The organism is Glycomyces buryatensis, from assembly GCF_004912275.1.
Classification (GTDB): Bacteria; Actinomycetota; Actinomycetes; order Mycobacteriales; family Micromonosporaceae; genus Glycomyces; species Glycomyces buryatensis.
The window spans coordinates 57,672-155,502 of record NZ_STGY01000072.1 but is presented as its reverse complement, the minus strand read 5'-3'; the positions used below and the strand labels follow the sequence as shown (position 1 = coordinate 155,502).

The 97,831-nt window shown below is 67.8% G+C and carries 73 protein-coding genes and 2 pseudogenes (1 of these 75 running past the window's edge); 44 read left to right on the top strand and 31 right to left on the bottom strand.

Features of this window, described 5'->3' with window-relative positions; genetic code table 11:
- Window positions 1-258: 258 nt before the first annotated feature.
- A complete protein-coding gene (locus tag FAB82_RS21980) occupies window positions 259-1,761 on the top strand; it encodes an RICIN domain-containing protein (RefSeq protein WP_168801712.1) in 1,503 nt (500 codons plus the stop codon).
- Window positions 1,762-1,855: 94 nt separating this feature from the next.
- Here FAB82_RS21980 and FAB82_RS21975 read toward each other — a convergent pair whose 3' ends face one another.
- The 4 genes from FAB82_RS21975 to FAB82_RS21960 all read right to left on the bottom strand — a co-directional run bounded on the left by FAB82_RS21975 (window position 1,856) and on the right by FAB82_RS21960 (window position 9,375).
- Complete coding sequence (locus tag FAB82_RS21975; RefSeq protein WP_211116767.1) at window positions 1,856-4,858, bottom strand: RICIN domain-containing protein; 3,003 nt, start codon at window positions 4,856-4,858, stop codon at window positions 1,856-1,858.
- Window positions 4,859-4,958: 100 nt separating this feature from the next.
- The gene (locus FAB82_RS21970; RefSeq protein ID WP_136536699.1) at window positions 4,959-6,683 is read right to left on the bottom strand and encodes an RICIN domain-containing protein; all 1,725 of its coding nucleotides are present in this window, start codon (window positions 6,681-6,683) and stop codon (window positions 4,959-4,961) included.
- Window positions 6,684-6,788: 105 nt separating this feature from the next.
- Window positions 6,789-8,045 (bottom strand): family 16 glycosylhydrolase, encoded by a 1,257-nt coding sequence (locus FAB82_RS21965; RefSeq protein WP_136536698.1) that lies wholly within the window; start codon window positions 8,043-8,045, stop codon window positions 6,789-6,791.
- 319 nt (window positions 8,046-8,364) lie between these two features.
- Window positions 8,365-9,375, bottom strand: coding sequence for a LacI family DNA-binding transcriptional regulator (locus tag FAB82_RS21960; RefSeq protein WP_136536697.1), 1,011 nt, complete (start codon window positions 9,373-9,375; stop codon window positions 8,365-8,367).
- 178 nt (window positions 9,376-9,553) lie between these two features.
- On the opposite strand from FAB82_RS21960, the gene FAB82_RS21955 reads away from it, so the two are divergent.
- From FAB82_RS21955 to FAB82_RS21930, 6 genes and pseudogenes are all read left to right on the top strand, one after another.
- Window positions 9,554-10,474 (top strand): carbohydrate ABC transporter permease, encoded by a 921-nt coding sequence (locus FAB82_RS21955; protein WP_136536696.1) that lies wholly within the window; start codon window positions 9,554-9,556, stop codon window positions 10,472-10,474.
- Window positions 10,467-11,428 (top strand): annotated as a pseudogene (locus FAB82_RS21950) (carbohydrate ABC transporter permease). The gene FAB82_RS21955 and the pseudogene FAB82_RS21950 overlap by 8 nt, the downstream one beginning before the upstream one ends.
- A 38-nt stretch (window positions 11,429-11,466) precedes the next feature.
- On the top strand, window positions 11,467-12,774 hold the full coding sequence (locus tag FAB82_RS21945) for an ABC transporter substrate-binding protein (protein ID WP_136536695.1): 1,308 nt from the start codon (window positions 11,467-11,469) through the stop codon (window positions 12,772-12,774).
- Window positions 12,775-12,801: 27 nt separating this feature from the next.
- Window positions 12,802-13,917, top strand: coding sequence for a Gfo/Idh/MocA family protein (locus FAB82_RS21940; RefSeq protein ID WP_136536694.1), 1,116 nt, complete (start codon window positions 12,802-12,804; stop codon window positions 13,915-13,917).
- Entirely contained in the window at window positions 13,914-14,816 is a 903-nt protein-coding gene (locus FAB82_RS21935) for a DUF6807 domain-containing protein (RefSeq protein ID WP_136536693.1), read from the top strand. Before FAB82_RS21940 ends, FAB82_RS21935 begins: the two co-directional genes overlap by 4 nt.
- A complete protein-coding gene (locus FAB82_RS21930; protein WP_136536692.1) occupies window positions 14,816-16,288 on the top strand; it encodes a glycoside hydrolase family 43 protein in 1,473 nt (490 codons plus the stop codon). The genes FAB82_RS21935 and FAB82_RS21930 overlap by 1 nt, the downstream gene beginning before the upstream one ends.
- Before the next feature lie 17 nt (window positions 16,289-16,305).
- Here the strand turns inward: FAB82_RS21930 and FAB82_RS21925 are convergent, their stop codons facing one another.
- A complete protein-coding gene (locus FAB82_RS21925) occupies window positions 16,306-17,382 on the bottom strand; it encodes a LacI family DNA-binding transcriptional regulator (RefSeq protein ID WP_168801711.1) in 1,077 nt (358 codons plus the stop codon).
- 110 nt (window positions 17,383-17,492) lie between these two features.
- On the opposite strand from FAB82_RS21925, the gene FAB82_RS21920 reads away from it, so the two are divergent.
- From FAB82_RS21920 to FAB82_RS21900, 5 genes are all read left to right on the top strand, one after another.
- A complete protein-coding gene (locus tag FAB82_RS21920; protein ID WP_136536690.1) occupies window positions 17,493-18,512 on the top strand; it encodes a LacI family DNA-binding transcriptional regulator in 1,020 nt (339 codons plus the stop codon).
- 198 nt (window positions 18,513-18,710) lie between these two features.
- A complete protein-coding gene (locus tag FAB82_RS21915; RefSeq protein WP_136536689.1) occupies window positions 18,711-20,315 on the top strand; it encodes a beta-galactosidase in 1,605 nt (534 codons plus the stop codon).
- Window positions 20,316-20,411: 96 nt separating this feature from the next.
- The gene (locus FAB82_RS21910; RefSeq protein ID WP_168801710.1) at window positions 20,412-21,824 is read left to right on the top strand and encodes an SGNH/GDSL hydrolase family protein; all 1,413 of its coding nucleotides are present in this window, start codon (window positions 20,412-20,414) and stop codon (window positions 21,822-21,824) included.
- A gap of 124 nt (window positions 21,825-21,948) precedes the next feature.
- Window positions 21,949-22,602 (top strand): alpha-ketoglutarate-dependent dioxygenase AlkB family protein, encoded by a 654-nt coding sequence (locus FAB82_RS21905; RefSeq protein WP_136536687.1) that lies wholly within the window; start codon window positions 21,949-21,951, stop codon window positions 22,600-22,602.
- A 103-nt stretch (window positions 22,603-22,705) separates the two neighbouring features.
- Window positions 22,706-23,329 (top strand): hypothetical protein, encoded by a 624-nt coding sequence (locus tag FAB82_RS21900; RefSeq protein ID WP_136536686.1) that lies wholly within the window; start codon window positions 22,706-22,708, stop codon window positions 23,327-23,329.
- A gap of 55 nt (window positions 23,330-23,384) precedes the next feature.
- Here the strand turns inward: FAB82_RS21900 and FAB82_RS21895 are convergent, their stop codons facing one another.
- Window positions 23,385-24,323, bottom strand: a complete 939-nt coding sequence (locus FAB82_RS21895; protein WP_136536685.1) for an EamA family transporter — start codon at window positions 24,321-24,323, stop codon at window positions 23,385-23,387.
- Window positions 24,324-24,394: 71 nt separating this feature from the next.
- Here FAB82_RS21895 and FAB82_RS21890 point away from each other — a divergent pair, with 71 nt between their 5' ends.
- Window positions 24,395-25,312, top strand: a complete 918-nt coding sequence (locus tag FAB82_RS21890; protein WP_136536684.1) for a LysR family transcriptional regulator — start codon at window positions 24,395-24,397, stop codon at window positions 25,310-25,312.
- 53 nt (window positions 25,313-25,365) lie between these two features.
- Here the strand turns inward: FAB82_RS21890 and FAB82_RS21885 are convergent, their stop codons facing one another.
- Together FAB82_RS21885 and FAB82_RS21880 are read right to left on the bottom strand one after the other, a co-directional pair.
- Window positions 25,366-26,355 (bottom strand): phosphotransferase enzyme family protein, encoded by a 990-nt coding sequence (locus tag FAB82_RS21885; RefSeq protein WP_136536683.1) that lies wholly within the window; start codon window positions 26,353-26,355, stop codon window positions 25,366-25,368.
- 136 nt (window positions 26,356-26,491) lie between these two features.
- Window positions 26,492-27,004 (bottom strand): DUF4395 domain-containing protein, encoded by a 513-nt coding sequence (locus tag FAB82_RS21880; RefSeq protein WP_136536682.1) that lies wholly within the window; start codon window positions 27,002-27,004, stop codon window positions 26,492-26,494.
- 301 nt (window positions 27,005-27,305) lie between these two features.
- Between FAB82_RS21880 and FAB82_RS21875 the strand changes: the two genes are divergently transcribed.
- Entirely contained in the window at window positions 27,306-27,971 is a 666-nt protein-coding gene (locus FAB82_RS21875; protein WP_425461594.1) for a hypothetical protein, read from the top strand.
- A gap of 193 nt (window positions 27,972-28,164) precedes the next feature.
- Here FAB82_RS21875 and FAB82_RS21870 read toward each other — a convergent pair.
- Window positions 28,165-28,644: pseudogene (locus FAB82_RS21870) on the bottom strand (YqjF family protein); the annotation flags it as partial.
- Window positions 28,645-28,837: 193 nt separating this feature from the next.
- Here FAB82_RS21870 and FAB82_RS21865 point away from each other — a divergent pair.
- A complete protein-coding gene (locus FAB82_RS21865) occupies window positions 28,838-29,194 on the top strand; it encodes a hypothetical protein (protein ID WP_211116763.1) in 357 nt (118 codons plus the stop codon).
- A 49-nt stretch (window positions 29,195-29,243) separates the two neighbouring features.
- Here FAB82_RS21865 and FAB82_RS21860 read toward each other — a convergent pair whose 3' ends face one another.
- On the bottom strand, window positions 29,244-30,392 hold the full coding sequence (locus FAB82_RS21860; protein WP_136536679.1) for an ARPP-2 domain-containing protein: 1,149 nt from the start codon (window positions 30,390-30,392) through the stop codon (window positions 29,244-29,246).
- On the bottom strand, window positions 30,380-31,852 hold the full coding sequence (locus tag FAB82_RS21855; protein ID WP_136536678.1) for a hypothetical protein: 1,473 nt from the start codon (window positions 31,850-31,852) through the stop codon (window positions 30,380-30,382). The genes FAB82_RS21860 and FAB82_RS21855 overlap by 13 nt, the downstream gene beginning before the upstream one ends.
- Window positions 31,853-32,179: 327 nt before the next feature.
- Here FAB82_RS21855 and FAB82_RS21850 point away from each other — a divergent pair, with 327 nt between their 5' ends.
- On the top strand, window positions 32,180-32,500 hold the full coding sequence (locus FAB82_RS21850; RefSeq protein ID WP_136536677.1) for a cupin domain-containing protein: 321 nt from the start codon (window positions 32,180-32,182) through the stop codon (window positions 32,498-32,500).
- Window positions 32,501-32,814: 314 nt separating this feature from the next.
- Entirely contained in the window at window positions 32,815-33,816 is a 1,002-nt protein-coding gene (locus FAB82_RS21845) for a CE1 family esterase (RefSeq protein WP_211116762.1), read from the top strand.
- An 85-nt stretch (window positions 33,817-33,901) separates the two neighbouring features.
- Here FAB82_RS21845 and FAB82_RS21840 read toward each other — a convergent pair whose 3' ends face one another.
- On the bottom strand, window positions 33,902-35,404 hold the full coding sequence (locus FAB82_RS21840) for a non-reducing end alpha-L-arabinofuranosidase family hydrolase (RefSeq protein WP_211116761.1): 1,503 nt from the start codon (window positions 35,402-35,404) through the stop codon (window positions 33,902-33,904).
- A gap of 175 nt (window positions 35,405-35,579) precedes the next feature.
- Window positions 35,580-36,629 (bottom strand): LacI family DNA-binding transcriptional regulator, encoded by a 1,050-nt coding sequence (locus FAB82_RS21835; RefSeq protein ID WP_136536676.1) that lies wholly within the window; start codon window positions 36,627-36,629, stop codon window positions 35,580-35,582.
- 225 nt (window positions 36,630-36,854) lie between these two features.
- Here FAB82_RS21835 and FAB82_RS21830 point away from each other — a divergent pair, with 225 nt between their 5' ends.
- On the top strand, window positions 36,855-38,648 hold the full coding sequence (locus FAB82_RS21830) for an RICIN domain-containing protein (protein ID WP_136536675.1): 1,794 nt from the start codon (window positions 36,855-36,857) through the stop codon (window positions 38,646-38,648).
- 33 nt (window positions 38,649-38,681) lie between these two features.
- On the top strand, window positions 38,682-40,112 hold the full coding sequence (locus tag FAB82_RS21825) for an endo-1,4-beta-xylanase (RefSeq protein WP_136536674.1): 1,431 nt from the start codon (window positions 38,682-38,684) through the stop codon (window positions 40,110-40,112).
- Window positions 40,113-40,177: 65 nt separating this feature from the next.
- Here FAB82_RS21825 and FAB82_RS21820 read toward each other — a convergent pair whose 3' ends face one another.
- From FAB82_RS21820 to FAB82_RS21810, 3 genes are read right to left on the bottom strand one after another with little or no spacing between them, the layout of a single operon-like run.
- A complete protein-coding gene (locus FAB82_RS21820) occupies window positions 40,178-40,999 on the bottom strand; it encodes an ATP-binding cassette domain-containing protein (RefSeq protein WP_246039759.1) in 822 nt (273 codons plus the stop codon).
- Window positions 40,996-42,030 carry an ABC transporter substrate-binding protein gene (locus tag FAB82_RS21815; RefSeq protein ID WP_136536673.1) on the bottom strand — a complete coding sequence of 345 codons (1,035 nt, stop codon included), beginning with the start codon at window positions 42,028-42,030 and terminating at the stop codon, window positions 40,996-40,998. The genes FAB82_RS21820 and FAB82_RS21815 overlap by 4 nt, the downstream gene beginning before the upstream one ends.
- Before the next feature lie 42 nt (window positions 42,031-42,072).
- Entirely contained in the window at window positions 42,073-43,077 is a 1,005-nt protein-coding gene (locus tag FAB82_RS21810) for an ABC transporter permease (RefSeq protein WP_136536672.1), read from the bottom strand.
- A 443-nt stretch (window positions 43,078-43,520) separates the two neighbouring features.
- On the opposite strand from FAB82_RS21810, the gene FAB82_RS21805 reads away from it, so the two are divergent.
- The 3 genes from FAB82_RS21805 to FAB82_RS21795 all read left to right on the top strand — a co-directional run bounded on the left by FAB82_RS21805 (window position 43,521) and on the right by FAB82_RS21795 (window position 46,481).
- A complete protein-coding gene (locus tag FAB82_RS21805) occupies window positions 43,521-44,828 on the top strand; it encodes an L-fuconate dehydratase (protein ID WP_136536671.1) in 1,308 nt (435 codons plus the stop codon).
- The gene (locus FAB82_RS21800; protein ID WP_136536670.1) at window positions 44,825-45,670 is read left to right on the top strand and encodes an amidohydrolase family protein; all 846 of its coding nucleotides are present in this window, start codon (window positions 44,825-44,827) and stop codon (window positions 45,668-45,670) included. The genes FAB82_RS21805 and FAB82_RS21800 overlap by 4 nt, the downstream gene beginning before the upstream one ends.
- 88 nt (window positions 45,671-45,758) lie before the next feature.
- Entirely contained in the window at window positions 45,759-46,481 is a 723-nt protein-coding gene (locus tag FAB82_RS21795; protein WP_136536669.1) for a FadR/GntR family transcriptional regulator, read from the top strand.
- Between the two features lie 111 nt (window positions 46,482-46,592).
- On the opposite strand, the gene FAB82_RS21790 is transcribed toward FAB82_RS21795, so the two are convergent.
- Window positions 46,593-47,366, bottom strand: a complete 774-nt coding sequence (locus FAB82_RS21790; RefSeq protein WP_136536668.1) for a helix-turn-helix transcriptional regulator — start codon at window positions 47,364-47,366, stop codon at window positions 46,593-46,595.
- A gap of 147 nt (window positions 47,367-47,513) precedes the next feature.
- Between FAB82_RS21790 and FAB82_RS21785 the strand changes: the two genes are divergently transcribed.
- On the top strand, window positions 47,514-50,507 hold the full coding sequence (locus FAB82_RS21785; RefSeq protein WP_136536667.1) for a glycoside hydrolase family 2 TIM barrel-domain containing protein: 2,994 nt from the start codon (window positions 47,514-47,516) through the stop codon (window positions 50,505-50,507).
- 129 nt (window positions 50,508-50,636) lie between these two features.
- Here FAB82_RS21785 and FAB82_RS21780 read toward each other — a convergent pair whose 3' ends face one another.
- The 3 genes from FAB82_RS21780 to FAB82_RS21770 all read right to left on the bottom strand — a co-directional run bounded on the left by FAB82_RS21780 (window position 50,637) and on the right by FAB82_RS21770 (window position 54,353).
- Complete coding sequence (locus tag FAB82_RS21780; RefSeq protein WP_136536666.1) at window positions 50,637-51,590, bottom strand: carbohydrate ABC transporter permease; 954 nt, start codon at window positions 51,588-51,590, stop codon at window positions 50,637-50,639.
- Window positions 51,587-52,570, bottom strand: coding sequence for an ABC transporter permease (locus FAB82_RS21775; protein WP_136536665.1), 984 nt, complete (start codon window positions 52,568-52,570; stop codon window positions 51,587-51,589). The genes FAB82_RS21780 and FAB82_RS21775 overlap by 4 nt, the downstream gene beginning before the upstream one ends.
- 88 nt (window positions 52,571-52,658) lie before the next feature.
- A complete protein-coding gene (locus FAB82_RS21770) occupies window positions 52,659-54,353 on the bottom strand; it encodes a type 2 periplasmic-binding domain-containing protein (RefSeq protein ID WP_168801709.1) in 1,695 nt (564 codons plus the stop codon).
- Between the two features lie 647 nt (window positions 54,354-55,000).
- Between FAB82_RS21770 and FAB82_RS21765 the strand changes: the two genes are divergently transcribed.
- From FAB82_RS21765 to FAB82_RS21730, 8 genes are all read left to right on the top strand, one after another.
- Window positions 55,001-56,680, top strand: coding sequence for an ABC transporter substrate-binding protein (locus FAB82_RS21765; protein WP_211116760.1), 1,680 nt, complete (start codon window positions 55,001-55,003; stop codon window positions 56,678-56,680).
- Window positions 56,681-56,731: 51 nt separating this feature from the next.
- On the top strand, window positions 56,732-57,763 hold the full coding sequence (locus FAB82_RS21760; RefSeq protein WP_136536662.1) for an ABC transporter permease: 1,032 nt from the start codon (window positions 56,732-56,734) through the stop codon (window positions 57,761-57,763).
- A gap of 8 nt (window positions 57,764-57,771) precedes the next feature.
- Window positions 57,772-58,692 (top strand): carbohydrate ABC transporter permease, encoded by a 921-nt coding sequence (locus FAB82_RS21755; protein WP_136536661.1) that lies wholly within the window; start codon window positions 57,772-57,774, stop codon window positions 58,690-58,692.
- Window positions 58,693-58,754: 62 nt separating this feature from the next.
- Complete coding sequence (locus tag FAB82_RS21750) at window positions 58,755-61,121, top strand: beta-xylosidase/alpha-l-arabinosidase (protein ID WP_136536660.1); 2,367 nt, start codon at window positions 58,755-58,757, stop codon at window positions 61,119-61,121.
- A gap of 8 nt (window positions 61,122-61,129) precedes the next feature.
- The gene (locus FAB82_RS21745; protein ID WP_168801708.1) at window positions 61,130-61,825 is read left to right on the top strand and encodes a DUF624 domain-containing protein; all 696 of its coding nucleotides are present in this window, start codon (window positions 61,130-61,132) and stop codon (window positions 61,823-61,825) included.
- A 100-nt stretch (window positions 61,826-61,925) separates the two neighbouring features.
- Window positions 61,926-62,891, top strand: coding sequence for a glycoside hydrolase family 43 protein (locus FAB82_RS21740; RefSeq protein WP_136536658.1), 966 nt, complete (start codon window positions 61,926-61,928; stop codon window positions 62,889-62,891).
- Window positions 62,892-62,963: 72 nt separating this feature from the next.
- Window positions 62,964-63,776 (top strand): phytanoyl-CoA dioxygenase family protein, encoded by an 813-nt coding sequence (locus tag FAB82_RS21735; protein ID WP_136536657.1) that lies wholly within the window; start codon window positions 62,964-62,966, stop codon window positions 63,774-63,776.
- A complete protein-coding gene (locus tag FAB82_RS21730) occupies window positions 63,776-64,051 on the top strand; it encodes a hypothetical protein (protein ID WP_136536656.1) in 276 nt (91 codons plus the stop codon). The genes FAB82_RS21735 and FAB82_RS21730 overlap by 1 nt, the downstream gene beginning before the upstream one ends.
- 72 nt (window positions 64,052-64,123) lie before the next feature.
- Here the strand turns inward: FAB82_RS21730 and FAB82_RS21725 are convergent, their stop codons facing one another.
- Window positions 64,124-65,131 (bottom strand): LacI family DNA-binding transcriptional regulator, encoded by a 1,008-nt coding sequence (locus FAB82_RS21725; protein ID WP_136536655.1) that lies wholly within the window; start codon window positions 65,129-65,131, stop codon window positions 64,124-64,126.
- A gap of 232 nt (window positions 65,132-65,363) precedes the next feature.
- On the opposite strand from FAB82_RS21725, the gene FAB82_RS21720 reads away from it, so the two are divergent.
- Window positions 65,364-67,001, top strand: coding sequence for a GH39 family glycosyl hydrolase (locus FAB82_RS21720; RefSeq protein WP_136536654.1), 1,638 nt, complete (start codon window positions 65,364-65,366; stop codon window positions 66,999-67,001).
- Between the two features lie 92 nt (window positions 67,002-67,093).
- On the opposite strand, the gene FAB82_RS21715 is transcribed toward FAB82_RS21720, so the two are convergent.
- The 5 genes from FAB82_RS21715 to FAB82_RS21695 all read right to left on the bottom strand — a co-directional run bounded on the left by FAB82_RS21715 (window position 67,094) and on the right by FAB82_RS21695 (window position 73,895).
- Entirely contained in the window at window positions 67,094-69,508 is a 2,415-nt protein-coding gene (locus FAB82_RS21715) for an RICIN domain-containing protein (RefSeq protein ID WP_136536653.1), read from the bottom strand.
- A 12-nt stretch (window positions 69,509-69,520) separates the two neighbouring features.
- The gene (locus tag FAB82_RS21710) at window positions 69,521-70,783 is read right to left on the bottom strand and encodes a mandelate racemase/muconate lactonizing enzyme family protein (RefSeq protein ID WP_136536652.1); all 1,263 of its coding nucleotides are present in this window, start codon (window positions 70,781-70,783) and stop codon (window positions 69,521-69,523) included.
- 1 nt (window position 70,784) lies between these two features.
- On the bottom strand, window positions 70,785-71,570 hold the full coding sequence (locus tag FAB82_RS21705; protein ID WP_342799477.1) for a carbohydrate ABC transporter permease: 786 nt from the start codon (window positions 71,568-71,570) through the stop codon (window positions 70,785-70,787).
- Between the two features lie 86 nt (window positions 71,571-71,656).
- A complete protein-coding gene (locus tag FAB82_RS21700) occupies window positions 71,657-72,622 on the bottom strand; it encodes a carbohydrate ABC transporter permease (RefSeq protein ID WP_136536650.1) in 966 nt (321 codons plus the stop codon).
- Between the two features lie 4 nt (window positions 72,623-72,626).
- Window positions 72,627-73,895 (bottom strand): ABC transporter substrate-binding protein, encoded by a 1,269-nt coding sequence (locus tag FAB82_RS21695; RefSeq protein ID WP_136536649.1) that lies wholly within the window; start codon window positions 73,893-73,895, stop codon window positions 72,627-72,629.
- Window positions 73,896-74,038: 143 nt separating this feature from the next.
- Here FAB82_RS21695 and FAB82_RS21690 point away from each other — a divergent pair, with 143 nt between their 5' ends.
- Together FAB82_RS21690 and FAB82_RS21685 are read left to right on the top strand one after the other, a co-directional pair.
- Complete coding sequence (locus tag FAB82_RS21690) at window positions 74,039-74,809, top strand: FadR/GntR family transcriptional regulator (protein WP_136536648.1); 771 nt, start codon at window positions 74,039-74,041, stop codon at window positions 74,807-74,809.
- A gap of 253 nt (window positions 74,810-75,062) precedes the next feature.
- Window positions 75,063-76,373 (top strand): ricin-type beta-trefoil lectin domain protein, encoded by a 1,311-nt coding sequence (locus FAB82_RS21685; RefSeq protein ID WP_136536647.1) that lies wholly within the window; start codon window positions 75,063-75,065, stop codon window positions 76,371-76,373.
- An 83-nt stretch (window positions 76,374-76,456) separates the two neighbouring features.
- Here FAB82_RS21685 and FAB82_RS21680 read toward each other — a convergent pair whose 3' ends face one another.
- Window positions 76,457-77,851 (bottom strand): glycoside hydrolase family 43 protein, encoded by a 1,395-nt coding sequence (locus FAB82_RS21680; RefSeq protein ID WP_136536646.1) that lies wholly within the window; start codon window positions 77,849-77,851, stop codon window positions 76,457-76,459.
- 360 nt (window positions 77,852-78,211) lie between these two features.
- On the opposite strand from FAB82_RS21680, the gene FAB82_RS21675 reads away from it, so the two are divergent.
- Together FAB82_RS21675 and FAB82_RS21670 are read left to right on the top strand one after the other, a co-directional pair.
- The gene (locus FAB82_RS21675; protein WP_136536645.1) at window positions 78,212-80,233 is read left to right on the top strand and encodes a glycoside hydrolase family 31 protein; all 2,022 of its coding nucleotides are present in this window, start codon (window positions 78,212-78,214) and stop codon (window positions 80,231-80,233) included.
- An 82-nt stretch (window positions 80,234-80,315) separates the two neighbouring features.
- Window positions 80,316-82,583 carry a glycoside hydrolase family 127 protein gene (locus tag FAB82_RS21670; protein ID WP_136536644.1) on the top strand — a complete coding sequence of 756 codons (2,268 nt, stop codon included), beginning with the start codon at window positions 80,316-80,318 and terminating at the stop codon, window positions 82,581-82,583.
- Window positions 82,584-82,608: 25 nt separating this feature from the next.
- Here FAB82_RS21670 and FAB82_RS21665 read toward each other — a convergent pair whose 3' ends face one another.
- Entirely contained in the window at window positions 82,609-83,619 is a 1,011-nt protein-coding gene (locus FAB82_RS21665) for a LacI family DNA-binding transcriptional regulator (RefSeq protein WP_136536643.1), read from the bottom strand.
- Between the two features lie 123 nt (window positions 83,620-83,742).
- Here FAB82_RS21665 and FAB82_RS21660 point away from each other — a divergent pair, with 123 nt between their 5' ends.
- The 3 genes from FAB82_RS21660 to FAB82_RS21650 all read left to right on the top strand — a co-directional run bounded on the left by FAB82_RS21660 (window position 83,743) and on the right by FAB82_RS21650 (window position 86,848).
- On the top strand, window positions 83,743-84,768 hold the full coding sequence (locus FAB82_RS21660; RefSeq protein ID WP_136536642.1) for a zinc-dependent alcohol dehydrogenase: 1,026 nt from the start codon (window positions 83,743-83,745) through the stop codon (window positions 84,766-84,768).
- Complete coding sequence (locus FAB82_RS21655; protein ID WP_136536641.1) at window positions 84,768-85,523, top strand: SDR family oxidoreductase; 756 nt, start codon at window positions 84,768-84,770, stop codon at window positions 85,521-85,523. Before FAB82_RS21660 ends, FAB82_RS21655 begins: the two co-directional genes overlap by 1 nt.
- 77 nt (window positions 85,524-85,600) lie before the next feature.
- The gene (locus tag FAB82_RS21650; protein WP_211116759.1) at window positions 85,601-86,848 is read left to right on the top strand and encodes a glycoside hydrolase family 27 protein; all 1,248 of its coding nucleotides are present in this window, start codon (window positions 85,601-85,603) and stop codon (window positions 86,846-86,848) included.
- A 63-nt stretch (window positions 86,849-86,911) separates the two neighbouring features.
- On the opposite strand, the gene FAB82_RS21645 is transcribed toward FAB82_RS21650, so the two are convergent.
- Complete coding sequence (locus tag FAB82_RS21645) at window positions 86,912-89,029, bottom strand: beta-galactosidase (RefSeq protein WP_136536640.1); 2,118 nt, start codon at window positions 89,027-89,029, stop codon at window positions 86,912-86,914.
- Between the two features lie 629 nt (window positions 89,030-89,658).
- Here FAB82_RS21645 and FAB82_RS21640 point away from each other — a divergent pair.
- Complete coding sequence (locus FAB82_RS21640) at window positions 89,659-91,371, top strand: cellulase family glycosylhydrolase (protein ID WP_211116758.1); 1,713 nt, start codon at window positions 89,659-89,661, stop codon at window positions 91,369-91,371.
- Window positions 91,372-91,453: 82 nt separating this feature from the next.
- Here FAB82_RS21640 and FAB82_RS21635 read toward each other — a convergent pair whose 3' ends face one another.
- A complete protein-coding gene (locus FAB82_RS21635) occupies window positions 91,454-92,488 on the bottom strand; it encodes a LacI family DNA-binding transcriptional regulator (RefSeq protein ID WP_136536639.1) in 1,035 nt (344 codons plus the stop codon).
- Window positions 92,489-92,668: 180 nt separating this feature from the next.
- On the opposite strand from FAB82_RS21635, the gene FAB82_RS21630 reads away from it, so the two are divergent.
- From FAB82_RS21630 to FAB82_RS21615, 4 genes are all read left to right on the top strand, one after another.
- A complete protein-coding gene (locus FAB82_RS21630; protein WP_211116757.1) occupies window positions 92,669-93,760 on the top strand; it encodes a glycoside hydrolase family 62 protein in 1,092 nt (363 codons plus the stop codon).
- On the top strand, window positions 93,754-94,431 hold the full coding sequence (locus tag FAB82_RS21625; RefSeq protein ID WP_136536637.1) for an RICIN domain-containing protein: 678 nt from the start codon (window positions 93,754-93,756) through the stop codon (window positions 94,429-94,431). Before FAB82_RS21630 ends, FAB82_RS21625 begins: the two co-directional genes overlap by 7 nt.
- Window positions 94,432-94,520: 89 nt before the next feature.
- Complete coding sequence (locus FAB82_RS21620) at window positions 94,521-95,450, top strand: alpha/beta hydrolase family protein (RefSeq protein WP_211116756.1); 930 nt, start codon at window positions 94,521-94,523, stop codon at window positions 95,448-95,450.
- A 14-nt stretch (window positions 95,451-95,464) separates the two neighbouring features.
- On the top strand, window positions 95,465-97,072 hold the full coding sequence (locus FAB82_RS21615) for a glycoside hydrolase family 43 protein (protein ID WP_136536635.1): 1,608 nt from the start codon (window positions 95,465-95,467) through the stop codon (window positions 97,070-97,072).
- A 103-nt stretch (window positions 97,073-97,175) separates the two neighbouring features.
- Here FAB82_RS21615 and FAB82_RS21610 read toward each other — a convergent pair whose 3' ends face one another.
- On the bottom strand, window positions 97,176-97,831 hold the 3' portion of the coding sequence (locus tag FAB82_RS21610) for an immunoglobulin-like domain-containing protein (RefSeq protein ID WP_136536634.1). 1,540 nt of this gene lie beyond the right edge of the window; only the last 656 of its 2,196 coding nucleotides appear in the window; its start codon lies beyond the right edge, outside the window — the gene reads right to left on this strand; the stop codon is at window positions 97,176-97,178.

Here is a 97,831-nt window from a genome sequence, read left to right as displayed (position 1 = left end):
GCGCGCTAGCCGATGCCGGCGATGCCGGCGAGGCCGAACCTCGAGCCGACCGGGGCCGTGTGGCAATACGTCGATTCTCGTTGGAAGATCGTTGTTTTCGAAAGTGATTGCGGCTAAGCTGAAGTGAGCATTATATCGATCTAATTCGATATATCGATGGAATCGGATCGGGCAGCCCGGCACGGTCACGAAACCGGCTCAGCGTGCCCGCCGTCCCGGCGGGATCACCGGACTCCACCCAGCACGTATGGAGCAAGCATGCGAACTTCCCCGATCCGACGCCGACTGCAGTCGACCGTCGTCGCGGCCGCAGTGGCGGTCGTTTCCTTCCTTGTCCTCAGCCCCGCCGGCGCCTCGGCGGCGCCGGACACATCGGCCTGGTACGTCATCCAGTCGCGGTCTTCAGGCCTGGTCTTCGAGATCGAGGGCGCCTCGACTGCGACCGGTGCCGGGCTCGTGCAAGCGAACCGCACGGACGCGCAGAACCAGCAGTTCCGGTTCGTCGACTCCGGGAGCGGCTACTACCGCATCCAGGCCCGCCACTCGAACCAGGTGCTGGACGTGTGGGGGCGCAGCGCCGACAACGGCGCGACCGTCGCGCAGTACACCGACCAGAACGGCACCAACCAGCAGTGGCAGGTGCAGGAGAGCGGCGGCTACGCGACCTTCGTGAACCGCTTCTCGGGCAAGGCACTCGACGTCTGGGAGAAGTCGACCACCCCGGGCTCCCGGATCAGCCAGTACACGGCCAACGGCGGTACGAACCAGCAGTTCCAGCTGATCCCCGTCGAGGGCGGCGGGGAGCCCGGCGGGGGACTTGAGGACTGCACCGGCACCGCGCCCATCGTCTGCCGCTTCGACCTCGCCCCCGGCAATTACGACGTCACCGCCGTCCTCGGCGGCAGCACGGCCGGGTCCACCACCGTCACCGCCGAGGCCCGGCGCACCATGCTCGGGGCGACGGCGACCGCCGCCGGGGAGCAGGTCACCGAGAGCTTCACCGTCAACGTGCGCAACCCGGAGGGCCAGCCGACCGGAAGCACCGGCAGCCCCGGTCTCGACCTGTACTTCGGCGGTTCGGCACCGCGGCTGAGCGATCTCACGGTGACCCCCAGCCAGTCGCAGCGGCTCTTCCTCGCCGGCGACTCCACCGTCTGCGACCAGCATGTGCGCCCGTACACCGGCTGGGGCCAGGAGCTGCCGCAGTTCTTCACCCAGGGCCTGTCGGTCGCGAACTACGCCGACTCCGGAGAAAGCTCCGGCTCGTTCCTGGCCAACTCGCGGCTCTTCCCGACGATGCGCCCGCTCATCAATGAGGGGGACGTGGTGCTCATCCAGTTCGGGCACAACGACAAGCAGACGAACGCCTCGACCTTCCGCTCCAACCTCACCCGGCTGATCGACGGCGTGCGGGCCGAGGGCGGGACGCCGGTGCTCGTCACGCCGGTCGTCCGCCGCTCGTTCAACTCCGACGGCACGCTCAACAACGGCACCGCGTTGCACGTCAACGGCGTCGGCGTCGATCTGCCCGCGGAGATGCGCCGGCTCGCCCAGCAGCAGGGTGTGGACCTCATCGACCTGACCGCGCTCAGCAAGCGGCTGGTGGAGCAGCTCGGCCCGGAGGGATCCAAGGCCCTGTTCCTCACCAACGAGGCCGGCGACAACACGCACATGTCCGAGCACGGCGCCACGGAGTTTTCGCGGCTGGTACTCGGCGAACTGCGGACCCAGGAAGTGTTCCCCGCCAGCCTGTTCCGCTGAGCTATTTGGAGCGGAGATCGATGTCGAATGGTCGGGGCCCTGCCGCAAAGGCGGCAGGGCCCCACTTCATTGAGGTCGGGATTCGGGTCAGGCCCTAGACGCGCTGGCGGGCGAAGCGCTGGTTGGTGTTGCCGGAGTAGCTCCACTGGGAGATGCGGGCGCCGTCCGCAGTGGAACGCTCCCAGACGTCCATGGCCAGGCCGGACTGGCGGTTGATGAGGCTCACGACGCCGCCACCGTGCTCCGTGAGGCGCCAGTGCTGGCTCGCGGCGCCGGTGTCGGCCCGCTGGGTGATGTCCGCGCCGCTGTCGTTGCTCGCGACCTGCAAGACCAGGCCCGAGTGCCGGGCCTTGATCTTGAAATGGCCCTCGCCCGCGTCGACGAACTCGAACTGCTGGTTGCTGCGGCCAGTGGACGACCACTGGTGCAACCGCGCCCCGGCCGCGGTGGAGATCCCGTCGATGTCCGCGTGCTTACCGCTGTGCTGGGCCACGAGGGTGTAGTACGTCGTGGGCGGCGGCACGTCCGGCCCGCCGCTCTCGCCGGCGATCAGGGTGACCAGCCCGTCGGTGGTGGCGAACTCGGAGGACTCGACCGCGGCGGTGGCCGAGGTCAATCCGGTGGCGTTGGCGCGCAGGGTGATGGCGCCCGGGGTGCGGCCGGCGCGGACGAACACGCGGTTGATCCCCGCCTCGGTCTGGACGTAGGACTTGTGGACGCTTCTCTGGATGCGGGGGTTGAATCCGCCGAGGAACGTGCCGGGACCGGTCAGTTGGAAGTCCACGCGCGACTGGTGGGTCGGCATGCGCCTGCCCTGCGAGTCGACGGCTTCGACGTCGAAGAAGGCGATGTCGGTTCCGTCCGCGACGAGTCCCTCCGGCGAGGTGTGGGCGGTCAGGCGGAGCGCGGCGGCAGCTCCGGTCGTGGCCTTGGAGGTGCGGACGATCTCGGCTCCGTTCGCGTCGTAGCCGACCGCGGTGATGGTGCCGGACTGCCAGGTGATGTTGGAGAAGGTGTACAGGAAGTCCTGCTGGCGCGAGCTGCTGTCGCCCACCTGGGTGCCGTTGACCAGCAGGCGGACTCGGCGCACCGGGGCGGAGGCCATGACGTACATCGTCTTGCGGGTGCCGGAGGGGTACGTCCAGTGGCCGATGATGTGGAGGTCGGGATCCGGGTTCTGCATGACCCGGTAGGTGAACATGGACTCCTTGGGGATGCGGACGGCGTCGACCCGGCCCGACATGCGGCAGCACTCCCAGTTGTACTGGCGGCCGTGCTGATTCGAATCGGCCCAGATCAGGGCGGCGGCCCCGGAGTAGCGCCGGTCGCCCGGCCCCTGGATCCGCTGGCCCCAGAACTCCCAGCGGGTGGAGGCGGCGTGCGTCCCGGCGAACTGCTCAGAGGTCAAGTGGTAGGTCACGTCCGGGCCGGTCTTGTAGCCGTAGTCGGGCGGGGAGGCGTTGTCCCAGACGCGCCGCGGCGCCTCGTCGCGGGTGTACTCGCTTTCGATGATGACCTTGCGGTCGCGGGCGTAGACCGAGTAGTGGCGGTTGAGCATGGTGCCGACCCACTCGGCGGCGTCGACGCACTCCTTGCCGCCCCAGTAGGGGTCGTCGGAGATCGCCCGGCATCCCATGCCGCGTCCGCCGTTCGGGTCCCAGGTCTTGCGCAGCTCCACCATCTGCCGCATGTGGGCGGCGGTGATGGCGTTGTTGCCGGCCTCCCAGAACAGGATGCTCGGATTGTTGCGAAAGTAGATGAGCACGTCGCGCATGAGCTCGACCCGCTGATCCCACTGGCGGCCGGTGACGTCCTTCTCCTTGTCGCCGGCGGGTTGGATGCTGACGATGCCGTACTTGTCGGTGGCGCGGATATTGGCCGGGTTCGCGGCAATGTGCATCCAGCGGATGAGGTTGGCCTTGGAGTCCCGGATCATCTTCCCGTCGATCTCGGTCATCCATTCGGGCACCGCGCCGCCGATGGCGGCCCATTCGTTGGTGGAGCGGATGGCGTAGCCGGTCAGGAAGACGTACTTGTCGTTGATGTAGACGCCGCCGTTGCTGGTGCCGCCGCGGTACGTGGTCTTGCGGAACCCGGTGTTGATCGAGTGCGCGTCGACCACGGTGTCGCCTTCGCTGATCAGCACTTCGACGGTGTACAGGTGTGGGTCACCGGGGGACCAGAACCGCAGATCGCCGACGCTCGTCGCAAAGGGGACGATCCGGGTCTCGCCGCCGGCGAGAGTCACGGAGGGGCCGGCGATGGTGGCCCGGACGGTGCCGTCGGGTTCGATCACCTTGGCCGACAGCGAAAGCGTGCGGCTGGAATTGAGCTCGTTGCGGATCTGCGGCTCGACGTTGATCGTGGCGGTCGCGCCGGAGATGTTGAACGCGTTCGCGTAGACGTAGGTGCCGACCGTTCGCAAGCCATTGTAGAGCGGCAGCGTGAAGTAGGTGGCGGGCACCACGTACATGCGCACGTTGCGGGTCAGGCCGCCGTACTCCGGATTGAAGTCGCGGCTGTCCCACTGGAACGGCATGTTGCTGGACTCTTCGGGGCGCCACTTGGTGTTGTCGGCCTTCACCGCGATGACGTTCTCGGCGCCGAAGCGGATCTGATCGGTGATGTCGAAGCCGAACGGTGCGACGCCGTTCTCGTACAGGCCGACGTCGGCGCCGTTGACGTACACGGTGGCGGCCTGGCGGACGCCCTCGAATTCGAGGAGCACCTTCTGGCCCCGGTGCTCTTCGGGCATGGTGAAGTGCTTGCGGTACCAGGTCACCTGCATCGCCACCGCCGACTCGCCGGAGGAGGTGATGTAGTCGTCGAAGGAGTCGACGTCGTTGTAGGTGTGCGGCACGCTCACGTCGTCCCAGCCGGAGTCGTCGAATCCGAACGACTGCGCGCCGGACACGTTGTCCTGGATGAACCTCCAGTCGGGGTTGAGACTGTAGACCGTGCGGCCGCTGGGGGTCGCCGCGTGCGCGGGCGACGCCTCCAGAAGGGTCGTGGTTCCGGTGGCGAGCGCGCCCGCACCGACCGCGGCGCCGACGAACACCGATCTTCTTCGGACACCGGGGGACTGATGGAGAGTCATGTCTTCCTCCGAGGGAGCTGCTGAAACGTTTCAAAGGCGTCGTCCGGACCGGACCGGGCCCGCGGCCGGACCAGGTCCGGCCGCGGGCATCTGCGCCGATCTAAAGGCTCCACTGCTGGTTGGTGCCGCCGTGGCAGTCGTACTGCTTGACCAAGGCGCTGTTCGTGGTTGAAGCGCTGGTCACGTCGAGGCATTTCCCGGAGTGGCGCGCGATGATCTGGGCGTAGCCGCTTCCGGAGTCGCGCACCTCGAATTGCTGGTTCGCGCCGTTCCAGCAGTCGTACTGCTGGACGGTCGCGCCGTTGGCGGTCGATGCCGAAGCGACGTCGAGACACTTCCCGGAGTGGCGCGCGACGATCTGGACGTAGCCGCCACCGGCGTCGCGCAGGTCCCATTGCTGGTTCGCGCCGTTCCAGCAGTCGTACTGCTGGACGGTCGCGCCGTTGGCGGTCGACGCGGAGGCGACGTCGAGACACTTCCCGGAGTGGCGCGCGATGATCTGGGCGTAGCCGCTTCCGGAGTCGCGCACCTCGAATTGCTGGTTCGCGCCGTTCCAGCAGTCGTACTGCTGGACGGTCGCGCCGTTGGCGGTCGACGCGGAGGCCACGTCGAGACACTTCCCCGAGTGGCGCGCGACGATCGTGTCGCCGTCGCCGGGCGGCGGCGTGCTGTCACCCGTGTACAGGGTCAGGCCCCAGGCGCTGAGCGCCTCGTTCACGGGCTGGAAGAATGTCGTGCCACCGGTGCGGCAGTTGCCCGAGCCGCCCGAGGTGATGCCTTGCGCGCTGTTCCCGGTGATGTACGCACCGCCCGAGTCGCCGGCCTCGGCGCACACGCTGGTGCGGGTCATGCCGTAGACCGGGCCCGCCTCGTAGCGGACGGTCTGGTTGAACGCCTGGACGGTGCCGCAGTGCCACCCGGTGGTCGCTCCGGAGCGGCAGACCGATGAGCCGACGGCGGCCACGTCGGAGTTGTAGACGTAGCGGGAACCGGAGTACATGTTGACGACGTTCTGCAGCGTCTGATTGGATCCCACCTCGACCCAGGCGCGGTCCGAATCGGGGAAGACCGAGGCGCGGAAGGTGCCGGGCGCGGCGGAGCCGCTGATGACCCTGACGCCCGCCTTGCCGCAGTGGCCGGCGGTGACGAATCCCTTGGTGGATCCTTGGGTGACCGCGAAGCCGACCGAACAAGCGAACCCGTTGTCCATGGAGTAGCGGTCGCCGCCGCGAACGGCGAAGGTCTGGGGCGCTTCGGCGGAGATGTCGACCCTGACCATGTCCGGGTCGACGCCCGCGGCCGTTGCCAGGTCGGTCGCGGCGGCCTCGTCCGAGGCCTCGATCACGAGGTCGTTGGACTCGACATCGATGTAGTAGCCGTGGACGTCGGCGTCCACGGCGTCGAGGTCGGCGACGGCCGCCTCGAGATCGTCCATGCTGTACTCGGCCAGGATCGGGGTCGCGCCCTCGGCGGCCAGGTCGTCGGCGTCGGCCCTGGAGGTGGTGGCGACGAGGATCTCGTCGGCTTCGTCGGAGACCCACAGGCCGGCGTAGGTGTCCTCGAATTCGGCGGGCACCTGTTCGAGCAGGTCGGAGGCGACGGCCTCGACCGCGAGGCGGTCGTAGACCTCGGAGGAGCTGAGATCGAACGTCTCGGACATCTCCTGGACCAGCTCGGGGCCGACGTTGCCGAGCAGGTCGGCCCGGGCTTCTTCGGTCTTCAGTTGGAGCGGGTCGGCCGAGGCCGGCGCCGAGCCGGCGACGAGGGCGGTAGCGGTGGCTATGGTGCATGCGGCGGTAACCGCAAGCGCGCGTTGGCGTTTCATATTGGAGTTCCTTTCAGAGGGGAGCGGAATCGGACAAGTGGCGCGCCATGCTCGCGTGCCCGTTGCGGGCCGCTGCGCGATATTCCGCTGTTGAGGGAGAAGTCGTTACCGTCGTTCGAGCGTCCAGACGGTGTTCGCGTCCGTTGCCCCGGCGTTCCACCCGACCGAGGTGCCCGATCCGTAGAGGTAGCCGCGTCCGCTTTGCTTGTTGTCGATCCGGAAGCCGCCGGACACGGGGGTGATCGCCCAGAGGGTGTCATCGCCGATCCGTTCGGTGCTCCAGATGACCTTGCCGTCCGGGTCGGAGTCGAGATACCCCCGGCCTTCGCGGACGTTGTCGATCGTCCAATAGCCGGTCTGCCGCTCGGTGAGCGTCCACAGTTGATCGTCGTAGATGCTTCCCGATTCCAGTGCGACCGCGCTGCCGTTGCCCGAGTCGAGATACTGCCCGGTCGAGACGTTGCGGAGCCGGTAGGTCTGACCGCTCTGCGGATCGGCGGCAGTGCCGGCGGGCTTGTAGGCGCGGAAGTAGTCGACGACGAACTCCTTCGGCCGGGGGTCGTTGGGGTCGAGCGGACCGGTCCAATCGGCGCGCTCGTAGATGCCCAGGTAGAACACCGCCGGGTACTTGAGCGACTGGTTGATGGTGTTCGTCAGGACGTTGTCGATGTACAGCTTGAGTTGGGTCGGAGTCCACTCGAGCGCATAGATGTGCATCTCCGTGGTCATGTCGAATCCGACGCCGACGCTTCTGGTGTCAGTCGAGAGGTTCGGATCCGACCACCTGAACAGGTTGTAGTTGAAGCGGCTCTTCCCATGGATGCCCGCGTGTTCCATGATGTCGACCTCCCCGCGCTGCTCCCACGTGTCCTGCCTGCCTGTCAGCCAGAACGCGGTGTGAATCCCGCTCTTCGCGGAGCTCTTCGCGCGGATCTCGAAGTAGCCGTAGTGGGGCGTGTACTTCATGTCCGTGGGGATCGAGTGGTCGAATGCATTGTCCTTGTGCAGGTTCGTCCGCTGCCCCGTCTGAATGCTCGAGACCTTCATGGGGTTGTCGCTGTAGTAGGTGGGCTGGTCGTCGTCGATGCGGAGCACGAGGGCGTTGTTGCGGAACCCGTATCGTGCCGTGGCCCGTTCGACGGTGGTCCGGGACTCCAGGTACTTCGGGATCCACAGATCCTGGTCCAGGCTGCCGTTGAACTCGTCGTGTCGATCGAGGATCCAACCGGGCTTCTCGAGCGGATTCGGGGGCATTTCCGCGGCGGAAGCGGGTGCCGCCACGAGCGCCGACAAGGCGAGGGCGCCGCCGCCCACGAGTAGTCCGCGGCGGCCGAACTTGACGTCTTCCGGACCGAATGCCATGGGAGTCTCCTTTGAGGAACGTCCTGCTGATGGATCGTGTGGATGGCGGGCAGGGGGCTATAGGGCACGTGCTGCCGACGTCGGGCTGGGCGGCCGTCCATGTGGCAGGGAACACTGTGGAACTTCATGATGACAACGGTTCCAGTATCTGTCAATTTACATGTATCAATATCAATGTAACGTTTTCATAACGCACAATGGATCGTTTCGGTCATCCGTCCTCGTGTGCCCGCCTGGGCACTCGAACGTGAATCGGGACCGCCCCGACACGCATGGCCCCGGCGGATTCCCCGGAGGGCCGAAAGAAGCCCGGCGGTTCCTAGCGGCGCGCCGGCCCGGTCGATTCGCGCCAGATCGCGTGTTGCAGGGGGCGCGGCGAGGGTTCGAGCTCACGGCCGGAGATCGACTTGACCAGGCTCAGTATGGCGTTGCGGCCCAGGCCTTCCAGGTTGACTTCGACGCTGGTCAGGGCCGGCGGCAGGTACTGGCACGCTTCGTTGTTGTCCCAGCCGGTGACGCTGACGTCTCCGGGAACGTCCAGGCCGCGGTCGATGAGGGCGCGGATCGCCCCCGCGGCCACGATGTCGTTGGCCGCGACGACGGCCGTCGGCATCGCCTCGTCGGAAAGCGAGTGCACCGCATCGTATCCGGACTTGCCCGACCAGTCGCCGTCGACGACCCTGACGGACTCGAGGCCGAGCCGTTCGACCGTCTCGAGGTACGCGGCCTTCCTGGCCCGCGCCGAGGCGAATCGGAGATCCCCGGCCACGTGGAAGAAACGGCGGTGCCCGAGGTCGACCAGTCCCTCCATGATCGATACCAGCGGCGAGGCGTCCGCCAGCTCGCCGATGCCGCGCATCTGGTCGTCGAAGTCGGCCGCGACGACGATCGTCTCTCCTTGCGGCGCCTGATCCTCGGCCCCGGGGGATAGCGGTGCCAGCGCCACGATGCCCTCGACCTGTCCGGTGCCAGCGATCTCGAGCATCCGCTCGGTCCTGTCCTCGGCGCCGCCGATGACGCTGACCACCTCGACCGAGAAGCCGGCCTCATGGGCGGCCTCGGTCGCGCCGTGCAGCATTCGCGCCGGGTTGAAGGCCACCGTCGGGAGGAGGATCGCCAGTCGGCCGGTCCGGCGGGTTCGCATCGACCTCGCGACCAGGTTCGGGCGGTAGTTCAGCTCGCTGACGGCCGCGTCGATGCGAGAGAGCGTGGCCGGTTTCAAGCCGTTCCTCGAGCGCAGGTAGCGGGACACCGTCTGGTGAGAGACACCGGCCAGGCGCGCGACCTCCTTGATCGTCGGTCGTCTCGATTCGGTGGAACGTTCGGTCATCCGCCTGATTTTCCTCTCACTGATCCAGTGGCCATCTTGACACGAGAGTGATCGTTCACTATCTTAGGTCGAACCGCAAATAGTGAACGATCACTATTTTTCGACGCGAAGGAGCGCCAATGCCGGGTCCCGACACCGCCCGCGGCCGGGGCGCCGCGCGCCTGCCAGAGGCGGGCTCATGAGCGCGACCACGGAACTGCGCAATCTGGGCAAGCATGGCGCGACCGCCAAGCGGCAGAACAAGACCGCGTTCCTCTTTCTGCTGCCGTGGTTCCTGGGTCTGTTCGTCGTCACGCTCGGGCCGATGCTCGCGTCGCTGTTCCTGAGCTTCACCGACTACAACCTGCTGCAGCCGGCCGAGTTCTCCGGGCTGGACAACTTCACCCGGATGCTGACGGACGAGCGCCTGCACTCCTCCCTCGGCGTCACCTTCACCTACGTCCTGGTGTCCGTCCCGCTCCAGTTGGCCCTAGCCCTGGCACTGGCCATTGTGCTGGACCGGGGAGTGCGGGGCCTGGCGTTCTACCGCTCGATGTTCTACCTGCCTTCGCTCCTGGGCGCCAGCGTCGCCATCGCGGTCCTGTGGCGGATGGTGTTCGGCGCCGACGGACTGTTCAACGAGGGTCTGGGCCTGTTCGGGATCGAGGGTCGCGGATGGATCTCCGAGCCCGAGACCGCCCTGGGAACACTGATCACGCTGAACGTGTGGACGTTCGGCTCGCCGATGGTGATCTTCCTGGCCGGGCTGCGGCAGATCCCGCGCATGTACTACGAGGCGGCCTCCGTCGACGGGGCGAGCAAGTGGCGCCAGTTCCGATCGGTGACCCTGCCGCTGCTGACGCCGATCATCTTCTTCAACCTGGTCCTGCAGATCATCCACGCGTTCCAGTCGTTCACCCAGGCGTTCATCGTCTCGGGTGGCACGGGCGGCCCGGCCGACTCCACATTGTTCTACTCGCTGTACCTGTACCAGCGCGGATTCGGGAACTTCGACATGGGCTACGCCTCGGCCCTGGCCTGGCTGCTGCTGCTCATCGTCGGCGCCTTCACCGCCATCAACTTCTGGGCTTCGAAGTATTGGGTCTTCTACAATGACTGACACCCTCGCCAAGACCACCCCGACCGCCGCCACGCCACGCGGGTCGAACCGGGCCCCAGGTCGACGGGCCTGGACCGGTCTCCGGTCGGTCCGCTCGATCGTCAAGCACGCCATGCTGATCCTGTGCGCGCTGGTGATGCTCTATCCGGTGCTGTGGATGGTCGTCAGCTCGCTACGGCCGAACGACGTCATCTTCCGCGACCCCAGTCTGTTGCTCAACGACCTGCAGACCGGGAACTACGCCGAAGGCTGGAACGCCTTCGCCGACCCGTTCAGCGTCTACCTGATCAACTCCTCGATCGTGGTCCTCGGCGCGATCGTGGGCAATCTCGTCTCGTGCTCGATGGCGGCCTACGCCTTCGCCCGGCTCGAGTTCACCGGCAAGCGGCTGTGGTTCGCCATCATGCTGCTCACGATCATGCTGCCGATCCACGTCATCATCGTGCCGCAGTACGTGCTGTTCTCCCAGCTCGGCTGGGTCAACACCTTCCTGCCGCTCATCGTGCCCAAACTGCTGGCCACCGACGCGTTCTTCGTGTTCCTGATGGTCCAGTTCATCCGCGGCATCCCCATCGAACTCGACGAGGCCGCCCGCATCGACGGCGCCGGCCACCCGCGCATCTTCGCCCAGGTGATCCTGCCGCTCTTTTTTCCGGCCACCCGCGCATCTTCGCCCAGGTGATCCTGCCGCTCATGGTGCCCGCGCTCGCGACCACCGCGATCTTCACCTTCATCTGGACCTGGAACGACTTCTTCTCCCAGCTCATCTACCTGACCGACCCGGACCTGTACACCGTCCCGGTGGCACTGCGCGCCTTCGTCGACGCCCAGGCGGGAACGAACTGGGGCGCCGCGCTCGCCATGAGCGTGGTCTCACTGGTCCCGATCTTCCTGGTGTTCCTGTTCGGGCAGCGATTCCTGCTCAGGGGCATCGCCACGACCGGCGGCAAGTAACCGACAACCCTTCCAACCCTTCGCAAAGGAGCGACACAATGAAACGCAGACTCATGCTCAGAGGCCTCGGCGCCGGAGCCGTGGCACTGCCCACCGCGGCCGGACTGGCCTCTTGCGGCACCGGCGGCGGCGGCGACATGGAACTGAGCGATGAACCGGTGACCCTCCGCCTGACCTGGTGGGGCGCGGACACCCGCGCCGACCTGACCGACCAGGCGATCGCCGAGTTCGAAGAGGAATACCCGAACATCACCGTCAAGGCCGAGTACAAGCCGTGGGAGGGCTACTGGGACGCCCTCGCCACCACCACCGCCGCGAACGACTCACCCGACGTGATCCAAATGGACGAGCTCTACCTCGCCTCCTACGGCGACCGCGGCAGCCTGCTCGACCTGTCCGGCGCGGACGAGTTCCTCGACACCTCCCAATTCGACGAGTCGACCCTCGCGACCGGAGAGGTCGGCGGCACGCTGTACGCGATCCCCATCGGCGCGGGCATGATCGCCAGCTACATCAACGCCGACCTGTTCGCCCAATACGGCGTCGACCTGCCCGATGGCGACACCTGGACCTGGGACGACTACGCGGCCATCGCGAATGAGCTGACCGAGAAGAGCGGCGGCGAGATCAACGGCTCCAGCGTCACCGGCGGCATCGACCAGGGCAGCATCCGTTACTGGTCCCGACTGCACGGCAACGAGCTCTACAGCGATGACGGCCAGGTCACCCTCGACCCCGCACTGCTGGTCGATCTGTGGAACTACAACCTGGACCTGATTGAGTCCGGCGGCGTCGAGAGCGCCGCCCAGACCGTCGAGAGCCTCAACGGCGGCATCGAGGGCGGCAGCCTGACCACCGGCAAGGTCGCCATGGGCTTCTTCTACAACACCCAGATCACGCCGGTGCTCGCGGCGAGCGGCGCCGACTTCCGGCTACTGCAACTGCCCGGCAACGCCGAAGCGGCCGCGAACTTCGTCAAGCCGTCGATGTACTGGTCGATCTCCTCCAAGAGCGAGCACCCGGCCGAGGCCGCGACCCTCGTCGACTTCCTGGTCAACCACGAGGCGGCCGCCGACATCCTCGGCACCGAGCGCGGTATCCCGGCCAACGAGGCCATGCGCGAGCACGTCGCGGCCGACCTCGACGAGGGCGAGCAGCTGGCCGTGGACTACATCGAGTCGGCCGCCGCCGGGCCCGCCGTGGTGGTCACCCCGAACGGCGGCAGCGGCTTCGACCCGATGATCCAGCGCTACACCCAGGAAGTCCTGTTCGGGGAGCGCACGCCGCAGGACGCGGCCGAAGCCTTCATCGAAGAACTTCAGTCCGAAATCGACGCCGCCGCCTAGCCGGCGGCCCGAATAGAGAAGAGCACCATGCCTGTTCCCAGACCCCCGATCCGCTGCGGCATCATCGGCACCGGCGGCATCGCAAACGCGCATGCCCACGCTCTGACCGAGCTGGGCGGCCGCGCCGAGCTGACGGCCGTGGCCGAGATCGACCCGGCCCGCGCCGCGGATTTCACCGGCCGCTTCCCGGTGCCCGCGGTGTACGGCGACGCCGAAGTCATGCTGGAGAAGGAGCGGCTCGATCTGGTGCACATCTGCACCCCGCCGAAGACGCACGTGCCGCTCGCGATCGCGGCGATGCGGGCGGGTGTCCCGGCGCTGGTCGAGAAGCCGACCGCGCTGAGTCTGGCCGAGATGGACGAGCTGGTCGAGGTCGAGGCCGAGACCGGGGTGCCGGTGCTGACGGTGTTCCAGCACCGCTTCGGTCCGGCCGCGGTCCGGCTCCGGCGGCTGGTCTCCTCGGGTGTGCTGGGGCGGCCGTTGGTGGCGACCTGCGAGACGCTCTGGTTCCGCGACGACGCCTACTTCGACGTGCCCTGGCGGGGACGCTGGGAGGTCGAAGGCGGCGGGCCGACCATGGGCCACGGCATCCACCAGTTCGACCTGCTGCTGTCGGTCCTCGGCCCCTGGACCGAGCTCACGGCTCTCGCCGGGCGCCTATCGCGCCCGACCGACACCGAGGACGTCTCGATGGCCTTGGCCCGCTTCGAGAACGGTGCGATGGCCACCGTGATCAACTCGGTCGTGTCCCCGCGCGAGACCTCCCGGCTCCGCTTCGACTTCGAGCACGCCACTGTGGAGCTGGAGCACCTCTACGGGTACCGGGAGGCCGACTGGCGCTTCACTCCCGCGCCCGGACACGAGGACCTCTCCGAGCTCTGGCTCGCCGGAGACGAGCCTGATCTCGAGAGCGGCCACCGCCTCCAGATCGAGGCGGTCGTCGACGCCCTCGCGGCCGGGACCGAGCCCGGCGTCTCCCTCGCCGAGGCCCGCCGAACGATGGAGTTCGCCGCGGCCACCTATGCGTCCGCCTTCCAGGGCCGCCCCATCGGGGCCGGACAGATCACCCGCAACGACCCGTTCAATCGCAGCATGGACGGCGGCGCCGTCCCGTGGGCGCCCCTCAAGGAGACGACCGCATGAGCAACCTCGACATCCGACACGACCTCGGCAGCGCGGTGACCGTCCGCGACGGCGAGACCGAGCTCTTCCGCTACGTCTACCGGCCCGACTCCCCGCAGCTGGAGTCGCCCAAGCCGTACCTGCACCCGATCCGCACCCGCGCCGGGCATCTGGTGAGTCTCTACCGGCCTTGGGACCACGTGTGGCACAAGGGCATCGCGCTCTCGCTGCCGCATGTGGGGGAGGAGAACTTCTGGGGCGGCCCCACCTACGTTCACGGCCGGTTCTACGTCCAGAAGGACAACAACGGCACCCAGCTGCATCGGAACTTCACCCGCCTGGAGCAGGTCGACGGCGCCGCCGAATTGACCCACGAACTGGACTGGAACACCCAGGCCGGGACCCCGTATCTGACCGAGCGGCGCGCGCTCAGCGCGCGCCTGCTCTCGGACGAGGCGTGGATGCTGACCTTCGAGACCGAGCTCCACAATGTCTCCGGACACGACATCGCGATCGGCTCGCCGACCACCAAGGGCCGAGAGAACGCCGGCTACGGCGGCCTGTTCTGGCGCGGCCCGCGGGCCTTCACCAACGGCCGCCTCGTGACCGAAGCGGGCTCCGGCTCCGGCAATGACGTCCGCGGCCAGCGCCACGAGTGGATGGGCTTCTCCGGACGCCACGACGACGCCGATGCCACCTCGTTGGTGCTCATGGTCGACGATGCCGAGAATCCGCACCACCCGCCGCAGTGGTTCGCCCGCTCAGAGGAGTTCGCCTGCCTCAACCCGGCGCCGTTCTTCAGCGAGGAGCTCACCGTCCCCGACGGCGAGACGGTTCGCTTCCGCTACGGCGTGGGCATCGCCGATGCCGACGCGGACGCGGCCCCAGACCTGGCGGAGGCTGTGAGCAAGGCCCTCTGATGCGTCCCATCGAGACGGCGGCCACGACGCCCGTGATCGCCGGATGCTTCCCCGACCCGTCGGTGTGCCGGGTCGGGGAGGACTACTACCTGGCGAACTCCTCAATGGAGTACGCCCCGGCCGTGCCGATCTGGCATTCGCGCGACCTGGTCTCGTGGCGGCAGATCGGCAACGCCCTGGACCGGGACGTGCAGTTCCCGGCGGGGCGTTCGACCGCCAGTCGCGGTGTCTACGCCCCGACGCTGCGCCATCACGAGGGCCGGTTCTGGTTGGTCACCACCGATATCGACGACCCGCGCGGCGGGCACCTGCTCTTCAGCGCGACCGACGCCGCCGGACCGTGGTCCGACCCGGTCCACCTGGCCGGGATCGACGGCATCGACCCGGACCTGACGTGGGACGACGAAGGTACCTGCCTGCTCACCTACTGCTCCTGGAACGACAAGCAGATCGGTATCAGGCAGGTCGCGATCGACCCCGACACCGGCAAGGTACTGGAGGAGCCGCGCTGGATCTGGCACGGTACCGGCCTGGGCAATCCCGAAGGGCCGCATCTGTACCGGCGCGGCGAGTGGTGGCATCTCGTCATCGCGGAGGGCGGCACCGATCGCGGGCACGTGGTCTCGGTGGCCCGCTCGCGCTCGCCGCGCGGACCGTTCGAGTCCGCGCCGCACAATCCGGTCTTCACCCACCGCAGCACCCGCCATCCGGTGCAGAACGTGGGTCATGCCGACCTCGTCGAGCGTCCCGACGGCACCTGGGCCACAGTGCATCTGGGCGTCCGGCCGCGGGGGCGCACCCCGCGCTACCACGTCAATGGCCGCGAGACCTTCCTCGCCGAGATCGCCTGGATCGACGACTGGCCGCAGTTCACGCCGTCCGAGGCGGCCCTGCCCGAGTCACGGTGGTCCTTCAAGGACGAATTCACCGCGCCCCGGCTCGACCCCAGGTGGGTCTCGCCCGGCGTTCGGCCCGAGCAGTGCGCCAGTCTCGTTCCCGGCGGTGTCCGGGTCGAGCCCGCCGCCGGCACCTCGGGCGAGCCGTCCGGACTGTTCTTCCGCACCGCCGGGAACCGCTGGGAAGCCGACATCACCGTCGAACCCGGCGAGTCCGCCTTCACCGCGGCGGTACGCATCGACCGTCGGCACTGGTACGGGCTTCGCATGAAAGACCATGCGGCCGAAGCGGTCTCGCGTGTCGGAGAGGTCGAAGCCGTCGTAGGCGCGCGACCGCTCTCCGCTGCGGAGGTCACCTTCCGCATCCGGTCGGTCGAAGCGACCAAGGAGGGCCCGGACGACATCGAGCTCGGCATCGTCGACGACTCGGGCTTCTCCGCTCTCGCCCGCCTCGACGGACGCTACGTCTCGACCGAAGTCGCGGGCGGCTTCACCGGCCGCACGCTCGGATTGTGGGCCGAGGCCGGCTCGGTCCTGGTCAGGAAGGTCGAGTTCGTTGAACTCCCGGAGGGATAGGGGCCGTCGGCGCGGAGTCAGCCGTGCCGGGCGGGAGTGGTGCCCCGAAGGATGACCCGAGGCTCGAACTCGACCCGCCGGTGATCGGCGGCCGATTCGGCCAACGCGAGCTTCACCGCGGCGGCGCCCACTCTCGCAAGAGCGAGGTTCACGCTGGTCAAAGCCGGTGTGACGTCCTCGGTCCCCACGACGTCGTCGAACCCGGCGACGCCGATCTCGGTGCCGGGGTTCAGGCCCGCGTCGCGCATCGCGCTCATCGCGCCGATGGCCATCGCATCGGTGGCGGCGAGGACCACGTCCAGGCCCTCGGGTCTCCGTTCCATCAGGTTCCTGGCCGCGTCGTATCCACCGTCCCTGGTCATCGGCGTGCGCACGACGGCGTCGTACTCGATCCGCATCCCCAGGCGGTGGGCGCCTTCGACGATGCCGTCTTCCCACTGGCGCGCGGCCGCCGAGTCGTGGTCGGGCCGGAGCACGGCGGGCGACCGGTAGCCGAGGCGGAACAGTTCGGCGACGAGTTCCGACGCGCCGCGACGGCGGGGGACGACGGCGGTGTCGAAGGGCAGCTCGTCGTCTCCGGCGATCACCACCCGGCCTCCCTCCTGTGTGTAGCGCGCGAGTTCCTCCTCAAGGGACGCCCGTGAGACGGTGGAGCCGCTGCGCGCGCCGGTCAGAATCATGGCGTGCGGCCTGAGACTGCGCATCATGCGGACGACTCGGATCTCGTCGTCGATCGCGTGGTCCGTCCCGGCGAAGGTGGCCACGAGCCCCGAACTGCCCGCCTGTTCGATCACGCCGTGCACGATCTCGGCGTTGTAAGGGTCGCGGATGTCGGAGACGAGCACGGCCACCATCGCGGTCGCGCCGGTGGTCGTGGCCCGCGCCGACGCGTTCGGGCGGTAGCCCAGGCGCCTGGCGGTCTCCAAGACGCGCGCGCGCATTTCCGGTGACACGTACTGGGAGGTCGGGTCGAGGGCCCGGGAGGCCGAGGCCTTGGAGACGCCGGCCGCGCCGGCGACATCGCGGAGGGTGACCGTCGACGGTCGGATCCGGTCGTCCGGGGACTGGTCGTCGGTGGCAGGCTCGGTGGTCACAATGGCATCCTGGCATCGGGCGCATCTCGGGGTGCGCCCCACTCCTTGATCGCTCGGTTGCGCTCATTCGAGGGTGTGTATTCGAGGGCGCGTTCGACATTGGAGGTCTTGTGCGGCGAGCGTATCAGAAGGCGACACTGCGTGACGTCGCTCAGGCGGCCGGCGTATCGCCCTCGACCGCGTCCCGGGTGCTCAACGGCGGTGGCCCGCAGGTGAGCGAGCGGCTCTCGGCGCGCGTCCTCGCGGTGGCGGAGTCCCTCGGTTATGTCTCGAACCAGGCGGCCCAGGCACTGCGAGGGCGGCGGACGGCGGTCATGCTGCTCGCGAGCGATCCGAGAACCGCGTCCCTTGCCGCGATCGCCGCCGGAATGGAGGCGGCGGGGCGCGACCGCGGTGCCCTGGTCAGCATCACCGGTGTCGGAAGCGGCGCGGCCGCGCACCGGACGGCGCTCGAGGTGCTGCGCGGGTTGCGTCCCCGTGCGCTGGTCGTGACGAGCGCGAGTTTCGCCGATGTCCCGAGTGAACAGGTCCTCCCCGAGCTCGAGCGCTTCCGCGCGGACGGGTGCGGCGTCGTCTTCATCGGTGAGCACGACACCCCGTTTCCGGCAGTCCGCTTCGGCGACTTGGAGCTGGGGAGGACCATCGGCCGCTACATGGGTGGGCTGGGCCGTCGCCGCGCCGCCGTCTTGACCACTCCGGGCCATCCGGCGCTCGACAGTCGCACCGAGGGTTTCCTACGGGGCCTGTCCGAGCGGGGCCTCGACCCGGGCTCGGTGGTGATCGAGCATTGCGAGATCAGCCGGGACGGCGGCAGGGACGCGGCCCGCCGGATCTCGCGGGCGCGCGCGCGGCCGGACCTCGTGCTGGCGGGCAACGACGTTCTCGCGATCGGTGCCCTGAACGAGTTCAGGCGCTTGGGAATCGACGTGCCGACCGACATCGCCGTGTCCGGGGTGGACGACATACCGCTCGCGCGCGATGTCACTCCGGCGCTGACCACCGTGGCGCTTCCCTTCGCCGAGGCCGGAAGGGCGGCTTTGGAGATGGCGCTCGCGACCGAGCCCCCGCGGGACGTGGTGCTGTCGGGGCGCCTCATCGTCCGGGCCAGCACCCTCTCGGACGAGGTCTAGTCGGGACGTTCGACCGAGTTACGCGAGAAGTGTCCGATTTCGCGTAATGAAACCGTTATCAAGCGTTCGTATCAGACCCGGTTGACAGGCTCTGAAACCGTTGTCATCATAATTTGAAGCTCCGACCGGGACTCATCCGTCTATATATCCACAAATTCAGTTTCAACGATCGTCAAACGACGAAAGGAGTGCGAGACGATGTCCGCACGCAACCGACGACCGAGTGGCGGCATCGCACGACGCGCGGTGCTCACCCTCCCGGCCGTGTCCCTGGTCGGGACCGTCCTCGCCGGGCAACCCGCGATCGCTCAGACCACGCCGATCTCGACGGTCGACACGGCCAAGTCCACTTACGACAAGCTCGTCCTGATGGTGGACGGCAAGCCGTTCTACCACAGCGGGGTCCAGTACCGCTACGAGCACCAGCGCTACCAGAAGGGATGGACCGACGCCGAGCTCAAGCCGATCCTGAAGATGATCGCCGAGGACGGGTTCAACGTCGTCAACATCCCGCTGTGGTGGTCGCAGGCCGAGCCCGAGAAGGACACCTTCGACTGGACCGACCTGGAGAAGTACATCGACTGGTGCGAGGAGTACGGGCTGAAGCTGGAATTCCTGTGGTTCAGCCACGAGTCGACCGGCCACTCGATCCCGATGCGCGTCCCCGACTACGTCTGGGACGACTACCAGCTGGTCGTCGACGCCGAAGGCACGCCCCTCCAGAGCGGGGGCCACTTCCTGTTCGACAAGACCGACCCGAACCTGCTGAAGCGGGAGCGGCACGTGCTCGCGAAGGTGATGGAGCACCTCGCCGCCTACGACACCCGGCACACCACCATCGGCGTCCAGATCACGAACGAGCCCAACGTCGCCCAGATCCAGTGGGGCGTCTCCTCGGACCGCAGCTACAGCGACTACAGCAACGCGCTGTGGGACGAGGGCGGGTACACCGACGCCGCGCAGTTCCGGCGCGACGTGCTGCTGCACTACGTGACCGAGCTGGGCCGGGTCGTCAAGGAGTCCGACTACCCGATCTACACCCGCGTCAACACCGTCGGCGACGCCCGTCCCGTGGCAGAGAACGAGAAGCTGCGCTCGCAGGGCAAGAACACCATCGACTTCTTCGGCTACGACCCGTACACGACGAACATCAACACCTTCTACGACTACGGCAGGAAGTCGATGTGGTCGCAGGGGCGCAACTTCCCGATGGTCATGGAGACCTTCGCCGGCGCCGGCAACGCGCACGTCATGAAGTTCAACTCGATCGCCGGCAACGCGGCGCACAACCTGTACGCGGCCACCGACGGCTACGCCGAGTCGGGCAGCTCCAACTTCGGGCTCTACGACTTCGACCCGGCCACTCACGTGGTCACCCGCAAACACGTCTCCAACGAGATCCGCGACTTCAACCACACGATCAATAAGATCAGCACTGACCTGGCGACCAGGGCGCCGGTGGAAGCCGGGGGATCCTTCCTCCAGACCTACAACCGCGCCGCCGCCGCCTCGTTCGACGTCGCGAAGACGCTGGCCGACGTGGACCTGCGCTACACCACGACGACCGGCGGCCAGGGCATCGCGGTCGAGCGGAGCCGCACGGAGTACGCGCTGATCAGCATCGACAACGGCGGGACCTACTCGTTCCCGGCGAGCTACGGCGAGGTGAGCTCGGTCCAGTCGGGGTTCTACGACGACAACGACAACTGGGTCAGCCAGGGCTCCAAGTCGTACCGCGTGGCCGACGGGAACATCAGCATCACCCTCGGTGAAGGCGAGGCGGTGCGCGTCGTCTTCAAATAGCCGGATCGATCGTCATCGCCGCCACCGGTCGAACCGGGCCCGACACGGCCGGCGCGACCGGAGGCGCACCCCCTCACGAGATCAATGGAGATCAAAATGCCCACCGCTAAGCGCAGTGCGGACTCCCCGCCGCGAAAACTGCTCGGCCTGTTCGCCGCCGGGGCCCTGCTCCTGACGGCCCTGTTCATTCCTCACACGGCCACCGCCGCCGAAACCCCGGACACAGTCCTGATAGATGAGAGCTTCGACGCTCAGACCGACCCTGCGAACTTCGGCTTCCCGACCGGAGCCAGTATCGGCGACGGCGTCCTGAAGGTCACGGAGAACATGCGCAACTACACGACATCGGTCAACCGGTTCGACTCGTCGATCAAGAGCGAGAAGACGCTCGACCTGCGCTTCGACTGGAAGACCTCGATCGCCAGCGACGGGATGAAGACCGGCCTGGAGTTCCGCGACGACAATGGACGCCTCGTCTTCGCGATCGCGGCGACCGGCTCCGAACTCCGCTACGCCGTCACCGGTCCCGACTCGGATTCCACCTCGTCGCCCGATTCCCTCAACCCGACCTGGATCAAGACCGGCTTCGACCGGAGCAAGTGGTACACCGTGGACCTGCACCTGGACTTCACCCTCGGCCGAGTCCAGTACTCGATCGCCACCAAAGAGGACGCACCACAAGTCATGGCCTCCGGCACGGGGGACATCACTGGCGAGCACCTCGCGAAGTTCGTGGCCTGCAACTACTACGGCACCGGCGTGCAGTCGATCGACAACTTCCGCCTCGTCCGGCCCGGCTCCGCCGCCGACGGAGTCCTCGACGGCGCATCGGTCTACGCCTTCGGCGACAGCATCGTCTACGGGCACCGCTATCCGCGCGGCTTCATGGACTTCGTCGCCGAACGCGAAGGCATGGAGCTGACCAAGTACGCGGTGAACGGCGCGACCGTGGGACCCGTGTCGGGCCCTCCCGAAGGGAAGATCCTCACCCAGATCCAGTCGGCGAGCCCGCAGGCGCCCGACTTCGTGGTCTTCGACGGCGGCACCAACGACGCGATCCCGCTCCACGAACAGGACGGGTACGAGATCGGCGCCGTCAGCGGCTCGCACGACCCCGGCCACTTCGACACCGGCACCTTCGCCGGATCGCTCGAAGCGACCATCCACGCCATGAAGCAGAAGTGGCCGACCGCCCAACTGGTGTACGTCCCCGCCCACAAACTGGGCTCGCGCGACTGGGACACCCAGCTCGCCCTGCGAGCGGTGGCCCTGGAGGCCGCCGAGAAGTGGGACGTGGCCGTCGCCGACGTCTTCGCCGACACGACGCTCGACACTCGCATCGAGGATCACCGGGTCGCTTACACGTTCGACAACCTCGTGAACGGCTACCCGGGCACCGGCGGCAGCGGTACGCACCCCAACATCGCCGGCATCACCGAATTCTACGTGCCGGTGCTCACCGCCCGCCTGGCCGACCTCGCCGGGGCCGCGACCCGCCGCGCTCAATGAGGAGGCAGGTGATGGCCGCGGCCGCGATGGCACGCGCCTCAAGAACGCGGTGATCGGACGCGGGCAGTCTCGGTTCGATCAGTGGCAGTCTGCCGACGCCGCGGTGTCTGACTACGGTGAAGTCATGAGCGGTGAGTTGTTTCCCCGGTCCCGGTCGGAGGTCGGTCCGGGCGCGGTGCTCGTGCCGGACTGGCTCGATGTCGAGCGGCAGCGGGAATTGGTGGCCGCGTGCAGGGAGTGGGCCCGGCCTCCGGCGGGGATGCGCACGGTGCGCACGCCCGGCGGGGGAGTGATGACGGCCAGGCAGGTGTGCCTGGGCTGGCACTGGCTCCCGTACCGCTATTCGGCGACAGTGGACGACGGCGACGGCGCGCCGGTCAAGCCCTTCCCGCCCGAGCTCGGCGAGCTCGCCCGCGAGGCGGTGGCGGCGGCGTATGGCGAGCCCGCCGCGGCCGAATACGACGTGGCGCTGATCAACTTCTATGACGGCGACGCCCGCATGGGCATGCACCAGGACAAGGAGGAGCGCTCGACGGCCCCGGTGGTCTCACTCAGCCTCGGCGACACCTGCGTCTTCCGTTTCGGCAACCCCGACTCCCGTTCCCGGCCCTACACCGACCTGGAGCTGCGCAGCGGCGACCTGTTCGTGTTCGGCGGCCCCTCCCGGCTGGCCTACCACGGCGTGCCCCGAGTCCTGCCCGGCACCGCCCCCGACCGACTCGACCTGACCGGGCGGCTCAACCTCACCCTGCGCGTCACCGGCCTCGACCACCCCTGACCCGGGACCCCTCCCTGCCAGGGTCCGCTAGGTTTCGCGGCATGGAGCTCCGGATCCGATCGAGGCCCTCATGACACCCTGGAGGCGAGGGACCCTGCGCCTCGTGGCCGCGTTGCTGGTTCCGGTGCTGTGGCTGGCGGTGGCTGCGAGTGCGATGTGGCTGGACGACGACTGGCACTCGGCGGTGCAGTTCACGCTGACCCTGCTGAACGTTTTCATCAGCGCGGCAGTGCTCTTGATCTGCGTCGTGCTGTGGTTCATGGTCGTCGACACGGTCACCGGGTACGTCGCGATGGGGCTCGCCTGCGCGGCGATCCTCGTCGGCGCGCACCTCGCCTTCGGGGCCCTCGAGCTTTGGCTCCTGGAGTGGCGGGGCACCGCGACCGCGTGCACGGTGCTCGAAGTGCGACCGCGAGAAGGCGTGGAGACCGCAGGTGGCGGCGGCCAGGCACCCCAGTATTACGACTACCGAATGGACTGTGCCGAAGTCGATGCGCCGCAAGCGATGACGACCCACATGCCCGTTCGCGGCGATCGCATCACCGTGGTGTACGACCCCGACCGTCTCGTAGGCGCCCGCGCGGCGGTCGAGGTGGAAGCGGCCGCGGCACGAACCGGGATCGCGGGCCTTGCGACAGCGGTCTGGACGGCACTGACCATCGGCTTCATCCTGCTTCGTACCCCGTTCACCGGGCGGCCTGACCCCCTGCCGGGGAATCAAAGATAATTGAGTTCCCTGCGCCGCTTATGGATCGAGATGGACAGCGCCTAACCCGCTCGGGTCAGCTCGACGCCCTGACCTCGACCGGGTGGCGGTCGGGGTCCGGCGGGATCGCCAGGGGCGGCCGGGTCCCTGCCCGCCTGCGGAGACTGCCGAGCAGCACCCCGCCGACCACCAGGACTCCGCCCAGCGCTTCGGGGAGCGTCACGGTCTCGCCCAGGATGAGCCAGGCCGCCGTCATGCCGGTGACCGGCACCAGCATCGAGAACGGCGCCACCACGCCCGCGGGGTGTCGCGACATGAGCCAGGTCCACAGCCCCGAACCGAGGATGGTGCCGATCAGCACGGTGTAGAGCAGACCGAGGACGGCGCCGACCGCGCTCGGATCGCCGAATCCGGCCAGAGAATCGACGATGCGAGTGGGTCCCTCCACCGCCAGTGCCAACGCCAGCATCGGCAGCGGCGGGACCACGGACATCCACAGTGTCAGGTGCAGCGGATTGGCCGCCTTCGCCTGCCGGTTGCAGATATTGCCCATCGCCCACCCGAGTGCGCCCGCCAGCGTCAGGAGGAATGGGATGGCGCTGGCGTGTTCGGCGCGCTGCCAGCCGACCACCGCGAGGCCGCCGACCGCGACCAGGATGCCGAGCATCTGCGGGCCGGTGACGCGCTCGCGCAGGAACGTGGCGCCCAGCAGCATGGTGAACGGTCCGGACGCCTGGAGGACCAGCGATGCCAGACCGGCGGGCATGCCGGCGGCCATGCCCCAGTACAGGAACAGGAACTGCAGGGTGCCGAAGCCGAGTCCGTAGCCGATCAGCCAGCGCAGCGGCACATCGGGCCGCTTGACCAGGAGCAGCGTCGGAATGGCGATCAGTGCGAATCGCAATGCGACCAGGAACATCGGGGGAAAGTGCTGGAGCGAGGCGTCGATGGCGATGAAGTTGAAACCCCACATGACGGCGACGGCCACCGCGAGCAGTACGTGACGAACAGGCATGTGTACATCATGAACGGCATGAATGTGAAGCACAAATGAAAGATGCTAAAGGTATTATGTAGTATTGCTACATGGATGTTCGCCATCTGGACCTGCTCCGCGAGTTGGCGCTGCGCGGCAGCGTCACCGAGGTCGCCCGCGCCACGCACCGGACCCCGTCCGCGGTTTCCCAGCAGCTCAAGGCCGCTCAGCGCGAGTTCGGCATGGCGCTGGTGGAGCCTTCGGGCCGCGGCCTGAGCCTGACCGAGGCCGGCCGAGTGCTGGCCGACGGCGGCGCGGCGGTCGCCACCGCGCTCGAACAGGTGCGGGCGAGCTGGGACTCGTTCCGCGGTGAACTGTCCGGCACCGTCACCGTCGCGGCCCTGCCGAGCGCCGCGACCTTTCTGCTCGCGGAGGTGCTGCGGGAGCTCGAGGGGAGCTCGATCGAGCTGCGGTGCAGCGATATCGACATAGCCGAGGCGGAGTACGCCGCGCTCGCGGCCGACAATGACATCGTGATCGCGCACAGCTTCACTGCGGTGCGCCCGGCGGGCGCGGCCTCGCTGACCGTCGTCCCGCTGGCGCGCGAACCGCTCGATGTGGCGATGGCCGCGGACCACCCGCTCGCCGCACAGGTCACCGTCCGCACCGACGACCTGGTCGACTGGGAGTGGATCGGCGTACCCAAGGGCTACCCCTTCGACTCCGTGCTCGAATCCATCGAACGGGCGACCGGCGCCGCGTTGCAGGTGTCCCAACGGTTGCGCGATAACCGGCTGGTCGAGTCACTGGTGGTCGGGAGCCGTCGGATCGGCATCCTGCCCCGGTTCACGACCCCGACCGGCGCCGGGCTGGTCCTACGCGAGATAGCCGACATTCCCACGAGGCGCCACGTCACCGCGATGCTGCGACCCGACCGGGCCGAACGACTCGCGGTCAAGCGGGTCCTGGACGCCTTCCGCCGGGTGGGCGCCGATGCGGAACGCCGCCACCGCAAAACGGACGACTAGCCGCACCTCCGCCGTCCCCGCGAGCCGGCCTCCTAGGGGGTTCTTAAACACCCCTAGGCTTCGGCGACGGTGACCGTGAGTTCCCGGTGGGACCGGGCCATGTCGATCAGGGTGGCCCGGAGCTCGGCCATCCATTCGGGGTCGCCGTCGCCGGGAGCGCCGAGGGCGCGGGTAATGCGGGCCAGTGAGCAGGCGGCGTGCAGGCCGGCGAACAGGCGCAGGTTCGCCAGGTCGCCCTCATCGAACGGCCGCACGCTGCGGTATCCGGTGATAAAGGCCTGGAAGTGTTCCCGGTGTGCCGCTTCGGGGTTGCCGTCCGGACCGGTCAGGTCGCGCAGGGCGTAGGCGATGTCGGCGGCATACCAGGAGCGGGCGGCCTCGTCGAAGTCGAAGGCGGTCGTCCGGCCTGCGTCCCAGGCCAGGTTGTCGAGCTCGAAGTCGCCGTGGACGATTCCGAACCGGGTACGGTCGCGGGGCAGGCCGGCGAGCCGTTTGGACAAGCTCGCCGCGGCTTTGACCAGCACCGGGTCGTCGGCGAACCGATCGGGAATCTCGGCCAACTCGGTGAAGGCTTCGGGCAGGTCGGTATCGAGTTCGGCGGCGCCCTCGTGGACCGAGGCGAGCGCGGCGCCCCAGGCCCGGGCGCGGTCTGCGGTGAGGTCGTCGGCGTCGAGCGCTTCGCCGGGGGCGGCTTCGACCACCATGGCGTGCATCGGTCCCAGCGTCGTCGTCACCGTCGCGGTCAGGGCCCCGGTCTGGTCCGGGACCGGGCGGACCACTGCCGTGCCGTCCGCGGCGAGCCGGTCCATTAGGGCGCTCACCGCCTCGATCGGTCCGGCGCCCCGGTAGGCATCCGGCACGAACCGCAGGTACCGCTTCCCCGACGGGTCGGGGAGGACGAACACGTGTGAAGCGCTGGAGCGCCACCACTTCGCGGTCCCGGCCGGGTATCCCCAGGCGGCGGCGACCTGGTCGGCGATCGGGCTCTCCCACGCAGGGGTCACGGTCCGCTTCAGACGATCGATCTCAGTCAATGGCATCATCGCCAGCCAGTCTCACTGGCCCCGAACGCACTCGCAACTCGATTCCCAACCCACAGGCCCGCCGAACGCAGCGCCTCAACGGCAGGAATGCTGGACATCCTCGAGGGCTGTCGACTTTACGACCGATGATCGGGCTTTAGGCGGGGCCGGCGTTGCGGAGATTGGCTTCGGTTCGCGCCCGGATGTCGTTGCAGGCCTCGCAGACCGAGTCGGGGATGAGACCTGCGCGGGTCAGCAGAGCGAAGATCTGGCAGCCCAGGCAGAACGCGAAGACCGCCTCCAAGGTTGCGGCGAGGACGAGCACGGCGAGCACGAGCCAGCCGGCCAGGTCGGCGTCGAATACCAGCAGGAGTGCGGCCGAGGTGAGGGAGAAGACCGCGCCGATGCCCTGGGCGAAGCGCTTGGGCGGGCCGGGGACGGGCTTGGCCGCGGCGGGCAGCCGGGGTGTGATCACCCTGGTGACCAGCTGCCCGAGAATGCTGAGGGTCGGCCCGGTCGCCACGCGCGCGATGAAGCCGAGGGCGATGACGGGCACGAGCCATTCGAGCTGGAAGGCCAGCGCGGCAACACTCATCAGCACGACGCCGCCGGCCACGAGACGGGCGGAGACCTCGTTGACCGGATTGGGAAAGCTGAACAGCTGGCGCATCGGGCGGATCGCTCCATCGGGGCAGATAGTGGGCGGGCTCGTAATCCTACTTCGTTCATAGGAGTATTCCCAACCGGAGGTTCTGGCGGGACGACCGCGGACGCTCCGAAGCTCACCTGACCAGGCTTCGCTCCGCGGGCCGGGATCGTTCGTCAACTGCGCCTTATGGACTGAACATCATGGTATGCCCGATCGGCAGTGAAATGCCCCTTGCGTCCGGGCTGACTCTGCCTTAATCTGATCATTATATTAATGGTGATCGATCTCAGGTCGCCTTCCCGACACCTCGATGGGACACACCATGAGTCCGACATTTCCCCGCGGGCGCAACAGGAACCGCAACCTTCTCGCTGTTGCGGCGGTCGCTTTGGCGATCGCGAGCCTGTTCCTCCTCAATCCGTTCGCCTCCTCGGCGCAAGCCGCCCCTACCGGCGGTCAAGACCTGCAATCCCAGACGGCTCAGGTCGACTCCGGCGACGTTCGCCAAGGCACCATCACCTGGACGTTGGTGCGGGCGTCGAATCCCACGGCCGACCAGCAAGAGGCCTACGACCTGATCACCCCGGCAATGGATGCCGCCGTGGCCCGCTACAACAACCTCGGTGATCTCAGCAAGAACATCACCGTCCACTATGATCCGAACGTCCCCACCGCCGACGGCAATATCAACGGCACCATCCGATTCGGCGGCAGGGCCTACATGAACGAACGCACGTCGCTGCACGAGATCTCGCACACCATCGGCGTCGGCACCAGCGGCAGCTGGGGCTCGCTCGGCTGCGGCGGCACCTACAACGGCGCCCAGGCCACCGCGCTCGTCAGGGAGTACGACGGTCAGGATGCGGTCATCAACTGCGACGGCCAGCACTTCTGGCCGTACGGGCTGAACCAGGACAGCGAGTTCTCGCAGACGAACGCCGACCGACACGTCGAAATCGTCGAGGCAATGGTGCGCGACGGTCTCTAAGACGCCACCGGTATCGAAGTCCCGGCAGATTGCCGACACTCGGAGGCAATCTGCCGGGCACAGAGTCGGGCAAATGGTGGGTCTGAGCGGATCGGCTCGCCTCGGCCGTCGGTGCCGCAATGCCCGGAGATCACTGGGGCGGGCCGAAGCGCACCTTCACGCCGGGGGAGTACAGCACGCTCATCGGAGCGCCGGTGATGCGGCTGTGCGCGCCGCGAGGGCCGGGCCAGCGCCGCGAACCGGTGTAGGTGACCGAGTCGCCCTCGGCGCGAACGTCCATGCGCGACCACAGGTACGGCAGCCCGAAGCCGGCCCGCGCCGTCAGCACGGCCGCGAGGCGCGAGGCGTCGAGCGACCGGAAGACCACGCCGCGGCGGCCGTGCCGGTCCACCGAGTAGAGGCGGACGTTGGTCTCGGGGAAGGAACCGAAGTACGGGATTCCGGGAAGGCGGAGCCATCCGACCCGGTGCATGCGGAAGGCGATGAGTCCGACGAACGTGGCGCCGTCGAAGGTGTCGGGCACTGTCCCGGTGGGCAGCAGCCCGGCGACCGCCTCAGGGTCCACCGCCCAGTGGAGGAAGGCCAGGTCGAGCCAGGACTGGGTGAGCAGCGGGCGGCTGATCGGCCGCGGCGGATCAGGCGTGACGGGTTCGGGGTGCAACGGGTCGGGCACCTCGCCAGCATCGCACAGCACGGCGACCCCGTTCGCCCGTTGCGGACGCGCGGCCCGCATGATGCGGGCCGAATTCGGGGCACGGCCGCGGGCCTTCTCCTGTCGGTCGAGGAGTTCGCGTCGCGAATGCGGGGCGAAGGGCTCATAGAATCAGGTTTTCATGAGCCGCTTTCGAACTACCGACCCCGACTTCTTGATCAGCCAGATCAGTTTCGACATGCTCCTGGAGATTCAGCGGGAAGCTGAAGCCAACGGCTGGTCGACCCGGTGGTCATCTGAGGCAGCACTGCGCGATCAGGTCAAACCGGGTTCCATCGTCCTGGCGCCGCTGTTGCGGGAGTGCCGGGGCGAGACAGTTCGGACCTACCGGTGTCTCATTGTGTTCGAGTCCCCAGAAGGCGAGTCCTCTGGCTCGATGGTCACGATCGACCTGTCACCGGCCCGGTTCGCGTCGCTGACGCCACTGGCGTGCGACTCGCCGACCCGTGACGCGTTCGCTCGCATGTTTTCGCTGGCGCTAGGCGGAATCTCGATGGTGTCGAAGACCTGACCTTTCCGGGCAGGGGTGGGATGGGCGAGCCCCGGAATGGCCGTCCGGCTTATCGTCCGAAGCGGACGTTCATGGCTCGGAATCGGTCCATGACGTCCTGCCGGAGCAGGTCTCCGTATCCCGTCGCATCGATGCGCGCCGCCAGCGCCGGGACGGCGAGACCCATTGCGGCGGCCGTGTCTTCCAGGTTCCAGTCGTGGTCGGCCAGGTGCTCCAGTAGCCGGGCGCGCCGTGACTGGGTCTCCGAGAGCCGGAACGTGTACAGGAACGCCAGTCGCCCGTCGTCGTCGGTGATGGCCTCGCCGACATGGGGCTCATGGGCCCGGGCCGCACCATCTTCTCGGCGGGCGTTGAATCGGGGCCGGAAGCGCCACAGGGTGTACGGCGCCATCCAGTAATCCGAGGTGAAGTGGTACTCCGTGTCGAGGAGTCCGGCGGCCATGATCCCCAGGTGGGACCCGGCCCATTCCCGCCGGGCCGCGGCCATGGCGGCGCGCAGGTCGCCGACCGTGTCGATCGCGCTCTCGTCGAGGTGCACTTCGAAGTCGGGGACCTCGCGGTACAGGTTGGCGTATCGCCAGATGAGCTCGCCGAAGCCGTCCTCGACGAGGGTCGGGTGCAGGGCTCGGTAATCGTCCGGGTGCGGGGTGACGACGGCCGCGGCGAGGGCGTCGGCGACGTACACCAGCACCCCACACTGTCCAGGATGGATTTCGAAGATGCGCAGGGCGTCTGCCAGGCCCTCCACAGCGTGTCCGGGAAACTGCTTGTCGCCGATCTGCGGAAGGCCGCGGTTGAAGGCCCGCGTCGACCATTCGCTCCAGGCGGTCGCCGGTCCTCTGTAACTGAGCGGCAGGAACGCGTCGATCGCGGTGTGGTGCGGGACGAAGCGCACGCGGGTGCGGCGTTCGAGGCGGGTCGGCGGCTTCCGGGACTTGCGCACGGTGGTGGCGGCCATTTGCAGCGCGGTGCCGAGCGCGGGCACGGCGGCGCCGTCGTCGGTCCACTCCGCGACGAGGCCGTGCGGCGTATAGCAGCAGCTGGCGCGGTAGCCGTCGTCGAGCGTCGGGTCGGGGAAACCGTTCGGGTGCAGCCGCAACGACTCGATCGGCTCGTCGCGGACGAGCGGCACCAGGCGCACCCCGCCCCAGACCTGGCCGGGTTGGGCCTGGAGTCCGTCGAAGGTCAAGCGGCGCATGGCGCCTCCTCGGCGAGCCAGCGGTCGACTTGTGCCGTGATGTGGGCGCGCAGTTCGGCGATGCCGGTGCGGCCGGTGGCGAAGCGGGCGAACGCGACGAGCTCGGGCAGATTCTCGGCGTCGCGAATGCCGACCGTGGGAGTGGAGGGGGAGAGGCGCCGGACCTGGAGACCCGCGGCGTCGAACACCGGGTTCAGGTGGGCCACCGTGGTCGATCGAGCGGGGTCGATCCGTTCCTCCCACACCCGCAGTACCGCGGCGGCCATGCCGACGGGTGCGTTGTCCCAGCCGTCGGAGACCACGATCAGGAGTTCAGGGCGGGATTCGAGCCCGTCCAGAATGCGGTCCCCGAGCGCGGTGACGCCCCGGGCCCGGGCCATGAGCGGATCCACGTCGCCGGAAAGCCACAGCGGACGGTACTCGGTGGCGAGCGCTTCGAGCAGGAAATGGGAGGCGAGCGCGACGACGAGCGGCCGCCGCCGCTTCTCGCTCGACCCGCTCGACGAGTAGCTGTCGTCCAGCACCGCCGCGACCGAACCCCAGGTCCCGGCCCGCGGACCGACAACCCGCAGGGCTGCCGCCCGCAGCGCCCCAGCCAACTCCGCACGGCGGGATTCCCGTACGACGACCGGCAGCGCCAGAACGAAGGCGGCGAGCCTGGTCAGCGGCATCCGCGACAGGTCGGTGAAGTCCGAGGCGACCCCGGTCGCCCCGACGCGCGCGGCCGACCGCTGCAGCCTCAGTCGCTCGCCCCGGGTCATCTGCGGCGCGATCTTCTCCAGGAACTCCACGCGAGTGATGCGGTGCTTCGCGGCAAAGCCCTCGGCGACCGTGTACGGCAGTTCGAAGACGGCCCGGCGGTCGAAGTGCGCTCGCCGCCAGGTCTCGAACTGAGGGGTGCGGAAGCGGCCCGTGGAACGCCAGTTGAACAGGACCGCGGCGAGTTCGCCGGCCGCGTCACCTGAAGTGTGGGGCAGGTCGTCGACTCGCAGGTGCGCATGGCGAACCGCGTCGCGGAACGCGGAGCGGTACTTGATCGCGTCGAAGGTCAGATCCGGGCGCTCGCTCAGCCATTCGCGCATGATCGCGCGCGTCCGCCGGTTGTTGACCCGTTCCCGGCGCAAGGCCGTGAACAGGCGGTACACCCGGTTCGTCGGCAGGGCGCGAAGCGCCTTGGCGATCAAACGGCCTTCGAGCGCGCGCTGAGCAGGACTCACGTCGCGGCCGGTCTGCAAGAGGCGCAGGATGATCGTCGCGGCATTGCGGTCGTTGACGCTGAGCGTGAGTGTTGCCGCGTACAGGTCCCGGTAGTTGACCAGCATGTACTCGTGCAGGAACTCCAGCGACCACCGCTGCGCGTCGACATCGGAGTGGAACTCGCGCTGCCCGGTCGAGGCGATGGCGGCATTGACGAACAGCAGCACATCCTCGGCGGCGGCGAGATCGGCGACGGTTTCCATGGAGTCGTTGCGAGCCTTCAAATTCGAGGGGAAGGGGCGCCGACCGGGGAATGAGAGGCACGAAGGCGAACTGACGCTTACAAAACGGATCCGGAATTCGCACCCGAGTCCCGCGGTCGGCCCGCCCACCCTACCGCCGCGTGTCTATGTCCGCGACCGAGAAGGCGGCGTCGAAGGCGTCGACCTGTACTGCTCCCAATAAGCGGTCGAACCGCCGATTCTCGCGGTCCCTGGGCGTTCGCGGTGGCACGATCACTTGGTGCGTGTGCCCGCAGGACCCGGGCGCGACACCATCCAGTCCGCCGATCGACCGGCCTTGGAGCGACCATGAACGTACTGACCGACCTCGCCGACGAGCACCTTGGACTCGCGCGCGCCGCCGCGCACGGCCGGAGCGCCCACCTGCTGCTTCACGACGGGCCCTTGCGCCAGACCCTGATCGCGCTGGTGGGCGGCGAGAGCCTGTCCGACCACGAGACCCCAGGCGCGGCTTCGCTCCTCGTGCTGCGGGGGAGGGTCCGGCTGACCTCCTCCGACGGCGACACCGACCTGTCCGAAGGAACCCTCGAAGCCGTACCCGACGAACGGCACGGTCTCACCGCGCTCGACGACGCCGTCGTGCTGCTGACGACGGTGACCGGTCGCTGAGGGCGAGTCTGCGATACCGCCGCATCGGACGTATCGGGGCGTGAGGGCTGGTTCCCTCACGCCCCGATCGCTACGTGGCTCGGCGGACGGTGCGGCTCAGCGTTGCGACGGCGCCGGAGCATTGGTCGGATGAATCCTCTCGGTTTCGCCTGCCATACCTGAACTATACGGAAAAATAGTTACATACTTGACTTGATAGATCCTATATCCATAGACTGTCTTCGATATTTAGGGCCGAGGCCGCGTTCGCGGCCACCCCTTCGGAGGATCGATAGCGCCCCTTGGCGTGCCGACCGAATGAAAAGGAGTACCCAATGTCCATAGACGAAGCTCCGCAGGCCGCTCGGCCCCCGACACACCGAGCCGGTCCGCACTGGAGCCGACTCCTGCGGGTCAGAATCCTCGCCCTGGTGGCGATCGTTCTCACCGCGGTAGCCGCCGGGGTGACCGTGAACGGCGCCTCCGCGGAGGAGGCGAGCACAGAGGAGGCGAGCGCCAACGCCAGCGCCGGATGCGGGAGCGCTCCGACGCTGACGAGCGGCACCCACACGATCCAGAGCAGCGGCACCGATCGCAGCTTCATCCTGAAGATCCCCGAGAACTACGACAACAGCTACGAGCACAAGTTGATCTTCGGGCTCCACTGGTGGGGCGGCACCGCCGAAGACGTCGCCTCGGGCGGCAGCGACGGCGCCCCGTACGCCTACTACGGGCTCGAAGCGCAAGCGGAGGGCACCGCGATCTTCGTTGCCCCCCAAGGCATCGACAATGCCTGGCCGGACAATGGCGGCAGCGACGTGACCTTCGTGGACGACATGATCGGGCTGATCGAGGGCGACCTGTGCGTCGACGAGACGCAGCGCTTCTCGCTGGGCTTCAGCTACGGCGGGGCCATGAGCTACGCGCTGGCGTGCGCGCGGCCGGACCAGTTCCGCGCGGTCGCGGCCATCGCGGTCCCCGGACCGGTCAGCGGATGCAACGGCGGTACCCAGTCCGTCGCGTACATGGGCATCCAGGGCGTCAACGACAGCATGCCCCAGGCACGGGAGATGCGCGACAGGTTCGTCGCCAACAACGGCTGCGCCTCGCAGAACCCGGCGGAGCCCGCCGCGGGCAGCGGCACCCACATCACCACGGCCTACGAGGGCTGCCAGGACGGGTATCCGGTGGTCTGGGCGGCGTTCGACGGCGGACACCAGCAGGGACCGGTGGACGGATGCACCGGCTGTGAGAGCGGCGCCGACAGCTGGGTCAAGGGCGAGGTGTGGAACTTCTTCACCGGGCTCGACGGCTCCGAGCCGCCTGCTCCTGAATAGGCGGACCAGGACGTGACGACCGGGCGGCCCGAACGGGCCGCCCGGTCGTTTCCCTCTACCTCATGGAATATGCCGTGAGGCCGGCTTAGAGGGTCCAGCGTTGGTTGGTGCCGCCGTGGCAGGTCCAGAGTTGGACCAGGGCGCCGTTGGCGGTGGAGGCACCCGACACGTCCAGGCACAACCCCGACTGCGCGTTCGTGATCGAGCCGTTCGAGTTCACATTCCAGCGCTGGTTCGCCCCGCCATGGCACGACCAGATGATCGCCGTCGTCCCGTTGGAGGTGCCGCCTCCGTTGGCGTCCAAGCATTTACGTGAACCGCCCGAGTAGACCGACAGCTCACCGGCCGCGGTGTGGGTCCACTGCTGGTTCACCCCCGACCAGCAGTCATAGATCTGCACCTGCGTGCCATTCGTGGTCGACTGATTCGGCACGTCCAAACACCGACTCGACGCTACCGACGCCACATTGCCACCCTCACCACCACCACCGGAATCGCCGCAGTCGGGGGTGGGGTTGGTGTTGGTGAGGAGTCCGAGGCGGTAGGGCAGCTGGGAGTAGTCGCCGCCGGAGCTGGGATTCCTGCCCTGGTAGAGGTACTCCATATTGCACGAGTCGATCTCCATGGTCTGGTTGCCGTCGGTGCGGACCATTTCGCCGTGGCTGATGTCGGATGTCCAGGTCCCGCCGGGGAATGAGACGTTGGCGGTGCCCGCGAAGGGGTTGGACTCGGTGTCGGCCAGCGGCGTCCACTCGGAGAAGTTCGCGTCCAGCCGGTTGGAGGTCCAGGACCGGAAGTAGCGGGCGCCGTTAGAGCCGATGGCCTCGATGATGAGCAGGTACTGGTCGGTGTCGCCGACCTTGTAGACGTTGGTGGCCTCGAACAGGCTGTTGTTCGGGGCCTCCATGAACAGCTCGACGTCGCCGAAGCCGTTCGGGAACTCCGCCACGGTCGTCTGGGCCCGGTAGAACTCCTGCTTGTCGTTGTTGAAGTACAGGAAGCAGTTCACGTCGTCGCAGGCGACCCAGTAATCGACGACGTAGGAGGAGGTTCCGTCGGCGATCCCGTGATTGGACATGAAGTTCTGCGCCGCCGAGGCGGACTGGGGGGCGCCGGGGTGATCGAGGGTGGAGAAGGAGGGCAGGCCGGTCTGGTAGACCAGGTACCACTGGTCGTCGGGTTCGAAGTAGAACACCTGCGGGGCGGCGCGGTAGCCGCCGCCGATCGCGGTCCGGGTCAGGTGGTACTGCTGGGCGGAACCGGCCTGGGACCAGTCGGTGAACCCGCCGAAGTAGGTCATGGACCAGCCGCCGTTCGTGTCGGCGGTGGTGGCGTACACGTGGTACTGGCCGTCGACCTGGACCACCGACGGGTCCTTGACCGACACCAGGGTCCGACCTGGAGCGGTCTGTTGCGGGGCGACCAAGGCGCCCGTCGAACTCCACTGGAACGTGGAGGGCAGCGGGGCCGCCTGTGCCGGGGCGGGCGAAGGGTCGGCGGTGACGCTCACGGTGGCTGCGACCAGGGACGCCACCAGCGTTGCCGCCAGCATCATGATCCGTGATCGCAATCGAGTTGGTTGCTTCATGGGGGTTGCCTCTCTTAACATGTCCACTGTGCTGTTATCGCTCACAGCACCAGGGCTCCCGAAAGTTTCGATCATTCTGCCGAAACTTATTGAAGTACACACAGGATAGCCACCTGATTCGTGACATGTAAATAGATCGATGTGATCTGGATGTCCGGAAATCTCCGGAGCGCGCCTACAGGTGGGACGGAGGGGCGGTGCTGCCGCGCACGATCAGCTCGGTGGCGAGTTCGACGCGCTGGTGGGGGAGTGGTTCGCCGTGGGCGAGGGTGAGGAGCATTTCGGCGGCGGACGACGCCATCTCGCGCAGCGGCTGGCGGATGGTGGTCAGCGGGGGGATGGTCCACTCGGCCATGGGCAGGTCGTCGTAGCCGACCACGCTCAGGTCGTCCGGGATGCGCAGGCCGGCCTCTGCCGCGGCCTGGTACGCACCCAGGGCCTCGCCGTCATTGCCGGCGACGATCGCGGTCGGCGGGTCGCTCAATCGCAGCAGCTCACGGGTGTGGTGCAGCCCGTCGGCGATCTGGTAGTCGCCGATGCGCACCAATGCCGGATCGACCGGAACTCCGGCCAGGTCCAGGGCGGCCCGGTAGCCGTCGAGCCGTGCCCGGGCCGAGAGGACGTGTTCGGGTCCGGTGATCACCGCGATGCGGCGATGGCCGAGCCCCAGCAAGTGGCGCGTGGCCGCGAGTCCGCCGCTCCAGTTGTTGGCGCCCACCGACGCCGACTCGGGCTCCGGGTCGTCGGCCGGATCGACGAACACGAGCGGGATGCCGCGGCTGCGGAATTGCTGGTGCTGGTCGGCGGTGAGTTCGGCGAACACCGCGATGACACCGATGGGACGGGTGGTGAGCACGTCCTCGACCCAGCCTCGTCCGGGGGTGCGGCGACCCCCGAGCTCTGAGACGACCACCCTGAGATGGTGGCGCCGCGCCACCGCTTCGACGCCGTTGATGATCTCGATCCCGTACAGGCCCCGCAGCTCATGGAAGACGACGTCCACCAGCGGCGCCGCCTTGACCGGGCGTTTCTGGCGCCGGTAGCCGTAGCGTCGGATAAGGCCCTCGACCAGCTTCCGGGTCTCCGGGGCGACGCTGTCCCTCCCGTTGACCACCTTGGAGACCGTCGCGATCGAGACGCCCGCATGATCGGCGAGCTGCGCGAGGGTCAGCGGCCGGTCCTCCCGGTCGGCGTCGGGGGAAGCGTTTTCGTCGGTCGAGCTCATTGAGGGATCTTAACGTTTCAATGCCCGAACGTAGTGCCGAGCGACGGCCCGGGTCTGAGTCCACACTTGACGACACATCGAACTGTATCTATAGTTCGAAGTGCGGAAGTTTCCGGATGAACTCGGAAAGTTTCGCGGCACTTCGACTCAGGCGCGGGCGACATCCCCGGTACCGCTGGCCGCGCCGTCTGCCGAGCATTGGAACTCACACGGAGACGAAGAAAAATGAGAACGATAACATGGCGTGGCCGTGCCGCGCTGACGATCGGTGCCGCCCTCGCACTGGTGCTGGCAGTCCTCGTCGTGACCCCCGGCGAGAGTCGGGCGCAGGTCTCACTGAATGTGGACCTAGCCGCTGAAGTCGGGCCGTCGAACGGCGTCGGCCTGGGATTTCTGTACGGCGTCACCGGCGACGGAACCCAGCCGACGGACGAACTCCTCGAACCGCTCCGCATGAACGCCTTCCGGGCCGGCGGGCACATGACACGCGGCTGGATCGAGGACGGCTACCGATACGGCTCCGCCACCCAGACCATCGTCGATTCGCTCGTCGCCCAAGCCGAGCGCTTCACCGCCCCGCCCTATGAGGCCCAGTACCAGGTCATCCTGAGCGACGTATACGGCGCATACGGGGGACAGGGGTCCGACACGATGTACCCGTGCGACAACGGCGACTGCTCGAACTGGGCCGACTTCGTCGCCGCCATCGCCGGAACCCTCAGGGACACCGGGATGCCGATGTCGTACGACATCTGGAACGAACCCGACATCGAGATCTTCTGGACGCGGGGTGTCAACAGCGAGCAGTACTTCCAGATGTGGGACACCGCGGTCCGGGAGATCCGGCGCGTCGACCCCGGCGCGGTCATCCTCGGCCCGTCGTTCGCCTACACCCCGGAGCGCCGCCCCGAGCAATGGCAGACCTGGCTGGCGCACACCAAGAACGCCGACACCCTGCCCGACTGGATCGCCAACCACACCCTGGGCGTGGTCGACGACCCGGTCGAGGTCGGCCAGTCCACGCTCGACGCCCTCGCGGCCAACGGTATTCCGCCGCTCCCGATGTCCGCCAACGAGTACCAGCCCGCCGACATGCAGGAGGCCAACGTGCTGGCCTGGTACCTGGCCCGCTTCGCGCAGTCCGACTACGCCAATGCGCTGCGCGGCAACTGGGTCTGCTGCCTGACGCCCAACCTGACCGGCCTCCTGACCCAGACCTCCAGTGGATGGCAGCCGACCGGGCTGTGGTGGGCCATGCGCGCCTACGCGGACATGACCGGCACGCTGGTCTCCACCTCCGAGCAGGTGGGCGGCACCGCGATCTCCGCTTCCAAGGACGCCGACAACCAGCGGGCCGTCGCCATCATCGGCGATATCAACGGGTACACCGGCTCGGCATCGGTCACCTTCGACGGACTCGCGTCGACGCCTTGGCTCGCCGCCGACGGGAACGTCCGCGTCACCGTCCAGCGCATGCCGGAGCAGGCGCCGCTCGGTTCGCCGCAGGTCGTCTTCGAGCAGGACATGAGCGTCTCCAGCGGCTCCATCACGGTCCCGTTGAACTTCCAGCAGGCGAATGACGCCTACGCCGTCTACCTGACACCCGGCGGCCAATCCGGCGACCAGACCGGTGAACTGGCCGCGGCCGGGTCGAACCGGTGCCTGGACGTCCCGAATCAGTCGACCGAGAACGGCACGCAGGCGCAGATCTGGGACTGCTGGGGCGGATCGAACCAGACCTGGACCCACACCGGGGCAGGCGAACTGTCCGTCTACAGCGGAGTTTCGCGAATGTGCCTGGACGCCTATGAGAACCAGACGAGCCCCGGTACCCCGGTCGTCGTCTGGAGCTGCCACGGCGGGACCAATCAGCAATGGCGCCACAACGCCGACGGCACCGTCACGGGAGTCCAGTCCGGACTGTGCCTTGACCGTGAAGGCGCCGGGACCGCCAACGGCACCCAGGTGATCCTCTGGACCTGCAACGGCGGCTCCAATCAGCAATGGACCCTTCGATAACCCACTCTCCCCCCCGAGAACAAAGGAAGCACCATGATCAACAGTTCACCAAGGCGACGGCACCGCGTCTGGTCGGCGATCGCCGCAGTCGCGACCGCGGGCCTGGTCGCCACAACCTCGCTCGTGATGTCCTCCGGGACCGCCCAGGCCGCCGAAACGCTCGGCGCCTCGGCAGCCGAGAGCGGCAGGTACTTCGGCGCCGCCGTCGTCCCGAACCTCCTCAACGACGCGAGCTACTCGGCCGCGCTGAGCGGCGACTTCAACAGCGTCGTGGCCGAGAACGTGATGAAGTGGGACGCCACGGAACCGAACCCGGGCCAGTTCAACTACAGCGGTGGCGACCAGATCGTCAACTGGGCGCAGGCCCGCGGCATGGAGGTGCGCGGCCACACCCTGGTCTGGCACGCCCAGCAGCCCGGATGGGTCCAGGGCCTGACCGGGAACAACCTGCGGAATGCCATGCTCAACCACATCACCAACGTCGCCGACCACTTCGAGGGCGACATCTCCTCGTGGGACGTGGTGAACGAGGCGTTCGAGTGGGACGGCAGCCGCCGCCAGTCGAACCTCCAACAGCAGCTGGGCAACGGCTGGATCGAGGAGGCCTTCCGCGCCGCCGACGCGGCCGACCCGGGCGCGACCCTCTGCTACAACGACTACAGCACCGACGGGATCAACGCCAAGAGCACCGGAATCTACAACATGGTGCGCGACTTCAAGGCCCGCGGCGTCCCGATCGACTGCGTCGGCTTCCAGAGCCACCTCAGCTGGAACTCCGACCTGAGCACTTATCAGGCCAACCTGCAGCGCTTCGCCGATCTGGGCGTGGACGTGGAGATCACCGAGCTCGACGTCGGCGGCTCCGGCTCGGGCCAGGCCAACGTGTACCGGCAGGTGACCCAGGCGTGCATGGCCGTCGCCCGCTGCACCGGCATCACCACCTGGGGCATCACCGACCGGCACACCTGGCGCCCGAACGACACCCCGCTGCTGTGGGACTCCAACTACCAGAAGAAGGAGGCCTACTACGCCGTGCTCGAGGCGCTGAACAACGGCAATACCGGTGGTGGTGGGGGCGGTCATGTGACGTCTGCGGCGTCGAACCGGTGTTTGGACGTGCCGAACCAGTCGACGACGAACGGCACCCAGGTGCAGATCTACGACTGCTGGACCGGAGCGAACCAGCAGTGGACCCACACCGACGCCGGTGAACTGTCCGTCTACTCCGGCGGGACACGCAAGTGCCTGGACGCCAACGGAGGCGGCACCGCCAACGGGACGACCGCGATCATCTGGTCGTGCCACGGCGGGGCGAACCAACGCTGGAACCTGAACTCCAACGGCTCGGTCACCAACGCCCAGTCAGGGCTATGCCTGGACGTCGCGGGCGCCTCCACCGCCAACGGCGCCCTGGTCCAACTCTGGACCTGCCACGGCGGCACCAACCAACGCTGGAACCTGTAAACCAGCCCTCCCACACGGATGCCGCCCGGGTCACGACAGTGCCGCCCGGGCGGCATCCGCCGCACTCAGCGCAGGTTCGAATCCTCCGGTTCGGTGACGAGCGCCCCGGTCATGGCCGCGACCAGGTCGTCGGTGGTGGCCTCGGCCGCCCGAAAGCGGGCGGTGCGCCGACCCAGCCGCATGACCTCGACGCGGTCGGCGATCTCCAGAACCTGCGGCATATTGTGGCTGACCAGCACGACCGACATGTCGGCGTCGCGGGCGCGGTCGATGACCTCCAGCACCCGCTGAGTCTGGACCACGCCGAGCGCCGCAGTGGGCTCGTCGAGGATCACCACGCTGGTCGCCCAGACGACGGCCCGGGCGACGGCGACGCTCTGTCGCTGCCCGCCCGACAGCATGGCGATCGGGGTGGTGACTCGCGGTACCTGGACGCCGAGCTGTTCCAGCGCTTCAGCGGCGCCGCGCCGCATCGCATGCTTGTCGAGCAGGCCGAGCAGCCCCGGGAGACCGCGGCGCTTGATCTCGCGGCCGAGGTAGAGGTTGGCGGCGACGCTGAGGTCGTCGGCGACGGCGAGGTCCTGATACACCGTCTCGAGGCCCGCCCGTCGGGCGTCCACAGGGGATCCGAAACGCTCAGGGCGCCCATCGATCAGGATCTCGCCCTCGTCCTGCGGCTGGGCACCGGAGAGCACCTTGATCAGGGTGCTCTTCCCGGCGCCGTTGTCGCCGATCAGCGCGACCACCTCGCCTCGATGGACGGCGAAGTCGGCGCCGCGCAGCGCTTCGACGTGGCCGAAGCGCTTGACGATGCCGTGCGCCTCCAGCACCGGGCGGTCCTCCTCGTCCCGCCCCGTGCCGCCGCCGCTTACGCCGGCGGCGCTCACTGGTCCACCGGCGGGTTGTCGCAGCTGGGCTCGAGCACGGCCTGGACTTCCTCCGAGTCGATATTGTCCGGGGTCACGAAGGTGACGCCGGTGTCGGCGGACTCCATCGCGGTGCCCTCTCGGAGATGCTCCACCATGTTCTGGACGCCGAAGAAGCCCATCCGGAACGGGTTCTGCACCACCAGCGCGGCGATCTGGCCGTCGCGCAGGCCGGCGATCTCGTCCGGAGCGGCGTCCCACCCGATGATGACGACCTCGCCGGACCTTCCGGCGGCCTCGACGGCCTGCGCGGCACCGAGGACACTGGGTTCGTTGGCGGCGAAGATGCCCGACAGGTCCGGGTTGGCGGTGAGGATGTCCTCGGTGACCTTTCGGGCCTCGTTGACGTCGCTGTGGCTGGGCTGCTGCCCGACCAGGTTCAGGTTCTCGTGCGCGGCAAGGCCTTCGGTGAAGCCCTCGACCCGTTCGGTGTTCGTCTGCGAGCCGGGCTGGAACTCGATGAGCGCCACGTCGTGGTCGCCTTCGCCCAGCGCGTCGGCCAGCAGGTTCGCGGCCTCGGCCGCCCCGGCGCGGTTGTCCGTGGCGTACAAAGGAACTTCATCGGGCTGCGGATCGGTGCCCGAGTCGATCATGGCGACCGGGATGCCGGAGTCGAGCGCGTTCTGTGTCGCCGGAGCCAGGGCCGCGGAATCGGTCGCGGCGTATACGATGCCGTCGACGTCCTGGGTGACGAAGTTCTGTAGGAGATTGACCTGACCTTCCACATCCGTCTCGGCGTTCACGCCGTCCCAGTTGACGGTGACGTCGCCGTCGAGCTCGGCGGCGCATTCGGCCCCGGCCTGCACGGTGCTCCAGAACTCGTGGCCGACCGCCTTGGGGACGACGGCGAGGTCCAGCGGACCGTCGTGGGGAGTGTCCTGGCCGCCGCCGGATTCGTCGCGGACCTCCACGCCTCCGCAGGCGCTGAGGGACATGGCCGCCAAGGCCGTGAGTGCGGCGAGACCTCTGCGAGTCCTCGAATTGATTGCCATAGCCTGGTCCTTCCATCTGGAGAAGTGGTCGGCGGTCGGGCCTCACCCGCGGGCTTCGAGGCGGCGCCGCCGGAACTGGTCGAAGTAGACGGCGGCCCAGATGATCAGGCCGACGATGACCTGCTGGTAGTGAATGCTGATGCCCAGTAGCACGGAACCGTTGCGCACCACGGCGATGAGGAACGCCCCGATGAGCGTGCCGGCGATGCGGCCCTGGCCGCCGAACAGGCTGGCGCCGCCGATGACCGCCGCGGCGATGACGTCCAGTTCGAGGCCGATCCCGTAGTTCGGCTGGCCGGAGGCCACGCGCGAAGTCGCGACCATGCCGCCCAGGCCGACCAGCGCTCCCGCCAGCACGTAGACCGCGGTGAGGTTGCGGCGCACGGCGATGCCCGAGCGGCGGGCCGCCTCCATATTGGATCCCATGGCGTAGACGTACTGACCGAATCGGGACTGCGACAGCAGGAAGGCCACCCCGAGGGCGACGACCGCCGTGATCACGATGGCGAACGGGATGCCGGCGATCTCGCCGTTTCCGAGCAGCTGGAACGATTTCGGCAGGCTGTAGACGCCCACGGCGCCGGTGATGATGAAGACCAGCCCGCGTCCCGCCGACATCATTCCCAGGGTGGCAATGAAGGGCGGGAGGTGCGCCATCGCCACGAGCAGGCCGTTGACCAGACCGGCAGCCGCGCCGACTCCGATGGCGACGACGGTGGCCTCCCACACGGAGAACCCGAGATCGCGGACGACGATGGCGCCGACGACCCCGGCCAGCGCGGCGACGGAGCCGACCGACAGGTCGATGCCCTTCGTAATGATGATCATCGTCTGGGCCACCGCGATGATCGCGATGACCGCCGTCTGGGAGCCGATATTGAACAGATTGTCGGCGGTGAGGAAGTACGGGCTGGCGAGGCTGAGGGCGATGAACAGCACGACGAGTGCGGTCGCCGCCGTGAACTCGGAGACGGCGTAGGAGATGCGCTCCCGAAGCCACTCGCTCAACCGGTCGCGCGGCCCGGTGGTCGTCTCGACGCCGGTCATGATCGGCTGCGGCAGGTCGGAGCGGGGAGACGACTCACGGGCAACGCTGCCTCCTCCTGGCCTCGGATCTCCACATGCACCTCTCAAAGATCAGACGTTTACATGTGTGAATGTCATCATTTCATACTGATATCCACCGTGACAAGGGATTGAGGCCCCGGATTGATGCGCTGGCAACGGCTATACATCGGACTAAAAAGCCATGCCGGAGCGGAGCTCGGCACGTTCCCAACCGGTCGTGGCAGCGGACTTCCCGGGCGTCGCCAGGAGTCGGTCCTCCACCGCGACCCGTACCTGGCGATCTCCGGAAAAGAGCTCGTCAGGGGTTTGCGTACCCGCCGATCGGCCGCTATCGTCAACGATGATCAATCGTTTGCGCAAATTGAGCGGCGCGAGTGCTTCGCCATCGCACCCGAACGCTCGCGTCCGACCAAGGAGCCCCTATGACGACCATCGAAGCCGTCGAGACCCACGACATCCGCTTCCCCACCTCCCTCAGCCAGGACGGCTCGGACGCGATGAACAAGGACGGTGACTACTCCGCCGCCTACGTCATCATCCGGACCGACGACCCGGAGCTGTCCGGGTTCGGCTTCACCTTCACCATCGGGCGCGGCAACGACATCGTCACCGCGGCCGCCCTCCATTGGGCCGTCAAGCTGATCGGCCGCGACCTCGACACCATGGTGAACGACCCGGGGGCCCTCTACCGCGAGCTCAAGTCCGATTCGCAACTGCGCTGGCTCGGCCCGGAGAAGGGCGTCGTCCACATCGCGCTCGCCGCGGTCATGAACGCCGTCTGGGACCTCGCCGCCCGCGTCGCGCGAAAGCCCCTGTGGCGACTGCTGTGCGACATGACGCCCGAGCAGCTCGTGGACGCCGCGGACCTGCGCTACCTCTCCGACGCGCTCACCCGCGACGAGGCCCTCGCGATCCTGCGGGCCCAGGAGCCGTCCCGCGCCGAACGCATCGCCGACCTCGAAGCCCGCGGCGGCTACCCCTGCTACACCACGAGCGCCGGCTGGCTCGGCTACAGCGACGACAAACTCCGCCGACTCCTCCAGGAGGCGGTCGACTCCGGCTACCAGCACGTCAAGTTGAAGGTCGGCGCCGACCTGGAAGAGGACCGTCGGCGACTGCGCATCGCCCGCGAGGTCATCGGCTGGGACGCGAAGCTCATGATCGACGCCAACCAGGTGTGGGACGTCCCCGAGGCGATCGATTGGGTGAACGCGCTCGCCGAATTCAAGCCGCACTGGATCGAGGAGCCCACCAGCCCCGACGACGTCCTGGGACACGCCGCCGTCCGCCGCGCGGTCGCCCCGATCAGGGTCGCGACCGGCGAGCACGGCATGAACCGGGTCCTGTTCAAGCAGTTCCTCCAGGCCGAAGCCATCGACTTCCTGCAACTGGACTCGGCGCGGCTGGCGAGCGTCAACGAGATCATCGCCGTCTACCTGCTGGCCGCGAAGTTCGGCGTCCCCGTCTGCCCGCACGCCGGCGGCGTGGGCCTGTGCGAGCTGGTCCAGCACCTGTCGATCTTCGACTACGTCGCCGTCTCAGCGACCCTGGAGGACCGCGTGACCGAGTACGTCGACCACCTCCACGAGCACTTCACCGACCCGTGCATCGTGGAGAACGGCAACTACATCCTCCCGTCCAGGCCCGGCTACTCCGCCGAGATGCACCCGGCCTCGATCGCCGAATACTCCTACCCCTTGGGGGAGTATTGGACTGTTGACGCCGCATGATCATCGACGCGCACCGCCACGTGTGGGACACCCGAGTCCTGCGGTACCCGTGGCTGGACTCCGAACCCTCGCTCCCGCGCACGCACCTGCCGGCCGACGCCGCCGACGCGAAGGTCACGGGCGCGGTGTTCGTGCAGGCCGACGCCGCCGACGGAGCTGCCGAGGCGGCATGGGTGCAGGGCCTCGCCGCGTCGTGGCCGCAGCTGTCCGGCATCGTCGCCCATGCCCCCATCGAGGACGCCGACGCGCTCGTTCCCCGACTCGACGAGCTGTCCGCACTGCCGCTGCACGTCGGCGTGCGCCGACTGCTCCAGGACGAGCCGCCCGGATTCATCGAGTCGGAAGCCGTCCTGGGCGGCCTCGCCGAGCTCGCCCGCCGCGGCCTCCCGTTCGACGCCTGCATCCGCTACGGGCAGCTCCCGGAACTCACCCGGGCGGTCGCCGCCGTGCCGGGGCTCCGGGTCGTCCTCGACCACCTCGGCAAGCCCCCGGTTGCGGCGGGAATCGCCAGTCCGGAAGGGCGCGAATGGGTTCGGATGCTGCGGGATTTCGCGGCGGTGCCGGGGACCCTCGCGAAGCTCTCCGGGCTCGCCCCCGAAGCGGACCCGGGCCGCCCGTTGCGCGAGCAGGTCGCGCCCTTCCTCTCCAACGCATTGGTGGTGTTCGGCCCCGACCGGCTGATGGTCGGCAGCGACTGGCCGGTCTCGGCGGCAACGCCGCACCAGACCGGCTTCGGCGAGTGGTTCGAGCTGGTCAGTGACGTGCTGAGGCTGGCGCCCGACGACGCGGAGCGGGTGCTCTCGGCGACCGCAGAGCGGCATTACGGGCTCAAACAGCGTTGAACCCGGACAGCAGAGGCGAAGGGGGGAGCAGCGGCAAGACGTCCGATGTTTCTTGCGACTCGGGCAGCGGTTCGGCCATACTTGCCGCATGTCCCGCACCGACGATGTCGTAAACGGCGTCAAGCGCATGATCCTCGAAGGCGAGCTCCGCCCCGGCGAACGGCTCCCCATCGAGAAAGACCTCGCCGAGACCCTCGGCGTCTCACGCGGATCGCTCCGCGAAGGCGTCCGCGCGCTGACCATTCTGGGGATCCTCGACACCCGCCAGGGCGACGGCACCTACGTCACCAGTCTCGACCTCTCCCGGCTGCTCGCGCCGATGGGCTTCGTGGTCGACCTCCAAGGCGACGGACAGTTCCAGCACGTCCACGCCATCCGGCGGATGCTCGAAGGCGAGTCGGCCCGCCTCGCCGCCTCGCGGATCACCGACGAGGCCCTGGGCGAGGCCAAGACGCTGCTCGACGAGGCCGAGCGAATCCTCGACAAGACGCCCCAGGAACACGAGCGGATCATCGAGATCGACATCGCGTTCCACCGCATCATCGCCGCCCACACCGGCAACCCCGTGCTGGCGGGCATGGTCGAGGCGCTGGCCAGCCGCACCGTCCGGGAACGCCTGTGGCGCAGCCTGAGAGAGGACGGCGTGGACCGGCGCACCCACGGCGAGCACATCGCGATCCTGCGCGCGCTGCGCGCCCACGACCCCGAATCGGCCCGAATCCGCATGACGAATCACCTGCTCGGCGTGGAGGACTCACTGCTCGACCACCCGCTCGAAAGCGACAAGCCGCTCACCGGTCCCATCGACTGAACGCCGTTGCGGCGCCAACCTCCTTGGCAGGCCGACACTGCGGTGCCCGCCGGATTCAACCCGTCTGCGGCAGATTTCATCAGGTGAATGACGACCGTGCGAAGGCCGCGGTCAGTGTCCGGCCGCGTCGCGGACGGCGCGGGGCGATGCGCCGAACTCGCGATGGCAGGCCTTGTTGAACGCCTGGAGGTCGGGGATGCCGACCGACGCGGCGACCGCCGGGATCGAGAGCGTCGACTCGCGCAGCAGGTGCCCGGCCCGCACCATCCGGCGATGCCGCATGTATGCGACCAATGTGGATCCGGTGGTCTCCTTGACCAGCCTGGTGAGGTGGTTATGGGAGACGCCCACGGCACCGGCGACGTCGGGGACCGTGATCGGCCGCGGTAGCCGCTGCTCGATATAGGCGAAGGCCGCGGTCACCGCGGGGTGGTCCCCGTCTCCGGGTTCGTTCGGCTGCAACCGCACCGTTCGCCACAATGCGGCCCACACTTCGGCCGAGGCCCGGGCGGGGGAGTCGGCGACGGCGGTTACCGCCTGGCGCAGCATCTCGGCGAGCGCCGGGCCGGCGGGGCCGGCATCCTGGATGAGCGGGACCGTGTGCGGGACTCCCCGCGGCGAGGGCCGAAGGTGCACGTAGAGGTGCTCCGAGCGGCCCCGGTAGCGGTAGTGCACCTCGGTGTCGGCGGGAATGAGGCTGACGCGGCCTGGCTTGATGCGGTGGGCGGTTCCGTCGACCTCCAGATCGGCCTCGTACTGGTAGAGATGGAACTGCCACAGGTCGGGCAGGCGGAAATGGTCGTCGAGCCTGTTCAGGCCGTGGATTGCGAAGCCCGCGTTCACCACCTCCGGCGGCTCGTCGAGACAGATCATCACTTCATGCATACAGAAAATCAACCACAACCGTTCGAAATTGTCCACCTGTATGTGACCTCAGAACAGGTTCCTGGGCCGCCGCAAATCTTGAAAACCGACCACAAGTCAGTGATTATCGACAAGCAACACAGCCGGATCGGTCCCTAATCTCGGCATATGGCTGAACTCCGGCACCCTTCGCGGCCCGTCCGCATCGAAGCTGACATCCGAAATGAATACCGCTATGTGGAGGATCTCGGTCCGGGGACCGGACGGTCCGTACCGCGCGCTGCCCCGCGAACGGACGCCGCCGCACTCTCACTCGACGGCGACTGGCGGTTCCGGCTCGCGGCCGGCCTCCACGACACCACCGACGGCTTCGAAGATCCCGCCTTCGACCCCGATCACCACGACACCGGCGCCTGGGACACGCTCGCCGTCCCCTCGATGTGGCAGATGCACGACCTCGACGGCGAAGCGCCCTATGGGAAGCCGCAGTACACGAACATCCACTACCCCTTCCCGGTCGACCCGCCCCGAGTGCCCGACGCGAACCCGACGGGGGAGTACCGGCGCACCTTCACCCTTCCCGCCGACTGGCCCGCGGACGGGCGCACGCTGCTGCGCTTCGAGGGCGTCGACTCCTGTTTCGCCGTATGGGTCAACGGGGTACGGCTCGGCGACGGCAAGGGTTCGCGCCTGCCCACCGAGTTCGACGCCACCGCGCACCTGACTCCGGGCGAGAACACCGTGGCGGTGCGGGTCCATCAATGGTCCTCCGGGTCCTATCTGGAGGACCAGGACACGTGGTGGCTCTCGGGGATCTTCCGGCCCGTGTCACTGCTGCACCGCCCAGAAGGCGGGCTCGACGACGTCTTCGCCCACGCCGACTACGACCACGCCACCGGCCTGGGAACGCTGCTCGTAGAGGCCACCGGCGCTGGCAGGGTGAGCGTGCCCGAGCTGGGGATCGACATCGCCACGGGCGAGTCCGCCAGCGTCCCGGTCGAACCGTGGACGGCCGAGACGCCGCGCCTGTACGACGCCGTCGTCTCGACCGCGACCGAGCGAGTCTCCCTGCGCATCGGCTTCCGCACCGTCTCCGTCGAGGATGGCGTCCTCAAGGCCAACGGTCGGCCGATCCTGCTGCGCGGCGTCAACCGCCACGAATGGGACCCCGACACCGGCCGGACACTCTCGGCCGAGACGATGCGCCGCGACATCGAGATCATGAAGCGGCACAACGTCAATGCCGTCCGCACCAGCCACTACGCGCCGGACCGCCGCTTCCTCGACCTGTGCGACGAGCTCGGCATGTGGGTCATCGACGAGTGCGACCTCGAGACCCACGGCTTCTACCATTCCGGGTGGCAGGGCAACCCCGCGGCGGACCCGCGCTGGCAGGAGGCGTGTCTCGACCGCATGCGGCGCATGGTCGAACGCGACAAGAACCATCCCTCCGTGATCATGTGGTCCTTGGGCAACGAATGCAACGAGGGCGAGAACCTGAAGGCCATGGCCGCGTGGACCAAACGGCGCGACGCCGGCCGCCTGGTCCACTACGAGGGCGATTACGACTCCCCGTACGTCGACATCTACTCCCGCATGTACACCCCGCACGAGGAACTCGACCGCCTCGGCAGCCGGGAGGAGGAGCCGACCCGCGACTCCGCGAACGACGAGCACCGGCGGAGCCTGCCCTTCCTCCTGTGCGAGTACGCGCATGCCATGGGCAACGGCCCCGGAGGGCTCTCCGAGTACCAGCGCCTGTTCGAACGCCATGAGCGCTGCGCGGGCGGATTCGTGTGGGAGTGGATCGACCAGGGCGTGCGCCGCCGCACTGAGGACGGCCGCGAGTGGTTCGCCTACGGCGGCGACTTCGGCGAAACCCTCCACGACGCCAACTTCATCACCGACGGACTGGTCTTCTCCGACCGTTCCCCGTCCCCGGGCCTGATCGAGTACAAGAAGGTCATCGAGCCGGTCAGGATAGGGATCGACCCTCAGGAGCGGACGGTCTCGGTCGCCAATGGCCACGACTTCATCGACACGGCGCACCTGCGATTCACCTGGCAGGTCGAGGACGACGGCGTGCCCGTCGCCGACGGAGAGCTGGAAGTGCCCACCGTGGCGGCGGGCAGCGCATCACAGGTGCCGTGGCCCGAGGAGCTCCACGAGCTCACATCCACAGGGGAGGGAGAGCGTTGGGTGACCGTGCGCGCCTTCCTGGATGAGGACCGGGCATGGGCCGAGGCGGGCCATGAGATCGCCTGGGGCCAAGCGCCCATTCCGCGCCCCGAGACCCCGCCGCAGATCGGCGCGGTCGTGTCCCCGGCGCCGATCGCCGGCGGATACCGCCTCGGCGGGGCCGAGTTCGACGCGTTCGGGCGCTTGACCTCGTTCGAAGGCATCGAGCTGGAAGGGCCGCAACTGGACCTGTGGCGGGCCCCGGTCGACAATGACCGCGTCGCCTGGGGCACCCTCTCGACGGCCGCTCACTGGCGGGAGCGGAATGCGGCTCTCGATCGACTGGAGCACAAGCTCATCGATGTCGAGGCCGGCGACGGCGGGCTCACGGTGGCCACCCGGGTCGGCGCCGCCGGGGCCGCGATCGGCATGAACGCCCGATACGACTGGTCCTACGATCCGCAGACGGCGAAGCTGTGGCTGACCGTGTCGGTCGCGCCCTATGGCAAGTGGGACATTCCGCTGCCGCGCTTGGGCGTGCGCCTCGCCGTGCCGCGGGATCTCGACGCCGTCACCTGGTTCGGCGGCGGGCCGGGGGAGGCTTATGCCGACACTCGAGCCGCCGCGCGCGTCGGCCGCTACGACGCCACTGTCGCCGAGATGCAGACCCCGTACGCGTTCCCCCAGGAGAACGGTTCGCGCATCGACGTGCGCTGGGCCCGCCTGGCGGACCGGAACGGCACCGCGTTGACCTTCTGGGGTGCGCCCCGCTTCGCATTCACGGTGCGGCCCTGGACGAGTGAGGACCTCGACGCGGCGATGCATCCGACAGACCTGGTCGAGAGCGATCGGCTCTACGTCAATCTCGACGCGGGCCTCCACGGCATGGGTTCGGCGTCCTGTGGCCCCGGCGTACTGCCCGAGTACCGCCTGCTGCCCGAGCCGACCACCTTCATGCTCGGCTTCGGCACCGAGCAGGGTTGAACGGAGTCGCGGCTCACCGGCACCGGCCGGTGAGCCGCGTTCGTTATTGCGCCTATAGAAAGCAGCGGGCGTCCGGACCCGATCGGGTCCGGACGCCCTCCTCTCAACGGCCCCTCACAGACCGCAGGCTTATCCCTTCACGGCGCCGGTGATGACGGCCTTCGTGAAGTGCTTCTGGATGAACGGGTACATGATCACGATCGGAATGATCGTGCAGACCACGACGGCCATCTTCAGCGCGGCGGTCGGTGCGGCCTCGCCTTGGGACTGGTACTGGGCGGCGGCCTGCGCGCCGTCCGGTAGGCCCTGGCTGGACATGAGCATCCGCTGGAGTACGACCTGGATCGGCTGGGTGTCCAGGCCTGGCGTGTACAGAACCGCCTGGAAATAGAGATTCCAGTAGCCGACGGCGTAGAACAGGGCGATGACGGCGAGGATCGCCTTCGACATGGGCAGCACGATCCTGAACAGGGTCCGGAACTCGCCGGCGCCGTCCATCTTGGCGGCGTCGATGAGCTCGCCGGGGATCGAGTTCATGAAGAACGCGCGCAGGATGATGATGTTGAAGGTGCCCACGGCTCCGGGCAGGATGAGCGACCAGTAACTGTTGAACAGCCCGAGTTTCTGCACCACCAGGAAGCTGGGGTACATGCCCGGTCCGAATAGGAAGGTGAGCAGGATGAGCCACAGGATCGGGCGGTGCAGGAGTGAGCCGGTGCGCGAGAGCGCGTAGGCGCCGCAGATGGTGAGGACCATCGAGATGGCGGTGCCGCCGAAGGTGAGGATCAGCGTCAGCACGAGCGAGTCGGTGAGCGCGCCGCCGGAGAAGATCTCGCGGTAGGCCTGCCAGCTCACCTCGGTGGGCAGGATCAGGAGGTTGCCCCCGGCGCGGGTCAGCGCCTCCTCGCTGGCGAAGCTGGTGGCGACGACCGCCCAGATCGGGAGGACGATGGCGGCCGCGTAGCAGAGCATGAACAGGGCTTTGACGACCTTGCCCGCGATGGAGGGTTCCTCGTCCCAGATGGGCCGGTTGCTCTTGCGTCGCGGCCTGGTGTCGGTGGCGCGGATGCTGGTGGCGGTCATGACTTCTGGTAGATCCCTTGCTCTCCGAGGCGGTGCGCGATCTTGTTGGCAACGAGGATCAGGATCAGTCCGATCACGCCCTTGAACAGGCCCGCCGCGGTGCCGAACGATTCGCCCTGGTTGCCGATGATGCTCTGGTAGTAGACGAAGGTGTCGAGCACTTCGGTCGACTGGTACCCGATGGACTGGCGCTGCAACTGGTACTGCTCGAAGCCGACGGAGAGGATGCCGCCGATCTGCAGGATCAGGAGCAGGATGATGACCGGCCGGATGCCAGGCAGGGTGATGTGCCACATCCGCCGCCAGCGGTTCGCGCCGTCGGAAGCGGCGGCCTCGTAGAGGCTCGGGTTGATCGAGGCGAGGGCCGCCAGGAAGATGATCATGCCCCAGCCGGCGTCCTTCCAGGCCCACTGCATCCAGACCAGCAGGAGGAAGGTGTCCGGATTGGAGGTGAAGTTGAGCCGCTCGCCGCCGCCGTCCATGATCCAGTTGCTGATCAGGCCGTCGGCGCCGAGGACCTGGACGAAGACGGTGACGACCAGGACCCAGGAGAAGAAGTGGGGCAGGTACACGATCGACTGGAAGGCGCTGCGGGCCTTGATGGAGATTATGCTGTTCATGGCGAGCGCCAGCACAATGGACAGCGGGAACATGAAGACCAGGTTCAGGGTCGCGAACTTCAGGGTGTTGAGCAGCGCCGGCGTGAAGTACGGGTCGTTGAAGAGCCGCTCGAACCACGCGAAGCCCACGAACGGGTTCTCCCAGAACGGGCGGTAGGGGCTGTAGTCCATGAACGCGATGATGTTCCAGGCCGTGGGCCAGTAGTGGAACACCGACAGGTGCGCGACCACCGGGAGTGCCAGCAGCAGCAGGGGCCAGTCATGTCGAAGCCGCTGGCCCACGGTGCGTTTGCGCCTGACGATCACGCGGTCCGGTGTTCGGTCCGCGTCCGGTGGTGCCGTGCTCTGGAGTGTTGCCATCGCTTGAGATTCCAGTCGTCGTAGATCCGGTGAGGCGGGGAGGAGGCGGCCGGGCGGCCCTGCTCGAAGGGCCGCCCGGCCGAAGGCACTACTCGCCGTGAACGCTCTTGTACGCTTCCGTGTAGTACTCGCGGGCGGCCTCGCCGCCGTTGTTCATGTACGTCTCGAGAATGTCGGGGATCGACGAGAGCTCGGCGCGCCCGTACGCGATGTCGTTCTGCTGGTCCCAGAGCGTCTGGCCGGCGGCCTTGGCGTCGGCCGGGGCCTCGATCCGCATGCCCGCGAACGGGTTCTCCGCGCCGAACTCCTGAACGGAGGCGTGGAAATCGAACCGCTTCTGGACCACATCGGGGTCGCCGGTGAGGAAGGTCTGGACCTGGCCGACGACGTTCTTGTAGTTCATCGGGGCCTGGACGAGCTTGGACCCGAGTTCGGTGTAGACGGGAGAGCCGTCTTCGCCGAGGGTGAAGTGCTCGCCTTCGACGCCGTACTGCAGCAGCTCGTACTCGGTGGTGCCGTACGGGGACGCGCACCAGTTCGCGACGTCGAGGATCTCTTCGACCTGCTCCTTGCTGAGGTCCTTGTTGAGGAAGGTCCAGCCGTCGATGGAGATGTTCATGTAGACCAACGGCTCGCGGCCCTTCGCGCCGAGCGGCGGGAGCGGGTTGATCTCGCCTTCGGCCTCGCCCCGCTTGACCTGGAGCGCGTAATCGTTCCACCTGGCCATGTTGTCCTGAGTGAACAGGACGGTACCGGCCTTCTGCATGGCGGCGGCGTCGAGGGTCCCGGTGGGGGCGTCGGGGTGGATGAGCTTCTCGTCCCACAGCGTGCGACGGAATTCCAGCATCTCGGTGAACTCGGGCCGCTCGACGTTGTTGACCATCTTCTTCTGGTCCGCGTCCCAGTTCCAGCCGTCGGTGCCGCCCAGGCCGAACCACTGCCCGACGAACCAGTCGAGCTGGGCGAAGGCCCATTTGCCGTTCGCGTCGTCGGACCAGGCGCGGCAGACCTCCAGGAGCTCTTCGATCGTGGTGGGGACCGTAAGGTTCGCCCCTGCCAGCAGGTCGGTGCGGTACATGACGGCGTTGCCCGGGCCGCCCGTGAAGCCCATGGGGATGCCGTAGATGCCGGCGGTGTCGGGGTCCTCAATGTCCGTCGACCAGACCGACTGGCCCCAGGATGAGGACGGAAGCCTGGCCAGCAGTGGCCAGCGCTCGGCGATGTCGCCCTTGAGAATCTCGGTCAGGTTGTAGAAGTTGTTGACGACGGTCTCGGTGAAATTGCTGTGGGAGCCGAGCATCCAGCCGAAGATCGCGATGGCGTCGCCGTACTCGTTGGCCTTGAGCCACTGCACGGAGGTGTCGGCGAAGGTGTTGCCGTCGGCGTGGCGGAGGTTGATGGTGGTGCCGCCCCAGGTTTCGGTGACCGTCCCGTAGTACGGGTCGTCCCCGTCCGGCGTGTCGCCCCAGATCGGCACGGTCAGCTCGTAAGTGCCACTGCCCGAAGGCACTTCGGCCACGGCCTGGACCGGTTCCGGGTAGGAGGTGAAGCCGGAGGGGTGGTTCGGCGGCTCGCCCACGAGGTTGGGCTCGACCGGCAGCGGGAACTCCTTGTAAGTGGGCAGGAAGTCGAAGCCCTCGGTCGCCTGAGTGCTGCCGCTGTTGGATTCGATGTCGCTGCAAGCGGAGATCACCGGGAGTCCCGCGGCTCCGGCCGCGCCGAGACCGGCGACCTTGAACAGCGAGCGGCGTCGCAGCGGCTGGCGAGGGGATGGAGTGGACATGTTCGTCCTTTCGATCGTGCTGCCGTGAGGGGACTCCGGCAGGAGGAAATCTATAAATTTAGACATGTCTTCAAACGAAGATAGTCAATGTCAGCGGCGCTGGCAAGGCTCGAAGCCGCTAAAAGTTCGATGATTGAGTAATGATTTGGTAATGAGATGCGGTTCTAGCCAACATCTTCCAGGCTAATTCGCTCAAAATCCGACGATTCGATCGTCAAACATCGGATCTATCGTTACAAAGATTAGACCTTTGGGAGTCGTCGGGTCCGACGGCGAACGGCGTTCCCGAGAGGCGCTTCGGGCGGGGCGCCGCCGCCGCTCCGTACTCTCGCCGGGCAGTCCGTGCCGACCCCAAGGCCGGGTACCGCTGCCTGCGGAAAGTCTCGCCGCCCCGGCGGATCGGCGACATCGCCCGGGCCTGCCTCATATAACTCCATATAGGACTTTGTAGTCATCTCACCACTCAAAGTGCCGCATGAGTCGACCCAAGCGACTCATTGACATACCTGCCCCGATGAAACTAAGCTCTGGAAAGTATCGGGAATTACTCCGAAACTTTCGGTCCCCGCGGCATTGAGATCACGCGTGTCAGAACGGACGCGCGTCGACCGCTGGGCGAAAAAGGAACAATCTCAATGAGGAGAGTCATGTCAGAAGTCTTCGGGCAGACGCCCGTCAGAGTCAGTCGGCGCGGGATCTTCGGTGCCTCGATCGCCGCGTCCAGCGTGCTCGCGCTCGCGTCGTGCAGCGATGACGGCGGCGAAGAGGTGGATGTCGACGAGCTGTCGAAGGGCGCGATGGACGATTTCGCCGCCGACTCGCAGTTCAAGGCGACCGAACCGTTCAGCCTGTCCCTCCTGTGGACGGAGTGGCCCGAACTCCCGATCACCGACTCGTGGCAGTTCTTCACCGAGATCGAGAAGCGCACGAATGTGAAGCTCGAAACCACGATCATCCCGTTCAGTGACGCGGTGGAGAAGCGCAGTCTCCTGATCAGTGCGGGCGACGCACCCATGGTCATTCCGATTATCTACACCGGCGACGAGAACTCGTTCGTCTCTTCGGGTGCGATCCTTCCGATCAGCGACTATGTCGAGCACATGCCGCACTTCCAGAAGTACGTGGAGGAGTGGGACCTCGGAGACATGATCGACAACCTGAAGCAGGCCGACGGCAAGTACTACATGCTGCCCGGCCTGCAGGAGGTGTCGGTCCCCGTCTTCACGCTCATCATCCGCAAGGACGTCTTCGAGACCGTCGGCGGAGGCATTCCCGAGACCTGGGACGAGATGCGCGAAGCCCTCGTCAAGATCAAGGCGGAGTACCCCGACTCCTATCCCCTCGCGGACGGGTTCGAGGCGATGTCGATGCTGAACTACGCCGCGCACGCGTTCGGGGCGCAGGCCGGGTGGGGCTTCGGCACCGGCATGATGGACGACGGCTCCGGCAAGCTCCAGTACACCGCCGTGTCCGCCGAATACAAGGAGATGGTCGAGTTCTTCCGCGGACTCGTCGCAGACGGCCTCGTCGACACGGATTCACTCACGGCGGCGGACGACGGCAGCGGTGGCGGGAGCGTGACGGAGAAGTTCGCCAACGAGCTCGTGTTCGCGGCATCCGGATCGAACGGGACGGCGAGCGACTTCGCAGTGGCCCTGAACGAGACGGTCGGCGAGGGCAACTACGAGGTCCTCCAGATCGCCCCGCCCGGAGGCCCGGCGGGCATGGTGTGCGAACCGCGCAACTTCTGGAACGGCTTCATGCTGAACTCCGAGATCACCGAGTCCGAGAACTTCCTCGCCACGCTGCAGTTCCTCGACTGGATCTACTACAACCCCGAAGCCCGCGAGCTGCTCCGCTGGGGCGTGCTCGACGAGACGTACACGAAGGACGCCGACGGCAAGATCACTCTCAATCCGGAGTTCCGCCTCGACGCCTTCAATATCAATCCGGACGGGGAGACGGACATCCAAAAGGATCTCGGCTGGTCGAACTCCGTGTTCGCCGACTCGACCGAATCGCGCGCGCTCAAGGAGTCGTACAACACTCCCACCTTCGTGGAGTACATCGACTCCGTGCTCGCCACGCGAACCCCGCGCGACCCGAACCCGCCCGCCCCGCTCGACGAGTTGGAGCTCGAACAGGCGGCGCTCCTCTCCACACCGATCAAGGACACGGTCGACACGAACACGTTGCGGTTCATCATGGGCGAGCGCGATATCGCCGAATGGGACGACTACGTGGCCGAGCTCGAATCCCAGGGCCTGGCGGACTACATCAGCCTCATCAATGGTGCGCGTGACCGCTTCGAGGAGGAGAACTCCTGATCCGCGGTCGGGGCGGGCTTTCCGCCCCGACGCGGACGGGAGGGAGTGCACATGCCCCTTACCTCAGACGAGAAGTCCCCGCGGTCGGCCGAGCGCGGGTCGACCAGGGTCGCCGCGCCCGACGGGCCCCCGACACTCACCATCGACAAGCAGCCGACGGCACCGAGCCGAGGACCGCAGCGCCAGACCTGGCGCAAAGCCTTCGAACGTGACTGGCAGCTGTACAGCCTCGCCCTGCTACCCCTGATCTACCTCGCGATCTTCAAGTACGGTCCCATGATCGGGAACGTCATCGCGTTCCGGAGGTTCCGCCCAGGCGGGAACATCTACGGCGACGAGTGGGTCGGCTTCCGCTACATCGAGATGTTCATCAACGACCCGACATTCTGGAAGGTCTTCGCGAACACGGCGATCCTGGGCGGACTGACCCTCGTGGTCTGCTTCCCACTCCCGATCGTGCTCGCGCTCCTGCTGAACGAGGTGAGGAAGAAGCATTTCAAGAAGATCGTGCAGTCGATCTCCTACCTGCCGCACTTCCTCTCCATCGTCATCGTCGTCGGCATGCTCATGCAGCTCTTGTCATTGAATGGCACGGTCAACCAGATCATCGGGGCGTTCGGCGGGGAGAGCATCCCGTTCCTCCAGCGACCCGAATGGTTCCGCGCCGTCTACGTCGGGTCCGAAGTGTGGCAGACCGTCGGCTGGGGGACGATCCTCTATCTGGCGGCGCTCACCACGGTCGACGACTCCCTGTACGAGGCGGCGAGAATCGACGGGGCGGGCCGGTGGCGGCAGACGTGGCACGTCACGATTCCCGGCATCCGTCCGATGATGATGACCCTCCTGGTCCTCAACATCGGGACGTTCCTCAACGTCGGCTTCGAGAAGGTGCTGCTGCTGTACAACCCGCTGACCTACGAGACGGCCGACGTCATCTCGACGTATCTCTACCGGGTCGGTCTGGTGTCGAACAATCTCAGTTATGCGGCGGCGATCGGCCTGTTCCAGGCGGTGATCGGCCTGGTGATGGTGCTTTCCGCGAACCTGATCTCGCGGCGGATGGTGGGGACGAGCCTGTGGTAATCGACGTGATGTCAAAGAACCCGACCAAGCCGGCGAACGGAGGCCAGCGGAAGACGAAGGAGTCGACCGGGACTCGCGTCTTCGGCGTCGTCAACACGACCTTCCTCGTCCTCTTGTGCGTGGGCATGCTGTACCCGTTCATCACGGTGCTCGCCCAGTCGTTCAGCTCGGCGGGTGCGATCAACGCCGGCCAGGTGAGCTTCTGGCCCGTCGGCTTCAACCTCGACACCTACAGTGCCGTGATGCAGAACGACACGTTCTGGCGCAACTACGGCAACACGGTGCTGTACACCGTGGTCGGGACGACGATCGCCATGGTCCTCACCACGACCTACGCATATGTGCTGTCGAAGAAACATCTCAAGGGGCGCAAGGCACTCATCGGCATCGCAGTGTTCACCATGTTCTTCAACGGCGGCCTCGTGCCGAACTACGTGCTGATCTCCTCGCTCGGAATGAAGAACACCATGTGGGCGCTCGTGCTCCCCGGTGCGATCTCGATATTCAACCTCCTTGTCATGAAATCGTTCTTCGAGAACCTGCCGAAGGACCTCGAAGAGGCCGCGCAGATCGACGGACTCGGCTGGTACGGGATCTTCGGGCGGATCGTGCTCCCCCTGTCGAAGGCGGTCATCGCCACGATGGTGCTCTTCTACTCGGTCCAGTTCTGGAACGACTGGTTCGCCGCGTTTCTCTACCTCGACAAGAGCGAGCTGTTCCCCGTCACGCTGTTCGTGCGGAACCTGATCGCGGGAGCCTCCACCACGACGTCCGAAGGAGCGGCGGCCACCGGGTCGACGACCGCGCTGGTCTCCACCAACATCCAGGCGGTGACGATGATCCTCACCGTCATCCCCATCCTCTGCATCTATCCCTTCGTGCAGCGGTACTTCGTATCGGGCATCATGCTGGGCTCGGTCAAGGGATGACGCTCCGCAACACCCGCCCAACGGACACCTCCACGCCTCCACCCGAAGGAAGACGTCTCTCCATGACCACTGACACCGACGCCGCGTCTGCCGAGACGGCGGTCGCCGAGGCGGGCCTGGCGCCCTGGCACGACCACCGGCTCAGCCGATCGGAGCGCGCGGCGGCGCTCGTGGCCGAGATGACGATCGAGGAGAAGGCGGGGCAGCTCGTCGGGCTCTGGGTCGGAGCGGACGCCTCCGGGGGCGACGTCGCTCCACATCAGAGCGACATGAGCAAGGACGCGCCCTCGTTCGCCGACGTGATCGCCGACGGACTGGGCCAGCTGACGCGCCCCTTCGGCACGAAGCCGGTCCAGGCCGAGCTCGGGGCGAAGTCGCTGGCCCGGGCGCAGCAGCAGATCGTCGCGGCCAATCGCTTCGGCATCCCGGCCCAGGTGCACGAGGAATGCCTGGCCGGCTTCGCCGCGTGGGGTGCGACCGCCTACCCGGTGCCGCTCTCGTGGGGCGCGAGTTTCGATCCGGAGCTCGTCCATGCGATGTCCGAGCGCATCGGCCGGTCGATGCGCGCAGTCGGCGTGCACCAAGGTCTCGCGCCCGTCCTCGACGTGGTGCGCGACTACCGCTGGGGACGCGTGGAGGAATCGATCGGCGAGGACCCGTACCTCGTGGGCACGATCGGCGCCGCGTACGTGAAGGGGCTCGAGAGCGCGGGCGTCGTCTCCACGCTCAAGCACTTCGCCGGATACTCGGGCTCGCGCGCCGGGCGCAACCACGCCCCGGTCTCCGCCGGCCCGCGCGAGATGGCCGAGATCTTCCTGCCGCCCTTCGAGACCGCACTGCGGCACGGGGGAGCCCGCTCGGTGATGAACTCGTACGCGGAGGTCGACGGGATGCCGGCGGCCGGTGACCGGCGACTGCTCACCGACCTGCTCCGCGACAAATGGGGCTTCGACGGGGTCGTCGTGGCGGACTACTTCGCCGTCGCCTTCCTCCGCACGCTGCAACGGGTGGCGGAGACCGACGGAGAGGCCGCCGCCCGCGCCCTCTGGGCCGGCATCGATGTCGAGCTCCCGTCGGTCGCGGCCTACGGGGCGCCGCTCATCGACGCGGTTCGGTCGGGCGACCTCGAAGAGGCGCTTGTCGATCGCGCACTGCAGCGCGTGCTCGAGCAGAAGATCGACCTCGGCCTCATCGAAGCCGACTACGACCCGACACCCGCGCACGACGCGCCGCTCGACGCGGCCCTGGACGGTGCCGACTCTCGCGAGATCGCGCTCCGCCTGGCCCGCGAGGCCGTCGTACTCGTCGACAACGATGGGACGCTTCCCCTCTCGGCGGACGTCCGCGTCGCGGTCGTCGGCCCGCTCGCCGACGACCCGTTCGCGATGCTCGGCTGCTACTCCTTCCCCGCGCACGTGGGCGTGCACCACCCGGAATCGGGCCTCGGGATCGACATCCCGACCGTCCTTGATGAACTGAGCGCACGCCGCGAGGTGATCCGGAACGAGGCCGGATGCGACGTGTCGGAGCCGGGGCGCGACGGCTTCGACGCCGCCCAGGACGCGGCACGCGACGCCGACGTGGTCGTCGTCGCCCTCGGCGACCGGGCCGGGCTCTTCGGACGAGGCACCTCAGGGGAGGGCTGCGACGCCGCCGACCTGCGCCTTCCCGGAGAACAGCAGGCACTCCTGGAGGCACTCCTCGATACCGGAACCCCCGTCGTGCTCGTCCTGCTCACGGGGCGCCCCTACGCACTCGGTGCCGTGGCCGCCCGGTGCGCGGCGATCGTGCAGACCTTCTTCCCGGGACAGCAGGGCGCGCAGGCCATTGCTGAAGTGCTGACGGGCGAGGTGAATCCGAGCGGGCACCTTTCCGTCGGAATCCCGCGCGAGGCGGGCGGTCAGCCCTCGACGTACCTGGCGCCGCCGCTCGGCCGGGCCAACGGCGCGTCCAACATCGACCCGACGGCGCTCTATCCCTTCGGGCACGGGCTCTCGTACGAGGACCTCACCTGGCATCCGACGGTGACGGAGGAGGAAGACTGGGAGAACGACGGGACCACCTCAGTCTCGGTCGTCCTCTCGAACGAGACCGCCGTGCGAGTCGACGACGTCGTCCAGGTCTACCTCCACGATCCGTTCGCGCAGGTGACTCGGCCGGACCAGCGCCTGGTCGCCTACCGGCGGGTGTCGCTCGCAGCGGGGGAGACCATCGAGGTCCTATTCCGGCTCCACGCCGACCTGACCTCCTTCGTGGGGATGTTCGGGGATCGAATCGTGGAGCCGGGAGCGGTCGAATTGCGCGTCGCACGTTCGAGCACCGACGTGCACGCCGCGGTGCGTCGACGGATCGTGGGAAGCGTGCGCCGCCTTGGAGCCGATCGGGAGCTCGTCGCCGAGGTCGAGGTGCGCGCGACGGAGGCGCCATAATTATGAACATGACTCACGCCGACGAGATCGGTCCCGGGGCGCTCTCCCGGATGACCGCCGCGATCTACCGGTACCTCGTCCTCGGATTGTTCCTGGCGATCTCCGGTCTGCCGACCGTGCTGTTCTGGGGCCTATTGTCCCCAGAACCTTCGAACGTCGCGTTCATTGACGTCGCACTCTTCGTCGGTGCGCTCCTGCCCGTCGCGCCGGCGCTCTCGGCGGCGCTGTACGCGCAGCGGGCTTGGTCGAAGGAGCCGGACCTGAGTCCGACGCGACCGCTGCTCCGCGGGCTCCGACTGAATCTGCGGGACACGCTTTCCTGGTGGGTTCCCGTGCTCGCGTTCGCGACGGTGCTCGCCGTGAACGTCATCTTCGCCGAGGGGGTCGCCGGGGGCGAGTTCCTGCGACCGGTGTGCGTCGTGCTCCTGGCGGTGCTCGCCGTGTGGTCGGGGCACCTGCTCGTGGTGAGCTCCTTCTTCTCGTTCCGATTCCGGGACGTGCTCCGCGTGGCGGCGGCGGAGTTCTTCATCTCCTGGAAGTCGTCCCTCGGCATCCTCTCGATCCTCGTCGTCGCGACGGCCACCGTGGCCCTGAGCTCCGAGGCACTGCTGCTCATTCTGGGATGGGCCTTCGCCGTCTCGCTGTGGCTGGCCGTGCGGCCGGTCATCGCTGACATCACCGAAAGGTTCACGAGCCACGACTGACGTCGCGACGGCGAACGACCGGGATGGGGAAGCAGACTTGCGATCGAGCATTCTGATCAGTACCGTGAACCTTCACGAAGATCAGAACGGGGAAACAACGATGAACGCCAACCGAGACCCGCGGCCTGAATACGCGGGGTACCTCTACGTGCACTTCAAACGCGAGGCGGAAGACGGCGAGCAGATCTATTTCGCCTTGAGCGAGGGCAATGACCCGCTGCACTTCGACGACCTCAATGGCGGCAAGCCGGTCCTCTACGCCACCTTGGGCGAACACGGCGTCCGCGACCCGCACATCGTTCGCGCCCCGGACGGCGACCGGTTCTACATGGTCGCCACCGACCTGTGCCTCTACAAGAGCCTCGACTGGGATCGCCACCAGCGCCGGGGCAGTCGTTCGATCATGGTCTGGGAATCCCAGGACCTTGTGGACTGGGGCGAAGGCCGGCTCGTCGAGGTCGCACCGCCCGAAGCCGGCAACACCTGGGCGCCGGAGTCGGTCTGGGATTCGGAGCAGGAGGCCTTCCTCGTCCACTGGTCTTCGACCCTCTATGACGACGCCGAACACGAAGGCCAGAGCTACAACCGGATCATGTACGCCACCACTCGCGACTTCCGCGAGTTCTCCGAGCCGCACGTGTGGATCGACCGGGGCTGGCACACGATCGACACCACGGTCATCGACCACGAGGGCGTCTACTATCGCTTCCTCAAGGACGAGCGCAGCCGCACCCACGGAGTGCCCAAGGGCAAGACGGTCTTCTCCGAGACCTCCCGCTCCCTGACCGCCGCCGATTGGGAGCCGCTGGCCGAGGGCATCGGCCTCGACGCGATCAGCCAAGGCGAGGGCCCGCTGGTGTACAAGTCGAACACTGAGGACAAGTGGTACCTCTGGATCGACGAGTTCAAGGCCGAACGCAGGTACGTTCCATTCGAGACGGACGACCTCGCCGGCGGCCAATGGACTCCCTCCGAGGACTTCCGGCTACCGGAGGACCCCTGCCACGGCGTCGTGCTGCCCGTGACCGCCGAAGAGTACGAGCGCCTCAGTACCGCTTGGGATTGAGTAGTGAAAATAGACCACTAGTCGGTGAATACGACCCATTACAACCCGGCCAGGTGTTCATAAGCTCGTCGTATGACAACCACTGAACAACTACTGTCATCCGTAGAGATGGCACGGTTCGTCGCCAACGGGTTCCACCGTTTGGACGCGATCGTGCCGGCCGAGCTCAACGAGCGGGCCATCCCGGAATTCGACGCCGGGCAGCAGCCGGGCGTCGCCTACGGGACCCCCCTGAAGCGGGCCTTCCCCGAGGGCTCGATCCCGCGGGCGCTACTGGATCTCCCGGCGGTCGCCGGGGCGCTGCGGAGCCTCGTCGGATCCGACCCCACGGTCGACCACCACCACACCCACGTGCGCGAGCCGCACGAGGGCGGCGCGCAACCCCTCCACGGCGACGCCATCATCGACACCCGCATCGACGCCTTCGACATCCAGCTCATGTACTACCCGCAGAAGGTCACCGTCGACATGGGCGGCACCCTCTCCGTACCCGGGTCGCACCTGCGCCGCACCAACGAGTCCGACACCGGCCGCTACCAGAACCTGCGCGGGCAGACCCGCCTGACCTGCCCGCCCGGGACCGTCGTGCTTCTGCACCACGGCATCTGGCATGGCGGGCGGCGCAACGACTCCGACATCCGCCGCTACATGTTCAAGATCCGTTTCAACCCGACCGCCCCGCAGGTGCGGACCTGGGATGTGAGCGACCTCGACGACCCCGCCGTCGCCCGGGAGCTCTCCGTCTTCCACCCCTGGAGCGAGCACGCCACCAGCCGCCTGGAGATCTACAACCGCATCAAGATGTGGCGCGCACTCACCGGCGACACCTCGTTCGACATCGACTACTGGGCGACCCGCGTCGCCAACCGCCCCGGGAGGGCCTGATGAAGCAGCACGACGTCAAACAGCGGGTTCTCGTCCTCTACTTGAACACCTCCGCCCTCGACGCAGAGGTGCTGGCCTGGTCCAACTACGACGGGACCGGCAAGACTGACCCCACCACCGGCGACAGCGACGAACCGCCCTACAAGACAGGGGTGGACGCGCTCAAGGACGGCTGGCGGCTCTTCCAGGCCTCCCAGCTCATTCCGCCCTACCCCGGCCACGAGTACGACACCTCGTTCCTCAAGCACGAGTTCTGGTTCGAGAAGCTCGAATAGGCGACCGGATCATCAATCCGAGCCGTTGCCGGACACCGACAATTCGGCGTCCGGCAACGGCTTCTTCCTAGTTCAGGCCGCCGGGGCGGGGCCCGTCGAGTCGCGGACGGTGAGGGCCGTCGAGAGCTGGAGGTGCCGGGACGCGGGCCGGGCGCCCTTCGCCATGCCCAGGACGGTCTCGACGGCCATCCGGCCCATGCCCGCGAGCGGCTGCCGCACCGAGGTGAGGCCGGGCGTGGTCCATTCGGTCTGCGGGGTGTCGTCGAATCCGGTGACGGAGAGCCGGCCGGGGACGTCGACGCCCAGCTCTTTCGCCGCGGCGAGGACGCCGATGGCGATCTCGTCGTTGCCCGCGACGACGGCGGTCGGAGGCGTTGCGAGCGAGAGCAGGTCGTGGCCGTGCATGAGTCCCGCCTCGACTGAGAACGTGTCGTGGTGGATCAGCTCCGGTTCCGCCGTGAGGCCGGCGCCGTCGAGTGCGGCTTGGTACCCGTGAAAGCGTTCGGCCGAGGGGGCCGAGTTCCGGGGGCCGCCGATCCAGGCGATCCTGCGGTGGCCGAAGCGGATGACATGGTCGGTCGCGGAGCGCCCGCCCTCCCAGTTGGTGGAGCCGATGCTGACGGCACGGGAGCCGGCCGTGCCGATCGGATCGATCGTCACGACGGGCAGTTCGAGATCGTCTGCGGCGGTGAGCATTGCATCGGGCACGGCGACGGCGAGTTCGATGACGCCGACGGCGCCCGACTCCTGCTGCTGCGCGACCCAGTCGTGCGCGGCCTCGGGGTTCACGCTGATCGACGGGTCCGGTGGCAGTCGGAGCAGTAGCTCGGTTTCCGTTGCGGTGGCGGCGGCGAGGATTTCCTGAAGCACGGTTCCCGCGTAGGGGGAGGCCACGAAGTCGAGCACGACCACGAGCGCCCGCCCCCGGCGCCGGTCGTGCCGCGGCGTCGTCGGCCGGTAGCCGGTCTCGGCGACGACGCCGAGGACGAGTTCGCGGGTGCGGGCCGAAACGTCGCTGCGTCCATTGAGGGCCTTCGAGACGGTCGCCGGCGAGACGCCGGCCTGCCGCGCGACGTCCATCAGGGTGACTCTCTCAGTTCGGGGTTGCCGACTCACCACAATTCCTTTCGCTGATTCGAAAACATTTCGATACTAGCATCACCTGAACTCGGCCAATAACCGGCAGAATTCCCACCTCAAGATGCTTATTGACCGACATCGACACGCGAGGTAGCGTAAGACGTACTCGAATATTGTTCGAAAAAATTTCGAAAATATCTCCACCGTGCCGTCCACCAAGCGAAGTGAGGCCATGACAAGCAACCGCACACCCCAACCCCGAATTCGCATCGACGGCCAGCCGTGCGAGGAGACGACTCTGCCGCACGTCTGGAGCGAGTGCGTCGGCGCCGGAAGGGCGAACGAGGCGCTGCGGGCGGACTGGCAAGGGCAGTTCGCCGAGGCCGTCGACACCCTCGGATTCAAGTACCTCCGCTTCCACGGCCTCTTCCACGACGACATGTTCGTCTACCGGGAGAGCTACGGCGGCGGCTTCGGCCCGAACTCGCCCCTGGAGGCACCGGTCCACACGTTCAGCTATGTGGACAAGGTGTTCGACTTCATCCTGGACAGCGGCGCCCGACCGTTCGTGGAGCTCGGCTTCATGCCCCGAGAGCTCGCGACCGAGACCGAGACGCTGTTCTGGTGGCGCGCGCACGGCAGCCCGCCCAAGGACATGTCACGCTGGGTCGAGCTGGTGACGAAGACGGTGGAGCACTGGATCGACCGCTACGGCCTCGCCGAGGTCCGCAGGTGGCGGTTCGAGGTGTGGAACGAGCCGAACCTGGTGCCGCACTTCTGGACCGGGACGAGGACGCAGTACTTCGAGCTCTACGAGCAGACCGCGAGGGCGATCAAGCGGATCGACCCCGAGCTGCGGGTCGGTGGGCCCTCCACGAGCGTCTTCGTGCCCGACGACCGGTACAAGGGCGAGGTCCAGGACCGCTCCAAGGAACACGGGACCGCCGCCGCGGACGACCTGGACGCGCTCGACTGGCGTCCGGTGTGGATCGAGGAGTTCCTGGCCTGGTGCCAGGAGCGGCAGGTCCCGATCGACTTCGTCTCGACCCACACGTACCCGACCGACTACGCGTTCGGCGCCGACGGCGTGGGCGTGCCGCTCTCCCGGTACGCCGACGCCACCCACGACGACCTCGCACTTCTGCGGAAGCTCATCGCCGACAGCGCCTACCCCGACGCGGAGATCCACATAACGGAGTGGTCGACGTCCCCGTCCTCCCGGGACCTGATGCACGACACCGTGTTCGCGGCCGCCTCGATCACCCGCTCGTACCTTCAGTGCGCCACGCTCGCCGACTCGATCTCCTACTGGGCCTTCACCGACGTATTCGAAGAGGGAGGCGCCGGCATCGGACCGTTCCACGGCGGCTTCGGACTGGTGAACGAGAACGGCATCCACAAGCCCACCTTCCACGCCTTCGAGATGCTGGGCCGGCTCGGCGACCGGCTGCTCCGCTCCACTCCCCACGGGGCGATCACCCGCGACAGCCGCACCTCGGCGGTGTCGGCCGTCTTCTTCAACTACCCCGAGGACATGGGGCTGAAGTCCATCGGCTCGGCGAACTCCTACCAGGAGACGCGCCACCTCGCCGCGAAGGGTCCGAACAGGACGATCCGGCACTCGATCGCAGGACTCGAACCGGGCAGCAGGTTCCTCGTCGAGATCGTCGACTGGGAGCACGGGAACGTCGCCGAGGCCTGGTACCGGATGGGAAGTCCGATCAATCCGTCCCGGGCCGAGAACCGGTACCTGGGCACCGTGGCGGACGCGCTCCTGAGGTACACGCTGACCGTCCCCGAGTCCGGCGTGCTCGACCTCGACGTCGACCTCGCGCCCTGGGCCGTGATGTCCCTGCGGCAGTCGGACTGACGACCGCGGCGGACCGGAAGCGGAGCCGTGAGGGCGGTACCGAGACCGGTGGCGCGGGCCCTGCGGCCCGCGCCACCGGTCTCGAGTGAGACTCAGGCGAGGTTCCATTTCTGGTTGGATCCGCCGTGGCAGGACCAGAGGTAGACCAGCGCGCCATTGGCGGTCGAGGCCTCGGCCACGTCCAGGCACAACCCGGACTGCCGGTTCACGACCGAACCGTCCGAGCGCAGATCCCATTTCTGGTTCGTCCCGCCATGACACGACCAGATGATCGCCGCAGTCCCGTTCGACGTCCCACCGCCCGAGGCGTCCAGGCACTTGCGCGAAGAACCCGAGTAGACGGTCAATTCGCCTGCGGCGGTACGGCTCCACTGCTGGTTCATGCCGCTCCAGCAGTCGTAGATCTGGAGCTGCGTTCCATTCGCGGTCGACTGGTTCGGAACATCCAGGCACCGGTTCGAGCCCGTGCCGCGCACCGAGCCCGAGGCCGGGCCCGAGGCGTCGCCCTCGGGACCGGCGGCGTCGATGATCTCGGCGGCCCCGGACGGAATGTTGTTCGCCGAGAAGACGGTGTTGTTCTGCACGACATTGCCGCGCTGCCCGTTGGGGATGCCGGTGATGTCGGAACTGGTCGAGTAGTTCCCGGTCAGGGTCAGGTTCCCGGTGTTGTGGCCCCCGTTGATGTTCCCGTGGGCCCACTGCCCGGCGGTGCTCATCATGACGTTGCGCGTCACGCTGAAGTAGCGGGAGCCTTCGTCGAAGTACATGCCGAGCTGGCCCGTGCCGTCGCAGAAGTTCCCCTCGATCGAACTGTTGGGATGCGCCGAGAGCGCGTAGATGCAGCCCGCGTCCCACAGCGTGTTCACGGTGTCGACCAGGTGGTTGCCGACGACATGGACGTCGGTGTGGGTCGTGGGCGTGCTGTAGATCGGCTGGAAGTCGTAGAGACCGCGATCGACGTACTCCTGGCTGCCGCCGGGATCGTTGGCGCCCCAGCCATATCCGATGCCGATGCCGCTGTATGGCATGTCGGCGATGTAGTTGTGGTCGATCGTGAGCCGGGTGGCGTAGGTGGCCAGGATGGCGTCGTTGTCGAGGTATTCGAGCGCCGTGCTGTAGATGCTGTTGTTCCCGATCCGGATGTCGCGGTTGACCATGCGCTGATCCGAAGGGTGGTGCGCGTCGGGGCGCACCCCGCCGACCGTGATGCCGCCGCCGGCGCTCTCGGTGAAGGTGTTGCCGACGACGGAGACGTCGTGCGCGCCGAGTCCGACGCCGGTGGAGTGAGCGTTGGCATCATTGCCGATGCCGAGGGCCATCGAGCCGAGGTTCACGAAGGTGTTGCCCTCGAACGCGATCCGGTCGGCCGCCGAGACCTGGACCGCGCCGGGGGTCTGCGACCAGCCGTTGCGGGAGCCCTCGAAGCCGTAGCAGCCGCGCGAGCATGAGGAGAACGCGTCGCCGGGCCGGTGCTCCTGGGTCCCTGTCATGAAGGTGCCGGTCTGCTGGTTCGCATAGCCGTCGGACGAGTTCGGGTGCAGCCAGGACGTGCCGGTGAAGGTCAGCCCGGAGAACCGGAGGTCGTGGACCGGCTGGTCGTAGGTGCCCCCGACCTCGACCAGGGATTCGAGACGCGGCATCTCGACGCTCGTGTTCGCCAGGTCCTGGCCCTGGAGCGGCTTGTAGTACAGCGTTCCGGCGTTCGCGTCCAGGTACCACTCGCCGGCTTCGTCGAGGAAGCGCTTGGAGTTGGTCAGGAAGAATTTGGGGCCGACGAACGGGGCCTGGACCGTGTCCCATCCGAAGGTGTTGTTGTCCCAGGCGGGCTGCTGCAAGGTGGCCTGGGAGCCGGAGATGTTGTCCACCGGGGTGATCCGGGTGCTCCACGTCAGGTGCGCCAGGAAATCGATGCGCTGCTGGTCCGGCAGGCCGGAGAGCCAGTTGAGGTTCTGGTTCTGGATGGAGATCCCGTCCGCGTTGAGCGAGATGTCCGAAGGGGACAGGCTCATCCGGGCGCGCTGCGCCAGGACTCCGTCGACATAGAGCTGCCGGGTGTCGAAGCCGGTGCCGACGTCGGCCCGGTAGACGCCGGTCGCGGCGTCGTCGAGCTCCCAACCGGTGACCGACTTGGCCCCGGTCACGACGGGCTCCGCGTCGGGTGCGGCCTGCCAGGTCACGGTGTGGCCACCCTGGCCGGAGTCGTTCTCGTCGAACCGCAGTGGCGCGTCGAGCCGGTAGGTCCCATCGAGGAGATTGACGGCCACGTCGCCGTCGCCCGCGGCGGCGGCCTCGCTGGCGCGCCGCTGCGCCTCGGTCAGTGTCTGGAGCGGCTGATCGGCCGTGCCGTCGCCGCTGTCGCTGCCGGTGGGCGAGACGTAGAACTCGTACTCGGCGGCCTGGGCGAGTACCGGGGATGCGCCCGGGCCGACGAGGACTCCGGCGGTTGCCAGGAGGATGGCAGCCGAGAGGGCGGGCGCGCGAAGGCGCCTGGGGGGTGAATGCCGCATGGCGATGTCCTTTCAGATTTCGGTGAGGCGAGTCCTTCTGTTCTCGGTGGCGGGTACTTGCCGTGGGGCGGGCGGTGCCTCGGGGTCCGCCCGCTTTCGGCGAGTAGGGGATCGGTCGGTCTCGGTGTGCTGTTCGGTGGCGAACAGGCGCAGTCCGGCGCGTTCGGGCCGGATGCCCGGCCCGGCGGGGTTCGCCGGGCCCGGTCGGAGGCCGAGTTCGGCGATTGCACCCTTATGGACGGTTATGCCCAGGCCGGGGGAGTCGCCGAGGACGAACGCGCCGTCCTCGATGTCGAGGTCGGCGGTGAGGCCGACTGGGGGCCGGAGGTCCTGCAGCTCGCTGACGAGGTGATTCGGCACGGAGGTCGCGGCGTGGAGCAGCCCGACCGGGATATTGCCGATCGGGCTGACCGGGAGATCGTGCGCGTGCGCGAGGGAGGCGACCCGCAGGAAGTGGGTGATCCCCCCGACCGCGGACGTCTGGAGGATGTCGACCCCGCCCGCCCTGAGGAGCGGGCGGAACTGCTCCAGCCCGGTCAGGTTCTCGCCGCTGGCGACCGCGGCACGGATGCCGCGCTGGACGACGGCCAGGCCTTCGGCGTCCCAGCGCCGCACCGGCTCCTCGACCCAGGCGATGTCCACTGTGCGCTCCAGCTCGCTGACGTGGCGGACCGCCTGCTTGCGCGACCAGATCTCGTTCGCGTCGAGCATGAGGCCCGGCCGCGCCCCGCCCCCCGCCTCGGTCAGCACCTCCCGAACCAGGTGGAGCCGCCGCCGGTCCCGCTCGACGTCGATGCCGCCCTTGAGCTTCGCCGCCCGCAGGCCGCGCTCGGCGTAGACGCCGTAGGCCGCGGCCAGGTCGTCGTCGCCGAGGCCGATGTCGAGCCCCGACGCGTAGGCGGGCACGGCCCGGTCGCGGCCACCCAGGAAACGCCACAGCGGTTCGTCCGCGGCCTGCGCCTTGATGTCCCACAGGGCGGTGTCGAGCGCTCCGACCGTGGCGAACACGGCTCCGGCGTGCCCGGCCTTGAAGGAGTACCGCAGCATCCGGTCGTACAAGGCGGCCACACTACGCGGGTCCTCGCCCTCGATCGCCGCGAAGACGCTCTCCAGCTCGACGTGCGAACCCACCCCGACGCCGGTGATGCCCTCGTCGGTGTCCACCAGCACGATCGGGACGGTGGTGACCCCGTCCTCGAACAGCCCGTTGGCATCCCCGACGGGCCGCGCCCATTCCTGGATCGTCGTCAGCGTGCGGTAACCGGTGATCCGCATGTCATCCCTTCGTGGAGCCGGCGGTGACGCCGGAGGCGATCTGGCGTTGGAAGACCAGGTACAGAGCGAGGACCGGCACCGCCGCGATGAGCACGCCGCCGGCGAACGTCGGAATGTCCGCCGAGTACTGGCCGCGCAGCGAGGTGACGCCGACCATGAGGGTGCGGTGCTCGGCCGAGGGCATCATCAGCAGCGCGATGAGCACGTCGTTCCAGCAGAACAGGGCGTTGAGGATGCCGACCGACAGGAGCGCCGGCCGGCCCAGCGGCAGCATGATCCGCCCGTAGACCCCGTACACCGAGTTGCCGTCGATCCGGGCCGCGTCGATGATCTCCGCCGGGATGCCCGAGTAGTAGCTGGTCATCAGGAAGACCGTGAACGGGAGGAACTGCGCGACATAGGCGAGGATCAGCCCGGGGTAGGTGTCGATGAGCCCGGTCTGCCCCATCGTGCGGGCGAGCGGGACCATGATCACCTGGAACGGGATGAACAGCGCCGCGAGGCAGCCGAGGAACAGCGCCCGCGAGCCCCGGAACCGCAACTGGCTCAATGCGAAACCCGCCATCGATCCGAAGAGGAGCAGCAGCGCGACCGAGCCCGAGACGACGATGAGCGAGTTGGCGAGGTAGCGGTCCATGTCGGCGCTGGCCCAGGCGGTGACGAAGGCGTCCCAGCGCAGTGCCTCGGCGGGGGAGAAGCGGTCGAGGACGTATTCGTGCCGGGTCTTCATGGCGACATTGGCGGTGAACACGAGCGGGTAGACCGTGGCGATCGCGAGGGCCGCCATGGGGACGGCGACGAGCCATCTGCCGACGCGCGGTCCTGCGGTGCGCGGTTGTGATGTGCTCTGTCGTGATGTGTGCAGTCGTGCCATCAGTCCTCCCTTCCGGAGCGGCGGAGGATGCCGAGCTGGAGCAGTCCGACCCCGAGCATCACGAAGAAGAGCACTGTGGACGCGGCCGAGGCGAGGGCCGGGCGGCTCATCTGGCCCTGTTGGAACCAGATGTAGTACTCCGGCAGGTAGGTCGAGCCTTCCGGCCCGCCGCCGGTCATGACGTACACCAGGCCGAACATCGAGGTCAGCATCCCGATCATGGTGGTCACCACGACGAACTGGATCGTGCGCGACAGACCGGGAACGATCACGTGCCGGATCACTTTCGGGAGCGAGGCCCCGTCGACGCGGGCGGCGTCGATCAGCGAGGCGTCCAAAGTGGCGAATCCGGCGAGGAACACGACCAGCGCCATCCCGAAGGTCGCCCAGATGTGGACGCCGACGACGGCGAAGATCGCGACGTCGGGGTCGCCGAGCCAGTCGACCGGTCCGAGCCCGACGATCGCGAGCAGGGTGTTGACGGGGCCGTCGAAGGCGAGCAGGAGGTTGAAGATCGCGCCGATGATCACGGGGGAGAGCACGGCGGGGAAGAAGTAGACGCTCCGGTAGACGCGGTGTCCGGGCACGCGCAGGTAGATGAAGGTGGCGAGGAGCCCCGGGATCGCCACGGCCACCGGCAGAAGCAGCACGAGCAGGCCCACGTTCCGCATGGACTCGCGGAACAGCGGGTCGGCGAACAGGATTGCGTAGTTGTCCCACCCGACGGTCTGGCCATTGCGGTCGCCGTCGCCGGTGAACGAGAAGTTGACGCCGAGTACCAGCGGGTAGAGCCGGAACACGGCGATGATGAGGACCGCTGGGGCCACCAGGATGTACGGCGCGAGTCGTTCGGAGAGCGGGCGGACGCCGCGCCGGGTCCCCGCGCGGGACCGGGGGACGGGCGGTCCGCCGGTCCGAAGGCCCGGGGCCGTTCGGACCGGCGTAGGCGAGCTGGCGATCGGCATGCGCTCAGGCCGCCTGGTCGCTCTCGGCGAGCTGGCTCAACGCGTCGTCCACAGTGACCGATCCGCTCAGCAGTTCCTGGGACAGGCGCCCCATCAGCTCCAGGGTCTCGGCGGAGAGGGCCACGTGCAGCGCGGGGCGCCCGGTCGGGATCTGGTCGACGATCTCGGCCGCGGCCGGACCGGAATCGGAGGCGTCGATCGTGGTGTCGGCGGCGATCGCCCCCGCATCGGCGTAGAAGGCCTCGAGCGCGGCGGGCGAGGTGAGCGAGCGGACCAGGTCGGCCGCGAGTTCGGGGTCGGCGGTCCACTCCGCGACGCCGTAGCCGATGCCGCCGTCGTAGGGCAGGCTCGGCGCGGCCTCGGGGTTGACGAGCGGGGCCGGCATGACGCCGACGTTCTCGGCGTCGAGGAAGTCGTTGAACTCCTTCCAGTGGCCGACGTCCGACATCAGGCCGATGACGTGGGCGGCCTCGCCGGCTTCGAAGATCGCGAACTCGTCGTTGAACATGGCGGTGGAGTTGACGCCGTCGTTGTTGAGCCCGTCCTGTTCGGCCTCGACCCACATCTCGAAGACCTGCTTCACGCCCGGCGAGGTCCAGTCGCGGTTCCCGGCGATCCAGTCGTCGTACTCCTGCGGGGTGAGGACGCCCGAGCCCAGCCCCGAGAGGAAGAACTGGATGCCGTAGCCCTCCTTGTTGCCCATCGCGAAGCACTTCGCGTCGGTGGCGTCGGTGATGGTGGTGCAGTCGTCGAGGAAGTCGTTCCAGGTGGCGGCGGGGGACTCGGGGTCGAGGCCGGCCTCCTCGTAGAGGGTCTTGTTGTAGTAGATCGGGTGGCCCTGCAACGTGACCGGCGCGGCGTAGACGTGCCCGTCCGCGGAGAACGCCTCCCAGCCGGCCAGGCGGTCCATGTCCTCGGCCAGGTAGTCCTCCAGCGGCAGCAGGGCGTCCGCGCGGTCCCGCAGCTGGCCGCCGCCGTTGAAGAGCATGACGTCGGGGCCCTCGCCGGACTGGATCGCCGTGCCGAGCAGGTTGTAGTACTGGTCGAACGGCTGGGCCACGAACTCGACCTCGACGTCGGGGTGCTTCTCGGCGAAATCGGCCTTCGCCTGCTCGATATAGGACTCGGCGGTCGCGTCCCCGGACTTCCAGTCCCAGACCACGAGCGTGCCTTCACCTCCGCCTTCGGAGGAATCCGGTCCCGCGGCGCTCCCGCAGCCGTACAACGCCAATGGCCCGATCAGGACGGTGGTCCACAGTGTTCGTCGCTTCATCGCAGTTCACTCTCAGTGGGGGTGGCCGGGAGGGTCCGGCCGTTACGGTCGCTCGTAAACGTAACTTGTATGACGTCTTACGTCAATGGAGTGATGTCGTATACTGGGCCCGCCGTCCGGCCCGGGCGGCGGACGGAGGACAGATGACGGCATTGCAGCGACCACCCGCGAGCGAGCCGGTCCCGCCGACGTGGTCGCGGCGACCGACCAACCTGGCGAAGGCGGTCACCGCGGAACTGGTGCAGCGCATCGTTCGCGGCGACTATCCGCCCGATTCCACGCTGCCGGCCGAGCACGCCCTGTGCACGACGTTCTCGGTGAGCCGCACCGTGGTCCGCGAGGCCGTCAAGGTCCTGCAGGAGAAGGGCCTGGTGCAGATCCGGCAGGGTTCCGGCACGAGGGTGCTGTCCTCGACGTCGTGGAACATGCTCGACGAGCTGGTGCTCGCGGCGGCCATCGATGAGGACGAGACCCTGGGGATCCTCGACGACCTCGTCGTCACCCGGCGGCTGCTCGAATCCGACATGGCCAATGTGGCCGCCCGCGTCGCCGGCCAGGACGACCTCGACCGGCTGCGGGCGCTCGTCGACCGCATGGACGAGCTCGTCGACGACCCGGCGTCCTATCACGAACGCGACCGGTCCTTTCACGACACCGTCATGCGGGCCTCGGGGAACCGCATCGCGCGCGCGGTCGTGCGTTCGTTGGAGAGCCAGGTCATCAACACCGCCAGTTATATGGGCCGGACGGACCGGTCCCTCTGCACGGCTTCCAATCTCGGACATCGCCGCATCTGCGAGCGCATCGTCGCCCGCGACCCCGACGGCGCGGCCGAGGCGATGTTCGCCCACATCACGGAGGCCTGGCTGGTTCGCCGCGGCGCGAACGGCGATCCGGACCGACTCGCGCGCTGACGCGAAGATCCGATGTATCGCCATCGCGCGCGGGGACATAAAGCGGTAAATATCCGAAACTCCTCTGGTGTTGACTGGATAGATCCAACCTATATAGACTAGCGTCAATATTCAAGGCTTCGTACGATCTGATCCGACTTAACTGGGAGCGATCCCAGACGGTCGGCCGATCGCGTCCCCTCAATGGACCTCTCATGCGATGCCGGTCGACGGTGCGGGCTCCAACGAGCCCGCCCACAAGGAGTTTCTTCTGATGTCGAGATCCATGACCTTCCTCGCGGCCCTCGCGGCCGCGGTGTTGCTGGCGCTGACCGGGGGTGCGGCGGCCCAAGCCGCCGAACCCGCGGCGTCCGCGGCCGAAGTGAGCGCCACGGCCAGTGCCGGTTGCGGCAAGTCCCCGACCCTCAACAGCGGCACCCACACCATCCAGAGCAGCGGACAGAACCGCAGCTTCATCCTCAAGATCCCCGCCGGCTACGACAACACCCGGCCCCACAAGCTGATCTTCGGCAACCACTGGTGGGGCGGCACCGCCGAACAGGTCGCTGGCGGCGGCAGCGACGGCGCCGTCTACGCCCACTACGGGCTCGACGCTCTTTCGGGCGGCTCCGCGATCTTCGTCGCCCCGCAAGGCCAGAACAATGCCTGGGCCAACTCGAACGGCGTGGACGTCGTGTTCTTCGACGACATGATCCGGCGGATCGAAGCCGACCTCTGCGTCGACGAGTCGCAGCGGTTCTCCCTGGGCTTCAGCTACGGCGGGGCGATGAGCTACGCGCTCGCGTGCGCCCGGCCGAACGCGTTCCGGGCGGTCATCGCCATCGCCGTCCCGGGACCGGTCAGCGGATGCAGCGGCGGCACGGGGGCCGTGGCGTACTTCGGCATCCAGGGCGTCAACGACAGCATGCCGAACGCGCGGTCGATGCGCGACCGGTTCGTCGCCAACAATGGCTGTGCGTCGCAGAGTCCGCGGGAGCCCGGTTCGGGCAGCGGCACCCACATCACCACCACGTATTCGTGCCGTGCCGGTTACCCGGTCCAGTGGGCCGCGTTCGACGGCGGCCACCAGCAGGGCCCGGTGGACGGCTGCACCGGCTGCGAGAGCGGCGCCCGGAGCTGGGTCAAGGGCGAGGTCTGGCAGTTCATCAGCCAGTTCAGCTCCACCCCGCCCGCGGAGACCGACCAGGTGCGGAACGCCGGCGCGAACCGCTGCCTCGACGTCTCGGCCCAGTCACAGTCGAACGGCGCCACGGTGCAGCTCTGGGACTGCCACGACGGCTCGAACCAGCAGTGGGTCCACAACACGTCGTCGAAGCAGCTCACCGTCTACGGCGGCAAGTGCCTTGACGCGGAGGGGGCAAGCACCGCTCCCGGCACCCGGGCCATCATCTGGGACTGCCACGGCGGGACGAACCAGCAGTGGAACGTCAATGCCGACGGCACCATCACCGGCGTCCAGTCGGGACTGTGCCTGGCGACTTCCGGTGGCGGGACCGCCAACGGCACCGGAGTGGTCCTGTCGAGCTGCAACGGCTCGGCCGGTCAGAAGTGGGCCTTGAGCTGACCGACCGACCGGCGCACCTTCGGCGCCGAATATGAATGAACGGGCCTCCCAGTCGGGAGGCCCGTTCCGCTGCTTCGCCGCTGTCAGGTGGCGAACTGCCACCAGTTCACATTGAACAGGTAACCGCTGCCGCCGGTGAACCTCAGGTACAGGTCCTGTGTTCCCGTCGCGCCGCTCACGGGGCAGGAGACGTCCGTCCAGGTCTGCCAGCCGCCGGTCCCCGGGACGTTGCAGGTGCCCACCAGGGCGCCGGTGGGGCCGCCGAGGCGGAGTTCGATGGCGCCGCCGCCGGTCGCCGAGGCCACCCGTGCGTCGAAGGTGGCCGCGCCGGTGCCGAAGGCCGCGCCCTTGACCTTGATCCAGTCGCCGTTCTCGATCCATCCGACGTTCATGCCGCCCTCGCCGGAGGGCTCGGTCTCGACACCGTTCGCCCAGGCGATCGTCTCGGCCTCCTGGCGGACATAGGGATTGAGGGCGCCGACCTGAGGTGCCCCGCTCTCGGTCATATTGATGACGGGGATGGTGCCGTCGGGGTTGTAGTCGAACTGCTCGACCGCGACGGATCGGGCGAAGCCGCCGCCGCCCGGCAGCGCGCCGTTGTGATAGAAGAGGTAGGACCCTCCCTTGTAGTCGATGATGCCGGGGTGGTTGGTGAAGCTGCTGCCCTGCGTGGGCATGACCGTCCCCCGATAGGTCCACGGCCCGGTCGGTCCCGGGGCGGTCGAGTAGGCGATGTGCTCCGAGCAGCATTGCGCGGCGAACGCCATGTAGTACAGGGAGTCCCGCTTGTAGACCCACGGTCCTTCCTCATAGAGCGTGGGGCGGTCCGAACTCCCCGGCCGGGTGCCGAATCCCTGGGTGGTGAGGGGGATCTGGGTCGGGGCGCCCGAGTAGGAGGTCATGTCGGCGTTGAGCTTCACATACCACAGGTTCGGGTTGCCCCAGTACAGATAGGCCTGGCCGTCGTCGTCGATGAAGACCGAGGGATCGATCTCGCCGTTCTGGACCAGCGGCCGCCCAAGGGCGTCCTCGAATGGCCCGGTGGGGCTGTCCGCGACGGCCACTCCGATGGCGGGCCTGCCCGTGGCGTCGTTGATGACCGGGACGTACCAGTAGAACTTGCCGTCACGCTCGACGGCCTGACCCGCCCAGGCGTCCTGGCGCGCCCAGCTGAAGGTGTCGAGGCTCAGCGGGGAGCCGTGGTCGGTCCAGTTGACCATGTCGTCGGAGGACCAGACGCGCCAATCCCGCATGTCGAACCAGGTCGCGCCGTCCTCGTCGTGCCCGGTGTAGAGGTAGAGGCGGCCATTGTGGATGAGTGGTGCCGGGTCGGCGGTGTACACGGTCTGGACGATCGGGTTGTCGGCCTGTGCTGGGGAGGGCGACGGATCGACGACCGGGCTCAGCGCGGCCGCCGCGAACGCGAATGCCAGCGCGAGAGCCGCGATCCGTCTTCGGGTTGGAGTCGGAGTTTTCATAGGGGAACCTCTCCGGCCGCGCTCGCGCGCGCCCTGGGGTCACTCTCGGATTCGAGCACCCTCGAAACGTTCGTAGTTTTCATCGAAACTTAGAGGGCTTGAAGTCAGGGTAACCATGAGGCTTCTATATGTAAATAGATCGATATCAATGTGGCGGGGCTTGGCGGAGTCAGGTGCCCGAGATGCCGCGAACATTCGCGAATCTGGACCGCGAAGGAGCGAGCGTGAGCGTCAGGCGGGGTCGGGCACCGGAAAAATATGCTCCGCGCCTCGCGATCGTTGAATATGTATCGGTAAAGTGTTGGTGATTCCGTTCGTTGCACCGGCGCGGGACGGACCGAGACACGAAGGGCAGAGTTCATGACTCCGTTCGAGACGACCGAAGATGGCGTGATCTGGCGCGGCGACGGCGAGACGCTGGTGGTCCAGGCGTGGGGCCGCGACTCGCTGCGGGTGCGCAGCAGCCGGGCAGGGGACGTCCTCGACACCGACTTCGCGCTGCTCGAGCCCGAGCCCGCGGACGTCGAGATCTCCGTGGACGGCGACACGGCGACACTCGTCAACGGCGCGATCACGGTCGTGATGCGCGCGCGGGGCGGCCTCGACTGGCAGACCGAGTACGACGTCTTCAACTGCGCGCTCGAGTTCCGCGACGCCGAGGGCCGCACGCTGCTGCGGGAGATCGGGGATGGCGGCGCGCTCAAGCTCACCGCCCGCGAGTTCCGGCCCCTCCCCGGCGGCGCGCACCGACTCCGCGCGGCCTTCGAGACCCCGGCGGGGGAGAAGCTGTACGGCATGGGCCAGTACCAGCAGGACATCCTCGACATCAAGGGCTCGACCTTCGAACTGGCGCACCGGAACTCGCAGGCGAGCGTCCCGTTCGTCGTCTCCAGCGCCGGGTACGGGTTCCTGTGGCACAACCCGGCGATCGGCTCGGCCACGTTCGCCGCCAACCGGACCGAGTGGATCGCCGAGGCCACCGGGCAGCTCGACTACTGGATCACCGCCGGCTCCACTCCCGCGCAGATCAGCGCCGCCTATGCCGACGCGACCGGCCACGCCCCGATGATGCCCGAGTACGGCCTCGGGTACTGGCAGTGCAAGCTGCGCTACTGGAACCAGGAACAAATCCTCGAGGTGGCGCGCGAGCACAAGCGGCGCGGACTGCCGCTCGACGTCATCGTGGCCGACTTCTTCCACTGGCCCAAGATGGGCGACTTCCGCTTCGAGGAGGAGTTCTGGCCCGACCCGGCCGCGATGGTCAAGGAACTCCAGGAAATGGGAGTGGAGCTCATGGTCTCGGTCTGGCCGCAGGTCTCGGTCGAGTCGGAGAACTTCGCCGCGTTCAAGAAGGAGAACCTCCTCGTCCGCACCGAGCGCGGGCACGGTGTCCAGATGAGTTTTCAGGGCCCCAGCATGTTCCTGGACGCCACGAACCCGCGCGCCCGCGAACAGGCCTGGGACATCCTCAAACGCAACTACCACGACCTGGGCATCAAGCTGTTCTGGCTCGACGAGGCCGAACCCGAGTACGGCGTCTACGACTTCGACAACTACCGCTACCACGCGGGGCCGAACGTCGAGGTCGGCAACGTCTACCCGCAGACGTTCTCGCGCATGTTCTACGAGGGCCAGCAGGCCGCGGGCCAAGCGGAGATCGTGAACCTGGTCCGCTGCGCCTGGGCCGGATCCCAGCGCTACGGCGCGCTGGTGTGGTCGGGCGACATCCACTCCGACTGGAAGGACTTCCGCCGGCAGATCACGGCCGGAATCCACATGGGCGTCGCCGGGATCCCGTGGTTCACCACCGATATCGGCGGCTTCGGCGGTGGGAACATCGACGACCCGGCCTTCCGGGAACTGTTGGTCCGCTGGTTCCAGTTCGGGGCGTTCTGCCCGGTCATGCGCATGCACGGCGACCGCCAGCCCAGCGAACGGGTCCTGGCCGCCGACGGCTCGGCGCGCAATAATTCGGGCGCGCCGAACGAGCTGTGGAGTTACGGCGAGGACGTGTACGGGATCCTCTCCCGCTACGTTCATTTCCGCGAGGCCTTGCGCCCCTACACCCGCCGGCTCATGACCGAGGCCCACGAGTCCGGGCAGCCGGTCATGCGGGGCATGTTCCACGAGTTCCCCGACGACGAGACCAGCTGGGACCTGGCCGACCAGTACATGTTCGGACCGGACCTCCTCGTCGCCCCGGTCCTGGTGCCGGGCGCGACCGGCCGCCGCGTCTACCTTCCGGAGGGCGCGACCTGGACCGACCTCCACACCGGCACCGAGCACCAAGGCGGCCAGTGGATCACGGCGGACGCCCCGATCGATCGCATCCCGGTCTACACCCGCGACGGCGCACTCCCCGAGCTCACCGGTACGGTCTGAGGCCGCCCGGCCCATCCCTGATTCGAGACCGCACGACGACAGCGGTTCACCACGCCCTTCTACGACAGGAAATGAGCAGTAGATGAAGACCTTTCCACTCACGCAGGTGACGTTGCTGGAGAGCCCGTTCGCGCGCGCGGTACGCACCGACCTCGGCTACGTACTCGCGATGGAACCGGATCGGCTGCTGGCACCGTTCCTGCGAGAGGCGGGCCTGGAACCTCGTGCGGCCAGTTACGGCAACTGGGAGGACAGCGGTCTGGACGGGCACATCGGGGGGCACTACCTCTCGGCGCTGGCGCTGCTGGCCGCCGCGACCGGCGAGGCCGAACCGCGGCGTCGCCTGGAATACATGGTGTCCGAGCTGGCGCGCGCCCAGGACGCGATCGGTACCGGGTACGTCGGCGGCGTCCCCGGCGGCGTCGCCCTGTTCGAGGGTCTGCGAGGGGGCGGCATCGCGGCGGCGACCGCGCTGGGTTCGAGCGATCACTGGGTGCCCTGGTACAACCTGCACAAGACCTTCGCCGGGCTCATCGACGCGCACCGGATCCTCGGCCGCAAGCAGGCGCTCGAAGTGGTCGTCCGGCTCGCCGACTGGTGGCTCGAGGTCGCCGCGAACCTCGACGACGAGGCCTTCGAGGCGATGCTCGACACCGAGTTCGGCGGCATGAACGAATCCTTCGCCGACCTGGCCGCGATCACCGGGCGCCGCGAGTACGCCGACATGGCCCGGCGCTTCTCCCACCGCGCGATCCTGGACCCGCTCCTGGAACGCCGCGACGGGCTGACCGGCCGCCACGCCAATACCCAGATCCCCAAGGCCGTCGGCTATGCGGCCACGGCCGCCGTCCGCGGAGACGAGGACCTGCTGGAGGCGGCCCGGTACTTCTGGCACGAGGTGGTCGAGCGCCGCACGGTCGCCATCGGCGGCAACAGCGTCCGCGAGCACTTCCACGCTCCCGGCGACTTCTCGCCGATGATCGAGGACCGTGAGGGCCCCGAGACTTGCAATACCTACAACATGCTCAAACTGACCAAGGCCCTCGCCGAGGCCGCGTTCGAACCGTCCCAGCTGGACTTCGCCGAGCGCGCGATCCTCAACCACCAGTTGGCCTCCCAGCATCCCGAACGCGGCGGATTCGTCTACTTCACCTCGATGCGCCCGCGCCACTACCGCGTCTACTCCCAGCCGGACCTCGGCATGTGGTGCTGCGTCGGCACCGGCATCGAGGCCCAGGCCAAGTACGGCGAGTTCATCTTCGGCGAGCACGACGGTGCCCTGGCAGTCAACCTGTACATTCCCGCCGTCCTCGACGCGCCCGAATTCGGCGGGCGCTTCCGGCTGGAGACCGACTTTCCGGCCGACGAGCGCGTCAGCCTCACGCTCGACCTCGATGAGCCTCGCACCTTCCCGGTCCGGCTTCGCCTGCCGGACTGGAGCGACGGCCTGGCCGACCTCGCGGTCAACGGCAAACCGGTCGAGGCCGAGCCCGTGCCGGGCGCGATCGTGCTCGAGCGGGAATGGCGGCCCGGCGATGTGGTCACGTTCGGACTCCCGCTCCGGCTTCGCGCCGAATGGCTTCCGGACGGCTCCCCATGGCAGGCGTACTTCGCCGGACCGGTCCTGCTGGCCTCGCGCGAGGGCACGGACCATCTGCTGGGACTGGAAGCCGACGACAGCCGCATGGGGCACGTCGCCCACGGCCCCCTGTTCGGCTTCGCAGACGTCCCGATCATCGCGGACTCGGCCGCCGACGAGGTGCTGACTCGCGAGGCGCCCCTGCGCTACCGAATGCGCTTCGCCGATCCCGTCGGCGAGACCGAGCTGGTGCCGTTCTACGAGGTCCACGACAGCCGGTACACCGTCTACTGGCCCGTCGCCGCCCCGAATCAGGTGGCCCAGCGCCGCGGCGAACTGGTCGCGGCCGACCGTGACTCGCTCACGCTCGACGACCGGACCGTCGACAAGGTCGCCTTCGGCGAGCAGCAGCCCGAGAGCGACCACGGTTTCCGGGGCGAGGCCACCCAGGTGTCGGTCGATGCGCAAGGGAGCCGTGCCCGCTCCACCACCGCGAGCGTGGCGGTCGTGCTCAAGGACCCCGATCGGGCGGGTCGGGTTCTGCGCGTGGGCTACCGCCATTCGGGCGGGTCCACAGGGGCCACCGTCCGGATGAACGGCACGCTCGTCGCCGAGGAGACCTGGGACGGCGAGCACGAGGCCTACGAGGTCGACTACGGTCTGCCGGCGGCGCTCCACTCCGCACCGCGCGCCACAGCGTACGAACTCGAGATCACCGCAGCCCCAGGGAAATCGACGCCGGGAATCACCACGGTCAGGCTGCTCCGCTAGGGGCTGTGCAAGGGGCGCACGGCTGTCAGCTCGCGGGAGCGGCCGTCGATGCGCGCGGGACGAGGACCGGTTCGGGGTCGTCCACGGTCCGGTGGGTGACCGGTCCGCCGTCGATGGCCTCGGCGAGCGCGGTGACCGCGGTCCGGCCGAGTTCATAGAGCGGCATGCGCACACAGGTCAGCGGCGGCCAGGTGTGCTCGGCCGTCCAGGCGTCGTGGATCGCGACCACCGAGAGGTCGTCGGGAACGGCGATGTCCTGGGCCTGGGCCTCGGCGAGGACCCCGACCGCGGCATTGACGTTGGCGGCCACGATCGCGGTGGGCCGTTGGGGAAGTGCCAGCAGTTCGGCCGCCGAGGCCTCGCCGTCCGCCTCCCTGTATCCGTGCCAGGTGATGAGGTCCGGGTCGCCGGGCAGGCCCGCCTCCAGCAGGGCTTCGCGGTAGCCCTCGACCCGGCGCTGCGCGGTCGGCGAGGCAGTGAGGCCGCCGGCGAAGCCGATCCTGCGGTGTCCCAAGGCGATCAGGTGCTCGGTAGCGCGCCGGGCGGCGAGTGCGTCGGGGACGACCACGGAGCTCGCGCCGGGAATTCGGTGATGGATGGTGACCAGGGTCGCGCGTTCGCCGACGGTCCGGGCCAGTTCATCGGGATCGGTCCCGTCGCGGGGCTGGAGCACGATGCCGTCGACCCGTCCCTCCCCGACGAGGCGGTCGAACATCTTTCCACCCGGCTGCATGACCTCGCTGCGGGCCAGCAGCATGACGCAGCCGCGGGCGACCGCCGCGTCCTCCACCCCGCGGGTGAGCTCGGCGAACAGCGCGTTGGTCAGGTCGGGGACGATGAGCGCGATGACGTCGGTGCGCGCGAGCTTGAGCGCCCGCCCGGCGAAATTGGGGTGGTAGCCGACCTCGGCGGCGGCCTTGCGGACCCGTTCGCGCGTGGCCTCGCTGACCCGTGCCGAAGGGTCGCCGGAGAGCACCCTGGAGACCGCCGACACCGAGACCCCTGCTCGCGCGGCCACATCGCTGAGTTTCACCATCGGTCAAGTATCGCCCCTGTGCCGTTCGAACTGTCCAGCTACTGATCAAACGATTGCGCAATTGTTGGATGTGTGCAATCCTCATCGACGATCGTTCTGTACCCGTCCCCCGAGGAGGCAGCCGTGCTCGCCGCGCATTACGCAGGAAACCGGACCATGACCGTGGGAGAGTCCGAGCCGTCCCCGCCGGAGCCCGGCCAAGTGCAGATCTCCGTGGCCTACAACGGCATCTGCGGTACCGATCTGCACATCCTCAGTGGACACATGGATGCGCGGGTCGCCGCCTCCGCGATCATCGGGCACGAGATGAGCGGCACCATCAGCGCGCTCGGCGAGGGCGTCGAGGGCTGGGCGATCGGCGACCCGGTCACGGTGATGCCGCTCGCCTGGGACGGGACCTGCCCCGCCTGCCTCGCGGGGAACCGCCACATCTGCCAGAACCTCGACTTCGTGGGCATCGACTCGCCCGGCGCGCTCCAGGGCCGCTGGAACGTCGACGCCGGCCTCCTCGTGTCGCTGCCCGCCTCCCTCTCGCTCCAGCACGCGGCCCTGGTCGAGCCGACCGCCGTGGCCGTCCACGACGTGCGCCGCGCCGAACTCGAACCGGGACAGAAGGCCGTCGTCATCGGCGGCGGCCCCATCGGCGTGCTCATCGCCTCGGTCGCCCGGTCCTTCGGAGGCGAGGTCGTCGTGATCGAACTTGATTCCAAGCGCCGCGAACGCATCGCCGAGCTCGGCTTCACCGTCCTCGACGCCCGCGATGACACCGTGGCCTGGGTCGAAGAGTGGACGCAGGGAGCGGGTGCCGATGTGGTCTTCGAGGTCTCCGGCGCCGCCGCCGCGGTGCTCGGCGCGGTCGACTACGCGAAGGTGCGCGGCACCCTCGTCGTCGTCGCCATCCACCCCGAGCCGCGCCCGGTGAACCTCCAGCGGGTCTTCTGGCGCGAACTGCGCCTCCTCGGCGCGCGCGTCTACCAGCGCGAGGACTTCGACACCGCCGTCGCGCTGCTCGATTCAGGCGAGATCCCCGCTGATGCCCTGATCACCAAGACCGTTCCCCTGGCCGAGATCCAGTCGGCCTTCGACGCGCTCACCGGCGGCGAGGCCATGAAGATCCTCATCGACGTCCAAGCCGGACAGGAGATCTGATGAACCCGTTCGACCTCACCGGCCGCCTCGCCGTCGTCACCGGCGCCAAGCGCGGCATCGGTTTCGCCATGGCCGAGGCCCTCGCGGCCGCCGGAGCCGACATCATCGGCGTCAGCGCCACCATCGAACCCGAAGGCTCATTGATCGGTCAGCGCGTCACCGCACTCGGGCGCACCTTCCGGGCCATTCAGACCGACTTCGCAGACCCGGACGCCGTCGCCGAACTCGGCGAGACCCTGGCGCCCCTCGAAGTCGACATCCTCGTCAATAACGCGGGCACGATCCGCCGCGCGCCCGCCGCCGAGCATCCCGACGCCTACTGGGACGAGGTCCTCCAGGTCAACCTCTCCAGCCAGTTCGCCCTGGCCAGGGCCGTCGGCCGCTCCATGCTCGAACGCGGCCGGGGGAAGATCATCTTCACCGCCTCGCTGCTGAGCTTCCAGGGCGGCATCAACGTGCCCGGCTACGCCGCCTCCAAGTCGGGCATCGCCGGACTGACCCGGGCGCTGGCCAACGAGTGGACCTCCCGCGGCGTCACGGTGAACGCGATCGCCCCCGGCTACATCGCCACCGACAACACCCAAGCGCTGCAAGACGATCCGGACCGTTCCAGGGCGATCCTCGAACGCATCCCCGCCTCCCGCTGGGGCCGGCCCGACGACCTCGCCGGAGCCACCGTGTTCCTCGCCAGCGGCGCCTCCGACTACGTGTCGGGCACGGTCATCCCCGTCGACGGCGGCTGGCTGGGCCGCTAGGGCCATCCGGCCTTCTATCACCCTTTGAAATCGATATCATGGGGCGCGCCACCCGCCCACCGTCAAGGAGATGCTCGATGACCCACCTTGCCAATACCCCGCCCATGGGCTGGAACTCGTGGGACGTGTTCGGAAGCTCGGTGACCGAGGCCGAGACCCGCGCCAACGCCGAGTTCATCGCAGAGCACATGGCCGATCACGGCTGGGAGTACGTCGTCGTCGACATCCAGTGGTACGAACCGGCGGCCCGCGCGGGCGGCTACAACTCCGGGGCCGAGCTGGTCCTCGATGAGCACGGGCTGCCGCAGCCGGCCCCGAACCGCTTCCCCTCGGCGGCGGGCGGCGCCGGGTTCAAGCCCCTCGCCGACCACGTGCACTCTCTGGGCCTGAAATTCGGGGTCCACATCCTGCGCGGCATCCCCCGCCAGGCCGTCGCGGCCGACACCCCGATCAAGGGCACCGTGTACACGGCGGCGCAGATCGCCGACAAGAACCGGCCCTGCGCCTGGAACGACGACAACTGGGGCATCGACCACTCGCACCCGGGCGGCCAGGCCTACTACGACTCGCTCGTGGCCCAGTTCGCCGACTGGGGCGTGGACTTCATCAAGGCCGACGACATGATCGGCCCCTACTGGGAGGACGAGATCGAAGCGTTCCGGCGGGCGATCGACCGCTCCGGCCGCGACATCGTGTTCAGTCTTTCGCCGGGCGTGGCGCTTTCGATCGACCACGCCGAGCACCTGAAGGCCCACTCGCACCTGTGGCGGGTCTCGGGCGACCTGTGGGACCGCTGGAAGGACGTCGACGCGCAGTTCGACCTCCTCCGTGACTGGGCCGTGCACTCAGGACCGGGCCACTGGCCGGACGCGGACATGCTTCCCTTGGGGCGCATGGGCCTCCGCGCGGAAGTCGGCGAACCCCGCGACAGCCTCCTGACCCCCGACGAGCAGCAGACGATGCTCACCCTCTGGTGCATCGTCCGCTCCCCGCTCATGGTCGGCGCGGACCTGCCGAGCTCCAGCCCGGAGACCATTGACCTGCTCACCAACCCCGAAGTCCTTGCCGCTCTGCGGCATCCGGTGGGTGCCTGCGAGGTCTGGCGCGAGGGCGAGCACGTGGCCTGGGCCTCCGAAGACGGCGCTTTCGTCGCGGTCTTCAACCGCGGTCCGGAAGCCGCCGAGCTCGAGCTTCCGTGGTCCGCCCTCGGTATCGCCCAGCCCACGCAGGTGGAGGACTGCTGGAACCGCTGGGACCTCCTACCCGGCGACCACCTGCGGGCGCAGCTCCAATCGCACGGATCGGCGCTATTCCGCCTGTACTAGGGGGTTGAACAACGCTGAAGGCCCTCCAGATGCGATATCGCATCTGGAGGGCCTTCAGCGTTGTCAGTCGCGTTCGATGAGGACCTTCGCGTCCCACGGGCTCAGCGGCAGCGCGTCGCCCGCGGCGTATTCGGTGTCGTCCAAGGCGTCCGTGACCGCGGCCGGGAGTTCGAAGTCGACTTCGTCCCAGGACCAGTTGTGCACGAACCGGACCGTGTGTCCCTCACCCGTGACGCCGCTGGTCGCCGTCAGGCTCGGGTGCTCCGGCCGCCAGGCGTCGGCGGGAGCCATCCACTTGAAGAGCGCTGCACCGAGGGCGTCATTGGGGATCGTGCCGACGTAAGTGACCCGGCCCTGCCCGTGCGCCTTCGTGGTGACGGCCGGGAAGCGTCCGAAGTGCGGGTGCACGTATTCTGCCAATGCCTGCGCCCCGTCCAGGATCAGGCCGTCGGCCCACTTCACCGCACCGGCGGTCGCGTCGAGTTCCAGGGGCGAGTCCCTCGCGGGCCGGACCGCGAGCTCCCCGCCGAGGTTCGAGAACTCGTCGTACCAGACCCCCGCGGTTTCGGTCAGGCGCGAGGGCTTGACGTCGAGGCGCGCGCGGGCCTCGTGGTCGGCGTACCCGGTGCGCGGTCCGAGCACGAGGTGCCCGCCCGCCGCGGCGTACTCGCCCAGCCAGTCCAGGAGCGCGTCGTCGGCCGCGTAGATCCCGGCCGCGACGAGCACGGGGTACTCGGCGACCGCCTCGGCCGCGTCGCCGAGCTGCTCGGTGTGGACGATCCGCGCCTGGAGCCCGGCATTGAACGCGCCCTTGTAGAACGGGTTGACAATCGAGTGGAAGGTCCCGCGGTCGGGGCTCCCGTCGGCGTTCGCGAACGACGGCTGCGCCGCGAGCGCCCACTCGCTCTCCTTCGCGGTGAGCACCGCGACGTCGACGTGGGGGACCAGGCCCTCGATCGCCGCGCCGGCCTTGCGGAACTCGGCCCCGAGCTCCGCGAGCTCGCGGTACGTGCGGCCGGGTTGCTGGCTGTGGGGGAGGACCCCGCCCCAGTACGTCTCGGCGCCGTAGTGGAGGGTGTGCCAGTGCCAGTACTCGACCATCCTGGCGCCGCGTGAGACCAACACCCAAGCGGCCTGGCGCCACTGCCCGTCGTACGCGGGCTTGTTGTGCGAGGGCTCCCCGACGGAGGAGGCATTGGTCTCGGTGATCAGGAACGGCTCCTGCCGCGCCCCGTACATCGCGTCCGCGGCCTGGTACAGAGACCAGGTGCCGTCGAGCGTCCAGTGCGGAGCGTCGCCGGCGTGGCCGGAGGGCAGCGCGAAGTTGTCCTGCATGCGGTAGTAAGGGTTCCCGGTGGTCACGTCAAGGCTCGCGGCCACCGCGCGCTCGTCGATCCCGGGCCTGCCGTAGCAGATGCAGGTCGTGACGAACTGGTCCTCGCGCGCGTACTCGCGCGCGATCCCGGCCTGCCATGCCATGAACTTGGTGGTCTGCTGGGTCTGGAACCGCCGCCACGCCTGCTCGTACTGCGGCTGCGCGTTCCCGTCCGGCCGCCACAGGTCGGCCCAGGTGGACAGCTTGTGCGACCAGTAGACCAGCCCCCATTCGCGGTTGAGGGTCTCCACGTCGCCGTACTGGTGGCGCAGGTGGTCGACGAACCGCTGGAACACGCCTTCGTTGTGGTAGAGCTGCACCCCGGGCTCGTTGTCGACCTGGAAGCCGATCACGGCCGGGTGGTCGGCGTAGCGCGCGATGATCTTGCGGATGACGCGCTCGGCGTGGAACCGGAAGGCCGGGTGGGTGTAGTCGGCCTCCTGGCGCCCGCCCCAGTTCACGCGCTCGCCGGTCTTGCGCTCGGCGGCGATCTCGGGGTAGAGCCGCGCGAGCCACGGCGGCACCGCGTAGGTCGGCGTGCCGAGGATGACGGCGATGCCGTGCTCGTGCGCGCCGTCGAGCACCGGCTGGATCCAGTCGAGGTCGAAGCGGCCGTTCTCGGGCTCCCAAGTGCTCCAGACGGACTCGCCGACGCGGATCACGGAGAACCCGGCCTCGGCCATGAGGTCGAGGTCCGTCTCCAAACGCTGCTTCGCGCCTTCGGTGTCGAAGCCGTCGAGAACGGCGGGCTGGTACTCGTAGTAGTACGCCGCGCCGAACAGGATCGGGTTGGGCCACTGCGTCATTCGGTTTCCTTCAAGGTGGTTGGTGTTAATCGGGTGTCACTTGGAAGATGCGGGCCCGCGGGGACTTTCGGCAGTGTTCATGGCGGGCTTCCTTAAAGTGCGGGAATGGAACAGCGGCCGGGGGCACGGAAGTGCGGGCGTCCGGACCGGATCCGGTCCGGACGCCCTTCCCCTCCGGCGGCCCCTCACAGACCGCGGGTCAACCTTTCACGGCGCCGGCGATGACGGCCTTCGCGAAGTGCTTCTGGATGAACGGGTACAGGCTCACGATCGGGACGAGGGGTATCGGCGAGCCCTAAATTTAGATGAGTCAACAAACAAATTAGCCGCAGTAGGTACCCGATGCAAGTGCACGGCGATGAAAAGTCTGATGTTTTCTGATCTTGGCCGACGAAGTCGGTCTAGTCAATGGGTTCATTACGGTCAAATGCTGACATACAACCTCTGTCGGCCAGAAAATTCAGTATGAATGATTGAATCTTTAGTTGACACAGGCGTCTAAATATTGCAGTCTCTCTATACGCCCGCATCGAGCCGTCGCGCTCGCGGGCGAACCGGCAATCACGAAGCGCGCCAACCGCGGTGCCGCCGCGGTTCATCCAGGGTGCCCTTGGAAGGAACGACATCCATTGATACGCATAACCTCGAAGCTACTGATAGCAGCGGCCCTCTCACTCGCCATGCTGGCCCTGCCCACCGCATCGCAGGCCCAGGAAGAGCCCGACACCGCCCAGTTGAACGCCGAGGAGATCGTCGCGGCCATGCAGCCGGGCTGGAACCTCGGCAACTCGCTCGACGCCATGTGCTGCGGCCCCGGCGACGACGAGACCGCGTGGGGCAACCCGCGCGTCGACTCGACCTTCTTCAATGACATCAAGGCCGAAGGCTTCAACTCGGTCCGCATTCCCGTCAGCTGGGGCAATCACACCGGTCCGGCGCCCGACTACACGGTCGAGCCCGAGACCATGGAGCGCGTGCAGGAGATCGTCGACTTCGCCCTCGAGGCGGACCTCTACGTCATGATCAACACTCACCACGACTCGTGGCAGTGGATCACGAACCTGGCCCAGCCCGAGCAGCACGACGAGGTCATGGCCCAGTACACCGCCACCTGGACCCAGATCGCGGACACCTTCAAGGACTACCCGCAGGAACTGATGTTCGAGTCGGTCAACGAGGTGGGTTTCGACGAGACCTGGTCCCCCGGGACAGAGAAGGACCACGAGCTCATGGCGGAGCTGAACAGCTCCTTCCATGAGATCGTGCGGGGCTCCGGCGGCAACAACGACGACCGCCTGCTGGTCCTGCCTACGCTCCACACCGGAGCCGACCAGGGCGACATGGACGCCCTCGCCTCCGAGATCGAGGCGCTCGACGACCCGATGCTGGCCGCGACGACGCACAACTACAGCTTCTGGCCCTTCAGCGTCAACGTCGCCGGATACCCCTCCTACAACGAAGAGGTCCAGAACCTGCTGGTGGAGAACTTCCAGAGCCAGGTCGACACCTTCGTCTCCAAGGGCATCCCGGTCATCATCGGCGAATACGGCCTGCTCGACAACTACGACAACAAGGTCGAGCGCGGCGAGACGCTGAAGTTCTTCGAGCACTTCGGCTACCTGGCCCGCACCTCCGGCATCACGACCATGTGGTGGGACAACGGCACGCACTTCGACCGCTTCAAGCGAGAGTGGCGCGACCAGGAGCAGTTCGACTACATCTCCTCGGCCTGGACCACCCGCTCCGGCACCGCCTCTTCGGACCTCGTGTTCGTCGACGCCTCGGAGAAGGTCAAGGACCAGTCGGTCACCCTGAACCTCAACGGCCTCGAGTTCCAGGACGTGCGCTTCGGGAACGTCACGCTGAAGCCCCAGCGGGACTACACGCTCGACGGCACCACCTTGACGATCAAGGCGAAGGTGCTGGAGCGCATCCTCGGCGACCGGGAGATCGGGACCACCGCGCAGCTGAAGATCCGCTTCTCCGATGGAATGCCGTGGAAGCTCAACGTGATCAGCTCGGAGGACCCGGTCCTGGAGGACGCCTCCGGCACCAACGAGTCGCTGCTGATCCCGGCGGCGTTCAACGGCGACCAGCTGGCCACGATGGAGTCCGTCTACGCCGACGGCACCGGGGCCGGATACCACGACTGGACTACCTTCCCGGAGTTCTGGGACGATTTCAGGCCCGATTACGAGGACGGGACCATCCAACTGACCAAGCGCTACTTGGACAGCCTCAAGGACGGCGAGCAGGTGTCCCTGACGTTCCACTTCTGGAGCGGCCAGACCCTGGAGTACACCGTCACCCGCGACGGCTCTGTCGTCACCGGAGTCGCCTGACATGCGAAAACCCTTGGGGCGGTGCGAGAAATACACGGCCCCAAGGGCTTTTCCGGGCTACACCCAGACGAGCGCGGCCCGCTCAGTCGCGCAGCGGGGCGGTGCTGTCCCGCACGACGAGTTCGGTGGCGAGTTCGACGCGCTGCTGCGGCAGCGTCTCGCCCGCGGCGAGCGAGACGATCATTCGCGCCGCCGCGGTCCCCATCTCCTTGAGCGGCTGGCGGACCGTGGTGAGCGGCGGCACCGTCCACTTCGCCTTCGGCAGGTCGTCGAAGCCGACCACGCTGAGGTCCTCGGGAATGCGCACGCCCAGTTTCGCCGCGGCGTGGTAGACGCCGACCGCCGTCCCGTCGTTGCAGGCGAAGATCGCCGTGGGCGGATCCGCCAGCCGCAGCAACTCGAACGCCAGGTCGCGACCGGTCCCGATCTCGAAGTCGCCGTGGCGTACGAGCGCCGGATCGACGGGAACGCCGGCCATGTCCAATCCGGACCGGAAGCCGTCGAGGCGGGCCCGGGCGGCCTCCATGCGGTCCGGGCCGGTGATCACCGCGATGCGCCGGTGGCCGAGCCCGGTGAGGTGCCGGGCGGCGGCGAGTCCGCCGTTCCAGTTGCTCGCCCCGGCCGAAGGCGCCGCGGGGTCGGGATCGCCGGTGGGGTCCAGCAGCACCAGCGGGATGTCGCGGCTGTAGAGCCGGTCGCTCTGCCCGGTCTCGAGACCGGAGAACACCGAGATGACGCCGAGCGGACGGCGGGCCAGGACCTCCTCGACCCAATCGTGGCCCGGCACATGGCGTCCGCCCATCTCGGAGACGACGACGCCGAGCCGGTGCTCTCGGGCGACCTCCTGGACGCCGTTGAGGATCTCGATCGCATACAGCCCCCGCAGCTCGTGGAAGAGGACGTCGATGAGGGCGGCCGACTTCGTGGGCCTGCGCTGCCGCCGGTAGCCGTGGGACCGGATGAGGCCCTCGATCTGCTCGCGGGTCGCCGCGCCCACGTCGGAGCGGCCGTTGACCACCTTCGAGACGGTCGCGGTGGAGACGCCGGCCAGGTCGGCGATCTGAGCGATCGTCAGGGGTCCTTTGGGGTTCTGTCCGGAAGTGGGGGAGGGGCTCATCGCGGCAGTCTAGCGCCAGGCGCCACAACCGCTTTCGCCTTCGGTCCGCTGTTGACTAGATATCGAGAAATCTCTATAGTTCGAATCATCTAATTTCGGAAATTCTCTCGAATGTTTCGAAATCGGTTTCAAGTTGTGAGCGATAACAGCAGGCTCTGCTGGCTCATGGAAAGGCAATCAATGCAACGAACGCTTCGCACCCGCATTCTGGGAGCTTTCGCCGTGCTCGCCGTAGCCACGACCCTGGCCTCGAGCGCCGTCACGGCCAACGCCCAGACCGCCGACGACGGGACTGCCGACGAGGTCGGGGCACAGGCCCTGCCGACCTCCTACCAGTGGGAGTCCTCCGGCGCCCTCATCGGCCCCAAGCCCGACGCGACGCACGACGTCGTCTCGGCCAAGGACCCCACGGTGATCCGCCACAACGACGAGTGGCTGGTCTACTTCACCGTCGCGAACACCGACGGGCACTGGAGCCTGGCCTACACCCACTTCTCGGACTGGTCCCAGGCCGCCGACGCTCCCGTGACCTACCTGGACACCAATGCGAACATCGGCACCCGGTACGCCGCCGCGCCGCAGATCTACTACTTCGAGCCCGACGGGCTGTGGTATCTCGTCTACCAGACGGGGCCGCCGTCCTACTCCACCAGTACCGACCCGACGGACCCGCACAGCTGGTCGGCGCCGAAGAACTTCATCGACGAGACGCCTCCCGTCGTCGATGAGAACGGCGGCTTCTGGCTGGACTTCTGGAACGTCTGCGACAGCACCATGTGCTACCTGTTCGGCGCCGACGACAACGGGCGCGTGTACCGCGCCGAGACCACGATCGGCGAGTTCCCGAACGGCTTCCGCAATACCCAGATCGTCCTCCAGGACACCAGGAACAACCTGTTCGAGGGCGGTGCGGTCTACCAGCTCGACAACACCGACACCTACCTGCTCATCTGGGAGTCGATCGGCTCGGACGGCCGCTACTACCGCTCGTACACCGCCGAAGGTCTGGGCGGGCAGTGGCAGCCGCAGGCCGCGAACCAGAACGCCCCGTTCGCCGGGCTCGCGAACATCACGTTCCCCAGCGGTCAATGGACGAAGGACATCAGCCACGGTGAACTCATCCGGGCCGGCAACGACCAGACCATGAACCTCGACACCGGCAACCTCCAGATGCTCTACCAGGGTCGCGACCCGAATTCCGACGGCATGGAGTACTCGCAGCTGCCGTACCGGCTCGGGCTCCTGACCCTTCGAGGAGGCGCCTCGTGCTGACCCCTCCGAATCCCTCATTCCCCGTTTCCGAATCCGCCAAGGAGTATTCGATGGTCTCGGCCGCACCCGATCTCTCGACCCTGTCCCGCTGGACTCGGAACCTGGCCGCGTTCGCGGCGGCCATCATGCTCGCCACCGCCGGACTCCTGGCCTTCCAGGCCGACCGCGCCGAGGCGCAGCCGCCGAGCACCAGCGACTGGTACACGATTGTCTCCCGCCACTCCGGCCTCGCCTTCGACATTCAGGGCGCCTCGACCGCGACTGGCGCGATCCTCACCCAGTACACCAACTGGGAGAACCCCAACCAGCAGTTCCGCTTCATCGACTCAGGCAACGGCTACTACCGGATTCAGGCCCGCCACTCCGGGCAGGTGCTCGACGTCTGGGACTTCAGCACCGCCGACGGCGGCACCATCGCCCAGTACACCAACTTGAACGGCAATAACCAGCAGTGGCAGGTCGCCAAGAACTCGGCCGGCTACTACTCATTCGTCAACCGCCACTCGGGCAAGGCCATCGACGTCTACGGCTGGTCGACCACCGCGGGCGCCCCGATCCGCCAGTGGGCCCCGACGGGCGCGACGAACCAGCAGTTCTCGCTGGTCCCCGTGGGCACCACCTGCGGCGCCGACACCGTCCTCGCCGATATCGGAACCGCCTCTGACGCCTGACCATCCCGGGACCGGGCCGGGGCGATCGGCGCTCTTCCCCGCGCCGCCCGGCCCGGTCCCATCCATCCTGAAAGGACCATAGAATGACCATGCCACGACGTACCCTGCTGTCCCTGGCCGCGACCGGAGCCATTGCCGCGGGCACGGCCGGGACGGCCGCCCTGATCGGGCCCGCCCAGGCGCAACCCGCGGGCGTGCAGGCCGCCCCGACCCAGACCTTCCCGCTCGGCGTCCGCCAGTTCAACTGGAACCGCGACGGTCGCACCCTCGTCACGCGGATCTTCTACCCCGCCGCGACAGGTACCCCCGACGGCAACCCCGTCAGCGACGCCCCCATCGCGGACGGCGCCTTCCCGGTCGTGGAGTGGAGCCACGGCCTCGGCGGCAACCCCGAGAGTTACGGCGTCTGCATCCGGCCTCTCGCGGCGGCCGGGTTCATCGTCCCGGCACCGGTGTTCCCCACGACCACCACGGGATCGGAGGGAAACGTCGGCGACGTGTACAACGGCAACCAGTCCAAGGACGTCACCGAGGTTCTCACCCGGACCCTCGCCCTCGGCGAGTCCGGCTCGGGCGACCCCTTCGAGGGCCGCATGGACACCCAGCTCGGCGTCGGTGCCGCCGGACACTCCTTGGGCGGCATGACCACCCACGGCCTGCTCACCGCCTGGCCTGACCCCCGCATCACCGCCGCGATCCCGTACGCCTGTGTCGACATGGGCGACCCTGACGGCACCGTCGACGCGAAGGTCCTGTTCGTCCACGGCGACCAGGACTCCATCTGCGACTACGACCTCGCCCGCCAGGCCCACGCCGAACTGCCCGCCCCGAAGGCGTTCATGACCCACACCGGGCAGGGCCACGACGAGTTCATCTGGAACGGCCCGACGTACAACCAGACCGTCGCCACCAGCCTCGACTGGATGCGCTGGAGCCTCTACGGCGACACGGACGCCCGCGACCGCCTCGCCTCGGACGCCTCCGGCGGCGGCATCGTCTGGGAAGCCGACCTCGACTGACGAAGGAGACCACCATGTCCTGGCTGGAAATACCCAAAAGCCGCCGGCGGATGCTCATCGGCGGGGCCGGCGTGCTCGCCGGAGCCGCCGCGGCGACAGCCCTCAACCCGTTCGCCCAGGCAGAAGCCCAGCAGACCACCTACGCGAACCCGGTCGTCTGGCAGGACTTCGCCGACGTCGAGGTCATCCGCGTCGGCGCGGACTTCTATATGACCGCGTCGACGATGCACTACTCGCCCGGAGCCCCGGTGCTGCACTCGCGGGACCTGGTGAACTGGGAGTTCATCGGCCACTCGGTGCCCTCGCTCGACTTCGGTGCCAAGTACAGCCTGGACGGCGGGCGCGGCTACGTGCGCGGCATCTGGGCCTCCTCGATCGCCCACCGCGCCAGCGAGAACCGCTTCTACTGGCTGGGGCAGATCGACTTCGCCCGGTCCTACATGTACACCGCGACGAACGCGGCCGGGCCGTGGACGCGCCACGCCGAGCTCGCCCGCGCCTACTACGACTGCGGGATGCTCGTGGACACCGACGACACCATCTACGTCGCCTACGGCAACACCCAGATCTCCGTCGCGCAGCTCTCGGCGGACGGCAAGACCGAGGTCCGCAACCAGCAGGTCTACTCCACGCCGTCGAGCATCGGCACCCTCGAAGGGGCCCGCTTCTACAAGATCAACGGCAGCTACTACATCTTCCTGACCCGACCCGCCAACGGCCAGTACATTCTGAAGTCCAGTTCTCCTTGGGGCCCTTACGAACTGCGGCAGGTCCTGCTCGACATGCCCGGTCCGATCCCCGGCGGCGGCGTCCCCCATCAAGGCGGACTCGTCAATAATCCGGGAGGCGACTGGTACTACATGGCCTTCGTCGACGCCTACCCCGGCGGCCGAATGCCCGCCCTCGCCCCGATCACCTGGACCTCGGACGGATGGCCGCAGGTCACCACGGTGAACGGCGCGTGGGGGAGCAGCTATCCCTTCCCGAACCTCACCCCGCATCCGGTCCCGCCGCTCACCGGCGAGGACACGTTCACCGCCGCGACCCTGGCCGCCAAGTGGGAGTGGAACCACAACCCCGACAACACCAAGTGGGCCACCGGGAACGGGCTGCGCCTCCAGACCGCCACGGTCACGAACGACCTCTACTCGGCGCGCAACACCCTCACCCATCGCATCCAGGGACCCTCCTCGACGGCCACCGTCGAGATCGATCCGTCCGCGATGGCGAACGGCGACCGGGCCGGGCTGGCGATGCTCCGCGACGCCTCGGCCTGGATCGGGCTGCGCCGAGACAATGGCGTCACCCGAATCTCCATGGTGGACGGACTCACCATGGACTCCAACTGGAACACCACCGGCACCGGAACCGAACGCGCGAGCGCCGAACTGTGCTCCGACCGCGTCTGGTTGCGCGTCACCGCCGACATCCGACCCGGCACCGGACGCCAGGCCGTCTTCTCCTACAGCGCCGACGGCACCACCTTCACCGCGCTCGGACCCGCGTTCACCCTCAATAGCAACTGGCAGTTCTTCATGGGCTACCGGTTCGCGGTCTTCAATTACGCCACCGCCGCCCTCGGCGGGGCCGTCACCGTCAACCGGTTCTCGGTCACCGCCTAGATCGTCGACCGGTGATACGTCCGCGCCCCGAGACGCCCTTCGGCATCGGGCGTCTCGGGGCGCGGATCGCGTAATTCAGCGGTACCGATTCTCGTTTCGGCGATCAGTTCCAGGCCTGCTGAAGGCGCTCGTACTCTTCTGCGGTCACCGGGAGCACGGTGCCGTGGCGCGGGCTCGCCGGGAGGTCGTAGTCCGACGAAGGGGTCCACTCGCCACTCGATAGGTCGGTGGTCTCGAAGGGCACGTAGCCACGGCCGCCGAACTCATCGACGAACATGTACCACTTCTCTTCAGTGTTGGACTTGAAGATCAGCGGGCCCTCGCCCTGGTTGATGGATCCGGAGCCGATGCACTCGGTCTGGAAGTCCCATTCGGTGTTCGACAGCGAGGTCGAGGTCTCGCCCATGATGAACTTGCCGCAGGGCGAGCCCGAGGTGTTCGAGCGTTCGTCCTTGGTGAACCGGTAGAAGGTTCCTTCGTCCTCGATGATCGTGGAGTCGATGGTGGAGTAGCCCTTGTCGACCCACACCTGCGGCTGCGAGAAGTTCACGAAGTCGCGGGTGGTCGCGTACATCATCCGGTTGTAGGTGCTGTCGCTGTGGTCGGCGTTCTCATAGAGCTTGGAGGCCCAGAAGACGACGTAGGCGTTCTGCTCCGGGTCCCAGTAGGCCTCGGGCGCCCAGGTGTTGCCGGCCGATTCGGGCGAGACCTGGACGAGGCGACCCTCGCCCCAATCGACCAGGTCGGTCGATTCCCACA

What these genes read in the sequence shown, in the direction of transcription:
- FAB82_RS21980 (WP_168801712.1), top strand. Translation starts at nt 259, where the DNA reads ATGCGAACTTCCCCGATCCGACGCCGACTGCAGTCGACCGTCGTCGCG.
- FAB82_RS21975 (WP_211116767.1), bottom strand. Translation starts at nt 4,858, where the DNA reads ATGACTCTCCATCAGTCCCCCGGTGTCCGAAGAAGATCGGTGTTCGTC.
- FAB82_RS21970 (WP_136536699.1), bottom strand. Translation starts at nt 6,683, where the DNA reads ATGAAACGCCAACGCGCGCTTGCGGTTACCGCCGCATGCACCATAGCC.
- FAB82_RS21965 (WP_136536698.1), bottom strand. Translation starts at nt 8,045, where the DNA reads ATGGCATTCGGTCCGGAAGACGTCAAGTTCGGCCGCCGCGGACTACTC.
- FAB82_RS21960 (WP_136536697.1), bottom strand. Translation starts at nt 9,375, where the DNA reads ATGACCGAACGTTCCACCGAATCGAGACGACCGACGATCAAGGAGGTC.
- FAB82_RS21955 (WP_136536696.1), top strand. Translation starts at nt 9,554, where the DNA reads ATGAGCGCGACCACGGAACTGCGCAATCTGGGCAAGCATGGCGCGACC.
- FAB82_RS21945 (WP_136536695.1), top strand. Translation starts at nt 11,467, where the DNA reads ATGAAACGCAGACTCATGCTCAGAGGCCTCGGCGCCGGAGCCGTGGCA.
- FAB82_RS21940 (WP_136536694.1), top strand. Translation starts at nt 12,802, where the DNA reads ATGCCTGTTCCCAGACCCCCGATCCGCTGCGGCATCATCGGCACCGGC.
- FAB82_RS21935 (WP_136536693.1), top strand. Translation starts at nt 13,914, where the DNA reads ATGAGCAACCTCGACATCCGACACGACCTCGGCAGCGCGGTGACCGTC.
- FAB82_RS21930 (WP_136536692.1), top strand. Translation starts at nt 14,816, where the DNA reads ATGCGTCCCATCGAGACGGCGGCCACGACGCCCGTGATCGCCGGATGC.
- FAB82_RS21915 (WP_136536689.1), top strand. Translation starts at nt 18,711, where the DNA reads ATGTCCGCACGCAACCGACGACCGAGTGGCGGCATCGCACGACGCGCG.
- FAB82_RS21910 (WP_168801710.1), top strand. Translation starts at nt 20,412, where the DNA reads ATGCCCACCGCTAAGCGCAGTGCGGACTCCCCGCCGCGAAAACTGCTC.
- FAB82_RS21905 (WP_136536687.1), top strand. Translation starts at nt 21,949, where the DNA reads ATGAGCGGTGAGTTGTTTCCCCGGTCCCGGTCGGAGGTCGGTCCGGGC.
- FAB82_RS21895 (WP_136536685.1), bottom strand. Translation starts at nt 24,323, where the DNA reads ATGCCTGTTCGTCACGTACTGCTCGCGGTGGCCGTCGCCGTCATGTGG.
- FAB82_RS21890 (WP_136536684.1), top strand. Translation starts at nt 24,395, where the DNA reads ATGGATGTTCGCCATCTGGACCTGCTCCGCGAGTTGGCGCTGCGCGGC.
- FAB82_RS21885 (WP_136536683.1), bottom strand. Translation starts at nt 26,355, where the DNA reads ATGATGCCATTGACTGAGATCGATCGTCTGAAGCGGACCGTGACCCCT.
- FAB82_RS21880 (WP_136536682.1), bottom strand. Translation starts at nt 27,004, where the DNA reads ATGCGCCAGCTGTTCAGCTTTCCCAATCCGGTCAACGAGGTCTCCGCC.
- FAB82_RS21875 (WP_425461594.1), top strand. Translation starts at nt 27,306, where the DNA reads ATGAGTCCGACATTTCCCCGCGGGCGCAACAGGAACCGCAACCTTCTC.
- FAB82_RS21860 (WP_136536679.1), bottom strand. Translation starts at nt 30,392, where the DNA reads ATGCGCCGCTTGACCTTCGACGGACTCCAGGCCCAACCCGGCCAGGTC.
- FAB82_RS21855 (WP_136536678.1), bottom strand. Translation starts at nt 31,852, where the DNA reads ATGGAAACCGTCGCCGATCTCGCCGCCGCCGAGGATGTGCTGCTGTTC.
- FAB82_RS21850 (WP_136536677.1), top strand. Translation starts at nt 32,180, where the DNA reads ATGAACGTACTGACCGACCTCGCCGACGAGCACCTTGGACTCGCGCGC.
- FAB82_RS21845 (WP_211116762.1), top strand. Translation starts at nt 32,815, where the DNA reads ATGTCCATAGACGAAGCTCCGCAGGCCGCTCGGCCCCCGACACACCGA.
- FAB82_RS21840 (WP_211116761.1), bottom strand. Translation starts at nt 35,404, where the DNA reads ATGAAGCAACCAACTCGATTGCGATCACGGATCATGATGCTGGCGGCA.
- FAB82_RS21835 (WP_136536676.1), bottom strand. Translation starts at nt 36,629, where the DNA reads ATGAGCTCGACCGACGAAAACGCTTCCCCCGACGCCGACCGGGAGGAC.
- FAB82_RS21830 (WP_136536675.1), top strand. Translation starts at nt 36,855, where the DNA reads ATGAGAACGATAACATGGCGTGGCCGTGCCGCGCTGACGATCGGTGCC.
- FAB82_RS21825 (WP_136536674.1), top strand. Translation starts at nt 38,682, where the DNA reads ATGATCAACAGTTCACCAAGGCGACGGCACCGCGTCTGGTCGGCGATC.
- FAB82_RS21815 (WP_136536673.1), bottom strand. Translation starts at nt 42,030, where the DNA reads ATGGCAATCAATTCGAGGACTCGCAGAGGTCTCGCCGCACTCACGGCC.
- FAB82_RS21810 (WP_136536672.1), bottom strand. Translation starts at nt 43,077, where the DNA reads ATGACCGGCGTCGAGACGACCACCGGGCCGCGCGACCGGTTGAGCGAG.
- FAB82_RS21805 (WP_136536671.1), top strand. Translation starts at nt 43,521, where the DNA reads ATGACGACCATCGAAGCCGTCGAGACCCACGACATCCGCTTCCCCACC.
- FAB82_RS21800 (WP_136536670.1), top strand. Translation starts at nt 44,825, where the DNA reads ATGATCATCGACGCGCACCGCCACGTGTGGGACACCCGAGTCCTGCGG.
- FAB82_RS21795 (WP_136536669.1), top strand. Translation starts at nt 45,759, where the DNA reads ATGTCCCGCACCGACGATGTCGTAAACGGCGTCAAGCGCATGATCCTC.
- FAB82_RS21790 (WP_136536668.1), bottom strand. Translation starts at nt 47,366, where the DNA reads ATGCATGAAGTGATGATCTGTCTCGACGAGCCGCCGGAGGTGGTGAAC.
- FAB82_RS21785 (WP_136536667.1), top strand. Translation starts at nt 47,514, where the DNA reads ATGGCTGAACTCCGGCACCCTTCGCGGCCCGTCCGCATCGAAGCTGAC.
- FAB82_RS21780 (WP_136536666.1), bottom strand. Translation starts at nt 51,590, where the DNA reads ATGACCGCCACCAGCATCCGCGCCACCGACACCAGGCCGCGACGCAAG.
- FAB82_RS21775 (WP_136536665.1), bottom strand. Translation starts at nt 52,570, where the DNA reads ATGGCAACACTCCAGAGCACGGCACCACCGGACGCGGACCGAACACCG.
- FAB82_RS21770 (WP_168801709.1), bottom strand. Translation starts at nt 54,353, where the DNA reads ATGTCCACTCCATCCCCTCGCCAGCCGCTGCGACGCCGCTCGCTGTTC.
- FAB82_RS21765 (WP_211116760.1), top strand. Translation starts at nt 55,001, where the DNA reads ATGTCAGAAGTCTTCGGGCAGACGCCCGTCAGAGTCAGTCGGCGCGGG.
- FAB82_RS21760 (WP_136536662.1), top strand. Translation starts at nt 56,732, where the DNA reads ATGCCCCTTACCTCAGACGAGAAGTCCCCGCGGTCGGCCGAGCGCGGG.
- FAB82_RS21755 (WP_136536661.1), top strand. Translation starts at nt 57,772, where the DNA reads ATGTCAAAGAACCCGACCAAGCCGGCGAACGGAGGCCAGCGGAAGACG.
- FAB82_RS21750 (WP_136536660.1), top strand. Translation starts at nt 58,755, where the DNA reads ATGACCACTGACACCGACGCCGCGTCTGCCGAGACGGCGGTCGCCGAG.
- FAB82_RS21745 (WP_168801708.1), top strand. Translation starts at nt 61,130, where the DNA reads ATGACTCACGCCGACGAGATCGGTCCCGGGGCGCTCTCCCGGATGACC.
- FAB82_RS21740 (WP_136536658.1), top strand. Translation starts at nt 61,926, where the DNA reads ATGAACGCCAACCGAGACCCGCGGCCTGAATACGCGGGGTACCTCTAC.
- FAB82_RS21735 (WP_136536657.1), top strand. Translation starts at nt 62,964, where the DNA reads ATGACAACCACTGAACAACTACTGTCATCCGTAGAGATGGCACGGTTC.
- FAB82_RS21730 (WP_136536656.1), top strand. Translation starts at nt 63,776, where the DNA reads ATGAAGCAGCACGACGTCAAACAGCGGGTTCTCGTCCTCTACTTGAAC.
- FAB82_RS21725 (WP_136536655.1), bottom strand. Translation starts at nt 65,131, where the DNA reads ATGGACGTCGCGCGGCAGGCCGGCGTCTCGCCGGCGACCGTCTCGAAG.
- FAB82_RS21720 (WP_136536654.1), top strand. Translation starts at nt 65,364, where the DNA reads ATGACAAGCAACCGCACACCCCAACCCCGAATTCGCATCGACGGCCAG.
- FAB82_RS21715 (WP_136536653.1), bottom strand. Translation starts at nt 69,508, where the DNA reads ATGCGGCATTCACCCCCCAGGCGCCTTCGCGCGCCCGCCCTCTCGGCT.
- FAB82_RS21710 (WP_136536652.1), bottom strand. Translation starts at nt 70,783, where the DNA reads ATGCGGATCACCGGTTACCGCACGCTGACGACGATCCAGGAATGGGCG.
- FAB82_RS21705 (WP_342799477.1), bottom strand. Translation starts at nt 71,570, where the DNA reads ATGGCGGCCCTCGCGATCGCCACGGTCTACCCGCTCGTGTTCACCGCC.
- FAB82_RS21700 (WP_136536650.1), bottom strand. Translation starts at nt 72,622, where the DNA reads ATGCCGATCGCCAGCTCGCCTACGCCGGTCCGAACGGCCCCGGGCCTT.
- FAB82_RS21695 (WP_136536649.1), bottom strand. Translation starts at nt 73,895, where the DNA reads ATGAAGCGACGAACACTGTGGACCACCGTCCTGATCGGGCCATTGGCG.
- FAB82_RS21690 (WP_136536648.1), top strand. Translation starts at nt 74,039, where the DNA reads ATGACGGCATTGCAGCGACCACCCGCGAGCGAGCCGGTCCCGCCGACG.
- FAB82_RS21685 (WP_136536647.1), top strand. Translation starts at nt 75,063, where the DNA reads ATGTCGAGATCCATGACCTTCCTCGCGGCCCTCGCGGCCGCGGTGTTG.
- FAB82_RS21680 (WP_136536646.1), bottom strand. Translation starts at nt 77,851, where the DNA reads ATGAAAACTCCGACTCCAACCCGAAGACGGATCGCGGCTCTCGCGCTG.
- FAB82_RS21675 (WP_136536645.1), top strand. Translation starts at nt 78,212, where the DNA reads ATGACTCCGTTCGAGACGACCGAAGATGGCGTGATCTGGCGCGGCGAC.
- FAB82_RS21670 (WP_136536644.1), top strand. Translation starts at nt 80,316, where the DNA reads ATGAAGACCTTTCCACTCACGCAGGTGACGTTGCTGGAGAGCCCGTTC.
- FAB82_RS21665 (WP_136536643.1), bottom strand. Translation starts at nt 83,619, where the DNA reads ATGGTGAAACTCAGCGATGTGGCCGCGCGAGCAGGGGTCTCGGTGTCG.
- FAB82_RS21655 (WP_136536641.1), top strand. Translation starts at nt 84,768, where the DNA reads ATGAACCCGTTCGACCTCACCGGCCGCCTCGCCGTCGTCACCGGCGCC.
- FAB82_RS21650 (WP_211116759.1), top strand. Translation starts at nt 85,601, where the DNA reads ATGACCCACCTTGCCAATACCCCGCCCATGGGCTGGAACTCGTGGGAC.
- FAB82_RS21645 (WP_136536640.1), bottom strand. Translation starts at nt 89,029, where the DNA reads ATGACGCAGTGGCCCAACCCGATCCTGTTCGGCGCGGCGTACTACTAC.
- FAB82_RS21635 (WP_136536639.1), bottom strand. Translation starts at nt 92,488, where the DNA reads ATGAGCCCCTCCCCCACTTCCGGACAGAACCCCAAAGGACCCCTGACG.
- FAB82_RS21630 (WP_211116757.1), top strand. Translation starts at nt 92,669, where the DNA reads ATGCAACGAACGCTTCGCACCCGCATTCTGGGAGCTTTCGCCGTGCTC.
- FAB82_RS21620 (WP_211116756.1), top strand. Translation starts at nt 94,521, where the DNA reads ATGCCACGACGTACCCTGCTGTCCCTGGCCGCGACCGGAGCCATTGCC.
- FAB82_RS21615 (WP_136536635.1), top strand. Translation starts at nt 95,465, where the DNA reads ATGTCCTGGCTGGAAATACCCAAAAGCCGCCGGCGGATGCTCATCGGC.